General features: G+C 62.1%; 108 protein-coding genes, 1 pseudogene and 1 riboswitch (1 of these 110 cut by a window edge). Of the genes and pseudogenes, 46 read left to right on the top strand and 63 right to left on the bottom strand.

Translation table 11 applies throughout. The annotated features are described in order from the left end of the window. On the bottom strand, window positions 1–354 hold the 5' portion of the coding sequence (locus AC1RLZ_RS06585) for a hypothetical protein (RefSeq protein WP_371423682.1). 348 nt of this gene lie to the left of the window's left edge; 354 of the gene's 702 nt are visible here — the first part of the coding sequence; the start codon lies at window positions 352–354; its stop codon lies off the left edge, out of view. A 202-nt stretch (window positions 355–556) separates the two neighbouring features. Between AC1RLZ_RS06585 and AC1RLZ_RS06580 the strand changes: the two genes are divergently transcribed. The 5 genes from AC1RLZ_RS06580 (at window position 557) to AC1RLZ_RS06560 (ending at window position 5,554) form a co-directional block, all read left to right on the top strand. Further along, a complete protein-coding gene (locus AC1RLZ_RS06580; RefSeq protein WP_493187954.1) occupies window positions 557–1,321 on the top strand; it encodes a 16S rRNA (uracil(1498)-N(3))-methyltransferase in 765 nt (254 codons plus the stop codon). Between the two features lie 113 nt (window positions 1,322–1,434). Next, a complete protein-coding gene (locus AC1RLZ_RS06575; protein WP_493187953.1) occupies window positions 1,435–2,601 on the top strand; it encodes an ATP phosphoribosyltransferase regulatory subunit in 1,167 nt (388 codons plus the stop codon). Beyond that, on the top strand, window positions 2,598–3,575 hold the full coding sequence (gene hisG / locus AC1RLZ_RS06570; RefSeq protein ID WP_493187952.1) for an ATP phosphoribosyltransferase: 978 nt from the start codon (window positions 2,598–2,600) through the stop codon (window positions 3,573–3,575). The genes AC1RLZ_RS06575 and hisG overlap by 4 nt, the downstream gene beginning before the upstream one ends. Window positions 3,576–3,668: 93 nt before the next feature. Next, window positions 3,669–4,712 carry a glycosyltransferase family 2 protein gene (locus AC1RLZ_RS06565; RefSeq protein WP_493188009.1) on the top strand — a complete coding sequence of 348 codons (1,044 nt, stop codon included), beginning with the start codon at window positions 3,669–3,671 and terminating at the stop codon, window positions 4,710–4,712. Beyond that, window positions 4,709–5,554 carry a ChbG/HpnK family deacetylase gene (locus AC1RLZ_RS06560; RefSeq protein WP_493187951.1) on the top strand — a complete coding sequence of 282 codons (846 nt, stop codon included), beginning with the start codon at window positions 4,709–4,711 and terminating at the stop codon, window positions 5,552–5,554. The genes AC1RLZ_RS06565 and AC1RLZ_RS06560 overlap by 4 nt, the downstream gene beginning before the upstream one ends. Here the strand turns inward: AC1RLZ_RS06560 and AC1RLZ_RS06555 are convergent. Beyond that, on the bottom strand, window positions 5,551–6,522 hold the full coding sequence (locus AC1RLZ_RS06555) for a tripartite tricarboxylate transporter substrate-binding protein (protein WP_371423677.1): 972 nt from the start codon (window positions 6,520–6,522) through the stop codon (window positions 5,551–5,553). The genes AC1RLZ_RS06560 and AC1RLZ_RS06555 overlap by 4 nt on opposite strands. A gap of 79 nt (window positions 6,523–6,601) precedes the next feature. Further along, window positions 6,602–7,675 (bottom strand): tartrate dehydrogenase, encoded by a 1,074-nt coding sequence (locus AC1RLZ_RS06550; RefSeq protein WP_371423676.1) that lies wholly within the window; start codon window positions 7,673–7,675, stop codon window positions 6,602–6,604. Between the two features lie 132 nt (window positions 7,676–7,807). On the opposite strand from AC1RLZ_RS06550, the gene AC1RLZ_RS06545 reads away from it, so the two are divergent. Further along, window positions 7,808–8,713, top strand: coding sequence for a LysR family transcriptional regulator (locus AC1RLZ_RS06545; RefSeq protein ID WP_493187950.1), 906 nt, complete (start codon window positions 7,808–7,810; stop codon window positions 8,711–8,713). Between the two features lie 122 nt (window positions 8,714–8,835). After that, on the top strand, window positions 8,836–9,645 hold the full coding sequence (locus AC1RLZ_RS06540; protein ID WP_493187949.1) for a DUF2076 domain-containing protein: 810 nt from the start codon (window positions 8,836–8,838) through the stop codon (window positions 9,643–9,645). 68 nt (window positions 9,646–9,713) lie between these two features. Here the strand turns inward: AC1RLZ_RS06540 and AC1RLZ_RS06535 are convergent, their stop codons facing one another. Then, complete coding sequence (locus tag AC1RLZ_RS06535; protein WP_493187948.1) at window positions 9,714–10,505, bottom strand: L,D-transpeptidase; 792 nt, start codon at window positions 10,503–10,505, stop codon at window positions 9,714–9,716. Between the two features lie 296 nt (window positions 10,506–10,801). On the opposite strand from AC1RLZ_RS06535, the gene AC1RLZ_RS06530 reads away from it, so the two are divergent. Continuing rightward, window positions 10,802–11,572 carry a protein phosphatase CheZ gene (locus AC1RLZ_RS06530; protein WP_371423672.1) on the top strand — a complete coding sequence of 257 codons (771 nt, stop codon included), beginning with the start codon at window positions 10,802–10,804 and terminating at the stop codon, window positions 11,570–11,572. 13 nt (window positions 11,573–11,585) lie between these two features. On the opposite strand, the gene AC1RLZ_RS06525 is transcribed toward AC1RLZ_RS06530, so the two are convergent. Next, window positions 11,586–12,794, bottom strand: a complete 1,209-nt coding sequence (locus AC1RLZ_RS06525; protein WP_493187947.1) for an MFS transporter — start codon at window positions 12,792–12,794, stop codon at window positions 11,586–11,588. A 47-nt stretch (window positions 12,795–12,841) separates the two neighbouring features. Beyond that, on the bottom strand, window positions 12,842–13,369 hold the full coding sequence (locus tag AC1RLZ_RS06520; RefSeq protein ID WP_493187946.1) for a hypothetical protein: 528 nt from the start codon (window positions 13,367–13,369) through the stop codon (window positions 12,842–12,844). Between the two features lie 308 nt (window positions 13,370–13,677). Here AC1RLZ_RS06520 and AC1RLZ_RS06515 point away from each other — a divergent pair, with 308 nt between their 5' ends. The 3 genes from AC1RLZ_RS06515 (at window position 13,678) to AC1RLZ_RS06505 (ending at window position 17,132) form a co-directional block, all read left to right on the top strand. Further along, complete coding sequence (locus tag AC1RLZ_RS06515) at window positions 13,678–13,974, top strand: co-chaperone GroES (RefSeq protein WP_089261928.1); 297 nt, start codon at window positions 13,678–13,680, stop codon at window positions 13,972–13,974. Between the two features lie 96 nt (window positions 13,975–14,070). Further along, a complete protein-coding gene (gene groL / locus AC1RLZ_RS06510; protein ID WP_493187945.1) occupies window positions 14,071–15,723 on the top strand; it encodes a chaperonin GroEL in 1,653 nt (550 codons plus the stop codon). A 200-nt stretch (window positions 15,724–15,923) separates the two neighbouring features. After that, window positions 15,924–17,132 (top strand): hypothetical protein, encoded by a 1,209-nt coding sequence (locus AC1RLZ_RS06505; protein ID WP_493187944.1) that lies wholly within the window; start codon window positions 15,924–15,926, stop codon window positions 17,130–17,132. A gap of 36 nt (window positions 17,133–17,168) precedes the next feature. Here AC1RLZ_RS06505 and AC1RLZ_RS06500 read toward each other — a convergent pair whose 3' ends face one another. Together AC1RLZ_RS06500 and AC1RLZ_RS06495 are read right to left on the bottom strand one after the other, a co-directional pair. Further along, window positions 17,169–17,573 carry an META domain-containing protein gene (locus tag AC1RLZ_RS06500; protein ID WP_371423036.1) on the bottom strand — a complete coding sequence of 135 codons (405 nt, stop codon included), beginning with the start codon at window positions 17,571–17,573 and terminating at the stop codon, window positions 17,169–17,171. A 156-nt stretch (window positions 17,574–17,729) separates the two neighbouring features. Then, a complete protein-coding gene (locus tag AC1RLZ_RS06495) occupies window positions 17,730–19,394 on the bottom strand; it encodes an L-lactate permease (RefSeq protein ID WP_493187943.1) in 1,665 nt (554 codons plus the stop codon). Window positions 19,395–19,666: 272 nt separating this feature from the next. On the opposite strand from AC1RLZ_RS06495, the gene AC1RLZ_RS06490 reads away from it, so the two are divergent. Continuing rightward, window positions 19,667–21,409, top strand: coding sequence for an ABC transporter ATP-binding protein/permease (locus AC1RLZ_RS06490; RefSeq protein ID WP_493187942.1), 1,743 nt, complete (start codon window positions 19,667–19,669; stop codon window positions 21,407–21,409). 16 nt (window positions 21,410–21,425) lie between these two features. Here the strand turns inward: AC1RLZ_RS06490 and AC1RLZ_RS06485 are convergent, their stop codons facing one another. The 6 genes from AC1RLZ_RS06485 to AC1RLZ_RS06460 form a co-directional block, all read right to left on the bottom strand. After that, window positions 21,426–21,938: an HPP family protein gene (locus AC1RLZ_RS06485; protein WP_493187941.1), complete on the bottom strand. Its 513-nt coding sequence runs from the start codon at window positions 21,936–21,938 to the stop codon at window positions 21,426–21,428. Between the two features lie 69 nt (window positions 21,939–22,007). Further along, on the bottom strand, window positions 22,008–22,997 hold the full coding sequence (locus tag AC1RLZ_RS06480) for a TorF family putative porin (protein WP_493187940.1): 990 nt from the start codon (window positions 22,995–22,997) through the stop codon (window positions 22,008–22,010). A 469-nt stretch (window positions 22,998–23,466) separates the two neighbouring features. Further along, window positions 23,467–24,093 (bottom strand): hypothetical protein, encoded by a 627-nt coding sequence (locus AC1RLZ_RS06475; RefSeq protein ID WP_493187939.1) that lies wholly within the window; start codon window positions 24,091–24,093, stop codon window positions 23,467–23,469. 99 nt (window positions 24,094–24,192) lie between these two features. After that, the gene (gene glcF, locus AC1RLZ_RS06470; RefSeq protein WP_493187938.1) at window positions 24,193–25,506 is read right to left on the bottom strand and encodes a glycolate oxidase subunit GlcF; all 1,314 of its coding nucleotides are present in this window, start codon (window positions 25,504–25,506) and stop codon (window positions 24,193–24,195) included. Further along, a complete protein-coding gene (locus AC1RLZ_RS06465) occupies window positions 25,503–26,741 on the bottom strand; it encodes an FAD-binding protein (protein WP_493187937.1) in 1,239 nt (412 codons plus the stop codon). Before AC1RLZ_RS06465 ends, glcF begins: the two co-directional genes overlap by 4 nt. A gap of 12 nt (window positions 26,742–26,753) precedes the next feature. Further along, complete coding sequence (locus tag AC1RLZ_RS06460; protein WP_493187936.1) at window positions 26,754–28,247, bottom strand: FAD-linked oxidase C-terminal domain-containing protein; 1,494 nt, start codon at window positions 28,245–28,247, stop codon at window positions 26,754–26,756. Between the two features lie 203 nt (window positions 28,248–28,450). On the opposite strand from AC1RLZ_RS06460, the gene cycA reads away from it, so the two are divergent. Further along, on the top strand, window positions 28,451–28,846 hold the full coding sequence (gene cycA / locus AC1RLZ_RS06455) for a cytochrome c-550 CycA (RefSeq protein WP_493187935.1): 396 nt from the start codon (window positions 28,451–28,453) through the stop codon (window positions 28,844–28,846). 64 nt (window positions 28,847–28,910) lie between these two features. On the opposite strand, the gene AC1RLZ_RS06450 is transcribed toward cycA, so the two are convergent. The 5 genes from AC1RLZ_RS06450 to AC1RLZ_RS06430 all read right to left on the bottom strand — a co-directional run bounded on the left by AC1RLZ_RS06450 (window position 28,911) and on the right by AC1RLZ_RS06430 (window position 35,116). After that, window positions 28,911–29,585 (bottom strand): TetR/AcrR family transcriptional regulator, encoded by a 675-nt coding sequence (locus AC1RLZ_RS06450; protein WP_092139147.1) that lies wholly within the window; start codon window positions 29,583–29,585, stop codon window positions 28,911–28,913. A gap of 172 nt (window positions 29,586–29,757) precedes the next feature. After that, on the bottom strand, window positions 29,758–30,075 hold the full coding sequence (locus AC1RLZ_RS06445) for an AzlD family protein (protein ID WP_493187934.1): 318 nt from the start codon (window positions 30,073–30,075) through the stop codon (window positions 29,758–29,760). Beyond that, window positions 30,072–30,812, bottom strand: a complete 741-nt coding sequence (locus tag AC1RLZ_RS06440; RefSeq protein ID WP_493187933.1) for an AzlC family ABC transporter permease — start codon at window positions 30,810–30,812, stop codon at window positions 30,072–30,074. Before AC1RLZ_RS06440 ends, AC1RLZ_RS06445 begins: the two co-directional genes overlap by 4 nt. 100 nt (window positions 30,813–30,912) lie before the next feature. Next, a complete protein-coding gene (locus tag AC1RLZ_RS06435; protein ID WP_493187932.1) occupies window positions 30,913–32,037 on the bottom strand; it encodes a ribonucleotide-diphosphate reductase subunit beta in 1,125 nt (374 codons plus the stop codon). 145 nt (window positions 32,038–32,182) lie between these two features. Beyond that, a complete protein-coding gene (locus AC1RLZ_RS06430; protein ID WP_493187931.1) occupies window positions 32,183–35,116 on the bottom strand; it encodes a ribonucleoside-diphosphate reductase subunit alpha in 2,934 nt (977 codons plus the stop codon). Between the two features lie 120 nt (window positions 35,117–35,236). Then, a riboswitch (cobalamin riboswitch) is annotated at window positions 35,237–35,457 on the bottom strand. A gap of 172 nt (window positions 35,458–35,629) precedes the next feature. Here AC1RLZ_RS06430 and AC1RLZ_RS06425 point away from each other — a divergent pair. Next, complete coding sequence (locus AC1RLZ_RS06425) at window positions 35,630–35,815, top strand: hypothetical protein (RefSeq protein WP_493187930.1); 186 nt, start codon at window positions 35,630–35,632, stop codon at window positions 35,813–35,815. A 5-nt stretch (window positions 35,816–35,820) separates the two neighbouring features. On the opposite strand, the gene AC1RLZ_RS06420 is transcribed toward AC1RLZ_RS06425, so the two are convergent. Next, on the bottom strand, window positions 35,821–36,786 hold the full coding sequence (locus AC1RLZ_RS06420; RefSeq protein WP_493188008.1) for a GlxA family transcriptional regulator: 966 nt from the start codon (window positions 36,784–36,786) through the stop codon (window positions 35,821–35,823). A gap of 166 nt (window positions 36,787–36,952) precedes the next feature. Between AC1RLZ_RS06420 and AC1RLZ_RS06415 the strand changes: the two genes are divergently transcribed. After that, entirely contained in the window at window positions 36,953–37,594 is a 642-nt protein-coding gene (locus AC1RLZ_RS06415; protein WP_493187929.1) for an HD domain-containing protein, read from the top strand. On the opposite strand, the gene AC1RLZ_RS06410 is transcribed toward AC1RLZ_RS06415, so the two are convergent. The 17 genes from AC1RLZ_RS06410 to AC1RLZ_RS06330 form a co-directional block, all read right to left on the bottom strand. Continuing rightward, window positions 37,566–38,762 (bottom strand): glycosyltransferase family 87 protein, encoded by a 1,197-nt coding sequence (locus AC1RLZ_RS06410; RefSeq protein ID WP_493187928.1) that lies wholly within the window; start codon window positions 38,760–38,762, stop codon window positions 37,566–37,568. The two genes, AC1RLZ_RS06415 and AC1RLZ_RS06410, sit on opposite strands and share 29 nt — an antisense overlap. Window positions 38,763–38,925: 163 nt before the next feature. Then, window positions 38,926–40,842: an ATP-dependent zinc metalloprotease FtsH gene (ftsH, locus tag AC1RLZ_RS06405; protein ID WP_493187927.1), complete on the bottom strand. Its 1,917-nt coding sequence runs from the start codon at window positions 40,840–40,842 to the stop codon at window positions 38,926–38,928. Between the two features lie 233 nt (window positions 40,843–41,075). Next, the gene (gene tilS, locus AC1RLZ_RS06400; RefSeq protein WP_493187926.1) at window positions 41,076–42,107 is read right to left on the bottom strand and encodes a tRNA lysidine(34) synthetase TilS; all 1,032 of its coding nucleotides are present in this window, start codon (window positions 42,105–42,107) and stop codon (window positions 41,076–41,078) included. Between the two features lie 97 nt (window positions 42,108–42,204). Further along, complete coding sequence (gene ybgF, locus AC1RLZ_RS06395; protein WP_493187924.1) at window positions 42,205–43,215, bottom strand: tol-pal system protein YbgF; 1,011 nt, start codon at window positions 43,213–43,215, stop codon at window positions 42,205–42,207. Window positions 43,216–43,378: 163 nt separating this feature from the next. Continuing rightward, entirely contained in the window at window positions 43,379–43,873 is a 495-nt protein-coding gene (gene pal / locus AC1RLZ_RS06390) for a peptidoglycan-associated lipoprotein Pal (protein ID WP_068733555.1), read from the bottom strand. Window positions 43,874–44,140: 267 nt separating this feature from the next. Then, a complete protein-coding gene (locus AC1RLZ_RS06385; protein WP_493187923.1) occupies window positions 44,141–44,878 on the bottom strand; it encodes an N-acyl amino acid synthase FeeM domain-containing protein in 738 nt (245 codons plus the stop codon). 165 nt (window positions 44,879–45,043) lie between these two features. Next, the gene (locus tag AC1RLZ_RS06380) at window positions 45,044–47,371 is read right to left on the bottom strand and encodes a putative bifunctional diguanylate cyclase/phosphodiesterase (RefSeq protein ID WP_493187922.1); all 2,328 of its coding nucleotides are present in this window, start codon (window positions 47,369–47,371) and stop codon (window positions 45,044–45,046) included. Between the two features lie 186 nt (window positions 47,372–47,557). Further along, a complete protein-coding gene (tolB, locus tag AC1RLZ_RS06375) occupies window positions 47,558–48,883 on the bottom strand; it encodes a Tol-Pal system beta propeller repeat protein TolB (protein ID WP_116661598.1) in 1,326 nt (441 codons plus the stop codon). 76 nt (window positions 48,884–48,959) lie between these two features. Continuing rightward, window positions 48,960–49,988 (bottom strand): cell envelope integrity protein TolA, encoded by a 1,029-nt coding sequence (gene tolA, locus AC1RLZ_RS06370; protein WP_493188007.1) that lies wholly within the window; start codon window positions 49,986–49,988, stop codon window positions 48,960–48,962. A gap of 52 nt (window positions 49,989–50,040) precedes the next feature. Then, window positions 50,041–50,514 carry a biopolymer transporter ExbD gene (locus AC1RLZ_RS06365; RefSeq protein ID WP_493187920.1) on the bottom strand — a complete coding sequence of 158 codons (474 nt, stop codon included), beginning with the start codon at window positions 50,512–50,514 and terminating at the stop codon, window positions 50,041–50,043. A gap of 37 nt (window positions 50,515–50,551) precedes the next feature. Further along, complete coding sequence (gene tolQ, locus AC1RLZ_RS06360) at window positions 50,552–51,265, bottom strand: protein TolQ (RefSeq protein WP_116661140.1); 714 nt, start codon at window positions 51,263–51,265, stop codon at window positions 50,552–50,554. Between the two features lie 386 nt (window positions 51,266–51,651). After that, the gene (locus AC1RLZ_RS06355) at window positions 51,652–52,131 is read right to left on the bottom strand and encodes a DUF2852 domain-containing protein (RefSeq protein ID WP_371421591.1); all 480 of its coding nucleotides are present in this window, start codon (window positions 52,129–52,131) and stop codon (window positions 51,652–51,654) included. 107 nt (window positions 52,132–52,238) lie between these two features. Continuing rightward, window positions 52,239–52,943, bottom strand: a complete 705-nt coding sequence (locus tag AC1RLZ_RS06350) for a TetR/AcrR family transcriptional regulator (RefSeq protein ID WP_493187919.1) — start codon at window positions 52,941–52,943, stop codon at window positions 52,239–52,241. 138 nt (window positions 52,944–53,081) lie between these two features. Next, window positions 53,082–53,531: a YciI family protein gene (locus AC1RLZ_RS06345; RefSeq protein ID WP_493187918.1), complete on the bottom strand. Its 450-nt coding sequence runs from the start codon at window positions 53,529–53,531 to the stop codon at window positions 53,082–53,084. 27 nt (window positions 53,532–53,558) lie between these two features. After that, complete coding sequence (locus AC1RLZ_RS06340) at window positions 53,559–53,975, bottom strand: YciI family protein (protein WP_493187917.1); 417 nt, start codon at window positions 53,973–53,975, stop codon at window positions 53,559–53,561. A 130-nt stretch (window positions 53,976–54,105) separates the two neighbouring features. Further along, entirely contained in the window at window positions 54,106–54,471 is a 366-nt protein-coding gene (locus tag AC1RLZ_RS06335; RefSeq protein WP_493187916.1) for a nuclear transport factor 2 family protein, read from the bottom strand. A 5-nt stretch (window positions 54,472–54,476) separates the two neighbouring features. Then, on the bottom strand, window positions 54,477–55,124 hold the full coding sequence (locus AC1RLZ_RS06330; RefSeq protein WP_493187915.1) for a glutathione S-transferase family protein: 648 nt from the start codon (window positions 55,122–55,124) through the stop codon (window positions 54,477–54,479). 162 nt (window positions 55,125–55,286) lie between these two features. Between AC1RLZ_RS06330 and AC1RLZ_RS06325 the strand changes: the two genes are divergently transcribed. Further along, complete coding sequence (locus AC1RLZ_RS06325; protein ID WP_493187914.1) at window positions 55,287–56,090, top strand: SDR family NAD(P)-dependent oxidoreductase; 804 nt, start codon at window positions 55,287–55,289, stop codon at window positions 56,088–56,090. 15 nt (window positions 56,091–56,105) lie between these two features. On the opposite strand, the gene AC1RLZ_RS06320 is transcribed toward AC1RLZ_RS06325, so the two are convergent. The 7 genes from AC1RLZ_RS06320 to AC1RLZ_RS06290 form a co-directional block, all read right to left on the bottom strand. Beyond that, a complete protein-coding gene (locus tag AC1RLZ_RS06320) occupies window positions 56,106–56,588 on the bottom strand; it encodes an anthrone oxygenase family protein (RefSeq protein ID WP_493187913.1) in 483 nt (160 codons plus the stop codon). 46 nt (window positions 56,589–56,634) lie between these two features. After that, window positions 56,635–57,834, bottom strand: a complete 1,200-nt coding sequence (locus AC1RLZ_RS06315) for a multidrug effflux MFS transporter (RefSeq protein WP_493187912.1) — start codon at window positions 57,832–57,834, stop codon at window positions 56,635–56,637. A gap of 261 nt (window positions 57,835–58,095) precedes the next feature. Beyond that, window positions 58,096–58,503 (bottom strand): VOC family protein, encoded by a 408-nt coding sequence (locus AC1RLZ_RS06310; protein ID WP_371421582.1) that lies wholly within the window; start codon window positions 58,501–58,503, stop codon window positions 58,096–58,098. A gap of 19 nt (window positions 58,504–58,522) precedes the next feature. Then, window positions 58,523–59,059: an SRPBCC family protein gene (locus AC1RLZ_RS06305; protein ID WP_493187911.1), complete on the bottom strand. Its 537-nt coding sequence runs from the start codon at window positions 59,057–59,059 to the stop codon at window positions 58,523–58,525. A 130-nt stretch (window positions 59,060–59,189) separates the two neighbouring features. Next, on the bottom strand, window positions 59,190–60,464 hold the full coding sequence (locus AC1RLZ_RS06300; protein WP_493187910.1) for an RNA polymerase sigma factor: 1,275 nt from the start codon (window positions 60,462–60,464) through the stop codon (window positions 59,190–59,192). After that, window positions 60,461–60,826 carry a YciI family protein gene (locus tag AC1RLZ_RS06295; RefSeq protein ID WP_092139199.1) on the bottom strand — a complete coding sequence of 122 codons (366 nt, stop codon included), beginning with the start codon at window positions 60,824–60,826 and terminating at the stop codon, window positions 60,461–60,463. The genes AC1RLZ_RS06300 and AC1RLZ_RS06295 overlap by 4 nt, the downstream gene beginning before the upstream one ends. 87 nt (window positions 60,827–60,913) lie before the next feature. After that, the gene (locus AC1RLZ_RS06290; protein ID WP_493187909.1) at window positions 60,914–61,576 is read right to left on the bottom strand and encodes a TetR/AcrR family transcriptional regulator; all 663 of its coding nucleotides are present in this window, start codon (window positions 61,574–61,576) and stop codon (window positions 60,914–60,916) included. A 99-nt stretch (window positions 61,577–61,675) separates the two neighbouring features. Here AC1RLZ_RS06290 and AC1RLZ_RS06285 point away from each other — a divergent pair, with 99 nt between their 5' ends. Beyond that, on the top strand, window positions 61,676–62,326 hold the full coding sequence (locus AC1RLZ_RS06285; protein WP_371421578.1) for a glutathione binding-like protein: 651 nt from the start codon (window positions 61,676–61,678) through the stop codon (window positions 62,324–62,326). A gap of 134 nt (window positions 62,327–62,460) precedes the next feature. On the opposite strand, the gene phnE (AC1RLZ_RS06280) is transcribed toward AC1RLZ_RS06285, so the two are convergent. The 4 genes from phnE (AC1RLZ_RS06280) to phnC form a co-directional block, all read right to left on the bottom strand. Further along, window positions 62,461–63,309, bottom strand: coding sequence for a phosphonate ABC transporter, permease protein PhnE (gene phnE / locus AC1RLZ_RS06280; protein WP_493187908.1), 849 nt, complete (start codon window positions 63,307–63,309; stop codon window positions 62,461–62,463). Next, window positions 63,306–64,190: a phosphonate ABC transporter, permease protein PhnE gene (gene phnE / locus AC1RLZ_RS06275; protein ID WP_493187907.1), complete on the bottom strand. Its 885-nt coding sequence runs from the start codon at window positions 64,188–64,190 to the stop codon at window positions 63,306–63,308. Before phnE (AC1RLZ_RS06275) ends, phnE (AC1RLZ_RS06280) begins: the two co-directional genes overlap by 4 nt. Window positions 64,191–64,478: 288 nt before the next feature. Continuing rightward, window positions 64,479–65,417 (bottom strand): phosphonate ABC transporter substrate-binding protein, encoded by a 939-nt coding sequence (phnD, locus tag AC1RLZ_RS06270; protein ID WP_493187906.1) that lies wholly within the window; start codon window positions 65,415–65,417, stop codon window positions 64,479–64,481. A 111-nt stretch (window positions 65,418–65,528) separates the two neighbouring features. Continuing rightward, the gene (phnC, locus tag AC1RLZ_RS06265) at window positions 65,529–66,338 is read right to left on the bottom strand and encodes a phosphonate ABC transporter ATP-binding protein (RefSeq protein WP_493187905.1); all 810 of its coding nucleotides are present in this window, start codon (window positions 66,336–66,338) and stop codon (window positions 65,529–65,531) included. A gap of 223 nt (window positions 66,339–66,561) precedes the next feature. On the opposite strand from phnC, the gene AC1RLZ_RS06260 reads away from it, so the two are divergent. The 3 genes from AC1RLZ_RS06260 to AC1RLZ_RS06250 are packed head-to-tail and all read left to right on the top strand — an operon-like array spanning window position 66,562 to window position 69,118. Then, window positions 66,562–67,212, top strand: coding sequence for an LbetaH domain-containing protein (locus AC1RLZ_RS06260; RefSeq protein ID WP_493187904.1), 651 nt, complete (start codon window positions 66,562–66,564; stop codon window positions 67,210–67,212). Further along, the gene (locus tag AC1RLZ_RS06255) at window positions 67,209–68,396 is read left to right on the top strand and encodes an alpha-D-ribose 1-methylphosphonate 5-triphosphate diphosphatase (protein ID WP_493187903.1); all 1,188 of its coding nucleotides are present in this window, start codon (window positions 67,209–67,211) and stop codon (window positions 68,394–68,396) included. The genes AC1RLZ_RS06260 and AC1RLZ_RS06255 overlap by 4 nt, the downstream gene beginning before the upstream one ends. Before the next feature lie 20 nt (window positions 68,397–68,416). Further along, a complete protein-coding gene (locus AC1RLZ_RS06250) occupies window positions 68,417–69,118 on the top strand; it encodes a DUF1045 domain-containing protein (RefSeq protein ID WP_493187902.1) in 702 nt (233 codons plus the stop codon). Window positions 69,119–69,122: 4 nt separating this feature from the next. Here AC1RLZ_RS06250 and zigA read toward each other — a convergent pair whose 3' ends face one another. Continuing rightward, on the bottom strand, window positions 69,123–70,334 hold the full coding sequence (zigA, locus tag AC1RLZ_RS06245; protein WP_493187901.1) for a zinc metallochaperone GTPase ZigA: 1,212 nt from the start codon (window positions 70,332–70,334) through the stop codon (window positions 69,123–69,125). 180 nt (window positions 70,335–70,514) lie between these two features. After that, a pseudogene (locus AC1RLZ_RS06240) lies at window positions 70,515–70,706 on the bottom strand (diguanylate cyclase domain-containing protein); the annotation flags it as partial. A gap of 313 nt (window positions 70,707–71,019) precedes the next feature. Here AC1RLZ_RS06240 and AC1RLZ_RS06235 point away from each other — a divergent pair. Next, the gene (locus AC1RLZ_RS06235; RefSeq protein ID WP_493187900.1) at window positions 71,020–72,522 is read left to right on the top strand and encodes a sensor histidine kinase; all 1,503 of its coding nucleotides are present in this window, start codon (window positions 71,020–71,022) and stop codon (window positions 72,520–72,522) included. A gap of 4 nt (window positions 72,523–72,526) precedes the next feature. Here AC1RLZ_RS06235 and ggt read toward each other — a convergent pair whose 3' ends face one another. From ggt to AC1RLZ_RS06215, 4 genes are all read right to left on the bottom strand, one after another. After that, window positions 72,527–74,104: a gamma-glutamyltransferase gene (gene ggt / locus AC1RLZ_RS06230; RefSeq protein WP_493187899.1), complete on the bottom strand. Its 1,578-nt coding sequence runs from the start codon at window positions 74,102–74,104 to the stop codon at window positions 72,527–72,529. A 323-nt stretch (window positions 74,105–74,427) separates the two neighbouring features. Continuing rightward, window positions 74,428–75,441: an NAD(P)H-dependent flavin oxidoreductase gene (locus tag AC1RLZ_RS06225; protein WP_493187898.1), complete on the bottom strand. Its 1,014-nt coding sequence runs from the start codon at window positions 75,439–75,441 to the stop codon at window positions 74,428–74,430. Window positions 75,442–75,562: 121 nt separating this feature from the next. Beyond that, the gene (locus AC1RLZ_RS06220) at window positions 75,563–78,715 is read right to left on the bottom strand and encodes an efflux RND transporter permease subunit (RefSeq protein WP_493187897.1); all 3,153 of its coding nucleotides are present in this window, start codon (window positions 78,713–78,715) and stop codon (window positions 75,563–75,565) included. Between the two features lie 5 nt (window positions 78,716–78,720). After that, window positions 78,721–79,929 carry an efflux RND transporter periplasmic adaptor subunit gene (locus AC1RLZ_RS06215; protein WP_493187896.1) on the bottom strand — a complete coding sequence of 403 codons (1,209 nt, stop codon included), beginning with the start codon at window positions 79,927–79,929 and terminating at the stop codon, window positions 78,721–78,723. 265 nt (window positions 79,930–80,194) lie between these two features. Between AC1RLZ_RS06215 and AC1RLZ_RS06210 the strand changes: the two genes are divergently transcribed. Next, complete coding sequence (locus AC1RLZ_RS06210; protein WP_493187894.1) at window positions 80,195–80,809, top strand: TetR/AcrR family transcriptional regulator; 615 nt, start codon at window positions 80,195–80,197, stop codon at window positions 80,807–80,809. 95 nt (window positions 80,810–80,904) lie between these two features. Then, window positions 80,905–81,327 carry a hypothetical protein gene (locus tag AC1RLZ_RS06205; RefSeq protein ID WP_493187893.1) on the top strand — a complete coding sequence of 141 codons (423 nt, stop codon included), beginning with the start codon at window positions 80,905–80,907 and terminating at the stop codon, window positions 81,325–81,327. A gap of 9 nt (window positions 81,328–81,336) precedes the next feature. On the opposite strand, the gene AC1RLZ_RS06200 is transcribed toward AC1RLZ_RS06205, so the two are convergent. Beyond that, window positions 81,337–82,548, bottom strand: coding sequence for a glycosyltransferase (locus AC1RLZ_RS06200; protein ID WP_493187892.1), 1,212 nt, complete (start codon window positions 82,546–82,548; stop codon window positions 81,337–81,339). Between the two features lie 259 nt (window positions 82,549–82,807). Between AC1RLZ_RS06200 and AC1RLZ_RS06195 the strand changes: the two genes are divergently transcribed. The 8 genes from AC1RLZ_RS06195 to AC1RLZ_RS06160 all read left to right on the top strand — a co-directional run bounded on the left by AC1RLZ_RS06195 (window position 82,808) and on the right by AC1RLZ_RS06160 (window position 91,340). Then, on the top strand, window positions 82,808–83,746 hold the full coding sequence (locus AC1RLZ_RS06195; RefSeq protein ID WP_493187891.1) for a LysR family transcriptional regulator: 939 nt from the start codon (window positions 82,808–82,810) through the stop codon (window positions 83,744–83,746). Between the two features lie 104 nt (window positions 83,747–83,850). Next, window positions 83,851–84,741: a shikimate dehydrogenase gene (locus tag AC1RLZ_RS06190; protein ID WP_493187890.1), complete on the top strand. Its 891-nt coding sequence runs from the start codon at window positions 83,851–83,853 to the stop codon at window positions 84,739–84,741. Between the two features lie 60 nt (window positions 84,742–84,801). After that, on the top strand, window positions 84,802–85,944 hold the full coding sequence (locus AC1RLZ_RS06185; RefSeq protein ID WP_371421553.1) for an ABC transporter substrate-binding protein: 1,143 nt from the start codon (window positions 84,802–84,804) through the stop codon (window positions 85,942–85,944). A gap of 181 nt (window positions 85,945–86,125) precedes the next feature. Continuing rightward, on the top strand, window positions 86,126–87,001 hold the full coding sequence (locus tag AC1RLZ_RS06180) for a branched-chain amino acid ABC transporter permease (RefSeq protein WP_371421552.1): 876 nt from the start codon (window positions 86,126–86,128) through the stop codon (window positions 86,999–87,001). Then, window positions 86,998–87,993 carry a branched-chain amino acid ABC transporter permease gene (locus AC1RLZ_RS06175; RefSeq protein ID WP_493187889.1) on the top strand — a complete coding sequence of 332 codons (996 nt, stop codon included), beginning with the start codon at window positions 86,998–87,000 and terminating at the stop codon, window positions 87,991–87,993. The genes AC1RLZ_RS06180 and AC1RLZ_RS06175 overlap by 4 nt, the downstream gene beginning before the upstream one ends. Further along, window positions 87,990–88,733: an ABC transporter ATP-binding protein gene (locus AC1RLZ_RS06170; RefSeq protein WP_493187888.1), complete on the top strand. Its 744-nt coding sequence runs from the start codon at window positions 87,990–87,992 to the stop codon at window positions 88,731–88,733. Before AC1RLZ_RS06175 ends, AC1RLZ_RS06170 begins: the two co-directional genes overlap by 4 nt. A gap of 10 nt (window positions 88,734–88,743) precedes the next feature. Further along, window positions 88,744–89,484 carry an ABC transporter ATP-binding protein gene (locus AC1RLZ_RS06165; protein WP_493187887.1) on the top strand — a complete coding sequence of 247 codons (741 nt, stop codon included), beginning with the start codon at window positions 88,744–88,746 and terminating at the stop codon, window positions 89,482–89,484. Then, the gene (locus AC1RLZ_RS06160) at window positions 89,481–91,340 is read left to right on the top strand and encodes a bifunctional sugar phosphate isomerase/epimerase/4-hydroxyphenylpyruvate dioxygenase family protein (protein WP_493187886.1); all 1,860 of its coding nucleotides are present in this window, start codon (window positions 89,481–89,483) and stop codon (window positions 91,338–91,340) included. The genes AC1RLZ_RS06165 and AC1RLZ_RS06160 overlap by 4 nt, the downstream gene beginning before the upstream one ends. 14 nt (window positions 91,341–91,354) lie before the next feature. Here the strand turns inward: AC1RLZ_RS06160 and AC1RLZ_RS06155 are convergent, their stop codons facing one another. From AC1RLZ_RS06155 to mnmA, 3 genes are read right to left on the bottom strand one after another with little or no spacing between them, the layout of a single operon-like run. Then, window positions 91,355–91,726, bottom strand: a complete 372-nt coding sequence (locus AC1RLZ_RS06155; protein ID WP_493187885.1) for a hypothetical protein — start codon at window positions 91,724–91,726, stop codon at window positions 91,355–91,357. 51 nt (window positions 91,727–91,777) lie between these two features. After that, window positions 91,778–92,419, bottom strand: coding sequence for a class I SAM-dependent methyltransferase (locus tag AC1RLZ_RS06150; protein WP_493187884.1), 642 nt, complete (start codon window positions 92,417–92,419; stop codon window positions 91,778–91,780). A 17-nt stretch (window positions 92,420–92,436) separates the two neighbouring features. Then, window positions 92,437–93,633 (bottom strand): tRNA 2-thiouridine(34) synthase MnmA, encoded by a 1,197-nt coding sequence (mnmA, locus tag AC1RLZ_RS06145; RefSeq protein WP_493188006.1) that lies wholly within the window; start codon window positions 93,631–93,633, stop codon window positions 92,437–92,439. 317 nt (window positions 93,634–93,950) lie between these two features. Between mnmA and AC1RLZ_RS06140 the strand changes: the two genes are divergently transcribed. The 8 genes from AC1RLZ_RS06140 (at window position 93,951) to flbD (ending at window position 101,919) form a co-directional block, all read left to right on the top strand. After that, window positions 93,951–95,474, top strand: a complete 1,524-nt coding sequence (locus AC1RLZ_RS06140) for a flagellar hook-length control protein FliK (RefSeq protein ID WP_493187883.1) — start codon at window positions 93,951–93,953, stop codon at window positions 95,472–95,474. Window positions 95,475–95,484: 10 nt separating this feature from the next. After that, entirely contained in the window at window positions 95,485–96,192 is a 708-nt protein-coding gene (locus AC1RLZ_RS06135) for a flagellar hook assembly protein FlgD (RefSeq protein WP_493187882.1), read from the top strand. Between the two features lie 145 nt (window positions 96,193–96,337). Then, window positions 96,338–96,613: a CtrA inhibitor SciP gene (gene sciP / locus AC1RLZ_RS06130; protein WP_002714638.1), complete on the top strand. Its 276-nt coding sequence runs from the start codon at window positions 96,338–96,340 to the stop codon at window positions 96,611–96,613. A 171-nt stretch (window positions 96,614–96,784) separates the two neighbouring features. Continuing rightward, complete coding sequence (gene fliF / locus AC1RLZ_RS06125; protein WP_371421543.1) at window positions 96,785–98,398, top strand: flagellar basal-body MS-ring/collar protein FliF; 1,614 nt, start codon at window positions 96,785–96,787, stop codon at window positions 98,396–98,398. Window positions 98,399–98,403: 5 nt separating this feature from the next. Next, window positions 98,404–99,495, top strand: a complete 1,092-nt coding sequence (fliG, locus tag AC1RLZ_RS06120; RefSeq protein ID WP_371421542.1) for a flagellar motor switch protein FliG — start codon at window positions 98,404–98,406, stop codon at window positions 99,493–99,495. Next, on the top strand, window positions 99,495–100,115 hold the full coding sequence (locus AC1RLZ_RS06115; protein ID WP_493187881.1) for a FliH/SctL family protein: 621 nt from the start codon (window positions 99,495–99,497) through the stop codon (window positions 100,113–100,115). Before fliG ends, AC1RLZ_RS06115 begins: the two co-directional genes overlap by 1 nt. A 21-nt stretch (window positions 100,116–100,136) precedes the next feature. Then, window positions 100,137–100,481: a flagellar motor switch protein FliN gene (fliN, locus tag AC1RLZ_RS06110; RefSeq protein WP_089262063.1), complete on the top strand. Its 345-nt coding sequence runs from the start codon at window positions 100,137–100,139 to the stop codon at window positions 100,479–100,481. A 52-nt stretch (window positions 100,482–100,533) separates the two neighbouring features. Further along, on the top strand, window positions 100,534–101,919 hold the full coding sequence (gene flbD / locus AC1RLZ_RS06105; RefSeq protein ID WP_371421540.1) for a sigma-54-dependent transcriptional regulator FlbD: 1,386 nt from the start codon (window positions 100,534–100,536) through the stop codon (window positions 101,917–101,919). Here the strand turns inward: flbD and AC1RLZ_RS06100 are convergent, their stop codons facing one another. Together AC1RLZ_RS06100 and AC1RLZ_RS06095 are read right to left on the bottom strand one after the other, a co-directional pair. After that, window positions 101,920–102,096, bottom strand: coding sequence for a hypothetical protein (locus AC1RLZ_RS06100; protein WP_493187880.1), 177 nt, complete (start codon window positions 102,094–102,096; stop codon window positions 101,920–101,922). Then, the gene (locus tag AC1RLZ_RS06095; protein WP_493187879.1) at window positions 102,093–102,479 is read right to left on the bottom strand and encodes a DUF4345 domain-containing protein; all 387 of its coding nucleotides are present in this window, start codon (window positions 102,477–102,479) and stop codon (window positions 102,093–102,095) included. The genes AC1RLZ_RS06100 and AC1RLZ_RS06095 overlap by 4 nt, the downstream gene beginning before the upstream one ends. A gap of 174 nt (window positions 102,480–102,653) precedes the next feature. Here AC1RLZ_RS06095 and AC1RLZ_RS06090 point away from each other — a divergent pair, with 174 nt between their 5' ends. The 6 genes from AC1RLZ_RS06090 (at window position 102,654) to AC1RLZ_RS06065 (ending at window position 106,715) form a co-directional block, all read left to right on the top strand. Further along, the gene (locus AC1RLZ_RS06090) at window positions 102,654–103,763 is read left to right on the top strand and encodes an ATP-dependent DNA helicase (protein ID WP_493187878.1); all 1,110 of its coding nucleotides are present in this window, start codon (window positions 102,654–102,656) and stop codon (window positions 103,761–103,763) included. A 112-nt stretch (window positions 103,764–103,875) separates the two neighbouring features. Then, window positions 103,876–104,265: a BA14K family protein gene (locus AC1RLZ_RS06085; protein WP_371421537.1), complete on the top strand. Its 390-nt coding sequence runs from the start codon at window positions 103,876–103,878 to the stop codon at window positions 104,263–104,265. A 215-nt stretch (window positions 104,266–104,480) separates the two neighbouring features. Next, on the top strand, window positions 104,481–105,197 hold the full coding sequence (gene msrA, locus AC1RLZ_RS06080) for a peptide-methionine (S)-S-oxide reductase MsrA (RefSeq protein ID WP_493187877.1): 717 nt from the start codon (window positions 104,481–104,483) through the stop codon (window positions 105,195–105,197). 41 nt (window positions 105,198–105,238) lie between these two features. Further along, window positions 105,239–105,652, top strand: a complete 414-nt coding sequence (gene msrB / locus AC1RLZ_RS06075; RefSeq protein ID WP_493187876.1) for a peptide-methionine (R)-S-oxide reductase MsrB — start codon at window positions 105,239–105,241, stop codon at window positions 105,650–105,652. A 150-nt stretch (window positions 105,653–105,802) separates the two neighbouring features. Then, window positions 105,803–106,183: a hypothetical protein gene (locus AC1RLZ_RS06070; RefSeq protein WP_493187875.1), complete on the top strand. Its 381-nt coding sequence runs from the start codon at window positions 105,803–105,805 to the stop codon at window positions 106,181–106,183. Between the two features lie 247 nt (window positions 106,184–106,430). After that, a complete protein-coding gene (locus tag AC1RLZ_RS06065; protein ID WP_068733430.1) occupies window positions 106,431–106,715 on the top strand; it encodes a hypothetical protein in 285 nt (94 codons plus the stop codon). A 38-nt stretch (window positions 106,716–106,753) separates the two neighbouring features. On the opposite strand, the gene AC1RLZ_RS06060 is transcribed toward AC1RLZ_RS06065, so the two are convergent. The 3 genes from AC1RLZ_RS06060 to AC1RLZ_RS06050 all read right to left on the bottom strand — a co-directional run bounded on the left by AC1RLZ_RS06060 (window position 106,754) and on the right by AC1RLZ_RS06050 (window position 109,679). Beyond that, window positions 106,754–107,278, bottom strand: coding sequence for a DUF4112 domain-containing protein (locus AC1RLZ_RS06060; RefSeq protein ID WP_371421533.1), 525 nt, complete (start codon window positions 107,276–107,278; stop codon window positions 106,754–106,756). Between the two features lie 114 nt (window positions 107,279–107,392). Next, window positions 107,393–108,622: a GGDEF domain-containing protein gene (locus AC1RLZ_RS06055; protein ID WP_493187874.1), complete on the bottom strand. Its 1,230-nt coding sequence runs from the start codon at window positions 108,620–108,622 to the stop codon at window positions 107,393–107,395. A 286-nt stretch (window positions 108,623–108,908) separates the two neighbouring features. After that, window positions 108,909–109,679: a lytic murein transglycosylase gene (locus AC1RLZ_RS06050; protein ID WP_493188005.1), complete on the bottom strand. Its 771-nt coding sequence runs from the start codon at window positions 109,677–109,679 to the stop codon at window positions 108,909–108,911. Window positions 109,680–110,599: 920 nt separating this feature from the next. On the opposite strand from AC1RLZ_RS06050, the gene AC1RLZ_RS06045 reads away from it, so the two are divergent. Beyond that, a complete protein-coding gene (locus AC1RLZ_RS06045) occupies window positions 110,600–110,836 on the top strand; it encodes a hypothetical protein (protein WP_068733419.1) in 237 nt (78 codons plus the stop codon). Window positions 110,837–111,063 lie beyond the last annotated feature (227 nt).

Below are 111,063 nucleotides of genomic sequence, written 5' to 3'. Positions count from 1 at the left end.
GATGGCAGCGCCCTTCTTTTCGGCGTCCTGGCGCAACGGCAGAAAGCCCTTCATGCAATCTTCGCCGCCGGGCGGACCCGCCTGCTGCGGCGGGGGAGCGCCGAAGCCGCCGCCACCGATTGGCGCTGCGCCATTCGAGGGAAACGCGCTGGGCGCAGCCGCTGCACCATTGACCGGCGGAAATGGCGAAGCCGCCGGCGCGCCATTTACCGGCGGGAACGGCGACGAACTGGCAGGCGCAGCAGCGCTATTGCCCGGCAACGGCGCGGGAAACGCGCCCTGGGCATGAACTTCGATAGCCTGCATGGCGAAGACAGCCATGGTGAGCGGCACAATCAAACGACGGATGATCACAGATATTCCTCCGGCAGCTCAGTGCCCCGACTGAACGGGGGCGAAGCCCATCCTGATTCAGGACTTTCTACGATTCCTGCCAAGCCTTAACAACCCACCAACAGCACGGGGATTCGGGCGGCAGCACGGCGCAAACCCGCGATCCCGCATGATAATTCGTCGCAGTTGGGCTAAAGCTCGCCCTCTGAATGGAACATGAACGATGCCGCAAGCCGATTTCCGCAGTCCCCGCCTGTTTGTCGATGCGCCTTTTGCAGCCGACGCGACCATTTCGCTCGACCGCAACCAGAGCAATTACCTCGGCAATGTGCTGCGGCTCAGCGCCGGCGCCTCGGTGCTGGTGTTCAATGGCAAGGACGGGGAATGGCAGGCCGCCATTTCCGGCGGCAAGCGGGCAGACCGCCTGACCCTGCTGGCGCAAACGCGGCCGCAGGATCGCCTGCCCGACGTGACCTATGTGTTCGCGCCGCTGAAACATGCCCGGCTCGATTACATGGTGCAGAAAGCCATCGAGATGGGCTCGGCGGCGCTGCAGCCGGTCATGACGCGCTTTACCCAGGCCAGCCGGGTGAATACCGAGCGGATGCGCGCCAATGTGGTCGAGGCGGCCGAACAATGCGGGATTCTGAGCGTGGCCACTGTGGCCGAACCGCTGAACCTGCCCAAATATCTCGACCAGCGGGATGCCAGCCGACTGCTGATCTTCTGCGACGAGGCCGCTGAAGTGGCCGATCCCGTGGCCGCGCTGACCGGTGCCCGGGAGGCCGCAGCGAACGGAATCGATGTCTTGATTGGCCCGGAAGGCGGCTTTGCCGAGGAAGAGCGGGCTTTGCTGCTGAAACAGGCCAATATCCTGCGGCTGGCGCTCGGACCGCGGATCATGCGGGCCGATACGGCGGCCGTCGCGGCGCTGGCGCTGGTGCAGACCGCACTTGGTGACTGGAATGGTAACCAAGTAGGCAAATAACCCGCTGCCATGACCCGACATTAAGGCCACCGGGCGATGGTGGTCGAAACGTCGCAACCGCCATGCTATGGGCTGCGCCAACGACCACTCTGTTGAGATTGCTGGACTTCGAGATGACCAAACCCGCCGCCCCTCGCGCGACCGGATCCGCTGCCTGGGCGGATGCGCTGCTGTTGTCGTTTGCCGAGGCTGGCTATGCCCATGCCGAGCCGGCGATCCTGCAGCCGGCCGACCCGTTCCTCGACATGTCCGGCGAAGACATCCGCAAGAGCCTGTATCTGACGACTGATGCGTCGGGCGAAGAGCTGTGCCTGCGCCCGGATCTGACGATCCCGGTGGCGCGCGACTATCTCGCCTCACCGCAGGCCGGCCAGCCCGCGGGCTTCAGCTATCTCGGCCCGGTGTTCCGTTATCGGCAGGGCACGCCCAGCGAATTTCAGCAGGCCGGTATCGAATCCTTCGGCCGTCAGGACCGTGCCGCCGCCGACGCCGAAATGCTGGCGCTCGGTCTCGAGGCGACGGCAGCCTTCGGCCTCAGCGATATCGAAATCCGCACCGGCGACGTCGCGCTGTTCGCGGCGCTGATCGAGGCGCTCGACCTCTATCCGGTGTGGAAGCGCCGGCTGATGAAGGACTTCAACCGCAAAATCAGCCTGGCCCACGATCTCGACCGGCTCACCCTCGCGGAATCGCCGGTGCGCAACGAATATGAAGGCGTGCTCGCCGCGCTGGCTGGCTCTGACCGCAAGGCGGCGCTGGCACTCGTCACCGACCTGATGTCGATTGCCGGCGCCACCAATGTTGGCGGCCGTTCGGTGGCAGAGATCGCCGACCGCTTCCTCGAACAATCGACACTGAAGGGCGGCGCACTGCCGCGCGATGCGCTGGTGCTGATCAAGCGCTTCCTCGCCATCTCAGGCGATCCCGACGACGCCCTGCAGCAACTGCGCAAGCTCGCCTCCGATGCCAAACTCAACATCACGGCCGCCATCGACGAATTCGAAAGCCGCATCGGCTTCATGGCGGCGCGCGGTATCGACACCACCAGGACGCGTTTCTCGACCTCGTTCGGCCGGGGCGTCGATTACTACACCGGCTTCGAATTCGAACTGCACCGCAAGGACAACGGCACCGAGCCGCTGGTCGCCGGTGGCCGCTATGACGGGTTGTTGACGCAGCTCGGGTCCGCCACGCCGATCCCTGCGGTCGGCTTCTCGGTCTGGATCGAAACCTTGACCCAACACGCCTCCTCGGCGCTCGTTTCCGGGAGTGCGTCATGACCGCACCATTCGTCCTCGCCGTTCCGTCCAAGGGCCGTCTGCAGGAAAACGCCGAAGCCTTCTTCACCCGCGCCGGCCTGACGCTGGCGAAGCCGGGCGGCGTGCGCGATTACCGCGGCACCATTGCCGGCTTCGACAATGTCGAAATCGCCTATCTCTCGGCCAGCGAGATCGCCTCGAACCTGGCGCGCGGCGCCGTGCATCTCGGCATCACCGGCGAAGATCTGCTGCGCGAGAGCATCCCCGACGCCGACAAGAAAGTTGCACTGATCGAAGGCCTCGGCTTCGGCAGCGCCAATGTGGTGGTCGCCGTGCCGCAGGCCTGGATCGACGTCCGCACCATGGCCGATCTCGACGACGTCACCACCGGCTTCCGCGCCCAGCACAATCGCCGCATGCGCGTCGCCACGAAGTATATCAACCTGACACGCAACTTCTTCGCGTCCCACGGCGTGGTCGACTACCGCATCGTCGAAAGCGCCGGCGCCACCGAAGGCGCACCTGCCACCGGCACCGCCGAACTGATCGTCGATATCACCACCACCGGCGCGACCCTCGTCGCCAACGGCCTCAAGGTACTCGATGACGGCGTGATCCTGCGCAGCCAGGCCAATCTCGTCGCCTCGCGCGCCGCCGACTGGTCGCCGCAGGCGCGTGAAACCGCGAGCATCATTCTCGATCACATCGCCGCACGCGCCCGCGCCAGCAAGTACAAGGAAGTGCGCACGCGCTTTGCCGACTGCAATCAGGCGCTGCTCACCGAGGCACATAACCGCTTCGGCGTGGTGTCGCCCTTTGGCGGCCCGACCTCATCGGGCATGATCACCCTGCACTGCCCGCCGGCGCAGCTCTATGCGCTCAGCAGCTTCCTGCGTGCCAATGGCGCAGATACCGTCTCGGTCGCATCGCTCGACTATGTGATGGATCGCGAGAATCCGCTGTTCGCCAAACTTGAGGCCTTCCTGCGGCAGTAATGCGCAGCGCCGCGTTTCGCCTTGCTGGCGAGCGCACGGGCTGATTACCATATGATTCATGAGCCTGTTTTGAATACTGGAATCTGATCGATGATGCTGGGCAGCGACGTCTCAAGCCTGTCGACCGATGCCGCGACCGCCGCGGCACAAGGTCTGTCGATCGTTGTACCTGTCTACAACGAGGCGCCCGGCCTCGCCTTGTTTCATGAGCGGCTGGCCGCGCTCGCGACCACGCTGAAGGAACGCCACGGCCTCGCCTGCGAAGTCGTCTATGTCGATGACGGCAGCGCCGACGGCACGCTGGCGGTTGCGCGCAGCCTGCAAGCCACCTCGCTCGACGTTCAGGTCGTGTCGCTGTCGCGCAATTTCGGCAAGGAAGCCGCGCTTATGGCGGGGCTCGACCATGTCACCAAGGGCGCCGTGCTGTTCATGGATGGCGACGGCCAGCATCCGCCATCGCTGGTCGAACAGCTGGTGCGCCACTGGATCGTCGAAGGCTATGACGTCGTCTACACGGCCAAAGCCCATCGCGACAACGAGTCCTTCCTGCGCCGCCAGGCCGTGCGCGGCTTCTATGCGCTGATCAACTGGGGCGCGCGGCAAAAGATTCCGGAAGACGCCGGCGACTTCCGTTTGCTGTCGCCGCGTGCGGCGGCGGCGCTGCGCCAACTGCCGGAGCGCAACCGGTTCTTCAAGGGACTGGCAACCTGGATCGGCTTCCGCCAGCTCCGTGTCGACTATGAGCCGGCGGCGCGCGAACACGGCGTCACTTCGTTCAACCCGAAACAGCTGATCGGCCTGTCGATCGAAGGACTGACCTCGTTCTCCGTCGCGCCGCTGCGTTTCGCCAGCCTGCTCGGGCTGCTGCTCGCCTTCGGCGCGTTCCTGTTCGGTCTGTCGATCCTGTGGGAGACGATGATCTCCGGCAAATCCGTGCCGGGCTATCCGTCGCTGGTCGTCGGCCTGATGACCATCGGTGGCGTGCAGCTGATCATGATCGGCGTACTCGGCGAATATATCGGCAAGATCCTCTCCGAGCTGAAAGCGCGGCCGATCTATTTCGTCGCCGAGCACAGCGTGAAGCGCAATGCCCCCGATAATGCGGCGCAAACCACCGACCGGACCGCCGCCGAATGACCGGCGCAGCCCTGCGCCGCATCACACTCTGTGCCGACGACTACGGCATCAGCCCCGGCGTCAATCAGGGCATCCGTGAACTCATCGCGCTTGGACGTCTCAATGCGACTTCGGTGATGGTTGTCGGCCCCGCCATCACCCGCGATGACGTCAGCGCCTTGCAGGACGCCGTCGCGAAGAACCCGAATTGCGAGATCGGACTCCACGCAACGCTGACTGCGCCGTTTCATCCGCTGACGATGCACTACCGGCCGCTGCGCGATGAACTGTTCCTGCCACTCGGCAGGATGCTGCGTTTCAGTCTGCTGCGAAAACTCGATCGCGAGGCCGTCGAAACCGAGCTGACGGCGCAGATCGCGAAGTTTGCGGCCCTGTTCGGGCGCCCCCCTGACTATGTCGACGGGCACCAGCACGTGCAGACCTTCCCGCGGGTGCGCGACGCGATCCTCGCATCAGTGAAGAAACATGCGCCCAAGGCCTGGGTGCGGCAATCCGGCCGCGTGCTGCCTTTGGGCCAACGCCTCGATAATCCAAAGGCGCTGTTGCTCGACACGCTCAGCGCCACGTTTCGCCGGCGTGCGACGCGCGCCGGCGTGACGTTCAATCGGGGATTCGCCGGCGCCTATGATTTCACCAGGCAAACCGACTTCGGTGCGCTGATGGCCGGCTTCCTCGACGGCCTCCCGGACGGCGGACTGGTGATGTGCCATCCGGGCCATGTCGATGAGATCCTGATCGACCTCGATCCGTTCACCGATCAGCGCGAGCGCGAATACCGGTATCTGGCAAGCGATGCCTTCGCGCAGTTGCTGGCAGCGAACAACGTCACGCTGGCGCGTTAGTCGGCGAACTGTCCACTCGCCTTGATGATCGGCGCCCAGCGGTCGACTTCGCTGTCGAGCTGCTTCTTCAACGCCTGCGGCGTGGCCTGATCCTGCGGTACGGGATCGGTGTTGATGTCGTTGAAGCGCTTGATCAGCTCGGGATCACGCAGCGATTCCTGCAGCGTCTTGGCGAGTTTCTGCACGACGTCATCCGGCGTGCCCTTCGGCGCATAGATGCCGTGCCAGGCGCCAGCCTCGAAGCCTTTCAGGCCAGCCTCATCTGCAGTGGGCAGATCCGGCATGGACGACAGACGAGTCTTTGTGGTGATGGCGTAGCTCTTGACGAGTTTCGCCGCGATCGGGCCGGTGGTGTTGGTCGTCTGGTCACAGGTGAGGTCGATCTGGCCCGCGATCAAATCGTTCATCACCGGGCCGTTGCCCTTGTAGGGCACCGACAGTATCTGCTTGTCGATGGCATTCATGAACATCAGGCCGCAGAGTTGCGAGGCCGCGCCGAGGCCGGCATTGCCGAAGGTCATCTTGTCGCCGTTGGCCTTGATATAGGTGATCAGCTCGGCCAGCGAATTCGGCGGCAGGTTCGGCCGCGCAATGATGGTCATCGGCGCATTGGTGACGAGACCGATCGGCGCGAAGGCGGTCTTGGTGTCGTAGGGCAGCTTGCGATACAGCGTTGCCGCCGTCGAAATGCCAATGTGATGGATCAGGATCGTGTAGCCGTCCGGCTCTGCGCGTGCGGCGCGTGCCGCGGCGATGGTGCCGCCGGCGCCGGTGGCATTTTCAATGATGATGGTCTGGCCGAGCAACTTCGACATGGTCGCCGCAGTGACGCGCGCGACCGTGTCGGTGGCCCCGCCGGCCGCGAACGGCACGAGCATGGTGATCGGCCTGTTCGGATAGTTGCTTTGCGCGAACGCGGCTGAACTCACCATTGCAAGTACGGTGGCCAGTATGGCTGAGCGTTTCATGTGGTTCTCCCGGTGAAATTCGTTGTTTTTATTGGTCGTTTGATCGCCCCGGCATTGGCCGGGACGATTGAAAATGGCGTCAGACGTTCGAACTATGGATCGCGTCCACCACAGCGTCGGTCACTTCTTTCGTTGTGGCCTTGCCGCCGACATCGGGCGTGATAATCCCGGCTTCGCAGACTTTCTCCACGGCACGCATCAGCCGCGCAGAAGCATCCGGCTCGCCGAGATGATCGAGCATCTGCGCCGCAGTCCAGAAACTCGCGACGGGATTGGCGATGCCCTTGCCGGTGATATCGAAGGCCGAGCCGTGGATCGGTTCGAACATCGAGGGGAATCGGCGCTCCGGATCGATATTCGCCGTCGGCGCGACGCCGAGGCTGCCGGCCAGTGCGCCGGCGAGGTCAGAGAGAATGTCGGCGTGAAGATTGGTCGCGACGATGGTGTCGAGGCTCTGCGGCTTCAGCGTCATTCGCACCGTCATGGCGTCGACCAGCATCTTGTCCCAGGTGACGTCGGGGAATTCCTGCGACACCTCGTCGGCAATCTCGTCCCACATCACCATGCCGTGACGCTGCGCGTTCGACTTGGTGACAACAGTGAGCAGTTTTCGCGGACGCGACTGCGCCAGCTTGAACGCATAGCGCATGATCCGCTGTACGCCGACGCGGGTGAACACCGACACTTCGGTGCCGACTTCCTCGGGCAGTCCGCGATGCACGCGGCCGCCGCAGCCGGCATATTCACCTTCGGAATTCTCGCGCACGATCACCCAGTCGAGATCGCCGGTGTTCACGTTGCGCAGCGGCGAGGTGATGCCGGGCAGGATCTTGGTCGGGCGCACATTGGCGTATTGGTCGAAGCCCTGGCAGATCGGCAACCGCAGACCCCAGAGCGTGATGTGATCCGGCACGTCGGGCGCACCCACCGCGCCGAAATAGATCGCGTCGAACTTCTTCAGTTTCGGCAGGCCGTCGGCCGGCATCATCACGCCGTGCTTGCGGTAATAGGCCGAGCCCCAGTCGAAGGTCTCGACATTGAAAGTGACATCGCCGACGCGCTTCTGCAGCGCTTCCAGCACACGGGTACCGGCGGCGATGACTTCGGGGCCGATGCCGTCGGCCGGAATGGCCGCGATGGAATATTCGCGCATGGTGAGGTCTCTGCTGGGTTGAGTTGATTAGTCCCACCCTGCAGGCCGGCAGCGCCGGGCTCAATCGCATTTTATTGTACAAATAAATGATATAATGGATTGTCGGGCGACAAGAGTTCGCCAGGAGGACCGATGGACCTGCATCAGCTGCGCTGTTTTGTCGTCGCGGCGGACGAGCTGCATTTCGGCCGCGCCGCGCAGCGGCTCGAGATGATGCCGTCGGCGCTCGGCCGCACCATCCGCATGCTGGAAGACGATCTCGGCACGCGCCTGCTGACGCGCACAACGCGCAGCGTTGCATTGACCGACGACGGTGCCGAATTTCTGCAACAGGCGCGCGACCTCATCGCCCATGCCGACCAGATCGCATCGTCATTCCGCGAACGCGTGCGCGCCCGCGCCGCCACGATCCGCGTTGGTGCGATCGACAGCGCCGCCGCCGGACTACTTCCGGCATTGCTTCACGATCTTCGTGAGCAAGCTCCGAACGTCGCGATCAGGCTGATTGAGGACAAGACGATCCGCCTACTCCCTCGCCTGCTTTCCGGCCGGCTCGATCTCGCTTTCGTCCGGCCGCCTCAGAGCGCCGACAAGCGGCTGGAATTCATGTTTCTGTTTCACGAGACGGCGGTGGTGGCCATCTCCGAACGACATCCGCTGGCATCGCGCGCGACTCTGTCGATCTCGGACATTGCTGACGAACCGCTGATCGTGCCGGAGCGACGTTCGCGGCCGCATAGTCACGACCTGACGATGAAGCTGTTTGCAGAGTCCGGACTACAGGCAAATGTCGTCCAGATTGCCGATGAGAAGCAGACCATCGTCAATCTCGTGGCCGCCGAGATCGGGCTGGCAATCGTGCCGCGCTGGACCTCGCGCATGCCCGCGCGCGGGGTTCGCTATATGCCACTGGGCATGGCGGCCATGAACAGACTGCCCCTCGCCGCCGCCTGGGTCAGAGGGACCCGCGATCCGGCACGGGATCAGGTGCTCGACTTGCTGCAGCACAACCTCGCACGCTATGCCCGCGAGGCGTGAGGCCCCTCACCTGCTGTTTTGTCGCATACCGAAATTTAATCCGGAGGGCACTATTCGCGACACAAAGCGTCATTACATCTCCTGCGCGCTATTCGAGGCGCGGCTTTGAGACAGAGGACGCCATGACACCGCAAGAACGCCAACTGGTTGACGATCTCTTTGACCGGCTCAGCAAGGTTGAAGGCGCGCCACGCGATCCGGACGCCCTCGACGCCATTGCGCAGGGCCAGCGCCGCGCACCCAATGCGCGGTATGCGCTGGTGCAGACCGTATTGCTGCAGGACGAAGCGCTGAAGCGCGCCCATGAGCGCATCCAGCAGCTCGAAGGTAACGGCGCCCCCGAACAGGCTCCGCAGGGCGGCTTTCTCGATTCGATGCGTGACGCCCTGTTCGGTCAGGCTCAGAGCCCCAACCCGCCGCGCGGCTCCGTGCCGAGCGTACGCCCGCCCGAGCCGAGCCGCGCTGCCTGGAACACCGGACAGGTTCTCGGCCAGCCGCAGCCGCAAGGTGGCTATGGTCAGGGCGGATACGGCCAAGGTCCGGGACCGGGCCAGTTCGGCCAGCAGCAGCCCCAGGCTGGCGGTGGCGGCGGTTCGTTTCTGGGTACCGCAGCGGCGGCCGCAGCCGGCGTGGTCGGCGGCTCGCTTCTGCTCGGCAGTATCCGTTCGATGATGGGCGGCAGCCACCAGCAAGGTTTCGGCGACGCCGCCAATGCCAGCGAGAGCAGGAGCCCCTGGAGCTCCGGTTCGGATTCGTCCGGCGGAGGCCTCGCCAATCAGGCCGGCGTCAATGACATCGGCTCATCCGGCGGCTCCCGCGCCGGATCGTTCGATCAGGCACAGGCCGACGCCGATCAGGACCAGGATCAAGACCAGGACGACGGTGACTACGACTCCATGGACATGGATTCCGACGACAGCGATTTCGCCTGATCATCCAGACCAGCAAAGCAAAACGGCCGCTCTGATGAGCGGCCGTTTTCATTTCCAGCGACGATCGATCAGATCACGATGACCTTTGCACCGACACCGACGCGGCCATAGAGATCGATGACGTCCTCGTTGCGCATGCGGATGCAGCCTGAAGAAACGTTGGTGCCAATCGTCCATGGCTCGTTGGAGCCGTGAATACGATACAGGGTCGAGCCGAGATACATCGCGCGGGCGCCGAGCGGATTCTCCGGACCGCCTTCCATGTAACGCGGCAGGTCAGGACGGCGCGCCAGCATTTCCTTCGGCGGCGTCCACGACGGCCATTCCTTCTTCGCCGTGATCGTCTTTACACCGGACCAGGTGAAGCCCGGTCGGCCGACGCCGATGCCATAGCGCATCGCTCTGCCGCCGCCCTGTACAAGAAACAGGAACTTGTTCGGCGTATCGACGACGATGGTGCCGGCGCTTTCGCTGCCCTGATACTCGACCATCTGCGGCTGATATTTGGGATCGAGCCCGGGGCGCGCGGCATCTGCCGTTTCTTCCTGCCGATAGACACGCTGTTGCGGATCCATCGGCGGCAGCAGCGGACGTCGCTGCTCGTAGGAGTAGTCCGGCTGTTGCTGATAGCGCTGGCCCTGCTGTGCCGGACCATCGCTGAACAGAAACTCGATGAAGCCACCGCCCATGCGCGAGCGCTCGGCATAGGCCGTGCGCTGCATGGGACGCTGCGGCTGCTGCGCATAGACCACCGAAGGCTCGGCGAATGGCGCTGCGGCTTCCACCGCGAGCGCCTGATGGAATCCAGCGCCGAGGAAGGACGCGCTGGCGAGAAGCGTGAGAGAGAACTTTTTGAACATCGACGTACTCTGCACTGTTTCGTCGTGCGCGTTCTCACCTGAGAAGCGCTTTGCACACTCCGACTTAAGGTTAAAATCGCCTCGGTTTGGTAAACACAATCGCCGTTTGGATTCACCACATCGTCAGAAGGCGCTGTTCTGTCAGGTAGCGTTTATTTTGACTAAACGCGAAGGCTCCATGGTTAACTAACAGTTCCTCCAGAGATACTTGAGCATCGGCACGAAGTTCCCGCGTGAACTTCACGTTAAACTCATGCGTATACGAACGGGGAATTGATTGAACGTTGGGGGACCTGATGTCTGTTCGTCGCAAGCGATTTCGCATTGAAGAAGTTTTCGGTACTGCGCCTATGCCCAATGAAGTTGTAGGCAGCGAGCCAATGCCGATGCATCGCGAAATCATGGCCGAGCTCCGCGCGATCCGCGCGCAGATGGGAACGCCGGGCCGCAACGCCGTGACAGATCAGGTCGGCGCCGCCGCCGATCAACAAATCGCGGAAGCGCAGTCCCTGCTCGCAACCTATCGCGCACAGATCGAGCAGTGCGAAAAGCTGAAGATCGAACTCGACCTCATCCACGACGCCATTACCCGGACCAAGCAGGAAATCGCAGTTCTTCATGGCAAGAGCTTCGAAGGCGACGAAATGGCCAAGGTCAACGGTGAACTCGGCGCCGTCGTCGGCGGCACCGAAGAAGCCACGCAGCAGATCCTCGCTGCAGCCGAAGCCATCGACAACGCATCGACAGCGCTCGGCAAGGTGACCTCGCCCGATCAGCAGAAGCAGATGCTCGAAGAGATCGGCGACAATGTCGTCGCGATCTTCGAAGCCTGCAACTTCCAGGACCTCACCGGCCAGCGCATCAGCAAGGTCATGACCACCATGAAGTTCATCGAGAATCGCATCACCGCGATGATGGACATCTGGGGCGGCGTCGACGAGATCAAGGCGCACGCGCCGGCCAAGGTCGACGAGCGCGGCGAAGACGAGAAGCTGCTGAACGGTCCGAAGCTGGATGGCGATATCGGCCATGCCTCGCAGGACGATATCGACGCGATGTTCGGCTAAGGTTGATGACTGACTAACGCCGGGTGGCGACACCCGGCGGACGGATTGCCAGAAAACACCCCAGAACGATCAGGGCACCGATCGTGCCCAGTTGCAGGACGGTGCGGTCGGACAGCGTCTCGACCGCCGACGCCACCACGAACGGCGCAAAAGCCTGCACGAACAAGGCCGGCCGCGCGATACGGCCGATGACCCGGCCATAGCCCACCGGACCGAACATCAGAAGCGGCAGCGCGCCGCGCGCGATGGTCATGACGCCATTGGCGGCGCCGAAAGCGATGGCGAACAAGGCCGCCAGCGGAAACGATATTCCGGCAAAGGCCAGCATCGCAAAGGCTGACACTACGAGCACCACCGCCCCGCGCGCGATCCACAGCGGATGGGTGCGCCCCACCAGCATGAAGTCAGCCAGCCGCGATGCCACCTGCGCCGGGCCGAACATCGCACCGATGGTCACCGCCGTTGCAGCGCTGAGCCCGCCGCGTTCCAGCAGGGCCAAGAGGTTCGACGTCACGCCCGACAGAATGAAACTGTAAAGCGAGAAAGCCGCGGCCAGCAGGATGAACGGCCAGCCTTGCGGGCGCAGGGTTGCGTGCTGGGGGACGACAACGGCGTCCGCCACGGGCAGAGGCGCGACGGCAACATGGCGCGGCAATGCAAAGGCATGCAGCGGCGCAACGACAAAGGCGAAGATCGCTGCGAAGGTCAGGTAGGTGCCCCGCCAGCCGACGGCCTCAAGCAGAAGATGGGTCGCCGGCCAACCGACCGTCGAGGCAAAGCCGCCTGCAAAGGTCACGAAGGTGATCTGCCGCCGCGCCGAAGCCCCGAAGATCCGCGTCAGCGTCGCAAAGGCCGGATCGTAGAGCGACGCCGACATCGCAGCGCCGAGCAACAGCCAGCAGGCGAGATAGGTCACGGGATGATCGGCAACCGAAAACAGCGCGAGGCCCAAAGCACCAGCCAGCGCGCCGGATGCCATCACCACATTGCCGCCGTGCCGGTCGATCAATCCGCCGACGATGGGCGACAACACCCCCGATACGATCAGCCCCAACGAAAAGCCGGCCATACCGAAGGCCAGCGACCAGCCATGCGCCGCCGTGACATGCGGCATGGTCAGCACCGGAGGATAGATCAGGATGCCCCAGGTCAGGATCTGGGTGAATGCCAGCACGAGGACCGCGCGGCCCGGTCCGAAAAAAAGGTCGCGCAATCGGTGCATGATCTCACATTGTCAGCAGAATGGCGGGACCCGCACTACGCCTCAGGTCATGCCTTGGGCGCGCAGCGGACATAGACCATGTTGCCGTAGCGGACTGCTGCGTCCTTGTCGATGAAGCGGGTGACGAGAATCCGGCCGTCAAAGGAGACGATCTCGCGATCCTTCTCACCGCCGGCGGGACCGGCCGGACCGATATAGTTCTTGCCGCTCGGGCTTCCCTTGAGGCGCAGTTCCTGTGGCGTCGCCTCGTCGGCGAGATGCATGATGACCCCGCCGGTGGCACCCTGGCCAATGATATAGGGCTGCTTGCACTGGCCGCGCGCGGCGTTCTCGGTACGAACGCGATCGTTGGGGTTCATGTAGGACGCCAGACCCCAGCGGCCGACGAGTTCTTCCGACCGGATCGAGGCTGGCAGTTCCGGCGCCGGCGGAGGCTCCGGCGGCGGTGTCGGCTGCGAGTTCCCAAAGCTGAAGCCGCCCAATCCACCAGACGTGCCGCACCCGCCCAATGACAGCGCCAAAGTTGAAACGATCGCCAGATGGGCAATCGTGCGGGCGTAGCGTGACCTGATCATATCATCCCCTGAGCAAATTCCCCGACTGCCCGTCCCAGCAGCCAAGCGCAAAACACCTGACGGAGCAATAAGGCCGGCCAAGTTACGCCGATGCTCCGTTATGGTTTCCAGATCATCCCATATTGGCCTCACCAAGGCCTTAAGGCCTCGCTTGACTCAAAAAGCGTCTGGCCATATCTCCCGGACGCTCAATTAGCACTCCCGGAGCGCGATTGCTAAGGGAATGAGCCGGCCGCCTTGAGCGTTCCGGCTGGATTCCTGCCCGCCTCCGTAATGGCACCCAGATCGCAACCCAAAGGGACAATCCTATGGCCAAGACCAAATTCCGCCCGCTGCATGACCGCGTCGTCGTCAAGCGCATCGTCGCCGACGAGAAGACCAAGGGCGGCATCATCATCCCGGACAGCGCCAAGGAAAAGCCGTCGGAAGGCGAAGTCGTCGGCGTCGGCCCTGGTGGTCGCGACGAAGCCGGCAAGCTGATCCCGATCGACATCAAGGTCGGCGACAAGGTTCTGTTCGGCAAGTGGTCGGGCACCGAGATCAAGCTCGACGGCGAAGAACTCCTCATCATGAAGGAGTCGGACATCATGGGCGTGATCGCTTAAGCGACGCCGCCTGCCACAAACGCTGTCATCACCGGGGCAAGCCCGGCCATGACAGCGTTTTAAGTTCACCTTTCAAGAATTCAGGAGCACCATCACATGGCAGCCAAAGACGTTAAATTCTCCGGAGACGCGCGCGATCGCATGCTGCGCGGCGTCGACATTCTCGCCAACGCCGTCAAGGTCACGCTCGGTCCGAAGGGCCGCAATGTCGTGATCGAGAAGTCGTTCGGCGCGCCCCGCATCACCAAGGACGGCGTCACCGTCGCCAAGGAGATCGAGCTCGAGGACAAGTTCGAGAACATGGGCGCGCAGATGCTGCGCGAAGTCGCCTCCAAGACCAACGACACCGCAGGCGACGGCACCACCACTGCCACCGTGCTGGCCCAGGCCATCGTCCGTGAAGGCGCCAAGTCGGTTGCTGCCGGCATGAACCCGATGGACCTCAAGCGCGGCATCGATATCGCCGTCGCCGCCGTCATCAAGGACATCACCAAGCGCGCCAAGCCGGTTGCATCTTCGGCTGAAGTCGCCCAGGTCGGCACCATCTCCGCCAACGGCGACGCCGCCATCGGCAAGATGATCGCCCAGGCAATGCAGAAGGTCGGCAACGAAGGCGTCATCACGGTTGAAGAAAACAAGTCGCTCGAGACCGAAGTCGACATCGTCGAGGGCATGAAGTTCGACCGCGGCTACCTGTCGCCCTACTTCGTCACCAATGCCGAGAAGATGACCGCCGAGCTCGAGGACGTCTATGTCCTGCTCGTCGAGAAGAAGATCTCCAGCCTGCAGGCCATGCTGCCGGTGCTCGAAGCCGTGGTGCAGTCGGGCAAGCCGCTCCTGATCATTGCTGAAGACGTCGAAGGCGAAGCCCTCGCCACCCTCGTCGTCAACCGCCTGCGCGGCGGCCTCAAGGTTGCTGCCGTCAAGGCACCGGGCTTCGGCGATCGCCGCAAGGCGATGCTGGAAGACCTTGCAATCCTGACCGGCGGTCAGCTCGTCTCGGAAGATCTCGGCATGAAGCTGGAAAGCGTCACGCTCGCCATGCTCGGCCGCGCCAAGAAGGTCGTGATCGACAAGGAAAACACCACCGTCGTCAACGGCGCTGGCAAGAAGCCGGCGATCGAGGCCCGGGTCGGCCAGATCAAGGCGCAGATCGAGGAAACCACCTCGGACTACGACCGCGAGAAGCTGCAGGAACGTCTGGCCAAGCTGGCAGGCGGCGTCGCGGTGATCCGCGTCGGCGGCGCGACCGAAGTCGAAGTGAAGGAAAAGAAGGATCGCGTGGATGACGCGCTGAACGCGACCCGTGCGGCCGTTCAGGAAGGCATCGTCCCCGGCGGCGGCACGGCTCTCCTCCGCGCCAAGAAGGCCGTCGGTCGTCTCACCAACGAGAATGCCGACGTTCAGGCCGGTATCAACATCGTGCTGAAGGCGCTGGAAGCTCCGATCCGCCAGATCGCCGAGAATGCCGGCGTGGAAGGCTCGATCGTGGTCGGCAAGATCCTGGACGAGAAGTCCGAGACCTTCGGCTTCGACGCGCAGACCGAAACCTATGTCGACATGGTCGCCAAGGGCATCATCGATCCCGCCAAGGTGGTGCGCACTGCACTGCAGGACGCAGCCTCGGTTGCCGGCCTGCTGGTGACCACCGAAGCCATGGTCGCCGAACTGCCGAAGGAAGCTGCACCGGCGATGCCGGGCGGCGGCGGTATGGGTGGCATGGGCGGAATGGGAGGCATGGGCTTCTAAGCCCTGCGCGCTCGCTCAACCGCTTTGTGATCGAAGGCCGCCTCCGGGCGGCCTTCTTTTTTGTCCTGATACAATGCGCCTGCGACTTATGGCCTTTCGCCTTGGTCGCGGTTCTGATTCAATCCCGTGATTGACCTTACTTGGGCGGATCCAGCCAAATCCGCCCGGAGACACGTCGTTCACGTCCAGGGACTTTTTAAATGCGCGCGCTTCACCTTTGCCTGCTCGGCCTCACGGTCACCGCCTCGGTTGCGACCGTCCATCATGCCTTCGCGCAGGTAAAGGCCGCGCCGAAGAGCCAGCCGGCAGGCCCGGAGACGCGCTATTTCACCTCGATCGACGGTGTCATGAACGGCAATGCCGACGTCATCCTGCGCGAGACGCGGCAGGGCAAGACCGTCACAGCCGCGACGCTTGACGTCTGCTATCCCGCCGAGAAGGGCAGCGAGCGCAAGGATCGCTTCGTCGCCAATCTGACCGTGAATGGTTCGACCCTCACCGGCGCGACGCAGACCCAGGTCGACAAGCTGCCGGTGACCATCAAGCTGAACCGCCGGCCGACCGGCGACACATTCGAATTCAAGGGCCAGATCTCGGTCGGCCAGACCAACAACAACGTGACGTCCTCGGACAATTCCGACCAGAGTGAAAAGGAATTCCAGGACAACCAGTCCACCGACGACAATATCGCACCCGCGCCGAAGGACTTCACCGAAGTCTCCCCCGAGGCCATCGCGGTCAAGATCAAGCTCGAAGCCGCGCTGGATTTCGTCCGCACGCTGCGCGGGCAGGCCGTGGAAGTCGCACTGAACAGTCTGACAGTCTCCTGCGACGCGCTACGTGCCGGCGAGCAGGTCATCAGCCTCGCCATCGATCCGGAACGCGCGGCCGCCTTCATCGCCAAGACCAAGACCTATCCCGGCGTCGTCAATGTCGGCTGGACCACCGGTGCCGTGGACATGGACCGCACCGTGCGCTTTGCGGCCGCCGACTGGCGCGATGGCGACAAGCTCAATCGCGACAAGCTGGCGACGACGCTGGCAAATGTTCTCGCCAAAACCATGTCGGGCAAGCCTGCGGGGAGTTCATGGGATGACGAGACTGGAAAACTCAAGCTGACCTTCAAGCGGCCGAGCCAGGTTCTCCCTGCGCTCGAATTGACCGAGACGGTCGAGATCAGTGCGATCATCGCTCCCGACAGGCCCGGCACGACAGACAAGCTTATCCTGTGGATCAGCACGCCGTCGGTCACCACTGCGGATGAGAACTCAGGCGCGAAGCTTGCTCTCGCGGATTCGCCGACGGTCGATGAGGAAAGCGATCCGCGCGACGACAACGGCGCCGTTGCGGCCGTCGCCGCCGAGTTCAAGGCGCAGCGTTGGGACGCGGATAATTCGAACTGGAAGTAGCCTGCTTCAATAAAGAAGCTCTCGCGGCTCCAGAACTCAGTTCGTATTCAGCCGAAACCGCAGCGACTTCGGCCCGACGAACGTCACTGCATCACCGCGTCGCTGCCAGTTGGTCGCGGCGCCCAGATCGGCCAGCAATTGATCGTCGAGCTGCGCCTGCGCATCGGTGCAGCTCCGATTTTCCATCGCACCCGCGACGAACACGATCGTATTGCCGGCGACCGAGAACTGTCCCTTGCCGCCCTTGCACCACAACTCTACCCGCGTCTCGCCGGCCTCGCCGATTTCCAGATTGGGAATCCGCTTCGAACCAGGCTGACGCTGCGCGTCGAGAGTCATTTCCATGCCGAAGGGAAACTCGTCGGCGGCATGCGCGGGGATGACAATCAGAAGTGCAGCGCCGGCAAAAGCCCCCCGCAGCAATGTGGTCATGGCAGTCATATGAATTCTCGGCGTGATGGGATCGGCGACAATGGCCGCGGTTCTACGCGGGGGCACGACGATTGACCAGAACCGTCGGGAAACAATATGGCGCGAACGCGAAAATTCCCGCGGCCTTGCAGCCGCGGGAATCGATTTTCGCGAATGGCGCGTGGCTTACTTCAGAACCATCAGTGTGAACGGATAGACATAGGCCTGCAGCATCACGAAGCTGCCGACCATGCAGGCCAGCACGATCGAGTGCCAGAACACGAAGCGCAGAATGGTGCCCTCATGCCCGAACCAGTTGGTCGCGGTGGACGCCACAACGATCGATTGCGCATCGATCATCTTGCCCATCACGCCACCCGACGAATTCGCAGCACTCATCAGAATCGGTGACAGCCCGAGCTGTTCGGACGTGATCTTCTGCAGATTGCCGAACAGCACGTTCGATGCCGTGTCCGACCCGGTCAGCGCGACGCCGAGCCAGCCGAGCAGCGTGCCGAAGAACGGGTACAGCACGCCGGTCGCAGCAAAGGCCAGACCGAGCGTCGCATCGACGCCCGACAGGCGCGTCAGCGTGCCGATGGCCAGCATCGCCGAGATGGTGATCAGCGAGTAGGCGCAGATCTTGATGGTGCGGCCATATTCCACGATCATCTTTGCGGGCGAGAAGCCCATGATGAAGCCGGAGATGATCGCCGCCAGCAACATGCCGGTGCCGGTATAGGAGACGTAGGTGAACGCGAACACCGCGCCTTCCGGCGTTGGCTTGGCGGCCACCGGCGGCACCTTGTTGATCATGTTGTGCAGTTCGGGCACCGGATAGTTCCAGGCGAAGATCGGGTTGACGATGCCCTTGAACCAGTTGGTGCCCCAGATCAGCAGGATGACGCAGAGGATGATCCACGGCGTCAGCGCCTTCCACACTTCGGCGGAGGTCAGCCTCTCGGTGCTCATCGGCTTCACCGGCGGCACGGTGGATGCGGAGTCGTCGCGCTGGCGCAGCGCGGCCGAGGTCCAGACCCTCTTCGGCTGCCAGACCTTCAGGAACAGGATCAGCGCGCCCATCGAGATCAGCGACGCACCGATGTCGACAATCCACGGATTGATGTAGTTCGAGATCACGAACTGCGGGATCGCGAAGGACAGAGCCGTGACGAGGATCGCTGGCCAGACTTCCTTCATGCCCTTCCAGCCGGCGAAGGCCCACACCACCCAGAACGGCACGATCATGGAGAAGATCGGCAGCTGCCGACCGACCATCGCGCCGAGCACGAAGGGATCGAAGCCGGTCACGGTGGCGAGGCCCTGGATCGGCGTGCCGAGCGCGCCATAGGCGACCGGCGCAGTATTCGCGATCAGCGACAGGCCGGAGGCAGCCAGCGGCGAGAAACCGAGGCCGATCAGCACGGCGCCGGTGACCGCCACCGGCGTACCGAAGCCCGATGCTCCCTCGAAGAATGCGCCGAACGAAAACGCGATCAGCAGGATCTGCAAACGTCGGTCATTGGTGACGCCGCCGATTGCGCGCTGCAGCACTTCGAAACGGCCGCTGTCCACCGTGAGCCGATACATGAAGATGACGTTGAGAACGATCCAGCCAATCGGGAAGAAGCCGGTGACGATGCCGAGCGCCGACGCGCGAAGCGACATGTTGGCAGGCATCGTAAATGCGTAAATCGCCACGAGGTTGGCCAGCACCAGGGCGATGATAGCGGCGATATGTGCCTTGACCTTGTTGGTGGCGATCAGGACCAGCAAGACGACAACCGGTATCGCGGCGATAAGCGTCGAGATCGTACTGCTGTTGAATGGATTATAGACCTGATTCCACATGGTCGTTCTCCCCTGATGTTATTGCAGCGGCTCGATCGTTATCGATCGGCAAATTGCTGATTGTTCACTTGCGAGGGCATCCACGATCGGTCAAAGCCGATAGTGCCATGGCTACGCGATGTGAGGCCCCCATGCCTCGGTTTTGGTCATGCTAGGGTGAATCACAGTTTCGCGACAAGGTGCCGCAGGCCATCAATCCAGCTACTTTAGTCTAAACGCTGGAAATCATTTCTGATTTTAAGGGCTTAGAGCCCTCTTCCCGGAGACGATCTGTGAATAACATCCGCTCCACACTCGCGACCGTCTGGCGGATCGCGGTTCCCTATTTTCGTTCCGAGGACAAATGGGCGGGGATCGGATTACTTGCAGCGGTGATTACGATCGAGCTGGCGGTGGTCGGCCTCAGCGTGTTGTTCAATCGCTGGAACAACACGTTCTACAACGCTCTTCAGGAGAGAAACCTCGACGTCTTCACCTATCAGCTGGCTTACTTCAGCGTCCTCGCGGCCATCAACATCGCACTCAAAGTGTATCAGCTCTATCTCAACCAGTGGCTCCAGATCCGCTGGCGCCGCTGGATGACCGAGCGCTATCTCGGCAGCTGGCTGGCCGACGCCAACCACTACCGCATGCAGCTGCAGGGCGACGCTGCCGACAATCCGGACCAGCGCATCGCGGAAGACGTCCGATTGTTCGTCGAAAAGACGCTGGACATCGGGATCGGACTACTGAGTTCAGTCGTCACACTGTTCTCCTTCGTAATCATCCTGTGGGGCCTGTCCGATGCAGCGCCGCTGCATGTGTTCGGCCGCGATATCCCGATCCCCGGCTATCTCGTCTGGGGCGCATTGGTGTACGCCGTGATCGGCACCGCATTGACGCACTATATCGGTGCGCCATTGATGGCGTTGAATTTCCAGCAGCAGCGCTATGAAGCGGACTTCCGTTTCAACCTGGTGCGCGCCCGCGAAAACGCCGAGCAGATCGCGCTGCTGCGTGGCGAGCCTGTCGAGCGCCAGCGACTCTCGACCCGCTTCCAGCTGGTCGTCGGCAACTGGCTCGACATCATGCGCCGCACCAAGAAGCTGACGTCCTTCACGGTCAGTTATCAGCAGATCGCGATCATCCTGCCCTATGTTCTGGTCGCACCGGCCTATTTCGCGGAGAAGGTCCAGCTCGGCGCGGTGATGCAGACAGCGGATGCATTCGGCACTGTGCAGGGCGCACTCTCGTTCTTCGTCACAGCGTATCGCACGCTTGCAGAATGGCAGTCCGGCGTGATGCGCCTCGATGGCTTCGAACACGCCATCGCCAATGCGCAGGCGCAGACGACAAAGGCCGATATCGTTCACGTCGCCGAGACCGGCAGCAGCGACATCGCGCTGGTCGGCCTCACGCTCGCGCTCCCCAACGGGGCTGCCATGGTTGAAACACCGGGCTTCAATTTCCGCCGCGGCGAACGCACGCTGCTTACCGGCCCATCGGGCTCCGGAAAATCCACGCTATTCCGCGCCATCGCCGGCATATGGCCGTTCGGCAAAGGCAAGATTTCGATCCCTGCGGATGCGGCAATCATGATGCTGCCGCAGCGGCCGTATTTCCCGGTCGGCCCGTTGCGGGATGCGGTGGCTTATCCCGCTGAGACCGACGCATTCAGCCCACAGGAGATCGCTGATGCCATCACGGCCGTAGGTCTGCCTGCGCTGGCGACCCGGCTTGATGAAGACGGCCACTGGAATCGGATGCTATCGCTCGGTGAGCAGCAGCGTCTCGGTGTCGCCCGCGCACTGCTGCAAAAGCCGCAATACCTCTTCCTTGACGAGGCTACGGCGTCACTCGACGAACCATCGGAAGCGGCTTTGTACCGGCTGCTGGAAGACGAGCTGCCTGGCACGACCATCGTTTCGATCGGCCACCGCAACACGCTCGATGCCTTGCATCAGCGCAGGGTATCGCTCACGCGATCCGGCGATCACTTCGCGCTAAGGGATGCAAAGGCCACGACGGACGCCTGAGAAATCACGCGCGCCGCTAGGACCAGTGCCGCGGCCAGGCGCGGCCTGCCGCATAACGATGCCAGACCAGCGCGAAGCTCGCGAGCAGCAGTGCGCCGACCAGCACCGGCGCGAGCAGGAATGTCCAGGGCAGTGCGTGGGAGACGACAAGCAAGGGGTTGATCCCGGCAGGCGGGTGGAATGTGCCGGTGACATACATCGCCAGCACAGCGAGGCCGACTGCCATGGCGGCCGCCCAGCCATGCGGCCCCGTCAGTTTGAGCACCACCAGCCCCACCAGCGTCGCGATGAGGTGCCCTCCGACCAGCGCGCGCGGTTGCGCCGGCTCGGCTTCCGGGGAGCCGATCACGAGGACGATCGAGGTCGCAAAAGGGATGATGACCAGCGGATAATGCGCAACGGCCGAGAAGAACTCCATCACACCGATGGCAATCCCGGCCCCCAGCCCGGCAACGGCACCAGCCAGCGCATTGCGATGATTGTTGCGACGGATCGCATTCGCGGCACGCCGCAACCAGTCCCGGTTCATGGAAGCCCTGCCCCAAAAGAAAAGAGGCGGCAGATTGCTCTGCCGCCCCTTTGATCTCAGTCGAAGTTCTTACTTCAGGTTCGACATCGCGGTCAGGTCAGCCGAGAGCTTGACGATGCCGGTCGCGCCGCACCAGCTCGAGCCAGCGCCGCCCGGGTTGATCGCGGTGACGTTGTTGGTGCCCGAAGCAGTGAAGTCCGAGGTGAAGGCGTTGCAATCACCCTTGGACAGGTTGGTGTCCGAGTAACGCAGGTCCAGCGTGAACACCTTGTAGGTGAAGCCGATGCCGACGTTCCAGGTGTTGTAGTCGGCATACTTGATGCCGCGTGGGAACTGTGCAGTGCCGTAGAAGGCATCCGAGGTGCCCAGCCACTGGCGACCGAATTCACCCGACACGTAAGAGCCGATGCCGGTCGAACCGAACCAGGTCGACGGCGCGATCACCTTACCGGTGATCGAAGCATAGGTGCCGTCTGCGCCGGTGTTGAGGAAGTTCGGCGAGTAGAAGGCGTTACCGCCGAGCGAGAAGTAGTCATTGAAGGTGTAGTTCAGCTTGGCATAGCCTTCGTAGAAGCTGACGTCTTTCTTCATTGCGTTCAAAGCGGGAAGCGCCGAATTCGATCCAAGCGCGCAAACGCCACCACCGCCGAGGGTCGAGTCGATGCACTGGCCACCTGGATAACCGTAGTACCAGAAGCCGAAGTCAAACGCAGCAGCGCCCCAGGTCGGGCGGATACCGAAGTAACCGTCGAGTTCCATCGAAGCGCGGTTGGTGAAGGAGATGCTCTCACCCGACACACCAGCGTAAAGCTGGACGTCCTTGGTGATGTTGTAGCGCGGTTCGAAGTAAGCGGCGACAGAACCCTTCTGGCCGTTCGACTGGGTGACACCGCGGAACACGTAGTTGCTCATGATCGCGCCGCCGAAAGCGAAATCCCAAGGATTGAAGGCTTCAATCGGCGGAGCCTTCTTGTACATCTTCGCGCCCAGGTCGGCTGCCGAAGCCGCGCTCATCCCCATGGCGAGCACCGCAGCAGACACGACAACAATCTTCTTCATGACATTCCCCATCACTTTTGAAACCAGAGGCAGTTCCGTGTCCGAAAGACGGCGAGACCGCGACGTTCATCGACTGGACGCAACTCTGGGGCGTGGAACCTGAGCGGTGAAGAAAAAAAAACGAGCAAATGCCGCCTAAATAGGCGTTCTGACGTTTCCGTGAGAGGTTGTGGCGCGGTGTTGCAAAAGCACAACGCTTTTGGAGGGATTCCGGCCAGGAATAGTCCAGTAAGGAACGACCAGCGGTCGGGAATTGCGGATCATCACCCTGTCACCAGCAGATCAATCCACACCCATGAGGGCCTGCCAAGTCGGGATCGTCCGAATCGCTGGCAACATCGGGAAACCGGCATCGGTTGAGGCGCACGATTCGCGACGGCGCCTGACCAAGCAAAAAACCGCAACGGCGAGCGCTGCGGTTTTCCGGAGTTTATCGGCGAGTCAGGAACGCGGACTGAATCCGGTTCGACTATCTGGTTTCGTCGTGATCGGGCGACGTATCGCCAGGAGATTCGATCGCCGTCGTCTCGCCTGAAGAATGCCCTTCGACCGGTGAGGGATCATGCTCCCCCGTCGCCCAGCTCGGCGTCTCGGCGGCCGGCGCCGTCATCGGCGGTTCGACCGGCTTCGGCTTGGAGACGCGCGGCTTGCGCGGCGGCTTCGGCGGCATCGCAACCGGCACCGACGCCTCGACCACGGCCGGCGCGGGCGCCGTGCTGGTCAGCAGCGCGGAAGGCACCTTCACGGTCTTCTTGGCAGCTTTCTTTGGTGTCGCTTTCTTGGCGGCCTTTTTCGGCGCGGCCTTCTTCACGGCCTTCTTGGCGACAGTCTTCTTCGGCGCCTTTTTGGCCGCCTTTTTTGCGACCTTCTTGACGGCTTTCTTGGCGCCTTTCTTGGCCGCCTTCTTCACGGTCTTCTTGGCTGATTTCTTCGCGGATTTCTTGGTGGCCTTCTTGGCCGCTTTTTTCACAGTCTTTTTCGCTGATTTCTTGGACGTCTTCTTGGAGGACTTCTTGGCGGGCTTCGCCGCCATCAAAAGCTTCTTCTGCTTTTTCTTGTCCTTCTTGTCCTTTTTCGACTTCTTGCCTTTAGCCATCGTGGTCCTCCTGTTGGCGCCGATCCAAAAGGGACCAGCGTTTCAAGTCTTCCGCGCCAGCGCGGGGCCAGTTTAACGCGGGGCCGATGTCACATTAGATCAGTTCAATCCTGGCCTGGGACCGCCTGTCGCCCAATCGAGAAGCTCAATCGTATGTACGACCGGGACTGATGTCCCTCCGGCGATCTGAACCATGCAGCCGATGTTGCCGGCAGCGATGATATCCGGCTTGACCATCGCGATGTTGGCGATCTTTCGATCGCGCAACCGGCTCGCAATATCAGGCTGGAGAATGTTGTACGTCCCCGCCGAACCGCAACACAAATGGCTCTCTGGGATATCTTTCACCACGAATCCGTTCTTGGAAAGCAATTCTTTGGGAGCCTGTGTGATTTTCTGCCCGTGCTGCAGCGAACACGCCGAGTGATAGGCGACGACGAGGTCGCTTTGTTTGTCAGGCTTCGGCAGATCCATGGCGCTAACATACTCGCTGATATCTTTCGTCAGCGCAGAGACCTTGGCGGCCGGCGCGGCGAATTCCGGGTCCTCGCGCAGCATGTAGCCATAGTCCTTTATGACAGTCCCACAGCCGGACGCGGTGACCAGAATGGCGTCGAGACCGCCCCGGTCCGCCTCCCCAAGCCAGACGCCGATATTGGCTTTTGCCCGTGCCAGTGCGTCACCATCGCGCCCGAGATGATGGGTGAGCGCACCGCAGCACTGCTCGTCCCGAACCAGCACCACCTCGATGCCATGGCGGGTGAGAAGGCTGATCGCAGCCTGATTGATGCGCGGCGCAAGCACCTGCTGGGCGCATCCCTGCAGGAGTGCCACGCGACCACGACGGGCGCCGATAGCCGGAAATACGCTGCCACCGGATGGGCCGGCAGCAGGTAACTGCTTCGGCGCCATGGTCAGCATCGCCTTCACGCGGCTAAGCAGATTCGGGCTGGATTGCTTGCTGGTGGAAGGCAGCAACGCCGCCAGCGGGCGCGCCAGTCGCGCCATGGTCATGCTCAGGCGAAACAGACCGGGGCGCGGCAGCACCCAGGCCAGCACGTCACGCAACAACCGTTCGGATAGCGGCCGGGTGTAGTCCTTCTCGATCTTGACCCGCGCCTGATCGACCAGATGCATGTAGTTCACGCCGGACGGGCAGGTCGTCATGCAGGCGAGGCAAGAGAGGCAGCGATCGACATGCTTGACCACCTCCTGCGTCGGTTTCTGATCTTTCTCCAGCATCTCCTTGATCAGATAGATGCGGCCGCGCGGACTATCCAGTTCGTCGCCGAGCAGCACATAGGTCGGACAGGTCGCCGTGCAGAAACCGCAATGTACGCATTTGCGCAGGATCTTGTCGGCCTCGGCGATATCCGGATCGGCCAGCTGGGTCGGGGTGAATTCGGTTTTCATATCGCCTGTCCACGCGACATCCGGCCGCGATTGAGAATGTTCTTCGGATCGAAACTGTTGCGTACGCGCTCACCCAACGCCGCGATGCCTTTGGGCTGCGGGTGAAATACGTCGACGGCGCGGCGCACGGATTCCGGCGCGCGGATCAGCGTCGCATGACCGCCAGCCGCATTGACCAGCTTGCGAAGTTGCACCGCCTGCGCATCGGCCGATGGCGGCAGCGCCGCCCAGATCAGGCCACCGCCCCAGTCATAGATCACCTCGCCTTGCGAGCCTTTCGCAATGGCCTGGCCAAGCGTACCGCCGGATGCCGGCGGCGTCACGATGCGCCATACCGGCCACATCGCGCGCGGGCCGCTGGCTGCGAATGGCGTCACATCCCGGACACCCGCCCACAATGCCGCGGATTGAGCATCTTCCAGTATCTCGGCGCTGCCGAACGCCTTCAGTGCGACGCTCAACGATATCGCGCGATGCGACGCCGATGCCGTGATGCCCTCAAGGCGGATCAGCGTCACCGACTGGTCGGGCGATGCTATCTCGCCAAGCGCTCCCTGCATGGTGCGCAACGCCGAACCCGGCAGATGCGCCGCACCCGACACATCGAAGGGCGAGCCCAGCGCCGCCGTCATCGCCTTGTTCGCGGCGATGTCATCGAGCCCGCGCAGCACCAGCGTACGCTCACTCTCCGCGCGCGGCATCACCTTCAGCGTCACCTCGGTCATCACGGACAGAGTGCCCCACGCGCCGGCGAGCAGCTTGCAGACATCGTAGCCTGTGACATTCTTCACCACCCGGCCGCCAGCCTTGTAGCTGTCGCCGAAGCCGGACACCGCATGCACGCCGAGCAGATGATCGCGCGCACCGCCGGCCTGAATGCGCCTTGGCCCGGCGAGCCCGGCCGAGATCATGCCTCCGATGGTGCCGATATCCGGCGTTCCCAGGAGCTGTGACGTGTTCATCGGTTCGAACGAAAACTGCTGATTCTTGGAATCGATCAGCGAGAGCACGTCGGCCATCGGCGCGCCGGCCTGTACGGTGAGAATCAATTCGTTCGGCTCATAGGACGTCACGGCGTTCAGCGCCGACACGTCGAGCACCGCATTGGTCGCAATGGGCTGGCCGACCATGCGCTTGCTGCCGTGCCCGACAATCTCCAGCGGTTGTTCGCTCGCAATTGCCGCGCGTACCGCCTGCTCGACGTCCTGAGCGTCTCTGACTTTCAAAATATCCACGGATGCGTCCAACTAAAATCGCGGCAGATCGGGAAACGCCAGCTTGCCGCCATGCACATGCACGCGACCGAGTTCGGCGCAGCGATGCAGTGTCGGAAACACCTTGCCGGGATTGAGTAGACCCTGCGAGTCGAAGGCGCATTTGATGCGTTGCTGCTGGTTGAGATCGACCTCGCTGAACATCTCCGGCATCAGGTCGCGTTTCTCGATGCCGACACCATGCTCGCCGGTCAGCACGCCGCCGACCTCGACGCACAGCCGCAGGATATCCGCGCCGAAATCCTCGGCGAGCTGCAGCTCGCCGGGCTTGTTGGCGTCGTACAGGATCAGCGGATGCAAATTGCCGTCACCAGCATGAAACACATTGGCGACGCCGAGGCCGTATTTGGCCGACATTTCCTTCATGCGGCGCAGGACCAGTGGCAGCGCGGCGCGCGGGATGGTGCCGTCCATGCAGAGATAGTCCGGCGAGATGCGACCTACTGCAGGGAATGCCGCCTTGCGACCGGACCAGAACAGCAGCCGTTCCTGCTCGGAAGTCGATATCTGGCAGGTGGTCGAGCCACAGCCGAGCGCTATTGTCTCGACGCGTTTGATGAGTTCATCGACTTCGACCCCGGGGCCATCGAGCTCGATGATCAGCAGTGCCTCGACGTCCAGGGGGTAGCCGGCATGCACAAATGCTTCCGCGGCGTGGATCGCCGGCTTGTCCATCATCTCCATGCCGCCGGGAATGATGCCGGCGCTGATGACATCGGCAACACATTGCCCGGCCTGCTCCACCTCGGCAAAGCCGATCATCAGCGCGCGCGCCGTCTCCGGCTTCTGCAGGATACGCACGGTGATTTCGGTGATGACACCCAGCAGGCCTTCGGAACCGGTGATGATCCCCATCAGGTCGTAGCCCGATGTCTCCGCCGTCTTGCCGCCGACGCGAATGACTTCGCCCGACATCAGCACGATCTCGCAGCCGAGCAGATTGTTGGTGGTCATGCCGTATTTCAGGCTGTGCACGCCGCCGGAATTCTCCGCGACATTGCCGCCAATCGAGCAGGCAATCTGCGACGACGGATCCGGCGCGTAGTAGAAGCCCGCATGCGCCACCGCCTGGCTGATAGCGAGATTGGTGACGCCGGGCTCGACAACCACGGCGCGGTTATCGAAATCAATCTCGCGCACGCGCTTGAACTTGCCAAGACCAAGCAGCACCGCATCGGCCAATGGAAGTGCGCCACCGGACAGTGACGTGCCCGAACCGCGCGGCACCACCTTGATGCCGTTCTCATGACAATATTTCAGAACTTTGGAGACCTGCTCGGTCGTATCGGGCAACACGACGACCATCGGCGGCTGGCGATAGGCCATCAGCCCGTCCGACTCATAGGGCAGCATCTCGGCAGCGCTGGAGATCACGCCCTCGCCCGGCACCAGCTTACGCAGCGCAGCGACAATGGCCTCGCGCCTTGCGAGGACAGCCTGATCCGCCGCCGGCATCATGATGGTCATTGAACGCGCACTCCCGAAGATCGCAGCGATCACCCTGCTGCTTTGCCATGAATCAACCACGTCCAGGCCGCTTTGGGTAGCTTACCAAAGCATGACGCGCCACATGACGCCGGGACGCGCGGCAGCAGCCATCGCACTTGTGGACTACTCGGAGCGTGTGCAACAAACTAAACTGGAAAGCCAACAAACAAAAAGAGCCATCCATGAAGTCTGTCACTTTCGGCGCCCTGATCGTTCTCGCCGCCTCGACCGCCTCCTCCTTCGCACTTGCACAGGACGTCGCCGCTGGGAAGTCCTCCTTCAACAAATGCCTCGCCTGCCACGCCATCGGCGACAACGCCAAGAACAAGGTCGGTCCGGAACTCAATGGATTGAACGGCCGCAAATCGGGAACCGCCGAGGGCTATGCCTATTCGGACGCCAACAAGAATTCCGGCATCACCTGGGATGAAGCGACGTTCAAGGAATACATCAAGGACCCGAAGGCCAAGATCCCGGGCACCAAGATGGCCTTTGCCGGCATCAAGAAGGAATCCGAGGTCAACGACCTGTGGGCATTCCTCGCGCAGTTCGACAAGGACGGCAAAATCAAGCCGTAAGCGCTGGAGCCTTTTGTTTTGACGCGTTTTCTTGACGCGAACCGGCACCCGCTTGGCAAACGCGCTAGGCGCCAGCCGCCATCTTGGTCGGAAGCACGGCCTGCACCACAAGCCCGCGTGCGCGGGCATCCATCACGCCAACGGCGCGCAGCGCCAGCAGCGTGACGGTCTGCACTGCGTCGCGCAACTTGGCCTGATCTTCGAGATTGTCGGGCGCCATCGGCCCGACCAGCGCTTCATGCAGGGCGCCGAGCAAGGCCGCGGCCGCGAGTGCCGTATCCTGCGCCGGCAAATGACCGGCGCGAATGGCGGCCGCGATGCGGGATTCGATCTCGCCAGCAATCTCGCGGCGACTGGCCAGCCGCGACTCCGTCACATCGACCTCAACCGGCTCGGCCAGGATGCCCCACGATAATTTGCGGTGAGAAACGACATGCACGGCCACCGTGGTCACCGCCGCGGCCAGCGCCGACGACGGACCCGGCGCAGCGTCGGCAGCCCGGCGGATCGCCGCGAGCTCGTCGCGCGACACGTCGGCAATGAGTTCGGAAATCAGGTCGGCCTTGGACGGGAAATACCGATAAACCGTGCCCGCTGCGACATTGGCGCGAACCGCAACCGGAGCGATCTGAACCGCCGCCATGCCCCCTTCGGCGCAAGTTTCGCGTGCCGCCGCCAGAATCGCACTGCGTCGTGCTGCAAGCCGCTTCACAACTTGATGGGTCCGTCGGTAAACCATGGGCGTTCTCATCCCCGGCACCCCTTGGCCAACCTGACGGCTGTCACAAATAAGGTGCGTAACTTCAAGGTTTTGAGCGAGCCTGAGGGTGCCCGCGATAAGAACTGAACACTAGTTCAGACTCATTGACAAGGTATTTTGCGCATAGCGGGATTCAACTTTTCGGGTAGATCTAGCCGCCAAATCCGAGCGCGCGGGCGGCCGCGGCCACTGCCATGCCGGTGATGACGGCAATGAAGTCGTTACGGCGGATGATGGTCACGGCCATCGCGGCGAGGATCGCGAAAACCACCACCGCCCCGCCATTGACGGCCACAGGGAGCGCGGCGGCGACGATGATCGAGCCCGGCAACGCGTCGAGCATCCGGCGCACCCGCGGCGTGACGTTGACGTAGCCCATCAGCCAGTAGCCGCCGAGGCGCGAGGCCACGGTGACCGCGGTCATGACTGCGAAGGCGATCATCACATCGCTGCGCAGAAATTCCGTCATGCGGACGCTCCCGACTTTTCGGGCTCGTCCATGAGCCCGGCACTGATCGCGCCCGACAGCGCACCGGCGATGATGAACCACCAGCCAGCGGCCAACCAGTGAACGACGAGGGCCACGATCCCGGAGACCACCCACGGGATCGCCCGGCGCGGTCCCTTCCAGGCCGGAACGAGCATGGCCGCGTAGAAGGCAGGCATGACCAGATCGACGCCGTATTTCTTGGGATCGGTCAGTTGCTCGGCAAGCACGAAGCCCGGGATCGCGGCGACCAGCCAGACCAGATAGAGCACGATGCCGCCGCCGACATAGAACCAGGCATCGGCGCCGCCGTGATCGCGATAGCGCATCGCCGCGAGCCAGCCGCCATCGGTCACCAGCAGCATCGCGGGATAAGCCTGCCATGGCGGCAATGTGCCGAACCACGGCCGCAGCGTCGCGCTCATGAGCATGAAACGGACATTGACCGTGAGCGTGAGCAAAGCCAGCGTCGCGATGGTACCCGGCGTCAGCGCGCTCGGCCAGGACTGCACGGCGACGAATTGCGACAGGCCGCCATAGACGGTGCCCATCATGACAATGACTTCGGCCAGCGAAAAGTTCTTCTGCGCGCACAGTGCGCCGAACGCCATGCCGAAGGCCAGCGTGCCTGGCAGCATCGGCCCGATAGCGATGATGCCCGGCACGATAGCGGCCTTCGACCAGTATGCCGGCGCCTTGGCAATGTGGGTGCTGTGCATGATCGATCCGTGTGATGCAGCATGGGTGCTGGCATCACACAGTCAGGTCAAGCCACGCGATCTCATAAGGGCCATGCGCGCTTGGATATGAGACCAAAGACTACTCCCAGTTCAGCGCGCCGCCGTTCTGATACTCGATCACACGCGTTTCGAAGAAGTTCTTCTCCTTCTTCAGGTCCATCGCTTCCGACATCCACGGGAATGGATTTTCCGTTTCCGTAAACACCGGCGCGAGACCTATTTGCGCGCAGCGGCGGTTGGCGATGAAGTGCATATAGGTTTCGCACAGCGCCGCATTCAGCCCGAGGAAGCCGCGCGGCATGGTGTCCCGCCCATAGGCCGCCTCGAGCTCGGCGGCCGTCCGGATCATGTCGCGGATTTCTTCCTGGAATGCCTTGGTCCAGAGATGCGGATTCTCGATCTTGATCTGATTGATGACGTCGATGCCGAAATTCAGGTGAATGGATTCATCGCGCAGGATGTACTGATACTGTTCGGCAATGCCCACCATCTTGTTGCGGCGGCCGAGCGACAGGATCTGCGCAAAGCCCGTGTAGAACCACATGCCCTCGAAGATCACGTAGAAGGCGACGAGATCGCGCATGAAGGCCTGATCGGTCTCCGGCGTGCCGGTCTTGAAATCGGGATCGTCGAGATGCTGGGTGTGCTTGAGCGCCCAGGCCGCCTTCTCGGTGATCGACGGCACCTCGCGATACATGTTGAACAGTTCGCCCTCGTCGAGGCCGAGGCTTTCGACGATGTACTGGAATGTGTGCGTATGCACGGCCTCCTCGAACGCCTGGCGCAACAGATACTGCCGGCATTCCGGATTGGTGAGGTGGCGATAGATTGCCAGCACGATATTGTTGGCGACGAGGCTCTCCGACGCCGCGAAGAAGCCGAGATTGCGCTTGATGGCGCGGCGCTCGTCTTCGGTCAGGCCGTCGCGGGACTTCCACAGCGCGATGTCTGCCTGCATCGAGACTTCGGTGGGCATCCAGTGATTGTTGCAGCCGGCGAGATACTTCTCCCACGCCCATTTGTACTTCAGCGGCAGCAGCTGATTGACGTCAGCGCGGCAGTTGATCATCCGCTTTTCATCCACCGAGACGCGGCCGCCAGCGCGATCGATGGTGCCAAGGCCGGTGGCGTCGGCGGGAGACTGCGGGAGTGGGATGAAGGCGTTTTTTTGGGGAGCGGATGAGGTATCGGACCAGTCGAGCATGGGGTTTTCCTTGCATATTTGTTCGGCCCTCATGGTGAGGAGCCCGCTTCTTCAGCGGGCGTCTCGAACCATGAGCGTGGGCCATCCTTCGAGACGCGGCCAAGAGGCTGCTCCTCAGGATGAGGTCAGTGTGTTTGGCACACCCTTACTGACACGCCTCGCATTCGGGGTTGTCGATCGAGCAGGCCATCGCTTCGGACAGGTCCGGCGCGGTGACCGCGGAGGATGCCACGAGAATCGGCGCGCCTGCCGTCTTCGCTGTCGCCACCGTTGCCGACACCGCGTTGAGCTTGCCGTCGGTGCCCTTCAGCGTCGATTTCTCCACATGCGTGGCACTGCGCGAGCGCAGGTAGTAGGTCGTCTTCAATCCCAGCGTCCAGGCGAGGCGATAAAGCTGGTCGAGCTTCTTGCCGGAGGGATTGGCGATGTAGAGATTGAGCGACTGCGCTTGGTCGATCCATTTCTGCCGGCGCGAGGCCGCCTCGATCAGCCAAGCGCTGTCGATCTCGAATGAGGTCGCATACAGCGCCTTGAGATCGTCGGGCACGCGGTCGATCGATCCGACGCTGCCGTCGAAATACTTGAGATCGGAGACCATCACCTCGTCCCACAGCCCGCGCTTCTTCAGATCGCGCACGAGAAACGCGTTCACCACCGTGAAGTCGCCCGACATGTTCGATTTGACATAGAGGTTCTGATAGGCGGGCTCGATCGACTGCGCGACGCCGCAGATATTGGAGATCGTCGCCGTCGGCGCGATCGCCATCACGTTGGAATTGCGCATGCCGGTCGTCTTCACACGGTCCCGCAAGCCATTCCAGTCGAGCGTGATGGAACGATCCATCTCCACGCCGCCCCGCGCAGCGGCCAGGATTTCGATGGAGTCGATCGGCAGAATGCCGCGGCTCCACAGCGATCCCTCAAAGGACGGATAACGGCCGCGCTCGGCGGCGAGATCGACCGATGCCGAGATCGCATGGAAGGCAATCGCTTCCATGCTGGTGTCGGCGAAGGCGACGGCAGCGTCCGACGCCATGGCGATGCCCTGGACCTGCAGGGCGTCCTGGAAGCCCATCAGGCCGAGACCGACCGGACGATGCTTGAGGTTGGAGCGGCGTGCTTCCGGGATGGTGTAGAAATTGATGTCGATGACATTGTCGAGCATTCGCATCGCCGTGGTCACCGTGCGCTTGAGCTGTGCGTGATCGAGGCCGTCCTTGCCGATGTGGTTCAGCAGATTGACCGAGCCGAGATTGCAGACGGCGACTTCATCATCCGACGTATTCAAAGTGATTTCGGTGCAGAGATTCGACGAATGGATCACGCCGACATGCTGCTGCGGCGAGCGCAGGTTGCACGGGTCCTTGAACGTGATCCAGGGATGGCCGGTCTCGAACACCATGGTCAGCATGCGGCGCCACAGATCGGTGGCACGCACCGTCTTGAACACGCGCATCTCGCCTCGCGCGGCTTTCTCTTCGTAGGCCGCATAGCGCTCGGCAAAGGGCTTGCCAAAGAGATCGTGCAGCTCAGGCGTTTCGTCAGGCGAGAACAGTGTCCATTCGCCGTCAAGCTCGACGCGCTGCATGAACAGATCCGGCACCCAGTTGGCCGTGTTCATGTCGTGGGTGCGGCGGCGGTCGTCGCCGGTGTTCTTGCGCAGATCGAGGAATTCCTCGATGTCGATATGCCAGGTTTCCAGATAGGCGCAGACCGCGCCCTTGCGCTTGCCGCCCTGGTTGACGGCGATGGCCGTGTCATTAGCGACTTTCAGGAATGGCACCACACCCTGGCTCTCGCCATTGGTGCCCTTGATGTGGGCACCCAGCCCGCGCACGCGGGTCCAGTCATTGCCGAGACCGCCGGAATATTTCGCCAGCAGCGCATTGTCCTTCACCGACTTGAAGATGCCGTCGAGATCGTCGGCGACCGTGGTGAGGAAGCAGGACGACAGCTGCGGGCGCAGCGTGCCGGAATTGAACAGAGTCGGCGTCGAGGCCATGAAGTCGAACGACGACAGCAGATTGTAGAATTCGATGGCGCGGGCTTCGCGGTCGATCTCGCGCAATGCGAGGCCCATGGCGACGCGCATGAAGAAGGCCTGCGGCAGCTCGATTCGGTTGCCCTGCACATGCAGGAAGTAGCGGTCATAGAGCGTCTGCAGACCCAGAAACTGGAACTGGAGATCGCCTTCCGGCTTCAGCGCCGCGGCGATTCGCTTGAGGTCGAAACGCGCGAGTTCAGGATCGAGCAGTTCGGCATTGATGCCGGTCTTGATATAGGCGCTGAAATATTCGGCGTAGCGCGTGGTCATGTCAGCCTGCGACGCATGCGTCGGACTGCCATGGACGAAGGACAGGACTTCGGTGCGCAGCTTGTCGAGCAGCAGGCGGGCGCTGACAAAGGTGTAGTTCGGTTCCTGCTCCACCAGCGTACGGGCGGCCATGATACCGGCCAGTGCCAGCTCATCCAGCGTGATGCCGTCATAGAGATTGCGGCGGGTTTCCTCGAGCACCGGGGCGGCATCGACGCCATCGAGGCCGGCGCAGGCCTCGTTGACGATCAGCGCCAGACGCGCCGAATCGAGCGGCGCGCGCGTGCCGTTGGCGAGCGTGACATGCAGCACTGGCGCGGTGGAGACGAGCGCAGGCTTGGCGGCCAGTTCCTCCGCGCGGGTGCGGGCGCGCTCCTCGCGATACAGCACATAAGCGCGCGCCACCTTGTGATGCTCGCTGCGCATCAGCGCCAGTTCGACCTGGTCCTGCACATCCTCGATATGGAAGGTGCGCCCCTCCCCGACACGGCGCGTCAGCGCGGACACGACATCGCCGGTGAGCTGTTCCACCGCTTCATGAACGCGGCGCGACGCGGCAGCGGTGTGGCCCTCGACGGCGAGGAACGCCTTGGTCATCGCCACGGAAATCTTGCTGCCGTCGAAGGGCGACACGGTGCCGTTGCGGCGGATAATCTGCATCGCAGGTTCGCGCGCAGGCGCAGCGAGCGTTTCCGGCGACAGTTGAATCGGCGGCGCATGGGCCGCATCGCGGCCGTTGGACAAGACGGAAGATGAAGTAGGCATCGGCAAGACCCCGTGTGATGCATCAAGCAGTGGGGGCTGGGGCCGAAAGGACGCTGCAAAATACACGGCGGAGATCCCGCCGGCATTGCCTGCAAGCGACCGCTGGGACACCCCGCCCATGGACGTTCTGGTGTCGCGGCAGGTCTCCTGGCTCGCAGATTCAAGCGCTTGTTTCTGTCTTCCCAATGCCGACAGGACATCAGTGACTTCAGGCGAAACAAACTCTCTGCTTACAGTTGCGGGGGCAGCGCCGGAATTGGACGCGAAAACAACGTCTTCACCGGCTTCCCTCTTAGCCACCAAGTCTTGCGACAAGGCGGACCGTGACGTCTACATTTGGTGTGACCCGCGGCAGAGTGTCAAGCGGACAAATTCATGACGGCTGTTGGTCCCGTGGACAACTGCTTGTCCTGGCAGGATCCGCCGCATCGGTGGCGGTTTCTGCACGATGCGATTCGTTGTCCGGAAGCGCTGTGAAGCGCAGAACACCATCACCAACCAATGGAGAATGCCATGCGCAACCTGGTAACGACCACCGAGAGGATGAACTTCAACACTATCGTCGAGCGCCCGGGTGCACTCGCGGCGTTCGAGACAACGGAGCAGATTGCCCGGCGCCGCCTCGACGAGAAGCTGAACGAGGCGCTGATGGACAGTTTTCCGGCCAGCGATCCAATCTCCTCTCTGCAGCTCGCCTGAGCGGATCAGACCGCGCGAAAGCTGGCCCGGTACTGGCTGGGTGTCAGGCCCAGCCGTCGCACGAAGACCTGACGCATATGTTCGGCGGTGGTGAAGCCGCATTCATAGGCCACCATCTTCAGCGGCAGATCGCTGCCTTCGAGACGGTTACGCGCCGTGTCGATCCTGGCCCCCTCGACAAAATCAGCCGGCGTCATCTTCGTTTCCTGCTTAAACGCCCGCGCGAAAGTTCGCGCGCTCATGCCCGCCACATCGGCGAGTTCATCCACGCTGTGCGCGTCACGCAAATGAGCCATCACATGGGCATGGACACGCGCGATTGGTGAACCCGGTTCGGACGGCGGCACCAGATAGGGACTGAATTGCGACTGGCCGCCCTGGCGCTGCGCCACCACGACCAGACGCTTGGCCACAGCCAGCGCGACATCGGCACCATGATCTTCCTGAACCAGTGCGAGACCGAGATCGATGCCTGCGGTGACGCCGGCCGATGTCACGAGCGCGCCATCGCGGCTATAGATGCGATCGAACTCCACATGCGCTTTGGGGAAACGCAGCGCCAATAGCGGCGCATTCTGCCAGTGCGTCGTCACCGTCTTGCCGTCGAGCAGACCTGCATGGCCGAGCGCGAATGCACCGGTGCAGACCGAGCCGTAACGCCCCGCATGGAGTGCGGCGCTGGCTAGCCATTCGGTGAGCTGCGGATCGGCCTCCGCCGACGGCAGACCTGGCCCGCCGGCAACCAGAACCAGATCCCAGGGCTTCTTCGCGTCACTGAACGCCAGATCGGCGGATATCCGCAAACCGTTCGATGCACGCAGCGGCGCGCAGTCTGCTGCAACTAGCGTGATGTCATAACCTTCGCCCGGCGCGACGAAGCCATTGGCCTCCATGAACACATCGAGCGGACCGGCCACGTCCAGCGACTGGACACCCGGAAAGATCGCAAGCGCAACGGTCTTCATGGTGATGCTTCATTCCATCGATGGCAGTGAACCCAGACGCCGAAGAATAGATAGTCGCGTTCCGGCAGGAAATCACGGACGAATGGCAGTTTTACAGGGCGTTGCGCGATTGCGAGAACACCGCCCTCGGACGACAACGGATGAATCACAACAACAGTGCAAGGAGCATCCCATGAGCAAGACGATTGCCGGCATTAAAGTGCCGGACAGCGCCCTCGCCCGCCAGGTCGATCAGCTGGTGCGTGATACGGAAAGTGAGCTTTTGTATCACCACTCAAATCGCGTTTTCCTGTTCGGCGCGCTCGCGGGGCAGCGCAAGGGTCTCAAGGTCGATTCCGAGTTACTCTATGTCGGCGCCATGTTTCACGACATGGGCCTGCAGGCGCCCTATGCGAGCAAGGAGGAGCGTTTCGAGGTCGATGGCGCGAATGCTGCCGCAGACTTCCTGCGCAGCCACCATATCGATGAACGCGATATCGACGATGTCTGGGACGCCATCGCGCTTCACACGACGCCGGGCATTCCCAAGCACAAGCGACCCGTCGTGGCGCTGGTGACGGCCGGTGTCGAGATGGACGTCTTGGGTCTGGAGTACGATGCCTTCACCGAATATCAGCGCCACGAAGTGTGTGCCTGCCATCCGCGCGGCCACGACTTCAAGAACGGGATCATCGATGCGTTCGCTGCAGGGACGATCCACAAGCCGGAGACCACCTTCGGCAACGTCAAGGCTGACGTGCTCGCACTTCGCGACCCCAGCTACAAGCGCATTAATTTCTGCAGCGTCATCCTGAACTCGGCGTGGAGCGAATAGAGCTTCGGATTCGCATGGCGATCAACGCTGCGACCAGCAGCGTTGCGCCAAAGCCAGTGGGGCCGCCCAGGAATGGATAGGCAATCAACAGCGCCGCGGCGGCGCCGAGGATCGGCAGTTCGTGGCGCTGAAAGCCTTCGGAGAGACCGATACGCGCGAGAAAGCCGACGGCAATCGCAAGCACCATGACGTCGTACAGAAACAGATACGGCGTCGTCAGCAAGGCGCCGACTGCCAGCGCGGCTGCTTTCAATTCGTATCGCACACGGCTTCGCCACAAGGGGACGAGCACCGCCACGACGGCGCCGATCATGATCCACTGAAACGTCCATGCCAGCGGCTCGCTGCCGTCAAAATAGCGCACCAGCGCGAAGATGCTCTGCATCTTGCCCCACGGCGCGCGGCCTTCGGTGAGGAAGGCCTGCGAGAACATCGGCATCCAGTGAATAAAGGCTTGCCAGCTCTCCGTGCCGAAAGCCAGCCACGACACCGCGGCGAGTAGCACGGTCGTGATGCCTGCACTGACAAACGCCTTCCATTGTGACGCCGCGATCAGCATCAGCGGAAACAGCAAACCATATTGCGGCTTGTAGCTGAGCAGCCCCAGACAGATGCCCGACAGGATCGGTCGCGTGGGCAATAGCACCAGCATGCCGCCGATCAGCGCCGCCGTCAGAAATCCATTCTGCCCGACCAGCGCGTTGGTCATGACAACCGGAAACGCCGCTGCCAACACCAATCCGAAGGGGCGACCGACGATCGCGCGCATCGCAATCAGATAAGGAATGAAGCTGACTGCAGCCCAGCCGGCAAAGGCCACGGCATAAGGCAGCTTCGCGAGTAATGCCGCGATGAACAGGAATGGCGGCGGATAGTGCCAGGCGAAATTGCCGGGATAGGTCTGGCCGAGGACGGCGATCTGGATCTTCTTCTGAATGTCCCAGTCATAGGCCCATGCCGGGTGCCCATCGAGCACCAATCGGCCGGCGGACCAGACATTGATGAAGTCCGTGGGGGAGCCGAGGCCGCCCTCATAGATCCAGCCGCGGCCGTAAAAGGTCGGGAAGAAGGCGAGATGCAGCATCGTCAGGATGGTGCAGACAATCAGCAGCGCCGGCGGAATGAGGCCGCGCCCGGGTGTCGAAGTCATCGTGAGCGGCACTGCCATGGGGTCCCCAATGCGCATCAAAGGCGCTGGCGGACAGTGCCGGGGGAAGTTTGAGGAAGGTTTAAGTGGACCGTAGGCCGACCGGAGCGCAGCGCAATCGGAGCTACAGACAACAAAAAACGCGGCCTTTCGGCCGCGTTTTGCATGTCTGAGTACGAAGCCTTTACGCCTGCGGCTGCGGCTCCAGGCCACCGTCCGGACGCGACCGCGGCTTGCCGGCGGGCGGCACGGCCGAGGTACGCGGGCCCGAGGGCTCCAGCACCGACTCGCGGTTCGGCTTCTTGCCGTTCAAGAGATCTGTGATCTCATCACCGGACAGGGTCTCGAATTCGAGCAGGCCCTTGGCGAGGGCTTCCAGATCGGCACGCTTCTCGGTGAGGATCTTGGTCGCCTCGTCATAACCTTCCGCGACCAGACGCTTCACTTCGGAGTCGATCTTCTGCGCGGTCGATTCCGAGACGTTCTGCTGGCGGTTGACCTGCATGCCGAGGAACACTTCGTCATTGTTCTCGCCATAGGACACCGTGCCGAGTTCTTCCGACAGGCCCCAGCGCGTGACCATCATGCGAGCCAGGCGCGTGGCCTGCTCGATGTCGGAAGATGCACCGGAGGTGACCTTGTTGCGGCCGAAGACCAGCTCTTCAGCAACGCGACCGCCCATCATGATGGCGAGGCGCGAGGTCATCTGCTCCAGCGACATCGACATCTTGTCGCGCTCCGGCAGTTGCATGACCATGCCGAGGGCACGGCCGCGCGGAATGATGGTTGCCTTGTGGATCGGGTCGGTGGCGACGACGTTGAGGCCGACGATGGCGTGGCCGCCTTCGTGATAGGCGGTCAGCATCTTCTCTTCCTCGGACATCACCAGCGACTTGCGCTCGGCGCCCATCATGACCTTGTCCTTGGCCTCTTCGAACTCGCTCTGCGTCACCATGCGCTTGTTGCGGCGCGCGGCGGTCAGAGCGGCTTCGTTGACGAGGTTCATCAGATCGGCGCCCGAGAAACCGGGGGTGCCGCGGGCGATGGTCTTGAGGTTGATATCCGGCGCCAGCGGCACCTTGCGGACATGGACCTTGAGGATCTGCTCACGGCCGACGACGTCCGGATTCGGCACCACGACCTGACGGTCGAAACGGCCCGGGCGCAGCAGCGCAGGATCCAGCACATCCGGACGGTTGGTGGCAGCGATCAGGATCACGCCCTCATTGGCCTCGAAGCCGTCCATCTCGACCAGCAACTGGTTGAGGGTCTGTTCGCGCTCGTCATTGCCGCCGCCGAGGCCAGCGCCACGATGACGACCCACGGCATCGATTTCGTCGATGAAGATGATGCAAGGCGCGTTCTTCTTGGCCTGCTCGAACATGTCACGCACGCGGGATGCGCCGACGCCGACAAACATTTCGACGAAGTCCGAACCCGAGATGGTGAAGAACGGCACATTGGCTTCGCCGGCGACAGCACGTGCGATCAGCGTCTTACCGGTACCGGGAGGGCCAACCAGCAGCACGCCGCGCGGGATACGTCCGCCGAGGCGCTGATACTTGCCGGGGTCGCGCAGGAATTCGACGATTTCCTGCAGATCCTGCTTGGCCTCATCCACACCGGCGACGTCTTCGAACGTCACGCGGCCATGCGCTTCCGTCAGCATCTTGGCGCGCGACTTGCCGAAGCCCATCGCCTTGCCGGCGCCACCCTGCATCTGGCGCGACAGGAAGATCCACACGCCGATCAGCGCGATGAATGGCAGCCACGACACGAGCAGCGAGACGAACCACGGCACGTTGTCGCCCGGCGCCTTGGCAGTGATCGAGACCTTGGCGTCATACAGACGCTTGATCAGGGTCGGATCGCTCGGCGCATAGGTCTGGAAGCTGGAGCCGTTGGTGAAGGTGCCGTGAATCTCCGGCCCCTGAATCACAACGTCACGGACGTGATTTTGATCAACTTCGGTGAGGAGCTGCGAGAACGAGATGTCCTGCGAGGCAGTGCGCTGACCGGGATTCTGGAAAAGCGTGAACAGCGCCAGCAGCAGCAAAACGATAATGACCCAGAGGGCAAAATTGCGCAGGTTCGCGTTCATCGATCTTCCTTCGTCGCCGCGCGAAATCGCGGCCTTATTCCCTTGTGAGTCGCCACAAGGGTTCACCCTGGGTCGGTCGGATACAATCTAGGTGCGACCAAGGGCGCTGCCAAGGGAACTGGGATGGACTATTTAACGCATCTACGCGCATTTCCGGTTCAAATAATGGCGGTGCTGACAGGGTTTTCCCACGGTGGTTAAGGTACTGTGGGACAGCAGGTACGTCTTTGCACTCAATCTGCCGGACGCCGTCTTGGCGGCGCTGGAACGATTCTCAGGCGATCCTGCGTGAGCGTAATCATGGCGCCCGCCAGCGTCTGCTTCAGCAGGATACCTTTTCCGCCCGATCGCGCAGCCTGACCCATGGCCAACACCAGTGTTTCGACCTTGCCGAGCTCTGCCGGGCCCTCGTGCCCGACCTGATTGATCATTCGCAACAGCAGCCGGACGCGGATTTCCTCGGCCAGCCCCGCAAAGGCCCCTGCGTCGATGGTTTCCGGCACCCTGCCCGGGCTATGCAGCGCCAGAAAACGTTCTGCGCCGTCGACCATCAGCTCCAGCGCCGCATGGGCGCGCCGCAACCGCATCGCCAGTCGGGCGAGATTACGTGAATCGAAGCCCTCGGACGCCAGCGTCGGCATCAACGCCCGCAGCCGCGGACGGGTGTAGCTGGGGTCGGAATTACTGGGATCGGTCGCGAAATCGATATTCGCTTTGGTCAGCGTGGCAACAAGTTGCGCCTTGGCGATGTGCAAAAAGGGACGCGCGAGCTGGACCCCGTCACGCTCGGTCTGCCGCGCCATGCCTGCAAGGCCGGCGATGCCGCTGCCGCGCGCCATCCGCATCAGCAGGGTCTCAGCCTGGTCGTCGCGAGTGTGCGCCGTGAGCACATGGGAGGCGCCGGCACTGCGCGCGGCCTTGGCAAGTAGCAGATAGCGCGCCTCACGTGCCGCAGCAGGCAGCCCGGTTTTCGGCTTGGTGCCGGTCCAGCGCATGGTGCGATGAGCAATGCCAAGGGAGGTCGCAAGCCGCTTGACGTCGCGCGCCTCTCGGGCCGCTTCGGGGCGCAAGCCATGATCGATGGTCACAGCAATGAGGTCGGGGCCACGTTTCCGCATACGCCGCCAACGCGCGGCGAGCCACATCAGGGCGACGGAATCAGGACCGCCGGACACGGCAAGAACCAGCGCCGGCGCGGAGTCCCAGTCAGCGAATAGCTGTTTCGCCATCTGGGCCGAAATCGGCGACTGGTCGTCGTCGGACATGCGTATCAGACCGGTTGCGACCCGGCTTACTGTCCGGGTCGATCTGCCAGGGCGTGATCCGATCCGAAAACCGGGCTCCACTTTTCGGGATCACGCCTTAGCACTTAACGCGTTTTTGCTCGCGGTCCACACCCTGTTTCACGCCGGCCGAGGCGCGGGGATATTTCCGCGTCACTTCACCGAAAGCGGCACAGGCGGCTTCCTTTTCCTTCAGCGCGGCCAGCGACTGGCCGAGCCGCAGCAAGGCATCGGGCGCCTTGGCGGATGTGTCGTATTTCGTGGTCACGCCCAGAAATGCCTCGGCAGCATCGCGATATTTCTGGCGCTGGAAGAAGCTCTCGCCGAGCCAATACTGCGAATCTGCAATCATCGGATCGCCCGGATATTTCTGCGCGAAGTTACGCATGGTCTCCTCGGCCAGCGCGTAATCACGACGCTGCATGTAGCCGATGCCGAGATCGAACTCGTCCTTCGGGGTCGAGCCCGGCGGCAAGGTCGTCAGTGCCGGCGCTGCTCCGCCCGGGGCAGCATTGCCCAGCGGGAGCGGCTCGCCGGCCCCACGACCGCCCTGCGCACCGACCGGTGCGTTTGCGGGCATCGGTTGTTGCCCACCGCCGAGTGCGCGCGGCACGCCCGGCGCGTTCGGGTTGGCATTGGGATCGAACGCATCGTTACGACGGCCAGCGCGAGGAGCCGGCGCGGGATCCTGAGCAATTGGTGCAGGAACCGCGATCTGCGGCTGTTGTTGATTGTAACCGGGCTGCGGCGCCTGCTGCACCGGGACAGCAGCGATATTGGGCCGGCCACCGGCAGCGCCGGGGGCCGCACCGGCCGGCGCGCCACCCGCCTGCAGCTGCCGAAGCTGGTCCTCGAGCTGGCGGTTACGGAATTGCAGCTCCTCGTTCTGGCCGGTGAGCTGCCGCAGCTGGTTCTGCAATCGCTCGATCTGCAAGCCCTGATCGGCATCGTCGTCGCCCGGCTGCTGCTGGCCGTAGCCCTGCTGACGGGGAGCCGGTTGACCAAACAACTGCGCCCAAACCGGCGAAGCCGTGACGAGCAACATGGAGACGAGCGCAGCGCCGGCGAGCGAATGAGATCTGGATGACATTTGAGCCTGAAAATGACCGGTTTCGCGCCCCATTGGCGCGCATCACGATGAGAATTTCACTACGCCAAAAATGTGACTTTCGACAGCGACAAAGGCGCCCGTTGAAAACAAAAACGGCGCCTGCCCCGAGGCAGACGCCGTTTTATTTGATAGCAACGCCTGCTTACGCGCCGGCGTTCAGCACGGTGACTGCGCGGCGGTTCTGCGACCAGCACGAGATGTCGTTACACACCGCGACCGGGCGTTCCTTGCCGTAGGAGATGGTGCGCATCCGGCTGGCATCGATCCCGCGCGAGGCCAGGAAGGTCCGAACCGACTGGGCACGGCGGGCGCCGAGAGCAATGTTGTATTCGCGGGTGCCGCGCTCGTCGGCATGACCCTCGATGGTGAACGAGTAGCGGTTGTACTGCTGCAGCCACTGCGCCTGCTTGTCCAGGGTCGCAATCGCCTGCGGCGACAGTTCGGTCTGGTCGCTCTCGAAGAACACGCGATCGCCGACATTGACAACGAAGTCCTGCTGGCTGCCCGGCGTCGCGGCATTAGCCATCGCACCATCGGCACCCAAACCGTTCTTGTTGGCGCAGGCGCCCATCGACAGCGCCACGGCCAGCACTGCAGCCAGTTTTAATCCCTGGAGGATACGCATCTGATGCTTCATTCCCGGAGCCTCCACGCTCACGCTTTACCCAACTGTCATTCGGTCTACAGGGCGTTGGTTAAGCGAACGTTCCGTCAACCTTGATGAGGTGTTGCCAAAACCGATCAAAAGCCACAGGCCGCGAAAAAGCAACGACGTGGTTAATGGTTGGCAAATGTGGCGCGACGGTGAAGGTTCTGAGAAAGCAGATGGTTTTAGACAGAATCCTGCTGCGGGACTGCTGGGATAGTCAGCAATTGCCGCGACGGGACTGTCGCCCCCTCACCCTCAGGTGCGCGGCGACATCGCGGCCTTGGCAATATGGAACTCGGATGAATGGAGATCCGGCGCCAGGGGTTCGCTCTTGCGCTCGAACAGAGCCCGCTGCTCGAACAGACTGGAGCGGAAATGCGGGTAGCGCATGAAAATGCGTTCGCGCACCGAGGCGTAGTCGGCCGCCATCAGGCATAGCGGCTTGGTCAGCGTCGGATAGGGCCGCGGCTCGCACATCGGCGTCTGCAGGAAAACCTTGCGATAAAATGCACGATGCTCGGCGCGCACGGTCGCCGTCCCGATATCGGCTTTGAAATAGCCGCAAGCGACATAGCCCAGCCGAACCGTCATATAGGGCAGTTCAGGAAACTTGGTGCGGTTGTTCGGGTCGGCCACGAAGCGGTTCGGATCGACGATGATCTTCCCCTTGTCCAGCTCGGGACGCAGCAAGTCCCCGAATGCATCGACGGCAGGCGTTTCCGGATTGTCCGGCGTCGCTACGCTGACACGCAGCGAACTGGCGAGCTCGCCATCAACGAATATCCCGAAAGTCCATGAATTCGGCAAAGCATCGAAACGGTCGACGAGACGGCGATCCGCCCGAGGCTCGATGGCCCCCTCATGGAGATAGGCTCTATAGCGCAGGCTATAGATCGCTTCTTTCTCAGCTTCTGTTTCGGCAAGACGGTAGTCAACCCGGTCGAGAATATCGCTGCGCTTTGAAGCTTCAGTCGCTTGATCGGCCGAAGCCATCATTCCGTCTCCTACGCACCAACGCCATGACTACGCGAGTAAGGGAAACGTTAAAGCTTTCTTAAAAGTTGTCAAAGGTTCTGCCACAGTGTGGTTAACCTTTGCCCATGCTCGGCGTGGCGTAACGAACGGAAATGAAAATTCGGAAGTGTGGCCTGCGGCTGGTCAGGCGGGCGTACGTGTGGCCTCGACATTGACGTCGTGTTCGATCACGCGACGTCCGTGGGACGCATCCAGGAGCTGTCTGATACGGGTCGCAGGCACCGGGCGGCTGAACAGATAGCCCTGCGCCTCGCTGATCGTGCCATCGGCGCTGATCAGCTCCAGTTGCTCGTTGGTCTCGATGCCTTCGACGACAACGGTCATTCCGAGATCGGCACTGAGGCGCGCCACGCCGCGCAATAGGGTCAACGGACGATCCGTATCGATCCCTTCAAGGAACGAGCGATCGATCTTCACCTTCTGCAGCGGGAAATTGTGCAGATAGCTCAAGCTCGAATAGCCGGTGCCAAAATCGTCGAGCGAAATCCGGCAGCCTGCTGCGTGCAATTGCGCGAGGGCGTCATGGGTCCATTGCGTGTTACGCAGCAGGGACGATTCCGTGATCTCGATTTCGAGACGATGCGCCGGCAGGCCGGACACGTCGAGGGCATAACGTACCTCGCTTAATACGTCGCGCTGATGAAACTGCTGTGACGAGAAGTTGACAGCGACGCTGACCGCATCCGGCCACTTCATGCATTCGATACAGGCCTTGCGCAAAATCCAGCGGCCAAGATCGACGATCAGACCCATGTCTTCTGCGACGGGAATGATATCGACCGGCGAAACAGTGCCGCGAACAGGATGATTCCAGCGCAGCAGCGCTTCGCAAGTCGAGATCCGCCCCGACTTCAGATTGACCAGTGGCTGGTAATAAATCTCGAATTCTTCATTGGCGAGCGCCTGACGCAGATCGAGTTCGAGTACGCGGCGCGCCTCGACCGTCTGGGCCATCTCGTCGCGGAAGAAGCAGAACGTGCCGCGGCCGGATGCCTTGGCGCGGTACAGCGCCATATCGGCATTCTTCAGGAGATGGTCAGCGCTGACATCGGGTTCCGTCAGGGCAATACCGACACTGGCACCGATTTCGACCTGATGATTGTCGACCTCGTAGCGCTCGCTGAGCCGTTCGACGATGCGGCGCGCCAGATCGGCGGCATCATGACTGGTCCTGATGGCGCGCTGGAAGACCACGAATTCGTCACCACCGAAACGAGCGACGAAATCATCCGCGCGCAACATCTCGCGTAGCCGGTCGGCGACCATGCACAGCAGCTGATCCCCGCACGGGTGACCAAGCGTATCGTTGACCTGCTTGAACTGATCGAGATCGACGAACAACAGGGCCGACAGCGTAGAATCGTTCGAACTCTTGAGCATGCGGCCAATTTCGTTTCGGAAACTGACCCGGTTCGGCAGCCCCGTCAATTCGTCGAAACGCGCCATGTGGCTGATACGCGCTTCGGAATTGCGACGCTCGGTAATGTCTTCAAGCAGAACGACCGTACCACCGCCGATCATCGGCTGAAACTTCCACAACAATGCGCGTTCACACTCGTGCGCATGATCAAGGGTCGTGATTTCGGCTGCCTTCGAGCTTTCAATCTCGCCGATGATGGTCATCGCACTGGCCGACGACACTGTCCCCGCATTGACGCAGAGCGAGACGACTTCGCGAGCGGTCACGCCGCGCTGTACGAGATCCTCTGAAATCTCCATCATCGCGGTGAAGCGATTGTTGAGCACCGCCAACCGACCATCGGCGCCGAACATACACAGGCCATTGGGCATGTTGTTCAGCGCCGTATCGAACTGGCCGGCGATAGAGCCGACCCGCTCGGTGGCCAGCAGCGCCTTGACGTAGACGTCATGCAGACGAAGGGTGATCCGGCGCAGGCCGACAAAGAACAGGACGTTCAGAAACGCGAAGCCGATATAGTAAAAGTCGCCGTGGATAATCAGTGCAAGCGCCATCGGGCCGCATGCCAGCAGCACCTGCAACTGCGCGATCTTCGGGCGGCCATAGGTCCGGCCCGCCCCGGCCGCGATATAAGCGACGGTCACTGCCGTACCAAGCATATGCGCGACAGGATCATCGCTGCCGAGCAGAACCACCCAGCACCACAGGCCCAACGCGGCTGCATAAAGCGAGCCGCCAATCATGTAATTGAATTCCCAGCGGATCGCCTCGTCAGGCGTCAGCGCGGTCTCGCGCTTCTCATAGCGGCTGAGCTGAATAGCCCGCAAAGCGCCGATGACGATGATCAGGGCGGCGCATGGCCACAGCAAAGGATTGCCGGTCTTCACAGCCGTCATGACTGCGCCGGTTCCGGCGCAGACCGCACCGGCCAGCATCGGAATCGGGTTCTCGAACAATGAATCGACGAGCGCCGTGTAGATCGACGGCGACATCGATTTGCTGTTCGTCCGGTTGTGGTCGGCGAGCTGCATCGGGCGTAAATGCGTCCTGTTCAGGCGCACATTGGTACCGGGTCCTGATGAAATCTTTCTGAGGGAAGATCGTTAGCGAACTGTTTAAGCATTCGCATAAACAGCAAATCTGCTCGTGATTTCAGCGCGGTGGGCAAAGTTTGCCGGGAATAGCCGGTAATCCGTCCGTCGCCGCCAATCGTTTGTTTACGATAGTAGCGGCGACCAGGCCGGGTCGGACGCGAAGCCGGGCGTCGGGACCTTGAGTTCGTTGCGTCCCGACACGTCGACCGTAAAGAGCGATGGCCCCGCTCCCGTATCGCGGAAGAACATGATCACGCGACCGTTGGGCGCGAAGGTCGGACCCTCATTGTGATAGCCTGATGTGAGCAGACGCTCGCCAGACCCGTCCGGCTTCATGATACCGATCGAGAACTGTCCGCCGCCCTGCTTGGTGAAGGCAATGTAGTCGCCGCGCGGCGACCAGACCGGGGTCGAATAGCTGCCTTCGCCAAACGAGATGCGCTGCGCGGGTCCGCCGGTGGCGGCCATCGTATAGACCTGTGGTTTACCGCCGCGATCCGACTCAAAGCAGATCTTCGAACCATCCGGCGAGTAGGACGGCGAGGTATCGATCGCCGGCGTATCGGTGAGGCGCGTGGTTGATTTCGAGCGAAGGTCCATCACGAACAGGTTAGAATTACCGCCCTGCTGCAGGCTCATGATGACGCGCTGGCCATCCGGCGAGAAGCGCGGGGAGAACGACATGCCCGGGAAGTTGCCGACGACCTCCCGCTGACCCGTCTCGATGTTGAAGAGATAGACCTTGGGATCACCCTGGCCGAATTCCATATAGGTGATCTCTTGCGTGGACGGCGAGAAACGCGGCGTCAGCACCAGGTCAGCACCGCGCGTCAGGTAGCGCACATTGGCGCCGTCCTGATCCATCAGGGCCAATCGCTTGACGCGACGCTCCTTGGAGCCCGTCTCATCGACGAACACCACGCGGCTGTCGAAATAGCCCTTTTCGCCGGTCAGACGCTCATAGATCTGGTCCGAGATGATGTGGGCGATACGGCGCCAGTATTCCGGCGAGGTGAAATATTGCTGGCCGGCCAATTGCTGACCGGTGGCGACGTCCCATAGCCGGAATTCGGCCTTCAGACGTCCATCGCCCTGACGGGTCATGCGGCCAGTGACGAGCGCCTGCGCATTGACGGTCTTCCAGTTCTGGAAGTTTGGCGGCGCATCGATGTTGATGGCCTTCTCAACGAAGGCCGCAGGATCGATCGGCGCGAACAGACCGCTGCGCTTGAGATTGTTGGTGATGACCTGCGAGACGCCGACGCTCACTTCGTTGTCCGCGCCTGTGCCTGCGGAGAAATTAGGGATGGCGATCGGCAGCGGCGCAACGTTGCCTTCGGTGATCTGCACGCGCGCCTGACCGAAGGCGGTTCGCGCACCGGTGCCCATCAGCAGACCGGTCGACGCCATTCCTGTGATGATCTGTCGGCGGCTTGGGCGAAACAACATCGGGGGCAATCCATTCTTGTCGGTCATTATTGCGGACTTTGCTCGGTAATCGTGATTGTCACCAGAGGTGACGTGCTTATGACCGTCGTTCGGTGAAAACGGGTTCAAAAAACTTCCACTCCTCGAAAAACGCTGGAGGCAGCTTATACGGCGCACATTCGATGATCGCACGCAGTGCGCTCTCCTGATAGACGCGGAAATACGGCGTCGACGGGTTGCTGATGGCAACCGGCGTCGTTTCCAACGACCCGTCACGCTTCAGCTTGATGCTGAAAATCGACTCGGTCATCTGCGCTTCGATGCCGCCATAGGGCTTCTTCCAGCAGCGTTCGACCTGCGACTTGAACATCGCGCCCCAGGTGGCGACGTTGTTGCTCGCACTGCCTTTCGCCAACCCCAGAGCCTCGTTCGGATTGAGGTCGGACCCCGTCACCGAATTGCGCGTCGGATCGCGTTTGTCGATTAGCGCTGCGATCTTTGACTGGTCGAACACGCGCTCGGCCTTCTTCGCCTCCGCCTGAGCTTTTGCTTCAGCCTTGGCTTTCGCTTCGGCGTCAGCCTTGGCCTTGGCTTCCGCTTTGGCCTTTGCCTCCGCTTTTGCCTTGGCCTGCGCTTCGGCCTTCGCCTTGGCGTCTGCCTGAGCCTTGGCGTCAGCCTCTGCCTTCGCTTCGGCCTCTGCCTTGGCGTCGGCCACTGCCGCGGCTTTTGCTTCCGCCTTGGCCTTGGCATCCGCCGCGGCTTTCGCAGCAGCCTCGGCTTTCGCCGCAGCCTCCGCCTTCGCTGCTTCGGCCGCGGCCTTCTCGTCAGTCTTCGGCTGTTCCTTCGGCGCCGTCTCGGTGATCACCGGCGGCTTCTTGTCGTCGATCTTGCCGACGGTATCCTCGACCGGCGGCTTGGCCTCGGCGACCTTCTCCACCTTCGGCTTCGGATTTTCCTTCTTGCCGGTCTTTTGACCGACCATGGACTGGCTTTCGACGCTGATGTCGACCCCGACGGAATCCTCCGGCATCACTTCCAATGCCTTGGAAGAGAACGTGAGAAGTCCCCACCCGATCACGATGACGTGCAGGGCTACCGATGCGATGAGTGTCTTGTCGACCTTCACCATCAGATTTCCAATCCTGCTCCTGCCCCGATCAACCGGCTGTTCCACGAGCTTACGTCCCCTGCTCCGGCAGGATCACGATATTGGCCTTGAATCCGGCAGAGCGAACGGTGCCGAGCAATTTCATCATGTCCGTGTAACAGACGTCCTTGTCACCACGGAGAAACACGGTGTTGTCTGCCTCCGAACGCGTCGCCCGGATTGCCTTGATCTTGGCGTCGAGCTCACTCGCCGGCACCAGAGCGTCGCCGATATACATTTCAACCGCCGAATTACAGCCGCCGCCGGTGCGCTTCACCGACACGGTGAGCGGCGGCGCATTCTGCGATATCGACTTGCCGCCGCTAGCGATCGGCAAATCGATATCGATGGTCGAGGTCATCAGCGGCGCCGACACCATGAAGATGATCATCAACACGAGCATGACGTCGACCATCGGGGTGACGTTGATCTCGGCCATGACGGCAGCACGCCGGCGCCCGCGCCGACCTCCGCCACCACCGCCCGAGCCCACATTCATCCCCATGACAGGGTGCTCACTTCAAGGTTCAATTCATCACCCATCAGGCGCGCTCGTCGATCTGGCGCGACAGGATCGCTGAAAACTCGTCCGCAAACCCCTCCAGGCGCTGGGCCTGTTTGTTCACTTCTGACGTGAATTTGTTGTAGAAAATAGTCGCCGGGATGGCGGCGATAAGGCCGATGGCCGTGGCAAACAGCGCTTCCGCGATGCCCGGTGCGACCACCGCCAGCGATGTGTTCTTCGACGCCGCGATCGCCTGGAAACTCGACATGATGCCCCAGACGGTGCCGAACAGGCCGACGAAGGGACCGGCCGAACCGACCGTCGCCAGCACCAGAAGCCGGCGCTCGAGGCGTTCGACCTCGCGGGCGATGGAGACGTTCATCACCTTGTCGATGCGCATCTGCAGACCGGTGAAGGAGCGTGCCTGGCTTTCGAAAGAGCGCTTCCACTCACGCATGGCCGCAACGAAACACGCCGCCATCGACTGCGTCGGCTTGGCGGACAGCGCACGATACAGATCCTCGATCGACTCGCCGGACCAGAAGGCCTGCTCGAACCGGTCCATGGCGCGGCGTGTGCGCGAATACAGGAACATCTTGTCGATCGCGATCGCCCAGACCCACACCGAACAGCCCAGCAGTCCCAGCATGACCGCTTTCACGATCCAGTGAGCCTGCAAGAACAGCGCGATCAGCGAAACGTCGGATGAAGCCAGCGGCAGGGCTGACTGCGCCACATCGGCCGGGTTCATGAACGGTATCCTCTCAACGCAAAAATCCTCAATTTGCCAGCGACTTGCTCATCGCCGGTGTCGCGGCCACGCATCGCGCGCGGCGCGGAACGCCAGTGCAATGTTCTTGTTGTGTCGCATGGAGGGCTTGTCCAAAGCCGAGCCCTAAATTCCCTGCCAACATGTCAAAACAAGGGCTTGCACGCGTTTCTGCGGCCTTTACCAGACGCCAGTCATGGTTAATGCGGAGTTACCAAAGTGTGTTTTGGCCGAGAAATGAAGCGGTATTCGCTTGTTCGTGAAGAGCGCGTGACAACGCAAAACCGCCCGCCTGAATGATCAGGCGGGCGGCGATGCGGCATCGGGCGAAGGGGTGCTACCGCCTGACGCCAATCAGTTTCCGGCTGTTAGCCCTGCGGCTGATTGTTATCGGTCGGCGGGGTGGGCTTGGGGCGGTGCTGCGCCATGAACTGGTCGAACTCTTCCTTGTCCTTGGCGTGACGCAGGCGATCGAGGAAGTTCTTGAACTCGTGCTGCTCTTCCTCAAGCCGGCGCAGGGTTTCGACGCGGTATTCGTCGAAGGCGCGATTGCCGGAGGTCGGCGGACCAAAGCCGAAGCCCGACCCGAAGCCCGAGCGCTCCATGCGGTTGCGCATACGCTCCATCTTGTACTGCATCCGCTCCATCTTGCTCTCGAAACGGCCGTGACGATCCCAGCAACCCATTTTTCTGCTCCCGAGTGTGAAGAAGAGAAGTGCGAGGCCAACCGGCCACCAGATGATAAAACCGAGCACGATCAACACGATGTGCCATGGTGAGCGCATCTGGTAGGACACCCGATCATCGGCGGGCGGCCCCCATCGATTGTAATCTGCAGCGTTGGCCATCTTCCTCTCCATCAGCGGCACCATGCCGCTTGTGAATGTAAATAACATTTACATACGTAGCTCACGGCCGGATTTTGTCAAGGCGACCGCAAGGGGAGCGCCGCGAATTATTTTGGGGCGGTTCCCCAAGGACCCGATCTGGGTGCCGAGGATGTGTCGGCCTGGGGCGGCTTTTGGTCGGCCGGAAAACCCAGTCCACGCAAATAAATCAGCGCGCCGGCTTCCAGCAGATCTTCCGGCGACATCGGCAGTTTGCGTCGCGCGGCATCGCCGCGGCCGAACAGCGAGGCCACGCCGTGCGACAGCGACCAGATATGCAGCGCCATCATCATCGCTGGCGGACGCGTCACACCCGGCGGCGTCAACGCGGCCAGACGCTCGGCGGCTGCGCGGATCACACCGAAGGCGCGTTCGCCCGCAGCCGCCAGTTCAGGGCTTGAATCTGCGGGAATTCCCGACTCGAACATCGCCGAATAGAAGGCGGGTTCAGTCCGCGCGAAGTTGAGATAGGCCTTGCCGATCCGCTCGAAGGCCGTGACCGTATCCGGCCGTCCATCGTCCCAGGCCGCGGTCAGCGTCGCCTCGAATTGTTCGAAGCCCCGCTGCGCGATGCTGGCGAGAAGATCGTCGCGGTCGCGGAAATGACGATACGGCGCCGCCGCGCTGACGCCGGCCGTGCGTGCGGCATCCGCAAAGGTGAAGCCCGCCGGCCCCTTCTCTGCGATCAGCCCGAGCGCCGCCTGCAGCAGCGCCTCTTTCAGATTTCCGTGATGATAGCCGCGCTCGCCGCGACGGTCCTTGTGCCAGCTCATGTGAAGGGCTTTTACATGAGCTGGGCCAAAAGGTCACACCAAAACGGCACGACCGGCGCAAATTCCCTCAACAAATCAACGCCCGCCGCATGCGGAAATCCTGCGGCGGGCGTGCGACCATGTTGCGATAAGACCGTTTCAGGCCCGTCGCAGCGATTTTGCCTCACCCAAGCGCCCCGCGGTGGTCTGCATGTCCTCGAATCCCGAGGCGACCACCTGCACGTCCTCCGGATAATCCGCCATTTCCTGCACCTGGCGGATCTCGATCACCTCGTTGGGCGTCGCCGGGCAACGACTGGCCCAGGCGATCGCCTCGTCGCGCGAGGCGACGTCGATCATCCAGTAGCCACCGAGCACTTCCTTTGATTCCGCGAACGGCCCGTCGGTCACCACCGGCTTGCCGGATGGAAAGGACACGCGCGCGCCCATCGATGGCGGGTGCAACCCGTCGCAGGTAATCAGCACGCCGGCATCCATCAGCGCCTTGTTATAGTCCATCATCGCAGCGACGCGCTCGACGTCATCCGGCACGGTACCCGGCGCCGCAGTCTCATAGCCGCCGGGGATCATCAGCATCATGAATCGCATGGTCGGGGTCCTCGTTGATCTCGTCGCCTATTTCTTCGCGCTTTCTGCGCGCAAACGTTCTTCCTGCTCGCGCAGTTCTGGCGTGAGCGCCTCGCCGAAATCTTCGGCCGCAAACACCTGACGAATTTCGATTTCGTCGCCGGCGGCGAACGGTGCGCGCTTCATCCACGCAATCGCCTCATCCCTGGAGGCGACGTCGAGCACCCAGAAGCCGGCAATCAGATCGCGCGTCACATCGAACGGCCCCTGTTTCACGGTCGGCTCGCTGCCGGTAAAGGTGAGGCGCACGCCTTTCGACGTCGGATGCAGCCCCTCGCCGGCCTGCAGCACGCCGGCCTTGACCATTTCCTCATTGAATTTGCCCATCGCGGTCAGCAGTTCCGTCGATGGCATCACGCCGGCTTCGCTGTCCTTGTTCGCATGCACAATCACCATGAAACGCATTTCTCTCTCCTGTTTGCGTCATCGGCCGGACCCGGACTCATTGTCCACCACAACCCGGCTCGCCAGAATGACGAACGACCTTTTCGCAGACCGACATCTCCCGTGAAATTATTTCTGAGGTCATACGACCTTACAAAACCTGCTTCTGAAACACCCCATCCTTGTACGTCGCGCCGAAATACACATCGATCGACCGGATGAGATCGCCCTCGAAGCCGAAGACTTCGGTGTTGCGAAAGCTCTTGCCGTCCCTGGCCTCGCAGCGATAGGTCACGAAAACCACATCGCCATCGACCGCGACACGCTCAAGATCATGCTGCGCGATCCAGTCGGCGACACGCCAGCAGCGGGCGAAATAGGTCGCCTTGTCGATCCGGTCATCGAACGGGCTCGTAAAGGTAAAGTCGCCCGTGAACGCATCTTCGACAGCCTTGCGGTCGTTGCGCAGATAGGCTGCAAACAGGTTTCGGATGATCCCGGCCTTGTCGGCGCCCATGATGCTCACTCCCGCGGAAACATATGCGCGTACGGCTCCGCCTCCTTCACCACGCGCGCAACTGACGGCCGCGCCAGCAACCGGCCGAGATAGGCCGAGACGTTGCTATGCGCATCTCCGAGCGGACGCACCTTGTTCGCGTAGTAGAGCGCTGGCGCAGCTGCACAATCGGCGAGCGTGAACGCTGCGCCCATCGCCCACGCGTTCGTCACCATCTGCTTGTCGATCATCCCGTAGGACGTGGTGAGCTGGGCCCGCGCCATGTCCACACCATGCGCATCTTTCCAGTCAGCCGGCACCAGCCTGTCGCCGATGATTTTCTGCACTGGCGTATGGACATAGAGATCATAGAAGCGGTCGCGGAGCCGCGTCTGCAGGCCGAGATCGCCGTCGGGGATAAAGCGCGTGCGGTCCGGAAAATGCCGGTCGAGATACTCGATGACGATGGAGGACTCTGGCACGATCGCGCCGCGCGCATCGTCCTGCAGCACGGGAAATTTGCCGATCGGCCACAGTTTCAACAGCGCCGCGCGCTCGGCCTCCTCGCCAAGATTGACCATATGCGGCGTGAACGGCGTGTCGTTCTCGTACAGGGCGATCAGCGCTTTCCAGCAATAGGACGACAGCGGATGATAGTGGAGCGTGAGCGACATGAGATCCTCCTGCATCTTGCTGCTGGAAGACGAACAGGAACAGCCCGTCCCGACAAGCCTGTTGCAGAAATTCCGGCGGAAAATCCGGGCTTGTCCCGCCCTGCAGCGTCTCCTAAACAGGCCGCCTAAACAACAAGCCATCGATAACCATCAGGGCAGGACATGACCAAGGCTGACGGCAGGGAACAGATTCGCAAGGTTGCACTCGTCACCGGCGCCGCGCGCGGCATCGGCCTCGCGGTCGCCAGGCGCTTTCTTGGCGAAGGCTACCGTGTCGCGCTGCTGGATATCGAGCGCGAGCTGCTCGACGCCAGCGTCAAGGCGCTGAACGATCCCGACAACACGCTGGCGCTGCACACGGATGTCTCCGACGCCGACGCCGTCGACAAGGCCTTTGCCGCCACGCAGGCCCGCTTCGGCCGGCTCGATGCGCTGGTCAACAATGCCGGCATTGCGAATTTCAAGCCGCTGCTCGAGACGACACTGGAGGAATGGGAACGCATCATGGCCGTGAACCTCACCGGCCCGTTCCTGTGCACCAGGGCGGCGGCCCCCTTGATGCGTGAGCATGGCGGCGGCGCCATCGTCAACATCGCCTCGATCTCGGCGCTACGTGCGTCCACCCTGCGCGTTGCCTATGGCACCAGCAAGGCCGGCGTCATTCACTTCACCAAGCAGTCCGCCGTCGAGCTCGCGCTGCTCGGCATCCGCGTCAATGCGGTGGCACCGGGTCCTGTCGAGACCGCAATGGCCAAGGCCGTGCATACGCCCGCGATCCGCGCCGATTATCACGACGCCATTCCGCTCAATCGTTACGGCGGCGAGGACGAACTTGCCGACGCGATCTTCTTCCTGTGCAGCGAGCGGTCGAGCTATATCACCGGCCAGATGCTGGCGGTCGACGGCGGTTTCGACGCCACAGGCATCGGCCTGCCGACGCTGCGGCGCGAGGGCATCAACGGCTAGGCTACCCGTTCCGCGTCACTGCGCGCGCAGGGCCAGCATGAAACACGCCAGTGCGCCGGTCGAGGCCACTGTGCGGACGTGGTTCCAGTCGGTCCAGACCTCGAGATAGGTGCGCCACAGGCTCGCGCCTTCGACACTATCAGGCGAGACCGAGGCGAGTGTGTCGTTCAGCGGCACATTGAACACGATGGTCACCAGCAGCGTGCCGACGATGTAGAGCAACGCCCCCGCGATCAGCCAGGCAGCGCCGGGCTGTGACCATCTGATGACGCCGAAGATCGCCAGCACGACGCAGACCAAAGCCGTGCCCATGAAGGCCGCCATGAAGATCGGATTGAGGATGGTCGTGTTGATCGACTGCATCGCGGCGATTCCGGTCGGCGCCGGCAATTTGCCGAACGCGCCCATGACCGAGACCGAGAACACGAAGAACAGCCCGGCCATCAGGTCGGAGCCGATGGCAGCCAGGAAGGTCAAACCGAACACGATCCGATCCACCGACGACCTCCCGCACCTCACAGACGCGGCACAATAGCAGCTTCGCCTACTCCGCGAGCTGCGGCGAAAGTTCGCGCGGGCGCAGCGTGGCGATGCTGACGGCAAGTGCGCCCATTGCCGTGCAGGCGATGGTCGCAACCATCGGCAGCGAGGTGCCATCGAAGAACAGGCCGGACACGCCGATCATCAGACCACCGGTGACCATCTGCAGCGTGCCGCCCAACGCACTGGCGATGCCCGCGATGGGGCCATGATTTTCCAGCGACAGCACCATGGTCGACGGGATCACCAGACCAAGGAAGGCAAAGGATACGAACAGCAGCGGAATCAGCATCGACAGGCTGGTGAAACCGGCCAGTGTCAGCGCCAGCAGCACGACTGCGAAAAACGCATAGGCCGACACCGCCGCCATCACCACCCGGCCCATGCCGAAGCGGCCGCCGAGGAACCCTGCGAATTGCGAGGCGCCGATGAAGCCGATGGCGTTGACCGAGAAGGCCAGGCTGTATTGCGTCGGCGTCAGGCCATAGTGGCCGATATAGACGAAGGACGATGTCGCCAGAAACGCGAAGAAGCTCGCCATGCCGAGGCCGCCGATGAAGGTGAGCCCGAGAAAGTGCCAGTCGCGCAACAGCTCGCCGAAGCTGCCGAGCACGTTGCGGACGCTGCCAGATATTCGCTCATGGACGGGACGCGTTTCCGGCAGCAGCGCGGCGACGAGGACGAGAGCGAGCACGGCGGCGATGGTCACGGCAACGAATACCGCCCGCCAGCCGAACGGCACGATCATCGCACTGCCTGTCAGGGGCGCCAGGATCGGCGACACCGAGAACACCAGCATGACCAACGCCATCAGCCTGGTCGCCTCAGGGCCGGTGTGCAGATCGCGAATGATGGCGCGCGGGATCACGCCCATGGCGGCAGCGCCCAGCCCCTGGATGAAGCGAAACGCAATCAGCCACGCCACGCCCGGCGCCAGCGCGCAGCCGATCGAGCCGGCGATGAACAGCGACAGACCCGCATAAAGCGGCGCCTTGCGGCCATAGACATCGGACAGCGGGCCATAGGCGATCTGGCACAGGCCGAAGGCGATGAAGAACGCAATCAGCGTCATCTGCGTTGCCGCGGTCGTGGTGTGCAGATCGGCAGTGATCGCGGGCAGCGCCGGCAGATACATATCAATGGCGAAAGGACCGACGGCGGACAACAGGCCAAGCACGATGGCGTTGCGGGTAAAGGCGGACATGAGATTTTCTTTTCTTGTTCAACGTGGCCGCGACGCATCTTTCGATCGCTGATCGTGACACGCCGGCTGGGATGAGGGGCAAGGCACCGCCACTCACAACACCTATGATCTCTCGTGGCGCCTTGTAGCGGAAGCAAACCGCACAGGCCAACCAGCGGTTGGCATCGTGCCCGCCCCTCACCCGCCGCAAGGATGCAGCAACCTCTCCTTGCCTGGCGAAGCTTCGCTTCGCGAGGCGAGGTCAGGGAAGAAAGCCCGCAGTTACTCGGGCGCAGAATTGACCATCCAGGGCACGCCGAATTTATCGACACACATGCCAAATCCCTTCGACCAGAACGTGGCGCCGAACGGCATCTTGATGGTGCCGCCTTCGGCCAGCGCCGCAAAGCGCTTGCCACCCTCGACCGGGTCTTCCGCCTGCAGGCATACCGAGAAGCCCTGCATCTTCTCGAAATGCTCCGGCGGTGCATCGGAGGCCATCACCACCTCGCCATCGATGGTCATCTGCGCATGCAGCACCTTCTTGGCCATGGACGGCGGCATGTGCTCGGCCGCGGGCGAGCCTTCCACATGCATGATGACACCGATCTTGGCCCCAATCGCCTTCTCGTAGAACTTGAAGGCTTCTTCGCAATTGCCGTTGTAGTGAAGATAGGGATTGACCTGCATCGTCCTGTCCTCCGTTGGATTATTTTTCGGTGATGGATTTGAGACTGGCGAGGCCGGCGGAAAAATCCTTGCCGACCATGTTGTCCATGTTCATGAACACATGAATGATCTTCCCGAGAAACGGTGTCGGCCCGTGCATCGTCCAGGTCACCAGCGTAGTATTGCCCTGCGGCAGCATTGTGAACTCGGCGACATTGTGGCCTTCGAACGGCTTGATGAAATCGAGCTTGATGCCGATCTTACCGGGCGCCGTCGCTTCGATGACCTCCATGCGGCCGGAGCCGACCTGGCCATTGCCCTCCCAGGCATAGATGGCGCCGAGGCCGCTATTCGCGCCGCTGAAGGTGCGCTGCATGGCGGGATCCTTGTGCTCCCACGGCGACCATTGCCCCCACTGATGGAAATCGGCGATCAGCGGAAAGATCTTCGCCGCTGGCGCGTTGATAGTGGCGGCGCGCGTCACCTGGAAGGTGTCAGGCTTGGTGGCGGCGAGTATGAGGACGATCACGATGGCGACCGCGAGAACGGCGGCGACGCCGGCAATGATTTTCAACATGGATGGCTCCAGTGTTCAGTATCGATGTGTCTTCAAGACGAACGGGGCGGTGGCGATCCGACAACCGAGTTCATTTTTCTTTGCGGATCCCCAAGGCGATGCTTTGCATCGTCTGCGCGCCGCAACACCATCATTTCGCAGCCTTCGCGCTGTTCGGCTTGCTGTCGCGCTGCAGCCGGTCGAGATGCATCCGGATGTGTTCCGCCTCCGCTGACGTATTGGCCAGCGCGATGGCCCGGTTGAAGCTTTCCCGCGCCTCATCGTTGCGGCCGAGCTGCATCAGATAGGCGCCTTGCACGCCGAAAAAGTGGAAATAGTTCGAGAGCTTTGCGGCCAATGGCGCGATCATCTCCAGCGCGGCTTCGGGACCGCGTACTTTCGAGACCGCCACCGAGCGGTTGAGCGTGATCACCGGCGACGGCTGCAGGATTTCCAGCGAGCCATAAAGCAGATCGATCTGTGCCCAGTCAGTGTCTTCCGGTTTCGCCGCGCGGGCATGGAGTGCGGCAATGGCAGCCTGGATCTGATAGGCGCCGGTGCGGCGATGGCGCATCGCCTTGTCGATCAACGCCAGGCCCTCGGCGATCATCTTGCCGTTCCACAACGTGCGGTCCTGATCGTCGAGCAGCACCAGCGCGCCATTGGCATCGAAGCGCGCCGCCGAACGGGCATATTGCAGGAGCATGAGCGCTGCGAGGCCCATGATTTCCGGCTCGGTCGGAAACAACTTCAGCAGCAGCCGCGCCAGGCGGATCGCCTCCTCACAGAGCGGCGCGCGCAAGTCGATACTGTCGCCCGACGCCGAATAGCCCTCGTTGAAGATCAGATAGAGCATCGCGGCCACGGCAGCGAGGCGCTCGGAGCGCTCCGGCGCGCCGGGCGTCTCGAACGGCACATTGGCCTTGGCGACGGCAGATTTGGCGCGGGTGATGCGCTGCTCCATTGCGGCATCAGACACAAGAAAGGCTCGGGCGATCTGCTTCACCGTCAGACCCGACACGATGCGCAGCGCGAGCGCGATCTGCTGCGTCGCCGGGAGCTGCGGATGGCAGCAGATGAACAGCAGCCGCAGGATATCGTCGCGATAATGCGATCCGTCGAGACGTTCGGCCAACTCGCTTTCGGCATCGTCCAGATCGGATATCGCGTGGTCGTCCTCGGGCAGCGGCTGCTGCTTCGCGCCGCGGCGGATATCGTCGATCGCCACGTTGCGGCCGACCATGATCAGCCACGCCGCCGCATCGCGCGGCGGCCCATTCTGCGGCCAGGTCTTCAGTGCGCGCAGGCAGGCGTTCTGGAACGCCTCCTCCGCCGTGTCCAGATTGCGGAAATAGCGCAGCAGCGCGCCAAGCGCCTGGGGACGCGCCGAGGTCAGCGCCGCATCAATCCAGGCGACATCGGTCATGGCTGGAACGCTCCGTGAAATACGCCAATGGGTCGGATCTCATAGGCGCCGCCGGGATTGGCACGGCCAAGGTCCTGCGCAATCTCTAGCGCGCCATCGAGATTTTCCGCCTCGACGACATAGAAGCCGAGCAACTGTTCCTTGGTTTCAGCGAAGGGACCGTCCAGCACAACGGGCGGTTCGTCCTTGCGCAGCGTGGTCGCCGCGGTGGTAGGCAACAGCCGCGCCACGGGGCCAAGCCGGCCCTGCTGTGCGAGCTTGCCGTGCACGACGGCGAGCTTCGCCATCACGGCGTCGTCTTCATCTTTCGACCAGCCGCCGACAACGGCTTCATCATGGTAGCAAAGGATGGCGTAAAGCATGGGGTCTCCTTGAATGAAAGACGGTCGGCATCGTGCGATGCCGACAGGATAGCGGAAATTATTGTTGGGAGCGCGGCGTGAAATCCGCTAAGCGGGGGACTGGCACAACAGGCCGACTGCCTTTTGCACAAATGCCTCCAGCTCTGCGCGCGGAACACTGGCGCGGGAGCGGATCGAGAGCATGTTCAACGTCGCTGATGCCAGTTGCGACAGCGTCGGAATATCGATCGTCTCAGGCAGCTCACCGCGCGTGACGGCGGTCCTGAAACACCAGCCGAAAGCGTCATCGAGCTCGACAAAATTCTCGCGCATCAGCGCGCTGATCTCCGGATCGGCGATCGCATCGGAGGCCACCGTCATCACGGCAAAACAGCCGCGCGGCGCGGTATCGCCTGTCGTGTAAATGTCGAGCGCCGCGTCGTAGAACCGGCGCAGCCGTTCCCGGATGTCGATATCGGCCTTGAAAATCTCGAGCACCTTGACGGTGTAGTCTTCGCGGTAGCGCTGATAGCTCTTGATATAGAGCGCGCGCTTGTCGCCGAAGGCACCATAGAGCGACGGCCGGTTCATGCCGGTGACCTCGCTGAGCTCATCGAGCGACGTCGCCGCGAAGCCACCTTTACGAAAAAGAGCCAGCGCCTGGCCGATGGCCACATCGGGCGCATAGGCTCGCGGCCGCCCCCGCCGCTTCGGCTCGGCGGCCACTTCCGGCTTCGCCGCGACAGTGGGGCGATTCTTTTTTTGTACCATTTCGCATTAAATTCCTTGACCGGATTTATATTATGCGAGACGGTACGAAAATCAACCAACGGGTCGACAGCAACGGTCCGTCAGCTCAGGAGGCTTCCAATGGATCTGTATTTCTCCCCGATGGCCTGTTCGATGGCGACACGTATCGCGCTGTATGAGGCGGAGGCCGGCAGTGCCGCGCGGTTCCTCGAGGTCGACCCGCTGAGCAAGGAGGTTCGCAGCGACGGTTCGGATTTCCGCAACGTGAACCCGCTGGGGCTGGTGCCGACGCTGCGCACCGACGATGGCGCGATCCTCACCGAGAATGCCGCGATCCTGCAGCATGTCGCCGATCACTTCCCGCAATCACCGATCGCGGCCGGGTCGGGCCTGGAGCGGTCACGGCTGCAGCAATGGCTCTGCTTCATCGGTACCGAACTGCACAAGGGTTTTTTCGTGCCGCTGCTCGCCAGGAAGGCGCCGCCCGAGATGAAGGCCTATACGCTGCAGAACGGCCAGTCGCGGCTGACCTATCTCGATAACCATCTCACCGGACGCGACTTCCTGCTCGACAGGTTCAGCGTCGCGGACGCTTATCTCGTCACAGTGCTGAACTGGACGATGGTATTGCCGGAAATTGATCTGAACAACTGGCCGGCGATCAAGGCCTATCACAAGCGCCTGCGCGAACGCCCAAGTATCGTACGCGCGGTGGCTGAAGAGTTCGAACTGTTCAAGGCCGAGCAGGAGCGCCACAAGGCGGCCGCGTAGTCGCTCGACCTGTAGGATGGGTAGAGCGCAGGCGCCAAGCGCCGGCGCGAAACCCATCGGCCGAATGTTCCGCAACGATGGAATGATGGGTTTCGCGAAGACGCTCTACCCATCCTAGGGCTATTGCGTTCGCGTCACGCCACCGCGCGGCGACCGATGATGGCAAAGCGCAGTCGGCTGGAAATCCAGTCGATGGTCGCCACCGCGACCAGGATCATCAGGATCAGGAACGAGACCTTCTGCCATTCCAGCACGCGGATCTGCTCGGCGAGCTGAAGACCGATACCGCCGGCACCAACGATACCGATGATGGTGGCGGAGCGCGTATTGGACTCGATGAAATACAGTACCTGGCCAGCGATGACCGGCAGCACCTGCGGCATCAGGCCGAAGCGAATTTCGTGTAGCGCACTGCCACCGGAGGCGCGGATGCCTTCGACCTGCTTCTTGTCGGCAGCCTCAATAGCCTCCGAAAACAATTTGCCGAACGCGCCGAAATCCGAAATCGCGATCGCCAGCACGCCGGCAAAGGGACCGAGACCGACAACGTTGATCCAGACCAGCGCCCAGATCAGCGTATCGACGCCGCGGATCGAATCCAGAAAACGCCGGACCGGGAAGCGTAGCCATGCTGACGGAATGACATTGCGTGCCGCGAGCAGGCTGACCGGCAGCGCGAACACGGCTGCGAGGGTCGTGCCGAGCAGCGCGATCGACAGCGTCTCGCCCATCGCCTGCAGATAGGCAGGCAGCGACGAACCGGGATTTGGCGGAATCATCATCATGGTGATCCAGCCGAGTTCGCGCAGGCCGGTCCACATCCGCGCCGGCGAGAAATCGAGTTCATTGAGCCCGAAGATGAACAATGCCAGCGCCGCGACCAGGATGGCGGGCACACCGGCGCGCGAGGCCATCGGGCGATCGAATACATCAGGATAGCGCGCGCGTAGTTCTGGCGTGTTGATATCAGGCTGCCTGCTCATGATCTGGCTTCCTTGCCGAACAGACGGCCGCGCAGCCAGCCGGTGCCGATGTCGATGATGAAGACCGTGACGATGATCATCAGCAGGATTGCGCTGACATCGGAATAGTAGAACTTTCTGACAGCAACGACGAGCTCCTGACCTATGCCACCGGCGCCGACGAAGCCCATCACGGAGGCGCCGCGCACATTGATCTCGAAGCGCAGCAGCGTGTAGCTGGCAAAGCCCGCCGCAACCTGCGGCAGCACTGCAAAGCGCATGCTGTCGACCCAGCCCGCGCCGGTCGAACGAATGCCTTCCACCGGCTTCATGTCGATATTCTCGACGATCTCGCCATAGAGCTTGCCGAGCGCGCCGATGCAGTGGATCGCAATCGCCAGCACGCCGGCCATTGGGCCGAGGCCGAAAGCGATGACGAAGATCAGCGCGAACACGATATCCGGCACGGTGCGGCAGAACTCCATGAAACGGCGCACGGCAAAGCGCAGCGGCGCTGACGGCGCGGTGTTCTCGGCGGCGAGAAAATTCAGCCCGAAGGCCAGCACGGCACCGATCAGCGTGCCGACATAGCTGATCAGCACGGTCTCGCCGAGCAGCGACAGCCACTTCTTCCAGCCCCAGAACCATTCGTTGACGTCGGTCCAGACCCGCGTGCCGGCTTCAAGCGTGAAAATGCGATCGAAATAGCTGCCGAAATTGCCGATCTTCTCGATGAAGGTCCTGAGATTGACCTCTGCACCGAGCGCCGCGACGAAAAGCGCTGCAAAGCAGGCCGCCACAACGAACAGAGTACGCAACCGCCGGCGTGCCACCGACTTGCGATAGGCCTCGTTCAGCGCAGCAAGCTGCGGAGCCGGAAGGATGGAAACGGCGGCGGACATGAAAGGTTGTGCCTATGAAAGTAACATACCGTCAGAGCGCTGCGCTCAGGATAACCTCTCCCCGCTTACGGGGAGAGGTCGGAGCCGAGCGTTAGCGAGGCTTCGGGTGAGGGGGAGCCAGTGTTTCACTCGCTGGCTCCCCCTCACCCGTCTTCGCTTCGCGAAGCCACCCTCTCCCCGCCCGGCGAAGCAGAGCTTCGCTAGGCGGGCCGAGGGAAGAGACCGCAGCGTTCCACACAGAAAAGGAGCCGGACCATTGCTGATCCGGCTCCTGTCCATTGCAGATACCTACGATGCCTTCTTCTTGCGAAGCGCGTCGACGAACTTGATCAGGTCGATGGTGGCGTCCCAATCCTTGGTGGTCGCGGCGTGGAAGCCCTTTTTCTGGCCGTCCGACAGCTTGTCGAACGCAGCCTTGTCCTTGGTCGGCGCGTCGGTGAAGGCCTTGGCGATGGCCGCTTTCAGGTCTTCCGGCAGTGCCGAGCTATAGGCATAGGGGCCGTTGATGATCGGGGCCGACTTGTGGATGATGCGGAAGTCATCCTTCTTCATCACTGAACCGTCGGCATTCTTCAGCATGCCCTTGGTGATCATCTGCTGCAGCGTCGAGTCGTTGTCGTTGGTCCACTGGTTGGCGGCGACGTCGACGGTGCCCTGCGACAGCGCGAGCATGGCGTTCTCGTGGCTGCCGGTGAACACGACCTTGCTGAAATAGCTGTCCGCGTCCGAGATGCCCATCTTGTCCAGCTCGAAGCGCGGGACGTTGTTGCCCGAGGTCGAATTCGGATCGACGAGGCCGAGATTCTTGCCCTTCAGATTGTCGACCGACTTGTACGGGCTCGACGCCTTGACGAAGAACACCGAGTAATAGCCCGTTGAACCATCGATGTTGATGTCGTTGGCGAAGGCATCGGTCTGCACGCCGGTCAGGCGGGCGCGGGCGAACGAGGCCGAACCATAGCTGGCGATCTGGATATTGCCGGAGCGCTGGCCTTCGATGACCGCTGCGTAGTCATTGGCGATGCGCAGGTTGACCTTCACGCCGAGTTCTTTCGACAGGTAAGCGACGAACGGCGCCCATCGCTCGGTGACGCCCGAGGCGTTCTCGGCGGGAACGACGGCGAAGGTCAGTTCCGGATACTTGGCCTTGTAGTCCTGGGCCGAAGCCGAGGTGGCGACGAAGGCCAGCGCAGCAGCGCTGAGCAGAATGGAGCGACGGTTGATCATGACAATCCCTGTTTTGATCTGAGGTGAAACGTTTTCTTGGCAGAAGGCGCGTCTATCGCGGCGATGCCATCGTTACGATGACGTTACCACGATAATTTCAACGCACTGCAATCACGCGACGGCAGCAACACCGTATTCGGGAACGCGGGCGGGCGTCGGCATATGCGCCGATCCCATCACCTCGTCAGCTTCGAGATCGTAGAGTTCGCGGGCGATATGTTCGGTAAGCGCAGACGGCGCACCGTCGAACACGACGCGGCCGGCGGACATACCGATCAGGCGATCGCAATAGGTGCGTGCCAGATCGAGCGAATGCAGGTTGCACATCACGGTAATGCCGAAGTGCTTGTTGATGCGCAGCAGCGCATCCATGACGATGCGGGTGTTGCGCGGATCCAGTGACGCGATCGGCTCGTCCGCGAGGATGATATCGGGCTGCTGTACCAGCGCCCGGGCGATCGCGACGCGCTGCTGCTGGCCACCGGAGAGCTGGTCGGCGCGCTGCGAGGCGTATTGGGCCATGTCGAACTGTTCCAGCGCCGACATCGCCAGCGCGCGATCGTCCTCGGGCCACATCTGGGTCAGCGAGCGCCACTGCGGCATCTCGGCCAGGCGGCCCATCAGTACATTGGTCAGCACATCGAGACGGCCGACGAGATTGAATTGCTGGAAGATCATGGCAGAGCGCGCGCGCCACTTGCGCAGATCGCGGCCCTTGAGTGCGGTGACATCGACGCCATCGAACATGATGCGCCCATCGGTCGGCTCCGCCAGACGATTGATCATGCGCAGCATGGTCGACTTGCCGGCGCCTGAACGACCGATCACCCCGACGAAGGCGCCAGGCTTGATCTCGAAGGACGCGTTATCGACGGCAGCCTTGGCGCCGAAACGGCACGTCAGCTTATCCACCACCAGCATGAGGCACTCCAATGACAACAGACATCGCCACCGGTAACGCCCGCGTTTAACAGTGATGTGACATGTGCCCTGCGCATACGGGTTATCCTCCTTGCGGGAAAAACACGCCCGAATTCATGCTGATGTCACGACACCGTCACGAAACCGACCGAAGAGGTCCCAGCGCGACAGCGCGCACCCTCTTCATCACCTCCGCATCCCTCTTCCGTCGCACGAGCGTCACATGGCCGGCAAACAACTCTCGCTCACGCCAGCGGTCGATCCAACCGCGAAACTCGTCGACACCGAGCTCGGCGCCTATACCGAAGTCGGCGCGCGCACGATCCTCCACGAAGTGACGATGGGCGACTATTCATATGTCGTGAATGACGGCCAGATCACCTACACGACGATCGGAAAATTCTGCTCGATTGCGGCCATGATCCGGATCAATCCCGGCAATCACCCGATGCACCGGGCGACGCAGGCGCACTTCACCTATCGCGCCAGTGCCTACTTCCCCGGCGAAAGCGACGACGCCGACTTCTTTGCCTGGCGACGCGAGCATCATTGCACGATCGGCCACGATGTCTGGCTCGGCCATGGCGCCATCGTGCTGCCGGGCCGTCAGATCGGTACCGGCGCGGTGATTGCCGCCGGCGCCATTGTGACCAAGGACGTCGCCCCCTATACGATTGTCGCCGGCAATCCGGCCCGGCCGGTGCGGCGGCGATTTTCGGAAACCGTGGAAGACGGGCTGATGGAGCTCGCCTGGTGGGACTGGGACCATGAGATGCTGCGACAGGCGCTGCCGGATTTCCGCAAGCTCCCGGTCGAGGATTTCCTCAGCAAATATAAAGGCGTCAAGGCGCCCAGGCAGATGGCGGTGACATGACGGATATCTTCATCGACGGCGGACGCACTTTGCTCGGCCAGGACATCGCCGAGACCTCGCTGCAGATTGCAGACGGTGTGATCGCTGACATCGGGTCGGATGCGACCCACGGCGCGCTCGGCCTCGATGCCTCCGACCTGCTGGTGCTGCCGGGGATCGTCGACCTGCATGGCGATGCCTTCGAGCGACAGCTCATGCCACGCCCCGGCGTCGATTTCCCTGTCGATGTCGCGCTGATCGACAGCGACCGGCAGGCTATCGCCAATGGCATCACCACGGTGTTTCACGGCACCACATGGTCCTGGGAGCCCGGCCTGCGCGGCGCAGAGAACGCCCGCAAGCTGCTGGATGCCATCGAGACGCTGCGGCCAAAGCTCGCCTCCGACACGCGCTTCCATCTCCGGCAGGAGACGTTCAACCTCGACGCGGAAGACGAGATCCTGGGTTGGCTGCAGGCCGGTCGCATAGATCTGCTCGCCTTCAACGATCACATGGACATCGCCGGCATCTCAAGGCCGGCGAAGCGCGCCCGTATGGTGGAACGCACCGGCCTCACCAGCGAAGCCTTCGATCAGCTGGTCGAACGCGTGCTGTCGCGCACCGACGAAGTGCCGGCCTCGATCGCGCGCCTCGCCAAAGCGGCGAATGCTGCCGGAGTGCCGACGCTCTCTCATGACGACGCGACGCCTGCGATGCGCGATGACTTCCGCAGGCTCGGCGTCGATATCGCTGAATTTCCGATCAACGAGGAGACCGCGCAAGCCGCGGCCGCGGCCGGCGACTTCATCGTATTCGGCGCACCCAATGTGGTGCGGGGCGGCAGCCATACCGGCTGGACCAAGGCATCCGACATGATCGCCAAGGGCCTCTGCTCGATTCTCGCCTCCGACTATTATTATCCCGCGCAACTGCTGGCCGCGTTCCGGCTGGTTCAGGACGGCATCCTGTCGCTGCCGCCGGCCTGGGCGCTAATCTCGTCAGCACCAGCGAGGGCCGCCGGGCTCACCGACCGTGGCGAGATCGCGGGCGGGCGCCGCGCGGATTTGCTGCTCGTAGATGACAGCATCGCGCTGCGACCACGGATCGTCGCCGTGATCGTAAAAGGCAAGCTCGTGCATCTCACCGATGCCGCGCGCCTGCAGCCGGCGCGTGCCATGCAACGCAAAGCTATTGCCGCGGCGTAACGCGGCTTTATTGTGCGGCCATGACTGAATTCCCGCGCTACGCGATCTATTACGCCCCCGACACCGACAGTGCCCTTTGCCGTTTCGGCGCCGAAATCCTCGGCTACGATCCCTTCACCGGCAATGACGTCCTGGTTCCCGGCGATCTCATCATGCATGCGCCGGACTGGCCGGCGCTGATCAAGGACCCGCGCAAATACGGCTTTCACGCCACGCTGAAGGCGCCGTTCTCGCTGACGCCTGACACCACCGAAGACGACCTGATCGCGGCCTTCGATGACTTCGCCCGGACGCCCCGTGCCATCCCGGACATCGTGCCGGTGGTGCGCATCATCAGCGGCTTCACGGCAGTCGTGCCGGATGCTCCGTCTGCCGAACTTTCCGCACTGGCGCAGGCCTGTGTCGAGGGGTTCGAGGTGTTTCGCGCGCCAATGACGCCGGAAGACCGTGCGCGTCGCAAGCCGGAGAACCTCACGCTGCGGCAGGTCGAGCAGCTGGATCGTTTCGGCTATCCCTATGTGGGCGATGATTTTCGCTTTCACATGACGCTGACCGGACGGCTTCCGACGGAACGCGGCGCGTCCGTACTGGCGATGCTACGGCAGAGATTCGCGATACTCGACCTCACCGCGCTGCAGATCGACCGTATCGGCCTGTTCCGCCAGACCAGTGCGACATCGCGTTTTCAGGTGCTCCGTCACGCGGCGCTGACGGCGATTTGACGCGTCACGAAGACGCCATCTCGTCGGCTCGCTTCCACGCCGGAAACGGATCCGCGAGCTTCGCCCATCCGGCGATATCCATGCCGGGCTTTCCAGGCACGAGGCAGGCATCGAGCCGGCGGCGGATATCGCTCTCATCCATGTCGGAACCGATGAAGACGATCTCCTGACGCCGATCGCCATAGATCTCGTTCCAGTTCTTCTTCAGCGACTGCCGCCAATACGGATCGTCCGGCCAGCGATCGGCGGGGACATTGGCCCACCAGAATCCCATGCCCTCGGTGCGCACGATGGCGCCCGCCTGGCTGAGTTCGCCGACCCATTGTGGCCGCGTCGCCAGCCAGAAATGCCCCTTGCTGCGGATCACGCCGGCCCAGCTCTCACGCAGGAAGGCCTGAAACTTCACGGGATCGAACGGTCGCCGCGCGCGATAGACAAAATTCGTCACGCCATATTCTTCGGTTTCGGGCACGTGGTCGGCGAAACCATACAGTTCCTTGTGCCAGAGCGGATGCTGTTGCGCTTTTTCAAAATCAAAGCGGCCGGTATCAAGCACACGGTCGAACGGTACATTGGCAAAGCTTGCTTCGATGATGTCCGCATCGGGATTGAGTGCACAGATGATCTTGCGCGCGCTGTTGCATTGCTCAAGCGTCGCGTCATTGACCTTGTTGAGCACCACGACATCAGCGAATTCGATCTGCTCTACCAGCAGGTCCACCAGCGTTCGCTTGTCACCGTCGAGCGCCTCGCCGCGGTCCTGCAGGAAGTCGGTCGAGGAATAGTCCTTCAACAGGTTCACCGCATCGACCACCGTCACCATGGTATCGAGCTGCGCCACATCGGAGAGGCTGTCGCCGTTCTCGTCGCGGAAATCGAAGGTCGCGGCCACCGGCAGCGGCTCCGCAATTCCGGTGGATTCGATCAGCAGGTAATCGAACCGCCGGCTTTCGGCGAGCGCCCGCACTTCTTTCAGCAGATCGTCACGCAGCGTGCAGCAAATGCAGCCATTGGTCATCTCGACCAGCTTCTCATCCGTCCGTGACAGGTTGGCACCGCCATCACGAACCAGGTCCGCATCGATGTTCACCTCGCTCATGTCGTTCACGATCACTGCCACTTTCAGGCCGTGACGGTTGTTCAGCACGTGGTTCAGCAAAGTTGTCTTTCCAGCCCCGAGGAAGCCGGACAAGACTGTGACGGGGAGTTTTTGCATCGAGATCGAACAGTCTTTTGAGGGTATGGGACATCAGGCTCTTCTTATTTGTTATGTTATAACATTACAAATCCGATGCTTGTCAATCCGCTCGCGCCGATCCCGCCGATGCGCTCTCAGTTTGTCTGATCTTGTGGAAATCTCATCCGGCGCGGTCAGCCCACGCTCATTGCGTGGACGCTAGCCAGCCCGCGCAATTGTCCCGGCATCCACCGACTTGGCAAAGATCACGCGGTTTCGACCGCTGGCTTTCGATGCGTAAAGCGCCCTGTCGGCAGCAGGCGTGAGGTCGCACGGATCGTCACCGTCGCGGCCAATAGTAATGCCGACGCTGGCGCCAACCGACAGTTCCAGGTCATCGATGACGAACGGCTCCGAGAGCGTCCCCGTAGCAAAGACTGCGCCGCTTGCCTGTCATATCCGCCAAACCTGCGAGTCCGAGAAACAACCAGCAACGCCCACTCGCCGTTTCCACACTGACGATGCCAAGAAGCCTCCGCCTCCTTCACTTTCCGCGTGCTTGTACTGCCGCCATTCGGTAGTGCTTAGGCGTTTCGAACGTCCCAATTTCTGGTAGATGAAGCCGTCCCGGCAACCTGCCAAACGACATCTCCCAAGTACCGAGCGACCCGCCGCCAGATCTCTGGCGCCGATCAAGTGCAGACGACCGGGCACAGCTGGCCTCATGAACGACCTGTTGATCAAATTCGGCCTGCGCTTCGAGGACCCTGAGCAGGAAGCAAGTTTTGTCCGATGCTTTGCGCTCGGAGAACGCCGCCGCGCCCAGGCTGCGATGGTGCTCGGTGCAATCGTCTATTGCGCGTTCGCGATCTGGGACCGGATCCTCGATCCCGTCGCATGGACAACGACACTCGCCATTCGCGCCGCGGTCGCCGCCATCGTTCTGCTGCCCCTCACCGCAGCGTTGTTTCTGCCGCGCACGCACCGCTGGGCGGAGCCAATCTATCTGCTCTATTGCGTGGTGCCGGGCTGCGTCCTCAGCATCATCTATCTGTTCATCGACCGCGGCTACGAACACTCCACGGCCGGAATGATCATCGTGATCCTGTTCGTCTCGACGCTGCTGCCGCTTCGCCTCCCGGCGCTGACGGTTTTCTGCATCACCACATGGGCATGCTTCATTTACTGCCAAACCTTTGCGACCTATTTGACGGACGGCCTGCGCTTCATCAATAATTTTGAGATCGGCTTTGCCTATGTGCTCTCGCTCTATGCGGTCGGTGCACGGGAATTTCAGGCACGGCGTCAGTTCCAGACATCGCTGGCGCTGCAGGATGAAAAAGAGCGCTCGGTTGCCGCGCTGGTCGAACTACAGAATACGCAGGGGCAGCTGGTGCAGGCCGAGAAGCTGGCGTCACTCGGTCAACTGGTCGCCGGCGTCTCGCATGAAGTCAGCACACCGCTTGGCGTCGCCCTGACCACCGCGACTGCCCTCGAAGGCGAGCTGAAGATGCTGACTGCCACGATCGAATCCGGTCAGGTCCGGCGCTCCGCGCTCACGCGGAGCATCGCGCGGCTCAGTGAAGGCATGAAGCTGCTGTTCGACAATCATCGGCGGGCTGCGGACCTGGTCCATAGCTTCAAACAAGTCGCGACTGACGAAGCCAACCAGGAACGCCGCGCGTTCGAGATGCGTGATTGGCTCGGTGAAGTCATGAGCACGCTGCAGCCCTTGCTCGATCGCAGAGGCCACACGGTTCGCGTGATATGCGAGGACGGCATCGTGGCGGACACCTATCCCGGTGCCCTCGCGCAGGTTATTCGAAATCTCGCACTGAATGCGGCGGTCCACGGCTTTCCCGATGGCCGCACCGGCGTGATCGAGCTTACCGTCTCGCGGCTGGATGATAGCAACATGCGCGTCGTCGTGGCTGACAATGGCGACGGCATTCCGCCGGACGATCTGTCGAAAGTTTTCGATCCGTTTTTCACGACACGGCGCGACAAAGGCAGCACCGGCCTCGGCCTGCACATCGTCTTCAATCTGGTCGTATCTACCCTGAAGGGGCAAATCGATCTGGCCAGCCAACCGCGGCAAGGCGCACGGTTCACACTGGACTTGCCGCTGGATCCCGAGAACCCGAGCTCACCGGCGTTGAAGACCGGCGAATTCCAGGTCAGTCAAGGCGCGACGGGGCCCGAAGCTCGCCATCGCGCCTTGTCCTGATCGATCAGAAACCAAGCGCCATGCCGTCCTTGCGGTGATCCGAGGCGCCAAGCAATACGCCGCGCTGATAATCGATCTGGATCGCCTGTGCGCCGCCAATGCCGGCATCCATCACCTGCAGCTTGTGGCCGCGCGCCGCGAGTTCGTTGCGCACCGCCTCCGGGATCGTGTTTTCGACCTGCAGCACATTGTTGGTCGCAAACGAACGCGCAGCCTCTGCGGCCTCCTGGATGTCCATCTTCAGGTCGAGCACATTTGAGATGTATTGCGCATGGCCGGTGGCCTGATAATGACCACCCATCACGCCGAACGGCATCACCGCGCGGCCATCCTTCATCAGCATGCCCGGGATGATCGTGTGCATCGGCCGCTTACGCGGGCCGAGCGAATTCACATGGCCTGGCTTGGCGCGGAAGCTCCAGCCGCGGTGATGCAGAAGCACGCCGGACTTCTTCGCATAGATGCCGCTGCCGAACGGACCGAACAGCGAATTGATCAGTGACACCGCATTAAGGTCGCGATCGACCACGGTGAGATACACCGTGTCCTTGTGGATGACGGAATCCCACTCCTCCTCCGGTGACGCCTTCTTCATATCGATCTTGGCGCGGAGGTCGCCGATGAACTTCTCGGACAGGAAGCGCTCGACATCGGTCTTGGCGACAGCCGGATCGCAGAAATAGGCATCGCGGGTGCGATATGCCGCCTTGGTCGCTTCGGCCAGCACATGGATGCGGTCGGCTTCGCTCAGGTTCTTGATGTCGTAGCCGGCAAGGATGCGCAGGATCATCAGCGCCGCAAGGCCCTGCCCGTTCGGAGGACATTCGGTGACGTCATAACCCTGATAATTGGCTGAAATCGGCGTCACATAGTCGGAACGCTGCTCATTGAAATCGTCGGCCTCATGCGCGCCGCCGACAGCGCGCAGCGTGGTGATGATGTCGTCGGCCACCTGGCCCTGGTAGAAACCGTTGCGGCCTTCGCGCGCGACCCGGCGCAGGGTAGCAGCGAGCGCAGGCTGGACGCGCTTGTCGCCAACCGCGGGCGCATGACCGCCCGGCAGGTATTGCGCGGTCGCGTCGGGGTGCAGTTCCAGCTTGCGACGCCATTTGGCCCAGTCGGCCGACACGCGCGGGGTGATGAGAAAGCCATTCTCGGCGGCGTCGATGGCCGCTGCAAAGACATCGGCTAACGACTTGGAGCCATGATCCTTGCTGAGTGTGCACCAGGCATCGATGGCACCGGGCACGGTGACGGTCTCGACGCAGGTCTCGGGAATGTCGCGGGCGCCGGACGCCGCATATTTCTCGGAATCGATTCTGGCAGGGGTGCGGCCGGAGCCGTTCAGCGCGATCGGCGCGCCGCCTTTCGGCGAATAAAGCGCAAAACAGTCACCGCCGATGCCGGTCATCGCAGGGTCGACCACGCATTGCACGGCGACCGCGGCCAATGCCGCATCGATAGCATTACCGCCGGACTTCAGCATCTCCACCGCAGCCAGCGTCGCCAACGGATGCGAGGTTGCGGCCATCCCGTGTTCGGCAACGGCAACGGAACGGGCAACGGCCATGAAATCACGCATGAGGGTCCTCTATCGGTACGAAGCCGCCCCACGCGGATCGCGCGATGAGACGGGAGAGATGCGGTCGAGCGCCGAGCAGATCGGCCCCCAGGCGCGCGGGGATGCCGTGTGGTTTAACCTGTGAATCGACAGCGCGGTAGCCGTCACCACAATAATGATACCGGCAGTCGCCACCGCGAACACGATATCGCGCCGCAACCCAACCGTGCAGATCGACACGCAGTTCCCGCGCGCCCCGCGCTCCTCGCTCGGCTACAAGCGCCACTTTGCAGAATTGCCTTCCGAAACCTTGCGCCGGGCGCGGATGCTTCACTCCTAGCGCGCTAGCCCCTCTGGCGAACGCCGTGTCGTTGACGCGCCGTCTCATACTCATCGCGCGTGCGGGCGACCAGCGTCGCTACGGGCTCAATTGCAGCAACACCTGAGACAGAGTGGCCTGCGCTCCAGACGTCGCGCCATCGCTTGACCCCCGACGTCGCTTGCCGGCCGTAGAGCGCATCGGCGCGCTCCCTGGTCATGTCTGTCGGCAAATCTTTCGGATCGAGCCCCGCCGCGACAATCGAGGGAACCAGCGTATTGGTTTCCAGGCCGGTGAAAGCCCGAGACAGCAGCAAGTCATCGAGTTCGGAGGTGACGAGCATCTGCTTGTACTCATCCACCGCCATGCTTTCCTGGGTCGCGATGAATTTCGTGCCCATGTAGCTGAGATCACAGCCCAGCACCTCGGCAGCAAACACCGCCTGGCCGTCGGAGACACCACCGGCCAGGACAACCGGTCCTTCATAAAATGAGCGAACCGCACGGACGAAGGAAAAACCATTGACCCAGCCGGTCTGCCCGCCGGCACCCGCGGTCAGCAAGACGAGCCCATCGACACCGGCGGCGATGGCCTTCTTCGCATGACGGATCGAGGCGACATCGGCAAAGACCATGCAGCCTGCGTCGTGCAGCGGCGCGACGACGGCGTCTGGCGGCCCCACGCTGGTGATCACCATCTCGCAGCGATGCCGGATCACCGTGGCAAGATCATCCTGCAAGCTCTCGCGGCGGATGATGAGATTGGGGCAAAGCGGTGCGTCGCCCGGCCCGAGCGCTCCGAGAATGCGCGCTATCCAGCTATCGAGTTCTTCGTCGGTCCGGCAATTGGCGGTTGGAAACGAGCCGATCACACCGGCCCTGCAGGCCGCAATGACGAGATCCGGGCCCGACACGCGGAACATCGGCGCCGCGACCAAAGGCACCGACAGCCGCGGCCGAATTGTTTCCGCAAAACGCGCCGCACTCGCCTTGCCGGTGGGGTCGTCGATCACGTGGCGGTCACCCGAAGGCTGCGGCATCTGTTTCCATCCCTCTCATTTTGTCGGGAGGATAACCGGAAAAGCCGGGTGACCGCTATAAGCTGGACAGCTGGCGCCCGTCATCGCGGACAACCATGACTTCCGGTCGTGAGCGGCGCGATTACTCCGCCGGCGATGCCAGCGCGTGCTCATGCGCCTGCCCCTTCTCGTCCTTCTTGCGGCCCGGAAACAGGCGCTGCACCAGCACGTAAAGAACCGGCACGAAGAAGATGCCCAGCACCGTCGCGGTGACCATGCCGCCCGCGACGCCGATGCCGATGGCATTCTGGCTGGCCGAGCCGGCGCCGGTCGCCATCGCCAGCGGCAACACGCCGAGAACGAATGCCAGCGAAGTCATCAGGATCGGCCGCAGACGCTGCCTTGCTGCGTGCAACGTCGCCTCGACCAGCGACTTTCCCGCCGCCTGCTGCTCGATCGCAAATTCGACGATCAGAATCGCGTTCTTCGCGGACAGGCCTATGGTCGTGAGCAGGCCGACCTGGAAATAGACGTCGTTGGCCTGCCCGAACATTGTGGCCGCCGCCAGCGCTCCAAGGATGCCGATCGGCACGGACAGCATCACGGCGAAGGGAATCGACCAGCTCTCATAGAGGGCCGCGAGGCAAAGGAACACGATCAAAACCGAGATTGCATAGAGATACAGTGTCTGGCTGCCGGTCAGCCGCTCCTGAAACGACAGTCCGGTCCATTCATGCGTATAGCCGGCTGGCAATTTCTTCATCTGCTCGTCGACCGCGGTCATCGCGGTGCCCGAACTCGTGCCGGGTGACGCCTGCCCTTGGATCTGCACGGCCGCCACACCATTATAGCGCTCGAGACGCGGGGAGCCGTAGCTCCAGCGTTCGCTCGCGAAAGCTGTGAATGGTACCATCGATCCCGAATTGTTGCGCACATACCATCTGCCGATGTCAGTCGTGCCCATCCGGAATGGTGCGTCGCCCTGGACGTAGACCTGTTTCACGCGGCCGCGGTCGATGAAGTCGTTGACATAGGAGCCGCCCCACGCCGCCGACAGCGTCGTGTTGAGATCGGTCAGATTGATGCCGAGCGCCGTGGCTTTCGGCTGGTCGATATCAAGGTTGAATTGCGGCGTATCGTCCTGTCCGTTCGGCCGCGACTGCGCAATGCGTTTGTCGCCTGCGAGCTGTCCAAGAAGTTGATTACGGGTCTTCAGCAGTTCCTCGTGGCCGGCCCCGCCGGAGTCCTGCAGATAGAAGTCAAAGCCGCTGGCATTGCCGAAGCCCGGCAGCGACGGCGGCAACACGGTGAAGGCCATCGCATCACGAATCTTGGAGAATACGGCCATCGCACGCCCCGCAATGGCCTGCGCCGACTTGGCATGATCCGCACGTTCGGCAAACGGTTTCAGGCTGACGAAAGCAAGGCCGACATTCTGACCCTGACCAGCAAAGCTGAAACCGCGCACGGCGAACACGCCCTGCACAGTGTCCTTCTCATTCTCCATGAATTGATGTTCGACCTGCTTGATCACATCGAGCGTGCGGCCGGCGGTGGCGCCAACAGGCAGCTGAATCAGCGAGATAAGCGTGCCCTGATCCTCATCCGGAAGGAACGAGCTCGGCAAACGCACGAACAAAACAACCATGCCGGCGACGACAGCGACAAAAGCGATCAAGGCCACCGCCGGCCGTCGCACGACAGCGCCGGTGGTCTTCTCATAACCATTGGCAGTGCGATCGAAATTGCGATTGAACCAGCCGAAGAAACCGCGCTTCCGGCCATGACTCTTTTCGGGCTTTTTCAGGATCGTGGCACACAGCGCGGGCGTCAGGATCAGCGCCACCAAGACGGAAAGCACCATGGCCGACACGATGGTGAGCGCGAACTGCCGATAGATGATGCCGACCGAACCTGAGAAGAAAGCCATCGGAATGAACACGGCCGACAGCACGACGCCGATGCCAACCAGCGCGCCGGTGATCTCGTGCATGGACTTCTCGGTCGCCTCGCGCGGCGACAGGCCCTCTTCCTCCATCACGCGTTCGACGTTCTCCACCACGACGATGGCATCGTCGACGAGAAGGCCGATGGCCAGCACCATCGCGAACATGGTCAGCGTGTTGATGGAATATCCGGCAATCGACAGCACCCCGAAGGTGCCAAGCAGCACCACCGGCACCGCAATCGTAGGAATGATGGTCGCCCGCCAGCTCTGCAGGAACACAAACATCACAATGAAGACCAGCACGATCGCCTCGAACAGCGTGTGCACGACCTTCTCGATCGAGAGTTTCACGAATGGCGTCGTGTCATAGGGATAGATCACCTTCAGCCCCGCCGGCATATTCGCCGTGAGCTGATTGATGCGTGCCTTCACGCTCTCCGACGTTGCCACCGCGTTGGCACCGGTTGCCAGGCTGATGCCCATGCCCGCAGCCGGCTTGCCATTGTAGCGCGCGACGGCGTCATAGCTCTTGGAGCCAAGCTCGACCCGGGCGACGTCCTTGATGCGAACTGTCTGGCCCGACGTGCTGGTACGCAGGATGACGTCGTTGAACTGTTCGATGGTCTGCAGGCGGCTCTGCGATGTGATCGTCGCGTTGAGCTGCTGGCCATCGACTGCCGGCAGACCGCCGAGCTGGCCTGCCGTGACTTGAGTATTCTGCGCCTGGATGGCCGCAGTGACATCACCCGGCATCAGATTGTATTTCGCGAGCTTGTCGGCATCGAGCCACACCCGCATCGCATATTCGGCGCCGAACAACTGCACCTGACCGACGCCAGAGACGCGGCTGATCGGTTCGTTGATCGAACTCGCCACGTAATCCGCAATGTCGCTCGCGGTCATGCTGCCGTCCTCGGAGACGAAGCCGAGAACCATCAGGAAGCTCGACGACGACTTCACCACGCGCAGGCCCTGCTGCTGCACCACTTGCGGGAGCAGCGGCATCGCAAGCTGCAGCTTGTTCTGCACCTGTACCTGCGCGATGTCGGGATTGGCTTCGTTGCTGAAGGTGATCGAGATCTGCACGGCGCCGGTGGAGGTCGAATAGGACGACATATATTGCAGATAGTCGACGCCGGTCATGTTCTGCTCGATGACCTTGGTCACCGAATTCTCCGCCGTTTGCGCATTGGCGCCCGGATAGGTCGCGGAGATCGTGATCACTGTCGGCGCGATCTGCGGGTATTGGGCAATCGGCAAGCCGAGAATGGCTAGCAAGCCGCCGAACATGATCAGGATCGCAAGGACCCATGCAAAGATCGGGCGTTTGATGAAGAAATGCGACATATCCGTTATTCCTTGCGGGCCGCGGGTGCAGCGTCGGAGCCCGCATCGGCCTGCTTGCCGAGATTAAGGGTCAAGCCGGTGGCGGGATCGACGGTCACCTCGACAGTCCGGGCATTGGCGCCCGGTTTGACCTTCTGCAATCCGTCGATGATCACGCGATCGCCCGATGCGGCGCCGCGTTCGACGAGCCAGTTATTGCCGATCGCCTGAGCGACTTCGATGATACGCTGCTCGACCTTGCCGTCCTTGTCGATGAACATGGCGGTCGCCTGCCCGAGCGGATTACGCGACACCGCACGCTGCGGGATCATGATCGCGGTGGGATCGACACCGGCCACGACGCGCGCACGCACATACATGCCGGGCAATAGCGCCCGGTTTTGATTTGCGAAGATGGCGCGGGTGCTGACCGAGCCCGTCGCCTCATTCACGCTGGAATCGGTGAAGCTGTATTTGCCTTTCTGATCGTAGGTCTTGCCGTTCTCCAGCAACAGCTCGATCTGGACACGGCCGTCCGGCTGTTTCAACCGGCCGCTCTGAATCTGCGCGCGCAGGCGCTCCATCTCCGAGGTCGATTGATCGAGATCCACATAGATCGGATTGAGTTGCTGGATCGTGGTCAGCGCACTGGCCTGGCTCGCGGTGACCAGGGCACCCGGCGTGATCGACGACTTTCCAATGCGGCCGGAGATCGAGGCGGTTACCTTCGTGCGATCCAGGGCGATTGCCGCGGTATCGCGATTGGCCTCTGCAGCCTTCAAATCTGCTTCGCCCTGCTTGAAGGTCGCGACCGCATCATCGACATCCTGCTGACTGGCCGCATTGGTCTTGAGCAACTGGGTCTTGCGCTCGGCCTTGAGCCGCACACTCACGAGATTGGCCTGCGCCTTCAGAACCGCAGCCTCCGCGCTTTCGAGTGCAGCCTGATATTGAACCGGGTCGATCTCATAAAGAAGATCGCCGGCTTTCACTTCCGAGCCCTCGACGAAGTTTCGCTTCTGCAGGATTCCTGTGACTTGAGGGCGCACTTCCGAGACCTGATAGGCGTTGACGCGGCCAGGCAACACCGTGGAGACCGGCGCCTCGCGCGTCTTCAGAACGAGGACGCCAACTTCAGGCGCCGGCGGTACCGCAGCTTCCTTCTTCGCCTCACCACATCCAGCGAGCGCCAGCAGGCCAACCAGGGCGAAAGGGCGCGCAATTTCAAGGCTCATCATCAGCTCACCAATGCAAAACGGCGCCCGGCATCCACGCAAATCGCGGATGACGTCGCCGTTGGAAATATGTGGAAACTCTACGGTTTCCGTACAGGAAACTTGGTAGTTTCCTTTTGGGAAGTCAAGCGCTACGCTGCGCGGGAAGTCGCTGCTCAAGCGTTTGTGAGGCGGCCTTCATTAACGGGACCGATGCGCGATGGTTGCAACAAGAAGTGCGAGGAAGAATCGCGACGGCACTTTGTCGCAGGCAATAGGTCTGCCCATGGCCAATCCTGCCGCATCAAGCGCTTCGGCTCCGCCCTCCGGCGAACGCACCGAGCATCTGCTCACGGTGGCCAAAGCCACCTTTACGGTGAAGGGCTTCGCGGCGACCACCATGGATGATATCGCTGGTGCGGCCGGGATGTCGAAGAAAACGCTCTACAAGATGTTCGCCAGCAAGAGCGAACTGTTCCGCGCCATGCTGCTGCGCAGCCTGCCGCAGGTTCGCTTTGGTCACGTGGAAGCCAAGGGCACTCCGATCGACCAGTTGAGGCTATCGCTGAAGCGAATTGTCGATATCGCGCTGGCGCCCGACGAGATCGCGCTGCATCGGCTGATCATCAGCGAACGCCTGCTCTCCCCGGATATCGCCGGTATCTTCGCCGAGGTCATCTTCGAGCTGGGTGCCAGGGACATGGTGGAGGCCCTTAAGCGCGTGACACTCCGGTCAGAGCTGCGCGATCAACCCATCAAGCAGGTGTCCGAAATGCTGCTCGGCATGGTGTTCGCCAATGATCATTTCAGGTTGATGGCGGACAACAGTTATCGTCTCAACCGGCGCATGCTTAACGCGCGGATCGACATGGCGATCGCAATGTTCTGCAAGCCCGCCTGATCGCGCATCCGATTTCTTAACCGATTGATCACCATAATCGGCCAAGTTCCGCCATTGTGCGGCATACCGCCGCGCGCGCTTGGACCGGATACGGCATGTTCCAGATGTTCCTGCGGGCTCGTGCCCAGAACTATCTTCGCAGCCTTGGCGGCGAGCGTGAGTTCAGGGCACGTTCGGCCGAGCGCGATGCCGAGACCGATCGCGAGCGGCTGGATTTCGTCCTTTCGGCCCTTGATAGCGCACTTAGCAATGCCGAAGCCGAGCAGGCCGGCCTCACCCGGCGCGTCGACGATGTGCTGGCGCGCGCGGCTGTGACCTTCGGCAACGGGGACGATGAGTATCTGACGCGGGAAAAGCTCGACAGCGATCATCTGGACCTGTTCGAGACCGAAATTTCAAACGGCCAGCGCCGGTTGCGCGACCTTGCTGTCAGCATCTCGCACTTCAAGTTCCTGAAGACCGCCATGCTGTCGCGGTTTCCGGATTACAAAGCCCCTGGGTCGCGGACATCATCGTAACGCAGACGCCTATTCGCTGCGGGCGGAATCCTTGGCATCGCTCCAGCGTCGCCTGAAGCCCGCCGGATCCGGCGACCCGCCATCGCGATTGCGCCGCCGCTCACCACTGAATGTCCGCATGTGATCATTCACGAACGACGTTAGTTCATTACGGAAACGCTCGGCCGAGAATTTCTCGGCTTGCATCCGGCAGTCAGCGCGCGAAAATGAGCTTTCATTCGCTACGAATGCACGAACGCATTCCGCAATCGCTTTCGGCTCGTTGGAATCGAAGAACATGCCGGTGCGCAATTCGGGCGAGGCCGAGACCGTCTCGCGCGCACCGCCGCGGCCGAATGCCAGAACCGGCGCGCCCTCGGATTCCGCTTCGACAACGATGATTCCGAAATCTTCCTCCGCGGCAAAGACGAAGGCACGCGCCGTCGCCATCAATTCGCGCAGCTTCTCATCACTGACGAAGCCGACAAATGTCACGTTCGGGCCGGCGATTGCCTTCAACCGCTCGGCATCCGGGCCGTCGCCTGCGACGATCAGCTTCTGGTCCGGCAGTTCGGCAAAGGCCTGGATCACAGCTTCGATTTTCTTGTAGGGCACCAGACGACTTGCCGCGAGGAAGTGGTCCCCGGTCGGCAGATCAGCCGGCAGCTTCGACATGGTCACTGGCGGGTAGATGACCTTGGCGTCGCGGCCATAGACCTTCTTGATCCGCTTGGCGACGAAATTGGAATTCGCCAGCATGGCATCCGGTCCATGAGCCGTGCGCACGTCCCAGATACGAATCCGGTGCAGCAGCGCTCGCGCCAGCGCGCTCTTGATGCCAGCGGTGTAGCCACTCTCGTTCAGATATGCGTGCTGCAGATCCCAGGCATAGCGCATCGGCGAATGTACATAGGATATATGAAGCTGGTTGGGCCCGGTGATGACGCCCTTGGCCACGGCATAACTGCTGGAAATAACCAGGTCGTAGCCGGACAGATCGAACTGCTCGATCGCGATCGGCATCAGCGGCAAATATGACCGATGACGTTTGCGGATGAACGGCATTTTCTGCAGGAAGCTGGTACGCGCCTTCTTGAAGCCGATCTTGGCGCGATCTTCCGGCCTCAATACATCGAACAGCGTGAACACATCCGCTTCCGGATAGCACTGCAATATCTCGCGCAGCACCTGCTCGGCACCGCCCAGCGTGTAGAGCCAATCGTGGACGACAGCGACGCGCATAGGACCTCAAGGGCGAAAACGACGAATATGGGCTGACCTGAAAATAGACCAACGAGCCCCTTCTACAATCCACTCCTACAACTTGCGTTAATTCGATTGCGAACTGTCGGTAAAAATTGAATCAATTCAGACGCATTCTGATAACCTCTGCGGAAGATGCTCCCCAATTCGCAGGGCGCAGGCGGTGCCATATCCAGGGCAGAGGAGCGCGCATTCCGGCGCACCATCCACGCCGTTCAGCACAACGAGAGTTTTGCGCATGATGACGTTACGCCAGGTTGAAGTGATCCGCGCCGTCATGGTGACGGGCACCATTGGCGGCGCCGCCAAACTCTTGAATGTGTCTGCGCCCGGCATCAGCCGCCTGGTCAAATACACCGAGAAGTCGCTCGGCATCCGCTTCTTCCAGCGCCAGAACGGCCGCTATTTCCCGACGCCGGAAGCGCAGAATATTTTCGAGCAGATCAACGGCGTCTATAAGAAAGTCGACGATCTCAGCGAGATCATCTCCAAAATCGGCCACGGAGCGCTGTCGGAACTGCGCATCGGATCGGTTCCCAGTATCTCGCAGGTGATGGTACCCCGCGCCATCGAGCAGGTGCGGCGTCGTTACCCCTGCCTGCGGATCGACATCAACATTCTCAAGCTCGAGGAGGCGATCGACTACCTGCTGCTCGGCCGCGGCGACTGCGTCGCCATGAGCTATCGACTCGAACATCCCGGGCTCGACTTCATGCCGCTGGCATCCGGCGAACTGTTCTGCATCGTCCCGGAGGGACACGAACTCGCAGGTCGTAAGCAAGTGTCGGCCAAGGAGATCATCCGGTATCCCCTCATCGGCATCGATCCCAATGATCCCTACGGTCGGATCATGGCGGAGATCTTCGCGCGCAATAAACTCAAATACGACATCACCATCCGGGCGAGATTTGGCACCACGGTCTGTGCCCTGGTAAAGGCGGGATTGGGCATCGCGGTCATCGACCAGTTCACGGTGGCCCATGGCGGCTATCCCGGCGTCGAGGTGATCCGCATCGTCGAACCCACCCGATTCGATACCTATGTCGCGGTGAAACGCGGCGCTCCGCTGTCGCTGCACATCGAGCATTTCATCGACTGCCTGCGCACCGAGATGCGCGCAGTCGGCCCTCACAAAATTGCCGCTGCAAGGCCTGTCTCGCGCGCCCGTAAAAAATAACATCATGTTATGTTTGTTGCATAACAGGGTAATTGTGTTAGATCGCCGCCGCGCTATCTTCTGTCCCGTTTCTGATGATGATTGACAGTATTGGCCATCCGTTCATGACCTCTTCGACGCCCCATAGCCCGGCGACGGGCCAACGCTTCCTCACCGGCCTGCTCGGTGCGCCGATCGCGCATTCGGCGTCGCCGGCGATGCATGAGCGGGCCGCCGAAGCCATGGGCGCACACGGCTACTATCAGCTGATCGAGATCGCTGGCGCCGACCGCAGCGAATTGCGCACCATTCTGGACAGCGTTCGCCGCCTAGGCTTTGCCGGCATCAATGTGACCTTTCCGTATAAGGAAGCAGTAGTCGACCTGCTCGATGAGCTCTCGCCCGGGGCCAAGGCTATCGGCGCCGTCAACACGATCGTGGTCCGCGACGGCAGGCTGACTGGCCACAACACCGACACCACAGGCTTTGCCCGCGCAGTCAGGCAACTCGTCACCAATTCCAACCACGGCCCGGTCGCCGTTATTGGCACCGGCGGCGTCGGCAAGGCCATCGCTTTTGCGCTGGCTGATCTCGGCGTTTCCGAGATCAGGATATTCGATACCGACACGGCCAAGGCCCGACACCTCGTTTCCCTGCTCCAGAACAGGCAACGCATCCGCGTGGCAGACAGCGTCGATGATGCCGTTCGCGGTGCAGTTGGCATCGTCAACGGCACACCCGTCGGCATGCTGCCCAACCGCGGCACGCCGGTGCCCGATGCGCTGCTGCATGCGGAAGCGTGGGTTGCGGATGCGGTGTATTCCCCGCTGTGGACGCCGCTGCTCAACGCCGCCAAGGCGAAGGGAGCACCGGTCATGACAGGCCGCGATCTGGCGATCTACCAGGCCGCCGATGCCTTTGAGTTGTTTACAGGATTTGCGCCTTCGACGGCTGAAATGGGAATTGCTTTCGACGCCGTCATGGTCAAAAGGTACCCGACACCAAACGCAGCCTGAATGAAGCGGCCGCCCATAAGGCCGCGTCGATAAACACAACAATAGCAACAGGAGGATTCCATGAAGCCAGTGTTTTTGGCGAGCGCTCTGCTCGCGACTGTATTGACCGGTGCTGCCATCGCACAGTCCGGAGCGCCTATCAAACTCGCCAATGTCGCCGAATTGTCCGGTGGCGGCGCTACCGTCGGCACCAACTGGAAGAACGGCATCGATCTCGCGATCGAAGAGATCAATTCCAAAGGCGGCGTACTCGGCCGCAAGCTCGAAGTCACGCACGCGGACTCGCAGTCCAATCCCGGCGTCGCCCGCGCGCAGGTTCAGAAGGCGCTCGACGCCGAGCCTTATGTACTGCTCGGGCCCGGCTATTCCGGTTCGGTGAAGGTCACGGCGCCATTGGCAGCCGAAGCCGGCATCACGCAGATCATGGGTGGCGAGGCCGCCGAACTGACCCAGGCCGGCAACAAGTTTCTGTTCCGCACCTCGTTCGGCCAGCAGTCATCGATGCCCAAGGTCGCCAAATATATCAACGATGAACTGAAAGCGAAGTCCGTCGCCATCGTCTGGGTCAACAATGACTTCGGCAAAGGCGGGCGCGATTCCATCACCAAGGAATTCGCCAAGTACAATATCAAGGTCGCCGCCGATCTCTCGACCGAAGCCGGCCAGGCGGACTTTGCCGCCGACGTCAGCAAGATCAAGGCAGCGGCTCCCGACGCGGTCTTCGTCTATGTCAATGAAGAAGAGAGCGCGCGCATGCTCAAGGAACTGAAGCGGCAGGGCGTCACCGTGCCGCTGGTCGGCGAAACAACGCTGGTCGGACAGAAGGTCGTCGAACTCGCTGGCGACGCAGCCAATGGTGCCCGCGGTCATGTCGGTCTCACCACCGACGCGCCGGTCGAACTGATCAAGGCGTTCCGCGACAAGTTCGTGAAGAAGTACAACTACGTCCCGGACCATAACGGCCTCAAGGGCTGGCTCGCGATCTACATGATCAAGGCCACCACCGAGAAGATGGGCAAGGTTGATTCCAAGGGCTTCGCCGACGCCCTGCACGGCTTCACCATCACCGCCGCCAAGGAACCAGGCATTCTGATGGACGCGACCTTCGACGCCAATGGCGACATCGATCGCCAGGGTTTCCTGGTCGAGATCGTCGAGGGCAAGCAGGTCGTCAAGCAGGTGCTGCCAAAGCTCGGCAACTGAGGCGTTTCTTTCTAACCTCTCCCCGCTTGCGGGAGAGGTCGGAGCCGAGCGGAAGCGAGGCTTCGGGTGAGGGGAGCGAGTATTTCACTCGCGAGAGCCCCTCACCCCAGCCCTCTCCCTGCAAGCGGGGCGAGGGAGCGCTCGGCCGGTGCTTTTAGCTGCCGGCCATTTGGAGAACCACATGTCCAACCTCCTCGACCTCCTCATCGCGGGCCTTGCGACCGGTGCGATCTACGCCATCGTCGCCGTCGGCTTCACGCTGCTGTGGCAGACGTCTCAGACCATCAATTTCGCGCAGGGCGAATTCGTCATGCTGCCCGCCTTCCTGATGCTGGCGGTGATGCATGCCGGCGCACCGTTCTGGCTGGCGATCCTGATCGGTATCGCGCTGTCGCTGCTGCTGCTGGGCCTCGGCTTCAAGATGCTTCTGGTCGATCCCATGCTGCGCCACGGCGTGCTGCCGCTGGCGATTGCCACCATGGCACTGGCCATCGGCATCAAGGAGGCCGCCAAGCAGTTCTGGAGCGCCGAAGCCTCTCCCTTTCCCTCGATCATCCCGGGCGGCGACATCACGATTTTCGGCCGCATCGTGGCCCTGCAGAGCATCGGCGTGCTCGTGCTCGCGATCCTTGCCGTGCTCGGCCTGACGACGCTTTTGAACCGCACCTCGATCGGCCACCAGATGCAGGCGGCTGCGCAGAACCCGACGGTCGCCCGCATCATTGGCGTGCCGGTCGAGCGCATGATCCTGCTGACCTTCCTGATCAACGCATTTCTGGTGGCGCTCGCCTCGTTGCTCATCACCCCGATCTATCTCGCCAAGTTCTCCAATGGCGAAGTGCTCGGCCAAGCCGCATTCATCGCAGCCATCGTCGGCGGCTTCAATCAGGTCCGCGGTGCCATCGCCGGCGGACTGCTGATAGGCGTCGTCGACAATCTATCCGCCGCCTATGTTTCGACCCAGTATCGCGCCGCCGTGCCATTGATCCTGTTGATTGCGATCATTCTGTTTCGCCCGCAGGGCATGCTCGGCCGGCCTGAGGAGCGCACCGTATGACCGCGGCGAAGACCCTCAAGATCGGCTTCGGCATTGTTGTCATTGCCGCGCTGATCATCGTTCCGATGAATTTCAACCGCTACGGTCTGTTCATCCTGAGCCAGTGGGCCGTGATGACCATCGCCGCCATGGGGCTCAACCTCACGCTTGGCTATGCCGGACAGGTCTCGCTGGCGCAGGGTGCCTTTGTCGGCATCGGCGCTTATACGGCTGCGATCACGACATCGAACGGCCTGCCGCTCATCGGCGCGCTCGGCGTCGCCATCGTATTGTGCTTCGCCATCGGCTGGATCCTCGGCTATCCCGCGCTGCGCGTACAGCATCACTATCTGGCTTTCGTCACCCTCGCCTTTTCGACGCTCGCTTTTCTCGTGTTTCGGAACGAGGACTGGCTGACAAAGGGCATCTACGGCATCAGCAATATCCCGCGCCCGGAAATCTTCGGCTATCCGACGCGGCGACCGCTGCCGTTCTATTATGTCTGCCTGGGCTCGCTCGGCGTCGTTTCCCTGGCCGTCTGGTGGTTGATCCGTTCTCCCTGGGGCCGTGCTTTCATTGCGCTTCGCGAGAATCCGGTTCGCGCGCTCTCCCTCGGTATCGATACACGGCGCTATACGCTGATGGCCTTTGCGATCGGCTCCGCACTCGGCGGCGTCGCCGGCACGCTCTATGCACCGCTCACCCAATATGTCGATCCCGTGCCATTCCACCTGTCGCTATCCCTTGATCTCCTGATGATGGTGATCGTCGGCGGCTCCGGCTTCTTCTTCGGACCGTTTCTCGGCGCGATGATCGCCGTGCTGCTGCCGGAATGGCTACGCTTCACGCAGGGTTACTACCTGATGCTTTATGCCATCGCGGTGATCCTGCTGCTGATCTATTCGCCGACCGGCATCCTCGGCATTCTCGACCGCTTCATCTCCGAACGGCGCACGAAGGCCGCTTCCGCCCAGCGTGCAGTTGCGAAGGCCAAGCTGGAGGTGACGCCATGACCGCGGTTCTCGAAGTCACCAACATCCGTAAGAGCTTTGGCGGCATCACGGCCGTCAATGGCGTCTCGTTCGATGTGCAGGAAGGCGAAATCCTCGGCCTGATCGGTCCGAACGGCTGCGGCAAGTCTACTTTGTTCAACTGCATCCTCGGCCAGCTCAGCCCAAGCGCCGGTGAGGTCAAGGTCGACGGCAAGGTCGTCACCGGTATGCGCCCTTCCGAACTCAATGGCCTCGGCGTCAGCCGCACCTTTCAGTTGCTGCAGGTGTTTCCAAAACTCTCCGTGCGCGAAAACCTGATCCTCGCCGGCCAGGAGCACCAGGGCAACATGCTGACGCGCCTGCTCGGTCCATCCGACGCCGGCCTCACTGAGGCAGCCAATCAGATGATCGGCTTCTTCAAGCTCGACCATCTCGCCGATGAGCCCGCGGGCGGCCTGTCTTATGGCCAGCAGAAGCTGCTCGATGCGGCGATGGCCTTCATGGGCGGACCGCGTCTCGTGCTGCTCGACGAACCCGCCGGCGGCGTCAACCTGACCATGCTGGCCGATCTCAAGGATCGTCTGCGTGCCATCAATCAGGAGAAGCGCGCGACCTTCGTGGTGATCGAGCACAATATGGAATTCGTGATGTCGCTCTGCACGCGCGTGATGGTGATGGCCGAAGGCAAGGTTCTGGCTATGGGCAGGCCTGACGAGGTCCGCGCCAATCCCGCCGTCATCGAAGCCTATCTGGGACATTGAGGATAACGCCATGAGCGATGCAATCCTGGACGTTCAGAATCTGGTCGGCGGCTACGGCAAGATGACGATCCTCAACGGTACCGCTTTCTCGGTGCCGGCCGGATCGATCACCACCGTCATCGGGCCAAACGGCGCTGGCAAGTCCACGGTGTTCAAGGCAATCTTCGGCCTGCTGAAGCTGCGCGAAGGCAAGGTTACGTTCAAAGGCAAGGATGTCACGGGGCTCAGCCAGCGCGCGCTGCTAACCGCGGGCATCTGCTATGTCCCGCAGGGCCGCAATATCTTTCCGGAACTCACGGTCCGCCACAATATCGAGCTCGGCGCCGTCGCTGCCGGCCGTGACATCACCGATCTGCCGGCCCGCATCGAGGCTGCGCTCGATAAATTTCCCGTGCTGCGTACCAAAGCCAAGCAACAGGCATCCACTCTGTCTGGCGGCGAACAGAAGCAGCTCGAAATCGCCCGCGGCCTGCTGCTCAATCCACAACTGGTGCTGATCGACGAACCCTCCATCGGGCTGTCGCCGCTGATGGTGCTGCAGACCTTCAACATCCTGAAAGAGCTGCGTGACCGCGGCGTCTCGATCCTGATGATCGAACAGAACGCACGCTCGGCGCTGGAGATTTCCGATTTCGGCATCGTGCTCGAGCTCGGCCAGACCCGCTTGATGGACAGAGCCGACCGCGTGCTCAACGATCCGCGCATCGGACAGTTGTTCCTCGGCGGTGCCATGACGGAGACCGCGGCATGAACAAGCTCTCGATCGCCACCGTCTCGCTATCAGGCGCACTGGATGAGAAACTCCGCGCCATCGCTGCTGCCGGCTTTGACGAGGTCGAGATCTTTGAAGCAGACCTTCTCTCTTTCAACGGAAGCCCCAGGGACGTCGGCCAGATGTGCCGCGACCTCGGCCTGACCATCTGCGCTTTCCAGCCGTTCCGCGACTTCGAAGGCATGCCGGAGCCGCAGCGCAGCCGCAACTTTGCGCGTGCGGCGCGCAAATTCGACCTGATGAAGGAATTGCAGACGGATTTGATGCTGATCTGCAGCAATATCTCGCCGGCCTCGCTCGGCGGCATTGACCGCGCAGCCGCCGATTTTCGCGAACTTGGCGACCTCGCCGCAATGCATGGCATGCGTGTCGGCTTCGAAGCCCTCGCATGGGGCGCTCATGTCAACGACTATCGCGATGCCTGGGAGATCGTCCGCCGCGCCAATCACCCGTCCATCGGCGTAATCCTCGACAGCTTCCATGCCCTGGCTCCGTCGTTTCCTGTCAACGCCATTGCGTCGATCCCGGCCGACAAGATCTTCCTGGTGCAGCTCGCCGACGCGCCGAAGCTGGGCCTCGATGTCTTGTCCTGGAGTCGGCATTTCCGCTGCTTCCCCGGTCAGGGCGACCTGCCTGTGGCCAAGTTCATGGAAGCCGTGCAGGCCACCGGCTATAGCGGCCCTTGGTCGCTCGAGATCTTTAACGACCAGTTTCGCGCGGGCTCCGCGGTCCGCACTGCCACTGACGGGTTGCGCTCACTCATTCTATTGCAGGATCAATTGGCGAAGACGGCGGCTGACGCCCTGCAGCCGAAGACATCGACCCGCGGCGTCGGCTTCATCGAATTTGCCGTCAACGAGACCAAGGCAACCGATCTCGCGACGCTGTTCAGCCAGCTCGGCTTTCGCAAGACCGGCGCTCATCGCAGCAAGGACGTCGAGCGCTGGTCGCAGGGTCGGATTGAGCTCGTGATCAATTCCGAACCGGATGGTTTCGCGCATTCGCATTACGTGACGCATGGCGCGGGCGTGTGCGCCATCGCATTGGACGTGGGCAATGCCAAGCAGGCCATGGCGCGCGCTGAAACCTTGCAGGCGCGGACATTCTATCAGCCGGTGGGACCGGGCGAACTGGAGATCCCGGCGATCCACGGCGTCGGCGGCAGTCTTCTCTATTTCCTGGAAGCAGCCGGCAAGAACTGGGACGTCGATTTCGAGCCGCTGCAGAGCGATGCCGGTACAGACCATCTCTCCGTCGTCGATCACATCTCGCAATCGATGCCCTATGACGAGATGCTGTCGTGGCTGCTGTTCTACACTGGTATTCTCGACCTGCAGCGCCTGCCGCAAATGGAGATTCCCGACCCGGTCGGCCTCGTGCAAAGCCAGGCGCTGATATCAGCCAATCAGTCACTGCGCATCATCCTGAACGGATCATCCGCAACGCGCACGCTGTCGAACCGCTTCATCTCGGAGTTCTTCGGTTCCGGCGTGCAACATATCGCGTTCTTGTGCGACGATATCTTTGCCGCCGTGATCGATATGCGCAAACGCGGCGCCAAATTCCTGCGCATTCCCGATAACTATTACGATGACGTGGAAGCGAAATACGGACTCGACGCCGATCTGATGGCTGCGCTACGCGATAACCAGATCCTGTATGATCGCGAAGGCGACGGTGAATTTTTCCAGATCTACACGCCAAGCTTCGACGAACGTTTCTTCTTCGAGATTGTCGAGCGCCGCAACTATCAGGGATTTGGTGCGGCCAATGCGGGCATCCGGCTCGCCGCGCAAACGCGTGACGCGCGACCCGTTTCCATGCCGCGCGCCTGACGACTCGTTAAGACTTACTTCGGCCGGACGCTTGGATCGCCACCGGGGCTGCCAGGCGGCGGAATCACCGGCGTGTTGCTGCTATCCAAATTCGGGGTAGGCGCCCGCATCGCGGGATCGATATTGCTCGGCGGACAAAGAACGCCATCTGATTTCGCAAGTTTATCGCCCAACGGTTCCGGGCTCTGCCCGGTGGTCGTGCCCCCGGGAGCAATTGTCCCCCGCGGCGTCGTTTGTGTCGGTGCACAATTGCCATTTGCGCGCTCGGCTGCCGGCGGCGCGGTCTGAGCGGGTGGCGTGGCGGGGGTCGGCGGCGCCTGCGCGAAGGCTGCGCCGGAACCGACGACGATAAGACCTGCGAAGACGAGCGACTGTTTGATCTGCATTCGGAGCAAACCGCGGGAGCGATCGGAGGTTCCGGTCTCGCGCTGCAACAGTCAGGATTTTTTAATGTATCGGATCAGCGAAAAATGCCCCATCGGCGGCATCGGTCGGCGCTCGGCCAGCGAAATTCCACCATGCCCTGCTGCCCAGTCCACCAATCGTTTCCAGGGAAACTCCGGTCGCCAGCCGAGGCGGCGCGCCAATGGCGCAAAGGCCAGTTCGAAAATCTTGCGCGGACCGCTTTCAGCACCAATGTGATTGACGAGAATGAGTTCGCCGCCCGGCTTCAACACACGAACGAAATCGTCAAGCGTGGCTTCAGGATCGGGAACAGCGGTGATGACATACTGCGCCACGACTGCATCGAAATGATTGTCGGGGAATGCGAGGTTCTTCGCATCCATGACCGCCAGCGTCTCGACATTGGTGAGATTATAGGCGCGGACGCGTTCATGCGCCTTACGCAGCATCGGCTCGGAAATATCGACGCCGCAGATTTTGGTTGTACGAGCGTAATCGACCAATGACAGGCCTGTACCCACGCCGACATCGAGAATACGGCCGCCGATGCGATCGGCTTCGATAATGGTCGATTGCCGACCGCTATCGAACACCTTGCCGAACACCATATCATAGATTGGCGCCCAGCGCCCGTAAGCCTTCGCGACCCCCGCTCGGTCGATATCGCCAGCCATGCCCCTACCCTGAACTCTTACACACGCATCGCTGCGACAGCAGGGACATTAGCATCGCGTGGGGATGTGCTGACAGGGCTTTTCGCCGCAGCGCTCTTGATGAAGCCGCCGCCGAGCACCTGGGCCTGCCCGTCCGGCGCGTCGTAGAACACACAGGCCTGACCGGGCGACACGCCCTCTTCGCCACCGACGAGTTCGATCTCGTAGCCGCCATTCACGGCGCGCAGCCAGGCCGGCTGCGGTCCACGGGTCGAGCGCACCTTCACGAACAGCTCGAGACCATCGCCAACGGCGCGATCCAGCGTCCCGCCGCCGATCCAGTTGACGTCACGCAGCACGATACGGTGCATCCGCAAGGCCTCGCGCGGGCCGACGACCACGCGCCGGGTGATGGCGTCGAGCTTGATCACATAGAGCGGCGCGCTCGCTGCAATGCCGAGACCGCGGCGCTGCCCGATGGTGAAATGAATAATGCCGTCATGGCGGCCGATGACATGGCCGTCCATATCGACGATTTCGCCAGGTTCCAAAGCATTCGGCTTCAGGCGTTCGATCACGTCGGTATATCGGCCGGACGGCACAAAGCAGATGTCCTGGCTGTCCTGCTTGTCAGCGACCGATAAATTGAATTGCCGGGCCAGTTCGCGGGTCTGCGGCTTGCTCATGTCGCCGAGCGGAAAGCGGAGATAATCGAGCTGTTCCTGGGTGGTGGCGAACAGAAAGTAGCTCTGGTCGCGGTCCGCATCTGCGGCGCAGACCATGGCGCGCGACCCATCAGCGAGACGGCGCGAGGCGACGTAATGGCCGGTCGCCAACGCCTGCGCACCGAGATCGCGCGCGGTGGCAAGCAGATCGCGGAACTTCACCGAGCGATTACACTCGATGCACGGCACCGGCGTTTCGCCGGAGGCATAGCTTGCAGCGAAATTGTCGATGACTGACTCGCGGAACCGACTTTCGTAGTCCAGCACGTAATGCGGGATCCCGATACGTTCGGCGACATCGCGGGCATCGTGAATGTCGCGGCCAGCGCAGCAGGCGCCCTTGCGATGGGTCGCGGCGCCATGATCGTAGAGTTGCAACGTAATACCGACGACGTCGTAGCCCTGCGATTTCAACAACGCAGCCGTCGCCGAGGAGTCGACGCCACCGGACATCGCCACCACGACCCTGGTGTCCTGCGGACGGCCTTCGAGATCGAGACTGTTGAGCATGGTTTCGGTCACTGATGCGACCGCGCTGGCTGCAAACCGTCGCGATCAGGAAAACGGAGCCAAATCCCGGAACTTAAGGTCGGTCCGACAATGGTTGGGATACGGCACTTTAATATAGGCCACCTTGCGCTCAATCAATCACGGCGCCTCTCCGGGAACGGCAATTCTTGCCGCCGGGCAGAAAAGAAGTGGCCATGTGCCCCGTCACGACAAACGCCACCCTGATTAATCTATTGAATTATAAGAGATTTCCGATTCAATAACGGCTGGCCCGGTCCTTGCTCAAGGAGGATAGAACTCTTCTGGAAAGGCCCCCCGTGGTTAGCGTTACGCAGGATATCGCCTCAACCGTCTCATTTCAGAGCGCGCGTTCGACTTCGTCCCGCGACGATCAGCGGTCGAACGCCAACAGCTTCGGCTCGCTGGTCGACAGCAACGCCGTTGCCAGCGCCAATAGCGACCGCGCCGCGGCCGCCCAGCCTGATCTGCCAGCACCCGCACGGCGCGACGACACGCGCTCCTCAAGTAATGACCGCACGCGGCAGGCCGACGATCGCGCCGACGACGCGGCCGCCAATGCACGTGGCCGCGACACCCAGGCAGCCGATGCCGCGCAGGACTCCCGCAAGGCGAAGAAGAGCGACCCGAGCGACACGAAGGTCGATTCCAAGGCCGACGCGAAGACGGGCGACAAGACCGACACCAAGGACGCCCCGTCCAAGGATACCGACAAGACAGCAACAACCGACGCCGACGCAACGGCCTCAACCGAGAAACCCGTCGCGGTTGCCGCCGTCGCCGTTGCGATCCCCGTGCCTGCGGCCACGACCGATGTTACAGTAGCTCCAACAGCGCCCGAAACCACCGGCGTTGCACAGCCTCTCGCCATCGCTGCAGCCGTTTTGAAAGCCCAGACAGCAGTGACCGAAGCCGCAACGGTTGACGCCGAAGCGGCGCCTGCAGCGACGCCCCCGGAAGCCGAAGCGAATTTCGCGGCACTTATCGCATCCGCGACGCCTGCGGGCGGCAAAGCCGGCGCGAAGAAGACCAGCGCAGCCGATGCCACAACGGCATCAACGGCTGAGGTCAAATCAGAAGACAAGACCAAGACCACCGAGACAGCGTCCGCGCGGCCAGCCGACGCGGCCGCAGCGGCAACAGTCGGCAAGGACGCCAAGCCGGGCGACAAACCCGCCGATGGCGTAGCAACCGACCCGACCGCTGTTGCACCGGAAGCTGCAAAGCCTGCGGCTGGCGCTGCCCATGAGCGTCGTACCGAACACACCGCCCAGGCTGCATTACCGGATGTAGCTGCGCCGACCACCAATAGCTTGCAGCAGCAGCCGTTGCAGGCCACACCGACGCCGATTGCAGCTGCGCCTCCGCAATTGACCGCCACGGTCGCGACCAATGCGCCAGTGCCTTTGAACGGTGTCGCCGTCGAAATCGCGCAGAACGCCAAATCGGGAAAGAGCAGCTTCGACATCAGGCTCGACCCTGCCGAACTCGGCCGTATCGATGTCCGGCTCGAAGTCGACAAGCATGGCAATGTCACCTCCCACCTCACGGTCGAGAAGCCGGAAACCCTGACCATGCTGCGCCAGGATGCGCCGCAACTGCAGCGCGCGCTCGAACAAGCCGGCCTCAAGACCAGCGACAGCGGACTACAATTCAGCCTGCGCGATCAGTCGCAAGGCCAGCAACAGAACAGTGGCGAGAATTCGGGCCGCAACGCCCAACGCCTTGTGATCCACGACGACGAGTCCGTGCCTGCGATTGCTGCGGGCCGCGGTTATGGCCGCATGCTGGGATCCAGCAGCGGCGTCGACATCAGTATCTGAGGAGCAAACCATGGCAGTCGATACAGTAGTGAACCCGGTCGTATCCGGTACGTCACCGACCTCCGGCTCATCGAGCAGCGGCAGCTCGACACCAACCACGGGCATCGCGGATAATTTCCAGACATTCCTGACGCTGCTGACGACGCAGTTACAGAACCAGAATCCGCTCGATCCGCTCGATACCAATCAGTTCACGCAGCAGCTGGTGCAGTTCGCGGGCGTCGAACAGCAGCTCAAGTCGAACGATCAACTGAAATCCCTGGTCGATCTTGGCAAGGCTACGGAAGCGACGCAGGCGCTCATCTATGTCGGCAATAACGTCGCCGTTGATGGCAGCACGGCGCAATTCAACACGTCGGCCACATGGAATCTGCTCGCCGATAAGGACTCTACAGCCACCGTCAACATTACGAATCCGGCAGGTAACGTTGTCTACACCGGCAAATATACGTTGCAGTCGGGCAACGGTACTTTCGTATGGGACGGCAAAGGCAATGACGGCGTTCAGTATCCAGCAGGGGCCTATAAGCTGACGGCAACGGGCAAGGACGCCAACGGCCGCGATGTTGCCATCTCCACGGAAGTCCAGGGCGTTGTCGATTCCGTCGATCTGTCAGCGAGCCCCGCCCTGCTCTCGATCAACGGCGCCAACTATACGGTCGACAAGATCAAGCGTGTGGTGCGTGCGACGACACCGCCGACGACTCCGACAACCTGACGCTGCGACGCATCATCTCCTCGGAACGACATTTCCAACCAAATCCAGTTCTATTCGCATTGGAGTTGTAGGCTTAGGCAAATTTTAAGTCGCTGGGCGTAGATTGTTGAAGTGAGTTCAGTGGTTGAGAGTTTGTGAGTACGCCATGACAGAACCCCATCGCCCGAGGGTCAAATACGTCATCGGGCCTGACGGCAGTCCGTTAACAATTGCGGATCTGCCCGCGCCCGGAACCAAACGGTGGGTCATCCGCCGCAAAGCCGAAGTTGTGGCCGCCGTCCGCGGTGGCCTTCTGTCCCTGGAGGAAGCCTGCAGCCGTTATACGCTGACAGTCGACGAATTCCTCTCCTGGCAGTTCTCGATCGACCAGCACGGTCTGGCCGGACTGCGGACCACCCGCATCCAGCAGTATCGCCAGTAAACGAATCGTTAATATTTCCAATTCGATGAAAACCGGCTCCCTCGCGGGAAGCCGGTTTTCGCCATTTTGCCGTATTTTTGCCACCCGTTAACCGCCGTTAACCATATCGAAACCATACCCCGGCAAAATTTGCCCAGTCGGTCCCTGAGGCCGAATCTCAGGGGCTGGTTCGTGCAGAGTCTTCTAAGTTTCCTTAAAGGTCTCGGCGCGGCGCGCCTGATGGCGATGGTTGCGGTGACCGCCGCGCTCATCGGCTTCTTTGCTTTCGTCATCATGCGGGTCACCACGCCGCAAATGACCACCCTCTTTACCGATCTCAGCGTCGAGGACTCTTCGGCGATCATCAAGGACCTGGAGCGCCAGGCCATTCCTTATGAGCTGAAGAACGACGGTGCCGCCATCATGGTGCCGAAGGACAAGGTCACCCGGCTCCGCATGAAGCTCGCCGAAGGCGGCCTGCCCAAGGGCGGCGGCGTGGGGTACGAGATCTTCGACAAGTCGGACGCTCTTGGAACAACAAGTTTTGTTCAAAATATCAATCACTTACGGGCTCTCGAAGGTGAATTGGCGCGAACCATCCGCGCGATCGACCGGGTGCAGTTCGCCCGCGTTCACCTTGTCCTGCCGGAACGTCCCCTGTTCTCCCGCGAAGCGCCTGAGCCGTCGGCCTCGATCGTGGTCCGCGTCCGCGGCGCCCTCGACCCGCAGCAGGTCCGGGCGATCCGCCATGTCGTCGCCTCGGCGGTTAACGGCCTGAAGCCCACCCGGGTCTCGATCGTCGACGAAGCCGGACAGTTGCTCGCCGACGGCGCCGCCGACGCGACCATGGAAGGCGCCACCGGTGACGAGCGCCGCGCCGGCTTCGAGAAGCGGATGCGCAGCCAGGTCGAAGCGATCGTTTCCTCGGTGGTGGGCGCAGGCCGGGCGCGGGTCCAGCTCACAGCCGATTTCGATTACAACAAGGTCACGCAGACTTCCGACAAATTCGATCCCGAAGGCCGGGTATTGCGCTCCAGCCAGAGTCGCGAAGAATCCTCCGCAGTCGGCGAGCGGGATGGCCAGGTCACCGTCAACAACGAACTGCCAGGCAATCAGGCGGCAGGCAATACGGGGACAGCGAAGGATCAAAGCAAGAAGTCGGAAGAAACCAACAATTACGAAATCTCCCGCATCACCAAGACCGAAGTTACCGAAGCGGGCCGTGTCAATCGCATCTCGGTCGCGGTCCTGGTTGATGGCAGCTACACCAAGAACGAGAAGGGCGAGCAGGTCTACGCCCAACGCCCCAAGGAAGAACTCGATCGCATCGCAGCGCTGGTCCGTTCGGCCATTGGCTTCGACCAGAAGCGCGGCGATCAGGTCGAGGTCGTCAACCTGAAATTCGCCGAGGGCCCAACTGTCGTTCCGACGCCGGAGCCGACGGGTCTGCTCAGCATGATGCAGTTCACCAAGGATGACGTGATGCGCGTCATCGAACTCGCGGTCATGATGCTGCTCGGCCTGGTCGTGATGTTCATGGTCATCCGCCCGCTGGTCCGCCGCGTCCTCGCCTCCGAGCCAGCGCCGGCGCTCCCTGCAGCCAACGCCCTCGTTCTTCCCGACGGTGTCGCCCTCAGCGCAGACGGACAGACCGTCATTCCCGCCGGCGGCCCCAACATGATCGACGTCGCGACCATCCAGGGTCAGGTCCACGCGCAATCCGTGCATCGCGTGGGCGAACTGGCCGATCGTAACCCCAACGAAACCGCAGCCATTGTTCGCGCATGGCTGCAGGAACCGGCGTGATCTGAATGGCATCCGTTCCGCAAACCACTGGCGACAACAGCAGCGACATCGCCAGCGTCGTAGCGTCGCTCGCACAGCGTCAGGGTGGCCGCGCGCCGGCGAAGCCGCTGAGCGGCCCAAAGCGCGCAGCCATCCTGATGCTGGCGCTGGGCGAACAGTATGGCGGCAAGGTCTGGGCGCAGCTCGACGACGACGAAGTGCGCGAGCTTTCACTTCACATGTCGTCGCTCGGCACCATCGAGCCGGAGACAGTCGAAGATCTGCTGCTTGAGTTCGTGTCGCGGATGTCCGCCTCAGGCGCCCTGATGGGCACTTTCGATGCCACCGAGCGTCTGTTGACCCAGTATCTGCCGTCCGAGCGCGTCAGCGGTATCATGGAAGAAATCCGCGGCCCTGCAGGCCGCAACATGTGGGAAAAACTCTCCAACGTGCAGGAAGAGGTTCTCGCGAACTACCTGAAGAATGAATATCCGCAGACCGTCGCCGTGGTGCTGTCAAAGTTGAAGCCGGAGCACGCGGCGCGCGTCCTCGGCATCCTGCCCGAGGAGCTCGCGCTCGACGTTATCAACCGCATGCTCAAGATGGAAGCGGTGCAGAAAGAAGTCATCGAGCGCGTCGAACAGACGCTGCGCGTCGAGTTCATGTCGAACCTCTCGCAAACCCGTCGTCGCGACGCGCACGAAGTCATGGCGGAAATCTTCAATAACTTCGACCGTCAGACCGAAACGCGTTTCATCACCTCGCTGGAAGAAGACAATCGCGAGGCGGCTGAGCGCATCAAGGCGCTGATGTTTACCTTCGACGACCTCATCAAGCTGGATGCCGGCTCGGCACAGACCCTGATGCGCAGCATCGACAAGGACAAGCTGGGTATCGCTCTGAAGAGCGCCAACGAGGAAGTCCGCGCCTTCTTCATGGGCAACATGTCGTCCCGCGCCGCCAAGATGCTGACCGATGACATGGCCGCGCTCGGCCCGGTCCGTCTGCGCGACGTCGACGAGGCACAGGCGCTGCTCGTTAATCTCGCCAAGGATCTCGCGGCCAAGGGCGAAATCGTGCTGACCAAGAACCGCGCCGACGACGAGCTGGTGTATTGATGGCCGCCCCTGCAAAATTTCTGTTCGATATGGACTTCGCAGCGCCCGACAAGACGCGTGCGCCCGCGATCACGCCCGCGGAGATCGCGGAGAAGGTCGCCAACGCCGAAGCCCAGGCCTATCGCGCCGGATTCGATGCAGCCCAGCGCGAAGCCAAGGCCGAAAGCGACCGTCGCGCTGCATTGGCGCTGGAACAGATCGGCGTTGCGATTTCCTCGATCTCGTCGCGCTTCGGGGCCATCGAAGAAAAGATGGAGACTGAAGCTGTCGATGTCGCGGTGTCGGTAGCACGCAAACTCTGCAATGAATTGATCGCCGTCGAGCCGCTCACCGAGATCATGGCTCTGGTCCACGACTGTTTCAAGAATCTGGTGTCGACGCCGCACCTCGTGGTGCGCATCAACGACCAGCTCTACGACGAGGCACGCGACCGGATCGAGAAACAGGCCAAGCAAAGCGGCTTCGCCGGCCGCCTCGTCATTCTCGCCGAGCCGGACATCGAAAATGGCGACTGCAAAATCGAATGGGCGGATGGCGGAGTTGTGCTGGAGCGCGCAACCATCGACGCCAAGATCAACGAACTCGTCGGACGCTACATGGCGTCGCGCAATCAGGCCTGACAGGGCTGTGAGGACTAGAACATGAGCGATCCCCAAGTGCCGCTTCCCGACCTTAATGCCACCGATCCCGGCGCGATGGGAGACGTTGGCTATGCTGATGAGGAACAGGTCACGCGTATTGCCGCCGACCTCGAGGCGGTATTCGACGTTCCGGTTCAGGTATCGGCCGTGCTCGGCCGCTCCAAGATGGGTGTCGGCGAGTTGCTGAAGCTCGGGCCAGGCACCGTGCTCGAACTCGACCGCCGGGTTGGCGAAGCGATCGACATCTACGTGAACAACCGCCTGGTGGCGCGCGGCGAAGTCGTCCTCGTCGAAGAAAAGCTCGGCGTCACCATGACTGAAATCATCAAGGCTGAACGCAGCTAATCGAGACAAACAGCGCCTCAATGGCGCGACCACGAGATAACAGGAGATCACCATGCGGCTTCTTATCGTTGGCACCCTGAAGGGTCAGCTTACCACCGCCACCAAGATCGCCATGGATAATGGAGCCTCCGTCGTTCATGCCGAAGGGCACGACCAGGCAATGGGGGTGTTGCGCGGCGGCAAGGGTGCAGACCTGCTGCTGGTCGATGTCGCTCTCGACATCCGCGACCTCGTGATGCGGCTGGAGGCTGAACACATCCATGTGCCTATCGTCGCCTGCGGCATCACCACCGATGCCCGTGCCGCGGTTGCCGCGATCCATGCCGGCGCCAAAGAATACATCCCGCTGCCGCCGGACCCGGAACTGATTGCCGCTGTCCTCGCCGCCGTCGCCAATGACTCCCGCGACCTGATCTATCGCGACGAAATGATGGGCAAGGTCGTCAAACTGGCACAGCAAATCGCCGGCTCCGACGCGTCGGTGATGGTCACCGGCGAGTCCGGTACCGGCAAGGAAGTGCTGGCGCGTTACGTCCACACCCGCTCGAACCGCGCCAAAAAGCCGTTCATCAGCATCAACTGCGCGGCGATCCCGGAGCATCTCCTGGAGTCCGAGCTGTTCGGCCATGAGAAGGGCGCCTTCACCGGCGCGATCGCACGGCGTATCGGCAAATTCGAGGAAGCCACCGGCGGTACGCTGCTGCTCGACGAAATTTCTGAAATGGACGTCCGCCTGCAGTCGAAGCTGCTACGCGCCATTCAGGAGCGCGTCATCGACCGCGTCGGCGGCACCAAGCCGGTGCCGGTGGACATTCGCATCATCGCAACGTCGAACCGCAATCTGTCCGACGCCGTGCGCGAGGGCACGTTCCGCGAAGATCTGCTGTTCCGTCTGAACGTCGTCAACCTGAAGATCCCGCCGCTGCGCGATCGGCCGGCCGATATTCTCGAACTGGCACAGCATTTCGCCAAGAAATATGCCGACGCCAATGGCGTGCCGGTGCGCCCGATCTCCGCCGAAGCGCGCCGCGTGCTCACCGCCAATCGCTGGCAGGGCAACGTCCGTGAGCTGGAAAACACCATCCACCGTTCGGTCCTGATGGCCTCGGGCGACGAAATCGGCCCCGATGCGATCCTGACTCCGGACGGCGATCGCCTCGATCTCGCCAAGACACCGCCAGCCGTGGCGCATGCCACCATGGCAGCGGAGACGGTGACCCGCGCTCTGGTCGGCCGCACCGTGGCCGATGTCGAACGCGATCTCATTTTGGAAACGCTGAAGCATTGCCTCGGCAACCGGACCCATGCGGCCAACATTCTTGGCATCTCGATCCGCACGCTGCGCAACAAACTGAACGAATATGCCGATGGCGGCCTGCCGATCACCCCGGCCGGAGCAGGCGCCGGCGACTATCGTGCCGCCATGGGCGCGATGTAATCAGACGAATTGCGACGCGCCTTGCGAATAGCTGGGCGCGTTCTGCTTACGAAAGATCTTGATCGGATCACCCGGCGTCAGTTCTTGCCGGGTGAACATCGCATAGGCGTAGAGCGCGAGATAACCGATCGAAATCGCGCCGATGATATAGACGATCCAGGCGCCAATCCGCTTCATGCCGGGGTATCCCTTCGGACCAGATGGCGATGCCACAGCCAGATCAGCGGCACGACCACGAGCTCGCCGATCAGGCTGATCAGCAATCCCACGGTCGGAAAGCCGTGACTGAGCACCGCCAGCAAACGCGCGGCGGCGCCGAATACGAGTATGAAGGTCAAGATCGAAATGCGTTCGCCACGCTTTTCGATCTGCGGGATCGCCGACCAGTAGATCAGCCCGACCGCCACCAGCACGCCCTTGATGAAGCGCACATAGCCTTCCATCGTCACGCCGAGCCTGACACCCGACAGGCTGGTGCCGAACAGCACGCCGGTCAGGCCGAAGGTGATGGCGACAAGGCCGACGATCGCCAGCGCGATCTGAAGCAGTCTGCGTTCCAAAATGGGCTCCCTGGACTCAAGCAGCCTATAACTGCGTCATGGGGCGACAATGAGCAACCGGCCACGATGGCGCACGCGACCTGGAGGTCTCCGACTTGCGTCAAGCGCCTGAATGGTTAGCTTTCCCCGCTGAGTCGCAGCAAAATGAGCTGCGAACCGCTTTCCAGAGACACTATGCCCACATTTACCCCGCATCAGGATGCCGCCCTGAAAGCCGTCGACGACTGGCTGAAGGCGAAACCAGGCCGCAACGGCACACCGCAGGTGTTCCGGCTGTTCGGCTTTGCCGGCACCGGCAAGACGACGCTGGCGCGGCACGTCGCCGACAATGTCGATGGCGAGGTGAAATTCGCAGCCTTCACCGGCAAGGCGGCCCTGGTGATGCGCAACAAGGGCTGCGACGGCGCCTCCACGATTCACTCGCTGATCTATCGCGCCCGTGAGAGCGGCGAGGAACAGCCGAATTTCGAATTGTGGGATGACGCACCGGCTTCAAAGGCCAAGCTGATCGTGATCGACGAATGCTCCATGGTCGACGCCGAGCTTGGCCGCGACCTGTTGTCGTTCGATTGTCCGCTGCTGGTGCTGGGCGACCCCGCCCAGTTGCCGCCGATCCAGGGCGGCGGTTTTTTCACCGAGACCGAACCCGACGTGATGCTGACGGAAGTGCATCGCCAGGCCGAGCATGATCCGATCGTACGCATGTCGATGGATGTGCGCGAGGGGCGCTCGCTGCAGCCCGGGCAATACGGCCTCAGCGAGATCGTCTCGCGCAAGGCGCTCAATCCGGACCGCGTGATGGCCGCCGATCAGGTGCTGGTCGGACGCAACAATACACGGCGCGCCTACAATATGCGCGTGCGTCAGAAACTCGGCATCGAGGACCTGTTGCCGGTGGCCAATGACAAACTGGTCTGCCTGCGCAACAACCGCAAGAAAGTGCTGTTCAACGGCGGCCTGTGGCGCGTGAAAGCGCGCGCGGCATCGAAGTCGCAGATCATCACCATGCGGATTTCGCCGGACGAGGACTTCGGCGGCAAGGTCACCAAGGTGTCGGTACGCGCTGACTGCTTCTCGGGTGGTGTCGAGACGCTGCCATGGGAGCAGCGCAAGCCTTACGACGAATTCGACTACGGCTATGTGCTGACCGTGCACAAGAGCCAGGGCTCGCAATGGGACGATGTCGTTCTGTTCGATGAGAGCTTTGCATTTCAGGAGAGCCGCGCCCGCTGGCTCTACACCGGCATCACCCGCGCCGCGAAACGCTTGAGCATCGTGGTGTAACGCGCGTATCTTGCAGCATGCGTTGATCTGACGCATCTCGGCTGACTATGATTGTGGAACCATACGACCGTCCAAGCATTTATTCCACTTACGCATAATTAAGGAGTTCGATATGCATCCCGCGAAAATCCTGACGATGGCCACGATGATCGGCGCGAGCGTGCTGACGGTTTCCGCACCGGCAACGTCTGCGCCGCTGGTTAGTCAGCCCGGCCTCGCCAGCGCCGTACCGTCGGCCACTGAAAACGTGCAGTATTATCGCCGTTACGGTTATGGCCCGCGCTATGGCTACGGTCCTCGCTACTATCGCCGGGGACCCGACGCCGGCGCCGTGATCGGCGGCCTCGCAGCGGGTGCCATCATCGGCGGCGCGATTGCCGCCGGCCAGGCCAACGCCGCAGCCCAGCAGAACGCAGCCTATTGCGCGCGGCGCTATCGCTCCTACGATCCAGCGTCAGGCACATATCTGAACAACGACGGCAACCGTTATCCTTGCCCATAAGCGGACTGCTTATCATTGACCGAAGAGCCGCGGAGCACATGTTCCGCGGCTCTTTCGTGCCCATCCAGATCCTCACGAACTCGTGTCCTGTATCGCGTAACGGCCGGCATCCTCTTCCGTATCTCCGATGTGCCGACCGGAAATGCCGATTGCGAACCACGGGCTCCGGTCTAGACTGCCGATACCCGGCCATCGACCATCCAAGAGGACCTGCTATGCGCCGCTCCCTGTTCAGCCGCCTCTCGCTCTGCGCCTTTGCAGGCGCATTGGCGATTTCAACTGCCATCGTTGCCCCTGCTTTTGCTGCCGAAGAGGCCGTCATCATTCCCGCACCCACGACGGACACGCCGGCCGCGACCGGCATTCAGACTGCGGTGATTGCGGGTGGGTGCTTCTGGGGCGTCCAGGGCGTATTCCAGCACACTGCGGGCGTCGTCAACGCCGTGTCCGGCTATGCCGGCGGCTCCAAGAGCTCCGCCAATTACACCGCGGTAAGCACTGGCTCGACCGGCCATGCCGAAGCCGTCGAGATCAAATACGACCCGCAAAAGATCAGCTACGGCAAGATCCTGCAGATCTATTTCTCGGTGGCGCACGACCCGACCCAGCTGAATCGCCAGGGACCGGATTCAGGCACGCAATATCGGTCGGAAATCTTCGCGACCACGCCGGAGCAGAAGAAGGTGGCGGAAGCCTATATCGCCCAGCTCAATGCCGCGAAGGTCTACAAGAAGCCGATCGTCACCAAGCTCGGAATGCTCGAAGCCTTCTATCCTGCAGAGGCCTATCATCAGGACTACCTGACGCTGCACCCGAACCAGCCCTATATTGCCTATAACGATATTCCGAAGGTCGAGAACCTGAAGAAGATCTTTGCCCAGAACTATATCGAGAACCCGACGCTGGTGAGCGCGTCGAAGGTCACAAACTGACCTGAGTGCTCGCAGCCCCGGCCGATCGGGAAGGAGAAAGAATGACCGATACCAAGACAACGCCCGGCAAGGTCGAAAAGAGCGAAGCCGAGTGGCGCCGCGAGCTGACCCCGATGCAGTATGCGGTGCTGCGCGAAAAGGCGACGGAACGTCCGTTCACCGGCGAGTACGAGCATGACCATACGCCGGGCACCTTCGTCTGCGCCGGCTGTGGCCAGACCCTGTTCGAATCCGACGCCAAGTTCGATTCTGGCTGCGGCTGGCCGAGCTTCACGCAGCCCTCACAAGAAAGTCATATCGACGAAGAACGTGACGTGAGCCACGGCATGATTCGCACGGAAGTACTGTGTTCGAAGTGTAATGGTCATCTCGGGCATGTGTTCGACGATGGTCCCGGCCCTACGGGATTGCGTTACTGCATCAACTCTGCGGCCTTGAAACTTCAGCCTAAATAAATACGTATCTGGTATCGAACTGTTTCCATGCCTCGCGCGACTCATCGAAGTCTCGCGGGGCATTTCTGTCCCAACCTTTGCCCACTGCCTGTTACTTGAACATGCCCCAGTGGCATGCACGTTCGCGACGAAGAATAAGAAAGTACCAAGATGTCTACCCGTTCGAACCGTTTGTTGCTCGGCTTTGCACTTGCGGGTCTGATCCTCGAAAGCCTGGTGTCCCACCCCGCACTGGCGACCGACAAGGTGTCGCTGTTCAAGGTGATCACAGCCAGGGACGAGATCATTATCGGCATTAACGATGACCAGCTCTCCACCTTCGAAACCAAGAATGCCGGCGGCGTCGCCAAGCATCTGGTCCAGAAGGGTACCCTCACGGCCTGGCAATACGGCGTGCGCAAGGCTGAAGCGGGCGCGCTCGAACAGGCTCCGCTGCGGCAGGTGGGCCTGATGTCGAATGACGCGCTGCGGGTCGAACCCTACACGACCCCCCTCAAAATCGTGCCGCTCCCTGACGTGACCGGACAATAGGCAAATATTGGCCGGGCCTATGCCGCTGCCCATGCCTTGAGCGCGCGCTAAGCTCTTTAAATCACAAAGCTATTACAGCAATACCGTCCGCGCGCCGCGATTCATCATGCTGTATCGCAGGTGTCGCAATTGGCCAAAACGTGCTTATATTGGGGTCTGTCCTGAAATGATGTTCCGCGCGCCGCCGGATCGGCTGCATTGCGAATGAAGCGTCGTTTCGTTGCGTATTCAGATGAGGTCCCCGACCATGGCAGCTTTCAGCTACAACACCGCAGCCGAACTCTTCCCCGCCGCGATCCGCAAGAAAAAACGTGCCGGTTTCGCCTATCGTCGTTTTGATACGGCCGCCGCTGCTGTGCAGTTTGCGATCGAGGAGTTGCCCGCTGACTCGCTGAACGGCGCCTATCTGCAGGTCGAGGAAGCGCGTTTCGACCAGAGCGGCATTCGCTCGCTCTATGAGAGCCAAGACTTCCCGCTCGAGCGCCGCGTGCGCGCTGAAGAGCCTGCGACCGACGACGCCGACGCGGCTTGAGCGTTACCAATTGAGTCAATCGCAGCCCGGACTCTGAACTAGAGTCTGGGCTGTTTTTCGAGCCACTTCCGCAGCATTCTGACGTTGCGGACATTGGCCCTGAACATCACGTCGAACGCATCGCCGACAAACGGCACGATGCCGACTGCGCCGTCCAGCGCCACATTACCGAGCATGCGCGCCGTGAGGTGCCAGGGCGCACCGAGCGCCCGCGCCTCGCGCACCACCCATAGCGAGATCGCCGTGGTGATGATGTCGCCCAGCACCGGGATCAAGCCGATCAGACCATCGATGCCGTAACGGATCTTCGTGCCCGGCAGGACGAAGGCGACGTCGAGCAGTTGAGCCAGCGCATCCAGCCGCGCCAGCCGTTGCTCGCGCGTGAGATTGGCAAACGGATTGGCGCCTGCTCCGAAGTCGAACCGGAAGCCCTGCACATCCGGCCGAAGTTGCTCGGGCCGAACCTCAAAACCATCCTGATCAATGATCGGACCATGCGCCGACGACGCCGGCTTGCGCGGGCGGCTGGCATCGAAAGTGTATGATTGACCTGTGCTGACCATGGCCGTGACATGGGGGCTGGGCGCAAACTATGCAAGCGGCATCGCGTCACGCCCTGCCCGGCGCGCTCATCGACCTCACCCGCGACAGGACGATGAGCCGGGCCTGCGGAACCATCAGGCCAGCTTGCGGGCGCGGTCGATGGCTTCATCCATGTCGAGTTCCGGCACCATGGACGGCGCTTCGAGATCGCAGATGGCGAAGCGGTTCTTGCCGTCGTTCTTGGCGGCATAGAGCGCCTGGTCGGCGGCTGCGATCAGCCGTTCCGGATATTGCCCGACATGCGGTTGCCACTGCGCAACGCCGATCGATGCGGCGACCGAAATCTCGCCCGGCGCACAAGCAGCAGCATCGAGGCGGCAGGTCTCGAGGATGCGGCGCGCAATGGCGGCGGCTTCATTGAGCGTGGTGGACGGCAGGATGATGCTGAACTCGTCGCCGCCGGAACGCGCCAGGAGATCGCCGGGACGCAACTTGTTCTGGGTCATCAGCGTGAAGTGCCGCAGGCAATCGTCGCCGGCAGCATGGCCGTAGCCGTCGTTGATTTCCTTGAAGCCGTCGAGATCGATGGCCAGCAGCGCGAACGGCTTCTGCGTGCGGCGCGCCAGCGCACATTCCTCGGTGAGGCGCTGCACGAGATGACGACGATTGGCGACGCCGGTGAGATCGTCGACCAGCGCGAGTTCAGCGACTTCGCCGCGCAGCCGGTCGATGGCCATCAGCAGGAATCCGAAATTCCATGACATCGCCAGGAACACCAGCACCAGCACCATCATGGCCTGGAAATTGTTGAAATTGGCGAAGGTCATGCCGCCGCCGATCTGCGTCAGCGCGGCGACGGAGCGCACGGCATGCACGGCGATGAGCACGATGGCGAGCCAACCGGCGAGACGGGCGCCGGCATTGCCGCCGCCATCCTTGCGCGACAGCAGCAGCGGCACGGTCATGGCAATCGTGACCGACTGGCCGGCGGAATAGATCATCACGCGCATCGCCATGTCGTCGTGCCACAGCGTGAACAGCAGCAGCCCGGCCATGCTTGCGGCGATGACGGCCACTTGCGGGCGCCATCCGGCAGGGCGGCCGTAGAACTGGAGCATGCCGATGGTGGCGAGACTGGTGGCCAGCAACAGCAGACCGTTGCCCAGCATGATGCTGACCAGGGGATTCACATCGACGCTGCGCAGGATCGAGACGCAGGTGCCGAGTGCCCCGGTGAAAGCCGCCGCGGTCCAGTAGCGCGCGGCATGCAGGTTGGGATAGCTGGTGGCCACATAGGCCCAAACCACGCCCAGCGCGAGAAAATTGACGGTGAACACCGTGAACAGCGTACCGACGTTCAACATCGGCCGGACCCGCCGCGTCGTGTGCCGCGCAGTCGCGCGCTGCCGTCGATCCCCGTCACCATCGTCACACTCACCGCTCGTTCCCAGTGAGTGGTAAAATGCGACGGCGACGCTTAACGGAATCTGACTCGCGGCGGATAATCCCCAGCGTGGTTTTGAAAGGGTGAAAGGGAATGGGTTAATCCGACCTTCACCATCAGGGTTCCCCGGGTTCGCCCAGCGGCCGCGCGGCTTAACAAGAGTTTAACACCGCGCGCCCGTCAGCCTGCCGTCCCCGTCCCGTGGCCTATCGCCCCGCCACCAGCCGGTCGGCGAAATAGCCGATGGTCTTGCGATAGATCGTGGCCCTGTTCCACTCGCGCATCGCCTCGAAATTCGCCGTGCCCTCGCCGTAAGGCTGGCCGCCCTTGAAGCCCGCCATGTGCAGCAGGTTGGCGGTGGAGGCCAGCACGTCCGGCACCGAATGCCGGAGATCCACATGGCCGTTGCCGTCGAAATCGACGCCGTACTTGATATAGCTCGACGGCAGGAATTGCGTCTGGCCGATCTCGCCCGCATAGGCGCCGATCAGGTCGCGCAGAGGCAGGTCGCCGCGCTGCAGGATCTTCAGCGCGGCCAGCAATTCACCCTGGAACAGTTCGGTGCGGCGGCAGTCATGCGCCATGGTGGCGAGAGTGCGGATCACCGGCATCTTGCCGATATCGCCCTTGCCGAAATCCGACTCGAGGCCCCAGATCGCCACCACGATCTGCGGCGGCACGCCGAAGCGCGCCTCGATGCGCGACAGCAGCGAGGCGTGGCGCTGCATCATCTGCAGGCCCATGGAGATGCGGCCCTGGCCGACGCGGGTCGAGACGTATTGCTCGAAGGTCTTGTTGAAGGTGCCGCGCTGGCGGCGATCGAATGACAGCACCGCGGGGTCCTGCGTCACGCCGGCAAAGGCCTGCGAGATCACCCCCTGCGACACGCCGGCAGCGGCCGCCTCCTGCGACATGGCCGCGATGAAACCCTGGAAATCGCCGCCGCATCTGGCGGCCTGCGAGGCCGTGGGCGTCATGGCGAGCGCGGCAAAAGACACAGCGGCAATGGCAATGGCGGTGATACGAGTCATGAAAAACCTGCTGGGGTTGGCGATACCGGAGTGTGGCATGAGCGATGTGTCCGGACAACGGCGGCCCCTCGCCGGCACCGAACCTCCCGCAACGGACCTGTCACCGGACATGCGTCATCGCCCCTGTTGTTTGCGGCGCGGGGGCGCCGTCGTCCCTTGCATTCCCGCCCCCTGGCGAGAGGGCATGCGGAACGCCGGGTGCCCGATGCCCCCCTGGGCCTGACGCCGATGCGGTCGTCCGCAAGGGAATGCGTCAGGACTTTCGGAGCCACCGGGATCAACCCGGCGTTCCGCATGCGGCGGGTGGTGACGGCTCGCTTCGCGACAACCCCTGGTGACCGAACCTGTAGTTTCATCACCACTCCAGAGACTGCCCGCTCTCCGCTGGAGAGTCCGGCTGGCCTCATGGCACAAGGCGATGTGCCGGGATCTCGCGACTTGGACCGCTCGCCTTTGAAGACGGTCGTCCGCCGTGTGGTGCAGGAGATCTTGCCGTCTTTGGATAGGCCGGCCCGTCTGTCCCAGTGGTATCCTGACCACAGCAGAGCCGTCCTGCCCGCGGGCAGCCGTCCTTCATGCACCGCGCGACGCCGCATCTCCAGCGTCCACCGCATCCCGCCCCGCAATCGTGACGATCGCGATCGCCCCTCTCGGTGGGACGGAGCGGATCATATTCCTCTTGCCAGATCCGTCAAGAACAAAAAGAGACCATTGCAGCCTCAAGCCGGCCGGCGCCCCGCGGGAGGCCATGGTCCGCCCGTCCCGTCATCACCCGGACACCCCTCACGATTTTTTGCCCACAACCGCATGCATGCCCCGCGCCGATTGGCTTTGACTTCGGCCGCGCCATCGCCCACTTAACCGCCATGGCCAAGAAACCCGGTACCAATCCCAAAGGCGAATTCGCCTTTTTCAACGTCTTCTATGAAGACGGCTCGCAGCGCTCCAACCGCCGCGTGCCCTCGGAGCTGCTTGGCGGCCTCGACGGGGATGAGCCGGCCAAGGCCGCCATCGCCGAGCAGGACCGCGAGATCGCCGAAAAGTCCGGCCGCCCGGCGCTGGAGATCAAGAGCGTCGAGCGCGTGGGCGCGAAGAAGAAGTAGGCTGCCTTTACTTCATCTGAATTTAAGAATGGCCGGGCTTATCCCGGCCATTTTGCGTTCTGGGTGCGATCAACGGGAGAGGCGGCTAGCACCTTTCGAGAGACCGCCCCAACGAACAGTTATTAACCGAAGTAATTCACTTGCCCGACTCGCGCTTCGGTAGTAGGCGGAGGGTTTGGCAACGCTTCCAACCGGAGCGGACCTCACGACGGTGATCTGTCAGGAGC

It is taken from the genome of Tardiphaga sp. GW822-FHT04G09 (assembly GCF_058800725.1).
The sequence above is the reverse complement of the archived record's forward strand: the minus strand, read 5'-3'. Positions and strand labels throughout refer to the sequence as shown.

What these genes read in the sequence shown, in the direction of transcription:
- AC1RLZ_RS06385 (WP_493187923.1), bottom strand. Translation starts at nt 44,878, where the DNA reads ATGGCTTCGGCCGATCAAGCGACTGAAGCTTCAAAGCGCAGCGATATT.
- AC1RLZ_RS06365 (WP_493187920.1), bottom strand. Translation starts at nt 50,514, where the DNA reads ATGGGGATGAATGTGGGCTCGGGCGGTGGTGGCGGAGGTCGGCGCGGG.
- AC1RLZ_RS06475 (WP_493187939.1), bottom strand. Translation starts at nt 24,093, where the DNA reads ATGGCTAAAGGCAAGAAGTCGAAAAAGGACAAGAAGGACAAGAAAAAG.
- sciP (WP_002714638.1), top strand. Translation starts at nt 96,338, where the DNA reads ATGACAGAACCCCATCGCCCGAGGGTCAAATACGTCATCGGGCCTGAC.
- AC1RLZ_RS06090 (WP_493187878.1), top strand. Translation starts at nt 102,654, where the DNA reads ATGCCCACATTTACCCCGCATCAGGATGCCGCCCTGAAAGCCGTCGAC.
- AC1RLZ_RS06340 (WP_493187917.1), bottom strand. Translation starts at nt 53,975, where the DNA reads ATGCGTTTCATGGTGATTGTGCATGCGAACAAGGACAGCGAAGCCGGC.
- AC1RLZ_RS06060 (WP_371421533.1), bottom strand. Translation starts at nt 107,278, where the DNA reads ATGGTCAGCACAGGTCAATCATACACTTTCGATGCCAGCCGCCCGCGC.
- AC1RLZ_RS06445 (WP_493187934.1), bottom strand. Translation starts at nt 30,075, where the DNA reads ATGACGGAATTTCTGCGCAGCGATGTGATGATCGCCTTCGCAGTCATG.
- phnC (WP_493187905.1), bottom strand. Translation starts at nt 66,338, where the DNA reads ATGCTGGTGGTGGATAAGCTGACGTGCCGTTTCGGCGCCAAGGCTGCC.
- AC1RLZ_RS06440 (WP_493187933.1), bottom strand. Translation starts at nt 30,812, where the DNA reads ATGCACAGCACCCACATTGCCAAGGCGCCGGCATACTGGTCGAAGGCC.
- AC1RLZ_RS06215 (WP_493187896.1), bottom strand. Translation starts at nt 79,929, where the DNA reads ATGAGCCTTGAAATTGCGCGCCCTTTCGCCCTGGTTGGCCTGCTGGCG.
- AC1RLZ_RS06205 (WP_493187893.1), top strand. Translation starts at nt 80,905, where the DNA reads ATGTTCCAGATGTTCCTGCGGGCTCGTGCCCAGAACTATCTTCGCAGC.
- tilS (WP_493187926.1), bottom strand. Translation starts at nt 42,107, where the DNA reads ATGTCCGACGACGACCAGTCGCCGATTTCGGCCCAGATGGCGAAACAG.
- AC1RLZ_RS06225 (WP_493187898.1), bottom strand. Translation starts at nt 75,441, where the DNA reads ATGCCGCAGCCTTCGGGTGACCGCCACGTGATCGACGACCCCACCGGC.
- ggt (WP_493187899.1), bottom strand. Translation starts at nt 74,104, where the DNA reads ATGCGTGATTTCATGGCCGTTGCCCGTTCCGTTGCCGTTGCCGAACAC.
- AC1RLZ_RS06175 (WP_493187889.1), top strand. Translation starts at nt 86,998, where the DNA reads ATGACCGCGGCGAAGACCCTCAAGATCGGCTTCGGCATTGTTGTCATT.
- AC1RLZ_RS06540 (WP_493187949.1), top strand. Translation starts at nt 8,836, where the DNA reads ATGACACCGCAAGAACGCCAACTGGTTGACGATCTCTTTGACCGGCTC.
- AC1RLZ_RS06210 (WP_493187894.1), top strand. Translation starts at nt 80,195, where the DNA reads ATGGCCAATCCTGCCGCATCAAGCGCTTCGGCTCCGCCCTCCGGCGAA.
- AC1RLZ_RS06220 (WP_493187897.1), bottom strand. Translation starts at nt 78,715, where the DNA reads ATGTCGCATTTCTTCATCAAACGCCCGATCTTTGCATGGGTCCTTGCG.
- AC1RLZ_RS06160 (WP_493187886.1), top strand. Translation starts at nt 89,481, where the DNA reads ATGAACAAGCTCTCGATCGCCACCGTCTCGCTATCAGGCGCACTGGAT.
- AC1RLZ_RS06115 (WP_493187881.1), top strand. Translation starts at nt 99,495, where the DNA reads ATGGCCGCCCCTGCAAAATTTCTGTTCGATATGGACTTCGCAGCGCCC.
- AC1RLZ_RS06185 (WP_371421553.1), top strand. Translation starts at nt 84,802, where the DNA reads ATGAAGCCAGTGTTTTTGGCGAGCGCTCTGCTCGCGACTGTATTGACC.
- AC1RLZ_RS06520 (WP_493187946.1), bottom strand. Translation starts at nt 13,369, where the DNA reads ATGATCAGGTCACGCTACGCCCGCACGATTGCCCATCTGGCGATCGTT.
- ftsH (WP_493187927.1), bottom strand. Translation starts at nt 40,842, where the DNA reads ATGAACGCGAACCTGCGCAATTTTGCCCTCTGGGTCATTATCGTTTTG.
- flbD (WP_371421540.1), top strand. Translation starts at nt 100,534, where the DNA reads ATGCGGCTTCTTATCGTTGGCACCCTGAAGGGTCAGCTTACCACCGCC.
- AC1RLZ_RS06315 (WP_493187912.1), bottom strand. Translation starts at nt 57,834, where the DNA reads ATGTCCGCCTTTACCCGCAACGCCATCGTGCTTGGCCTGTTGTCCGCC.
- AC1RLZ_RS06505 (WP_493187944.1), top strand. Translation starts at nt 15,924, where the DNA reads ATGCGCGCGCTTCACCTTTGCCTGCTCGGCCTCACGGTCACCGCCTCG.
- AC1RLZ_RS06295 (WP_092139199.1), bottom strand. Translation starts at nt 60,826, where the DNA reads ATGCTTTACGCCATCCTTTGCTACCATGATGAAGCCGTTGTCGGCGGC.
- AC1RLZ_RS06070 (WP_493187875.1), top strand. Translation starts at nt 105,803, where the DNA reads ATGTCTACCCGTTCGAACCGTTTGTTGCTCGGCTTTGCACTTGCGGGT.
- phnE (WP_493187907.1), bottom strand. Translation starts at nt 64,190, where the DNA reads ATGTCCGCCGCCGTTTCCATCCTTCCGGCTCCGCAGCTTGCTGCGCTG.
- tolB (WP_116661598.1), bottom strand. Translation starts at nt 48,883, where the DNA reads ATGTTGTTTCGCCCAAGCCGCCGACAGATCATCACAGGAATGGCGTCG.
- AC1RLZ_RS06550 (WP_371423676.1), bottom strand. Translation starts at nt 7,675, where the DNA reads ATGCGCGAATATTCCATCGCGGCCATTCCGGCCGACGGCATCGGCCCC.
- AC1RLZ_RS06555 (WP_371423677.1), bottom strand. Translation starts at nt 6,522, where the DNA reads ATGAAACGCTCAGCCATACTGGCCACCGTACTTGCAATGGTGAGTTCA.
- AC1RLZ_RS06430 (WP_493187931.1), bottom strand. Translation starts at nt 35,116, where the DNA reads ATGCCTACTTCATCTTCCGTCTTGTCCAACGGCCGCGATGCGGCCCAT.
- AC1RLZ_RS06170 (WP_493187888.1), top strand. Translation starts at nt 87,990, where the DNA reads ATGACCGCGGTTCTCGAAGTCACCAACATCCGTAAGAGCTTTGGCGGC.
- AC1RLZ_RS06435 (WP_493187932.1), bottom strand. Translation starts at nt 32,037, where the DNA reads ATGCTCGACTGGTCCGATACCTCATCCGCTCCCCAAAAAAACGCCTTC.
- AC1RLZ_RS06310 (WP_371421582.1), bottom strand. Translation starts at nt 58,503, where the DNA reads ATGCAGGTCAATCCCTATCTTCACTACAACGGCAATTGCGAAGAAGCC.
- fliG (WP_371421542.1), top strand. Translation starts at nt 98,404, where the DNA reads ATGGCATCCGTTCCGCAAACCACTGGCGACAACAGCAGCGACATCGCC.
- AC1RLZ_RS06330 (WP_493187915.1), bottom strand. Translation starts at nt 55,124, where the DNA reads ATGTCGCTCACGCTCCACTATCATCCGCTGTCGTCCTATTGCTGGAAA.
- AC1RLZ_RS06255 (WP_493187903.1), top strand. Translation starts at nt 67,209, where the DNA reads ATGACGGATATCTTCATCGACGGCGGACGCACTTTGCTCGGCCAGGAC.
- AC1RLZ_RS06560 (WP_493187951.1), top strand. Translation starts at nt 4,709, where the DNA reads ATGACCGGCGCAGCCCTGCGCCGCATCACACTCTGTGCCGACGACTAC.
- AC1RLZ_RS06345 (WP_493187918.1), bottom strand. Translation starts at nt 53,531, where the DNA reads ATGCGATTCATGATGCTGATGATCCCCGGCGGCTATGAGACTGCGGCG.
- AC1RLZ_RS06190 (WP_493187890.1), top strand. Translation starts at nt 83,851, where the DNA reads ATGACCTCTTCGACGCCCCATAGCCCGGCGACGGGCCAACGCTTCCTC.
- AC1RLZ_RS06050 (WP_493188005.1), bottom strand. Translation starts at nt 109,679, where the DNA reads ATGACGCCCACGGCCTCGCAGGCCGCCAGATGCGGCGGCGATTTCCAG.
- cycA (WP_493187935.1), top strand. Translation starts at nt 28,451, where the DNA reads ATGAAGTCTGTCACTTTCGGCGCCCTGATCGTTCTCGCCGCCTCGACC.
- AC1RLZ_RS06325 (WP_493187914.1), top strand. Translation starts at nt 55,287, where the DNA reads ATGACCAAGGCTGACGGCAGGGAACAGATTCGCAAGGTTGCACTCGTC.
- AC1RLZ_RS06530 (WP_371423672.1), top strand. Translation starts at nt 10,802, where the DNA reads ATGTCTGTTCGTCGCAAGCGATTTCGCATTGAAGAAGTTTTCGGTACT.
- hisG (WP_493187952.1), top strand. Translation starts at nt 2,598, where the DNA reads ATGACCGCACCATTCGTCCTCGCCGTTCCGTCCAAGGGCCGTCTGCAG.
- AC1RLZ_RS06135 (WP_493187882.1), top strand. Translation starts at nt 95,485, where the DNA reads ATGGCAGTCGATACAGTAGTGAACCCGGTCGTATCCGGTACGTCACCG.
- AC1RLZ_RS06415 (WP_493187929.1), top strand. Translation starts at nt 36,953, where the DNA reads ATGAGCAAGACGATTGCCGGCATTAAAGTGCCGGACAGCGCCCTCGCC.
- AC1RLZ_RS06535 (WP_493187948.1), bottom strand. Translation starts at nt 10,505, where the DNA reads ATGTTCAAAAAGTTCTCTCTCACGCTTCTCGCCAGCGCGTCCTTCCTC.
- groL (WP_493187945.1), top strand. Translation starts at nt 14,071, where the DNA reads ATGGCAGCCAAAGACGTTAAATTCTCCGGAGACGCGCGCGATCGCATG.
- phnD (WP_493187906.1), bottom strand. Translation starts at nt 65,417, where the DNA reads ATGATCAACCGTCGCTCCATTCTGCTCAGCGCTGCTGCGCTGGCCTTC.
- AC1RLZ_RS06575 (WP_493187953.1), top strand. Translation starts at nt 1,435, where the DNA reads ATGACCAAACCCGCCGCCCCTCGCGCGACCGGATCCGCTGCCTGGGCG.
- AC1RLZ_RS06300 (WP_493187910.1), bottom strand. Translation starts at nt 60,464, where the DNA reads ATGACCGATGTCGCCTGGATTGATGCGGCGCTGACCTCGGCGCGTCCC.
- AC1RLZ_RS06195 (WP_493187891.1), top strand. Translation starts at nt 82,808, where the DNA reads ATGATGACGTTACGCCAGGTTGAAGTGATCCGCGCCGTCATGGTGACG.
- mnmA (WP_493188006.1), bottom strand. Translation starts at nt 93,633, where the DNA reads ATGCTCAACAGTCTCGATCTCGAAGGCCGTCCGCAGGACACCAGGGTC.
- AC1RLZ_RS06580 (WP_493187954.1), top strand. Translation starts at nt 557, where the DNA reads ATGCCGCAAGCCGATTTCCGCAGTCCCCGCCTGTTTGTCGATGCGCCT.
- AC1RLZ_RS06250 (WP_493187902.1), top strand. Translation starts at nt 68,417, where the DNA reads ATGACTGAATTCCCGCGCTACGCGATCTATTACGCCCCCGACACCGAC.
- AC1RLZ_RS06180 (WP_371421552.1), top strand. Translation starts at nt 86,126, where the DNA reads ATGTCCAACCTCCTCGACCTCCTCATCGCGGGCCTTGCGACCGGTGCG.
- msrB (WP_493187876.1), top strand. Translation starts at nt 105,239, where the DNA reads ATGACCGATACCAAGACAACGCCCGGCAAGGTCGAAAAGAGCGAAGCC.
- zigA (WP_493187901.1), bottom strand. Translation starts at nt 70,334, where the DNA reads ATGCAAAAACTCCCCGTCACAGTCTTGTCCGGCTTCCTCGGGGCTGGA.
- AC1RLZ_RS06355 (WP_371421591.1), bottom strand. Translation starts at nt 52,131, where the DNA reads ATGGCCAACGCTGCAGATTACAATCGATGGGGGCCGCCCGCCGATGAT.
- tolQ (WP_116661140.1), bottom strand. Translation starts at nt 51,265, where the DNA reads ATGAACCCGGCCGATGTGGCGCAGTCAGCCCTGCCGCTGGCTTCATCC.
- AC1RLZ_RS06335 (WP_493187916.1), bottom strand. Translation starts at nt 54,471, where the DNA reads ATGGGCGCCGACAAGGCCGGGATCATCCGAAACCTGTTTGCAGCCTAT.
- AC1RLZ_RS06410 (WP_493187928.1), bottom strand. Translation starts at nt 38,762, where the DNA reads ATGGCAGTGCCGCTCACGATGACTTCGACACCCGGGCGCGGCCTCATT.
- AC1RLZ_RS06380 (WP_493187922.1), bottom strand. Translation starts at nt 47,371, where the DNA reads ATGCAGCTCGCCGACCACAACCGGACGAACAGCAAATCGATGTCGCCG.
- AC1RLZ_RS06165 (WP_493187887.1), top strand. Translation starts at nt 88,744, where the DNA reads ATGAGCGATGCAATCCTGGACGTTCAGAATCTGGTCGGCGGCTACGGC.
- fliN (WP_089262063.1), top strand. Translation starts at nt 100,137, where the DNA reads ATGAGCGATCCCCAAGTGCCGCTTCCCGACCTTAATGCCACCGATCCC.
- AC1RLZ_RS06425 (WP_493187930.1), top strand. Translation starts at nt 35,630, where the DNA reads ATGCGCAACCTGGTAACGACCACCGAGAGGATGAACTTCAACACTATC.
- AC1RLZ_RS06100 (WP_493187880.1), bottom strand. Translation starts at nt 102,096, where the DNA reads ATGAAGCGGATTGGCGCCTGGATCGTCTATATCATCGGCGCGATTTCG.
- phnE (WP_493187908.1), bottom strand. Translation starts at nt 63,309, where the DNA reads ATGAGCAGGCAGCCTGATATCAACACGCCAGAACTACGCGCGCGCTAT.
- AC1RLZ_RS06305 (WP_493187911.1), bottom strand. Translation starts at nt 59,059, where the DNA reads ATGTTGAAAATCATTGCCGGCGTCGCCGCCGTTCTCGCGGTCGCCATC.
- AC1RLZ_RS06200 (WP_493187892.1), bottom strand. Translation starts at nt 82,548, where the DNA reads ATGCGCGTCGCTGTCGTCCACGATTGGCTCTACACGCTGGGCGGTGCC.
- AC1RLZ_RS06055 (WP_493187874.1), bottom strand. Translation starts at nt 108,622, where the DNA reads ATGTTGAACGTCGGTACGCTGTTCACGGTGTTCACCGTCAATTTTCTC.
- AC1RLZ_RS06260 (WP_493187904.1), top strand. Translation starts at nt 66,562, where the DNA reads ATGGCCGGCAAACAACTCTCGCTCACGCCAGCGGTCGATCCAACCGCG.
- ybgF (WP_493187924.1), bottom strand. Translation starts at nt 43,215, where the DNA reads ATGTCATCCAGATCTCATTCGCTCGCCGGCGCTGCGCTCGTCTCCATG.
- AC1RLZ_RS06350 (WP_493187919.1), bottom strand. Translation starts at nt 52,943, where the DNA reads ATGAGCTGGCACAAGGACCGTCGCGGCGAGCGCGGCTATCATCACGGA.
- pal (WP_068733555.1), bottom strand. Translation starts at nt 43,873, where the DNA reads ATGAAGCATCAGATGCGTATCCTCCAGGGATTAAAACTGGCTGCAGTG.
- AC1RLZ_RS06085 (WP_371421537.1), top strand. Translation starts at nt 103,876, where the DNA reads ATGCATCCCGCGAAAATCCTGACGATGGCCACGATGATCGGCGCGAGC.
- AC1RLZ_RS06285 (WP_371421578.1), top strand. Translation starts at nt 61,676, where the DNA reads ATGGATCTGTATTTCTCCCCGATGGCCTGTTCGATGGCGACACGTATC.
- AC1RLZ_RS06480 (WP_493187940.1), bottom strand. Translation starts at nt 22,997, where the DNA reads ATGAAGAAGATTGTTGTCGTGTCTGCTGCGGTGCTCGCCATGGGGATG.
- AC1RLZ_RS06045 (WP_068733419.1), top strand. Translation starts at nt 110,600, where the DNA reads ATGGCCAAGAAACCCGGTACCAATCCCAAAGGCGAATTCGCCTTTTTC.
- AC1RLZ_RS06450 (WP_092139147.1), bottom strand. Translation starts at nt 29,585, where the DNA reads ATGGTTTACCGACGGACCCATCAAGTTGTGAAGCGGCTTGCAGCACGA.
- AC1RLZ_RS06150 (WP_493187884.1), bottom strand. Translation starts at nt 92,419, where the DNA reads ATGGCTGGCGATATCGACCGAGCGGGGGTCGCGAAGGCTTACGGGCGC.
- AC1RLZ_RS06525 (WP_493187947.1), bottom strand. Translation starts at nt 12,794, where the DNA reads ATGCACCGATTGCGCGACCTTTTTTTCGGACCGGGCCGCGCGGTCCTC.
- AC1RLZ_RS06485 (WP_493187941.1), bottom strand. Translation starts at nt 21,938, where the DNA reads ATGAACCGGGACTGGTTGCGGCGTGCCGCGAATGCGATCCGTCGCAAC.
- AC1RLZ_RS06155 (WP_493187885.1), bottom strand. Translation starts at nt 91,726, where the DNA reads ATGCAGATCAAACAGTCGCTCGTCTTCGCAGGTCTTATCGTCGTCGGT.
- AC1RLZ_RS06495 (WP_493187943.1), bottom strand. Translation starts at nt 19,394, where the DNA reads ATGTGGAATCAGGTCTATAATCCATTCAACAGCAGTACGATCTCGACG.
- AC1RLZ_RS06460 (WP_493187936.1), bottom strand. Translation starts at nt 28,247, where the DNA reads ATGACCATCATGATGCCGGCGGCGGATCAGGCTGTCCTCGCAAGGCGC.
- AC1RLZ_RS06065 (WP_068733430.1), top strand. Translation starts at nt 106,431, where the DNA reads ATGGCAGCTTTCAGCTACAACACCGCAGCCGAACTCTTCCCCGCCGCG.
- AC1RLZ_RS06565 (WP_493188009.1), top strand. Translation starts at nt 3,669, where the DNA reads ATGCTGGGCAGCGACGTCTCAAGCCTGTCGACCGATGCCGCGACCGCC.
- AC1RLZ_RS06515 (WP_089261928.1), top strand. Translation starts at nt 13,678, where the DNA reads ATGGCCAAGACCAAATTCCGCCCGCTGCATGACCGCGTCGTCGTCAAG.
- glcF (WP_493187938.1), bottom strand. Translation starts at nt 25,506, where the DNA reads ATGAAAACCGAATTCACCCCGACCCAGCTGGCCGATCCGGATATCGCC.
- msrA (WP_493187877.1), top strand. Translation starts at nt 104,481, where the DNA reads ATGCGCCGCTCCCTGTTCAGCCGCCTCTCGCTCTGCGCCTTTGCAGGC.
- AC1RLZ_RS06290 (WP_493187909.1), bottom strand. Translation starts at nt 61,576, where the DNA reads ATGGTACAAAAAAAGAATCGCCCCACTGTCGCGGCGAAGCCGGAAGTG.
- AC1RLZ_RS06545 (WP_493187950.1), top strand. Translation starts at nt 7,808, where the DNA reads ATGGACCTGCATCAGCTGCGCTGTTTTGTCGTCGCGGCGGACGAGCTG.
- AC1RLZ_RS06500 (WP_371423036.1), bottom strand. Translation starts at nt 17,573, where the DNA reads ATGACTGCCATGACCACATTGCTGCGGGGGGCTTTTGCCGGCGCTGCA.
- AC1RLZ_RS06235 (WP_493187900.1), top strand. Translation starts at nt 71,020, where the DNA reads ATGAACGACCTGTTGATCAAATTCGGCCTGCGCTTCGAGGACCCTGAG.